We start from the raw sequence: 115,343 nt of genomic DNA, 5'->3' as shown, positions 1-115,343 counted from the left end.
GGCCAGAAGGGCGCCTTCGGCCAGACCAACTACTCGGCCGCCAAGGCCGGCGTGCACGGCTTCACCAAGGCGCTGGCGCTGGAAGTGGCGCGCAAGGGCGTCACCGTCAACACCATCTCGCCGGGCTACATCGGCACCAAGATGGTGATGGAGATTCCGCAGGACGTGCTGGATTCGAAGATCCTGCCGCAGATTCCGATGTCCCGCCTGGGCAAGCCGGAGGAAGTGGCGGGCCTGGTGGCCTACCTGTCGTCCGAAGAGGCAGCGTTCGTTACCGGCGCCAACATCGCCATCAACGGCGGCCAGCACATGTCCTAACCATCCGGCTGCACACCGCCGGCATGGCAGAACGGCCCCATCGTCCAGGCGATCGGGCCGTTTTTCCTTCTTTCAGTTGCACAGAAATGCCTTGATCAGGAGCGCGCGGCATTCCGGGGCCGCCAGCTGTACTCCCGCTCCCAGCGAGGGGCCGGAGCGGATGCTGCCATTCAGCTGGGCGGCGGCGTCCCAGTTGGTCTGCAGATAGAAGGTGAGGAAGCTGGTGAAGCCGACGTCGAGCCTCAGGCCTAGCGAGGGCCGCCACTCGCTCTTGCCGGCTCGCGGTTTGATATGCAGCATGCGGAACGGAATGCTGACCGATGTTTCGATTTCCGGCCAGGTGGCGACCAAACGGCTGATCAGCCCGGCACCCTTGAAGTTGCTGCTGATGTAGGGCTGTATGCCGGCGGTCACGGCCCAGTTCTGGCTGCTCTTGTCGGGTTTCGCATGGCCTGCCACGACTGCTTCCAGGGTAAGCAGATACCGGGTTTGCGCATCGCCGAATGCCATATTGTCGGCGCCGCCGCTGACACCGTAGATCGTGTCCATATCGCGGTAGTTGACATATTTTTTGGCCTCGCTGCCGGACATGTCGTCGCTGGTATGCGGCATGTCGTAACGTACCGGCCCTACGTGGGCATAGAGTTGCGACGGGGCCAGGTTGATCTTGCGGAGCCAGTTGTTGTTCGTGTCGGCGCGCTCGCGCCGCTCGGCCTCCACATAGGACCATGTCCACGAGTTTTGCCTGAACGAATCCACCACTTCCACGGTTTCCGAATCCGCATCCTTGTGCTTGCTGCTGCTCTGAAGGACGTCCAGGATGGACCTGACTTGCAGTATCAGCATGGCCATGCGCTGCCGGTCGTGTTCGCGTCCCCACAGATAGGCATCGCCACGCAGCTTCAGTTTAATGTTCGCGCCGCGCTTGCCTTCAAGCTGGGCAACCAGTTCCTGCATCGCGGCCCAACGCTCACTGACGGGCGGCAGGGCGCTGAGGCAGTTGCCTTTGCAGTCAGGATGGAGCATCACAAAGAAAGCCTCCGCCCGCCGGTCGTTTCTGAATTCCTTGCTCTGCAACTTGGTCAGCACATCCTGCGCCAGGCTGACCTTGGCATGCGGCACGTTCTTGGTCCTGATAATCGGGGCCCAGGCATCCGGGTCGATCTGCACGTCCCAGCTGTCGCGGTTGATCTTGTCGTGGTACGCATTGGCGGCCAGGTCGGTCAGGCGGTTGCGCCAGGTCGTGATGTGGCCGGGAGCGAAGCTGTCCTGCAAAAAATGGTCGGAGACGGCATTCATGACCAGCGCGCTGAACAGGTTGTCCTCCATGGTGCGCATCGATAGGGCCAGAAGATGGTTCTTACGCTGCGATACCAGGAGCTCGGCCTGAAAATGGGTGTGGTTGACGTGCATGGCGCGTATGCCTTCGAGATTGCCCAGCAGGCTATCCTTGCAGCGGCTCTTGTATTCGATGTCCAGTTCCTGTGCACTGGTGGGAAACAACAGGTTGGCCTCATTCACGTTGGTGTCAATTTCCTCGGCCAGCTTTTCCTGTTGCTTGCCTTTCCCCTTGTTGATCAGGCTGCGCTCACGGCCGGCAAGCAGCTTCTCAGGGCTCAGGAAGGAGTCGACGCACATGACGATGTCGCCGTAGGAGATTTCCTCCAGCTCCTTTTCTTTGCTGTTCGAGGAATCATTTTGTATGGGATCGTAGAGCCACCGGTTCTTGCCGTTGGAGACGGGCACGCTGTGCTGGCAGATAGGTGTGTCATTGAGCTGCTGCTCGCAGTGGATGGTTGCCGCCAAGTGGTACGCCAGATTGCCCAGTTGTTTGTGTTCCCAGCTTTCAAAGCTCCAGGCGGAATTGCTGCATGCCGCGAATGCGATCAGACCCAGGGTTCGCAACGTCATTTCGGACTCCTCATCAGGTTGGCCATGCGCGGCGTGCAGCTAGTGTGTTTTTGCAGCCAGCGCGCGCTCTACGAAGTGCATTGATGCCTCCAGCATTTCCGCACGGGGGTAGGGGTTGCGGTTGATGATGGTGCTGGAAAGGACGGGGGCATGGGAATCGAAGGGCAGAGCCACGCCGAAGTGGTCGGCGTTGGCATAGCCGAGCAGCGTGCTGCGGGGAAGAATGGCGTCGGAATGCAGCAGCTGGCCATCGTTGCGGGGATCTATCTGCCCCAGTTCGGCATGCATGCCCATGAAGATAGCCGAGACGTGCTCGCTGTCGGGTGCAGCGACGATGGAGAAATAGCGGGGCTGGCGCGGCAGGGTGTGCCTGCTCAGCCACTCCAGCCGGTACTCCCTGCTAATGCTGCGCATCTCGCTGCCGTCACCTGCCTCGCAATGCGGATAGGGGAGCTTAGCCAGTGTTGCCTCGTACAAGCCACCCAGATTGTCCGCCAGCGGCGATCCGTTGACGGCGCCCGCCACGCTGACGACGGCTGCAACCTGGTCTGCCAGCTCGGGGTGGTTTGCCAGGGCGGCCATGGTGTCTGCCGTTCCCTTGGAGTAGCTGATGATGGCAACGCGCCGGGCTGGACTCTGCAGCCGCTGCTGCGCTATATGCTGGCGGATGATTTCCCCGTTCTCATCCGAACCGGCGCGGCCGCGCACGGGAGCGTAGCTGACGGCGTAGCCGAGGCTACGCAGGCGTGCTGTGGCATCGCCAAATGCCGGTACTGAGGGCAGGCACTGGCCGAAGATGCCGGTAACGATGACAATGTCCACGCTGGGTTTCAGCGGCGCAGGCGCGCTGGCGGGCACGGCAGTTGATTCGTCGGCAAACTGGCGTAGCCAGGAATTGCAGGAAGGGTTGCCCGCAGCACGCATCAAGTGGCAAAAAACAGCCCGGAAGGCTACCCGTTCATCTTGGATGGCTGCGTCCTTTACGGTAGCGTACACCATAGCCGGATCGTTGCCGGCATAGCGGCTCATGGGCGAGGTGCAGGCTGCCATGAATGCCGTGCCGCAGAGCGCAACGCAGTATCGCAGCATCTGCCCCCGTCGCATTTTATTTGGCTTCCTCGGTTGCCAGCGCCGCGTTGACGGCTTTGATACGGTCGCCCAATCCCGTGATGTAGGACGCTTTCTGTTTCTGGATTTCTGCGGATTGCATCTGTGCAATGGCAAGTTCGTTGTTTAGCGATAGCAGCGTGGCTTTCAGGCGCAGGATTTTTTGCGTCGTTCCACCTGCCGTGCCTTCGTCCAATGCTTTCTGCAGGCCTTCCATGAACGAGCAGGAGTAATGAAGGTTAATCACGTCGCGCAGCGCTTCCGGGACGGTATACTGTTTGACGTCGAGCTTTAGCGAGGTATAGATCGTGGTGGAGCGCGTATCGCGCATTTCATTAATTTTTTTGTCGACGGCCGTCACCAGCATTTGTTTGTAGACGGTTTCATTGATCAGCGAGCGTTCTGAATTGGAGAACAAGGCGAGCGCTGCGAGGATAGATTTTGTTTTTTCGACCGTGACGACGGAGGCCGCGCCGGCGAACAGATTGGTCATTGTGCCAAAGGTGAGATTCCACGCTGCTTCGTTTCCGTAGATGCTACGGCGGTGCGCCATGCAGAGTTCCGATGAGGCGATGACTAGCGCGGACACGGCCTGATTGCGCTGCGTCGTGCATTTTTTGACATCAGCATCGGCGACGGTGGCTTCGAAGCAGTCTTTTTCAAGCAAGGGCAGGTTGCCCTCACTGGGTTTTTGCAAGCTGGTGGTGAGATCCGAGTATGTTTTTCCGGCATTTTTCGTCAGGCTGTCCGCCGAATAGCCTTGGTACATATAGTTCTGAAGACCTGCACAACCCGACAATGCCGTTGCCGCAATTACGGCGCACGTTATCTTTTTCACTCGCATGTTTTTCCTCGGTTGTAGGACAATTCCTATGTCTGATGTAATCTACATCAGCTTTTCTGAATGTCAATAAAACAATTGTCAATAATCAATTACTTTCATTTCAACAGTCTGCTAAAAGCTCATGGATAGACACTTGCCCGAAGGCGGCCTGGCGCTGGACAGCCTGGCCGAACAAATGCTGCAGCCCGGCGTCAAAGGCCTGCCGCTGACCGAACCGCTGCGCCAGGGCGCCATCCCCGTGCAGCGCTGGAATGTGCTGCGCGGCGACACCAGCTACCCCGTTGCGCTGCTGAAGGAATCCGCGCTGCTGCACAACCTGGACTGGATGCGCCGCTTCTGCGAGCGCTACGGCGCGGTGCTGGCGCCGCATGGCAAAACCACCATGAGCCCGCAGCTGTTCGGCGCCCAGCTGGCCAACGGCGCCTGGGGCATGACGCTGGCCACCGCCGCCCAAGTGCAGATCGCCTACCGTTTCGGCGTGCGGCGCGTGCTGCTGGCTAACCAGCTGGTGGCCCCGGCCGACATCCGCGCCATGCTGGCGCTGATGAAGGACGATCCCGCCTTCGAGTTCTACGCCCTGGTCGATTCCGAGGAGGGCGTGCAGCGCCTGGCGCGCGGCGTGGCCGAGGCCGGGCTGGCGCGCCCCCTGCCGCTGCTGGTGGAGCTGGGCCTGCCCGGCAAGCGCGCCGGCTGCCGCACGCCCGCCGAAGCGATGGCCGTGGCGCAGAAAGTCGCCCGCGCGCCCGGCCTGCAGCTGGCCGGCATCGAAGGCTATGAAGGCCTGCTGCAAGGGCATGACCGCGCCGCCAGCGTGGAAGCGGTGCGCGCCTTCGTGTCCCAGCTGGCCGCGCTGGTGCGCCAGGCGGACGGCAAAAAGCTGTTCGGCGGCGCGCAGATTCTGCTCTCGGCCGGCGGCTCCGCCTATTTCGACCTGGTGGCGCACGGCTTCGCCGGGCTGACCGGCCTGTCGCGCCCCGTGCTGCCGGTGCTGCGCAGCGGCTGCTACCTGACCAACGACCACGGCTCCTACCAGGACCTGACCCACGACATCAGCGCGCGCGAACACGCCGCCGACGGCCTGCGTCCCGCGCTGGAAGTGTGGAGCATGGTCACTTCGCGTCCCGAGCCCACGCTGGCCATCCTCAGCATGGGCAAGCGCGACGCCTCGTATGACCAGGAGCTGCCCATCCCGCTGTACCAGCACCGCCCCGCAGCGGACGGCGGCACGGATCTCGTCCCGGCCCCGGCCATCTTGCCGCCCGGCTGCCGCATCGAGAAAATGAACGACCAGCACGCCTACCTGCGCCTGCCGGAAGGCGACGCGCTGTGCCAGGCGCTGAAAGTGGGGGACCTGGTCGGCTGCGGCATTTCCCATCCCTGCACCACCTTCGACAAATGGCCGCTGCTGCTGGTGGCCGACGATGCGTATACTGTGCGCTACGCGGTCAACACCTTCTTCTGAAAGACAGCCATGCCTGATTCGAATCCCTCCCTGTTCCCCGCCATCGCGCCGCTGCGCCACGGCATGCTGGCCGTCGACGCGCTGCACACCATCTACTGGGAGGAGGTGGGCAACCCGAACGGCATACCGGTGCTGTTCCTGCACGGCGGCCCGGGCGCCGGCCTGTCGCCCGCGCACCGCCGCTTCTTCGACCCGCAGCAGTACCGCGTCATCCTGTTCGACCAGCGCGGCGCGGGCAAGTCCACCCCGGTGGGCGAGTGCCGCAACAACACCACCCAGCTGCTGATCGAGGACATCGAGCGCCTGCGCGCCATGTTCAGCATCGAACAGTGGCTGGTGTTCGGCGGCTCCTGGGGCTCCACGCTGGCGCTGGCTTACGGCCAGGCGCACCCCGAACGCTGCCTGGGCTTCGTGCTGCGCGGGATCTTCCTGTGCACCCAGCCCGAGATCGACTTCTTCCTGGAAGGCTCGCGCTGGTTCCACCCGGACGTGTACGACGAATTCGTGGCGCCCATCCCGGCCGAAGAGCGCGGCGACCTGCTGCAGGCCTACGTCAAGCGCATCATGAGCGACGATCCGGCCGTGTACTGGCCGGCGGCGCGCGCCTGGAGCCGCTTCGAAGGCCGCCGCGTGTTCCTGCTGCCGCAGCCCGAGGAAGCCGCGTCGGACGCGATGGACCTGGGCGTGGGCCGCCTGGAATCGCACTACATGGCCAACCTGGGCTTCTTCGAGGACGAGCAGCTGCTGCGCAATGTGGACAAGATCGCCCACCTGCCGGCCGTGATCGTGCAGGGCCGCTACGACGTGATCTGCCCGCCGGTGTCGGCCTGGAAGCTGCACAAAGCCTGGCCCGGCTCGGTGATGAAGATGATACCGGACGCCGGCCACGGCGCCATGGAGCGCGGCATTGCGGCCGCGCTGGTGGCCGCCACCGAGCAGTTCAAGCGCCTGCGCGGCTTCGAATAAGGCCGCCCGGCCTGTTACACTAGCGTCTGGACCCTGCAAGCGCACACACACGCAATGAATATACAAGTCGGCGATATAGGACACATCATCCAACTGGCGATTGCGCCGGTCTTCCTGCTCACGGGCGTCTGCACCAACCTGATGGTGCTGACCAACCGCCTGGCGCGCATCATAGACCGCTCGCGCGTGCTGGAAGACCGGCTCGACGTCGGCTACAACGACAGCTACCTCAACGAGCTGGACGTGCTGTACCGGCGCTCGCACCTGATCAACGTATCGATCGGCTCCTCCACCGGCTGCGGCCTGCTGATTTGCCTGGTGATCGCCATGCTCTTCGTCGGCGACACCACCAACGTCACGCTGGACAAATACATCGCCGGCCTGTTCGTGCTGGCCATGCTGGGCCTGATCACCAGCTTCGTCTACCTGCTGCGGGAGATCTTCATCGCCTCCGCCTCCATGCGCGCGCACCGCCACATGCGCCCGCCAACATAAGAAACAGAGCACCATGCACGACTATCAACGCCCCCCCACCCTGTACCGCTACGGCGAGCGCAGCGACCTGGAACTGGCCCTGACGCAAGGCCAGTTCATCCTGCACCCGGCTTCCAGCTGCCTGACGCTGAGCTTCTCCAAGGCCTGGGACCGCAAGCTGTTCGACCTGTTCACGGCGGACGCCTGCCTGGTGATACACAACACCGAAGAATTCGGCGAGCGCATCCACCGCGCGGTGCAGCGCGCGCTGCCCAGCTGGGCCGGCATCGACGGCGCCGTGGAATACGGCCACCGCGCCGCCCTGGGCGCGGCCTTCACCAAGACCGCGGCCGAGAAGCACGAGCGCGAATGGCAATTCGCCTGGCGCGCCATGCAGGCCAACCTGAGCCTCAATTCGGTGATGATCAAGATCGGCAGCATCGAGCAGTTCGCCGAACTGCGCGGCCCGGACTACGCGGCGCAGTAAGCGCCCGTCCGCGCGGCGGCCCGCCTAGTTGCGGCCCGCCGCCACTTCCGGCTTGTCGATGCGCGCCAGCACGGCGCCCATCATGCGCTCGATGTCGCCGCGGATGATGTTCGTGCCCAGCAGCCCGGGCACATAGAAGTTCGGCACCAGCTTGCCGCTGTAGACCACCTTGGTCCCGCCGTCCGGCAGCGGGAACAGCTCCCAGCGTGACTCGTAATGCTTCATATCGCCCGAAATCAGGGCGATGTCTATGCTCGTCATCGGCGTTTCCGTGGCGCGCACGATCAGGTGGATGGACTTGGACATGAACAGGAAGCGCGCCGTGCCAAATTGTTCAATGATGACCTCATTCCCATTGCGCGACAGCACCCGGCAGGACGCCATGTCCGGCACGAACTCATTCATCCGCTCATAGGTCGTCAGCGTCTTCCAGACGGTGGCGATGGGCGCCTGCACGGTGCCGCTGGCGTCCACCTCGTACAGGTGCAGCGCGTCCTGCGTCACCCGCGCCACGGAAACTTCCAGTTTCGGCAGCTCAAGCTTGGGCGCCTGCGCGAGTAGCGGCGCAGAAATGCTGAATAGCAAAATGGCAAACAATGACTTCATTGTTCCAGCGTAAGGGAAGTGATGGCAGAATACAAGCACGGCACAATACGCTTACAAAATAAGTATTTACGTGGCGCCGGAGGGCATTTTAGTAACATTGGTCTAAAGAAAACCGCTCTAATGCAAGACTATCTTGCATGCAACGGTCAACGCTACCAATAATCACAATGACAACTCCAAGCTACCCTCATCTGCTGGCCCCGCTGGACCTCGGTTTCACCACGCTGCGCAACCGCGTCATCATGGGCTCGATGCACACCGGCCTGGAAGACCGCTTCTACAACTACGGCAAGCTGGCCGCGTTCTACAGGGAGCGCGCCAGGGGCGGCGTGGGGCTGATCGTCACCGGCGGCATCTCGCCCAACCGCTCCGGCTGGCTGCTGCCCTTCGGCGGCACGCTCAACTTCCTGGGCGACGTGCCCAACCACCGCAAGGTCACCAGCGCGGTGCACGAAGAGGGCGGCAAGATCCTGATGCAGATCCTGCACGCGGGCCGCTACGGCTACCAGCCTTTCGTGGTGTCCGCCTCCGACCGCAAATCGCCGATCTCGCCGTTCAAGCCGCGCGCGCTGAGCGAGGCCGGCATCCAGGCCACCATCCGCGACTACGCGCGCTGCGCCAAACTGGCCAGGAAGGCCGGCTACGACGGCGTGGAAGTGATGGGCAGCGAAGGCTACCTGCTGAACCAGTTCCTGTGCGCGCGCACCAATCTGCGCACCGACCGCTGGGGCGGCAGCATCGAGAACCGCATGCGGCTGCCGGTGGAAATCGTCAAGCGCATCCGCGCCGCCGTGGGGCCGGACTTCATCATCATGTACCGCCATTCGCTGCTCGACCTGGTCGACGGCGGCAACACCTGGGACGACGTGCTGGCCGTGGCCAAGGAGCTGCAGCACGCCGGCGTGACCATTTTGAACACCGGCATAGGCTGGCACGAAGCGCGCGTGCCCACCATCGTCACCTCGGTGCCGCGCGCCGCGTTCGCCAGCGTGGCGGGCCGGCTGCGGCGCGAAGTGACGATACCCGTGGTGGCCTCGAACCGCATCAACATGCCGGGCGAAGCGGAAGACATCATCGCGCGCGGCGACGCCGACATGGTCTCGATGGCGCGCCCCTTCCTGGCCGACCCCGAGTTCGTCGTGAAGGCGGCGGCCGGGCGCACCGACGAAATCAACACCTGCATCGGCTGCAACCAGGCCTGCCTGGACCACACCTTCTCCAACAAGCGCGCCAGCTGCCTGGTCAACCCGCGCGCCTGCCACGAGACGGAGCTGGTCTACAAGCCCGCCGCCAAGCGCCGCAAGGTGGCGGTGGTGGGCGCCGGTCCGGCCGGCCTGTCGGCCGCCACGGTGGCCGCCGAATGCGGGCACGACGTCACCCTGTTCGACTCCAGCGACAGCATAGGCGGCCAGTTCAAGGTCGCCATGCAGATCCCGGGCAAGGAAGAATTCGCCGAGACCATCCGCTACTTCAGGCGCAAGCTGGAGCTGACCGGCGTGAACCTGCAGCTGGGCCAGCGCGTCACGCGCGAAGCGCTGCAGGCGGGCGGCTACGACGACGTGATCGTCGCCACCGGCATCAAGATGCGCAAGCCGCCTATCGAAGGCATAGACCATCCGAAAGTGCTGTCCTACCTGGACGTGCTGGCGCACAAGAAGCCGGTCGGCAAGCGGGTCGCCATCATCGGCGCCGGCGGCATCGGTTTCGACGTCGGCGAATACCTGCTGCACGACACGGGCAAGCCGCTGCCGCTGGCGGTGGAAAGCTGGACCAGGGAATGGGGCGTGGACCTGAAAGCCACCACCGGCGGCGGCCTGGTGGCGCCGTACGCGGAGGAGCCTGTGCGCCAGCTCTACCTGCTGCAGCGCAAGACCAGCAAGCTGGGCGCAGGCCTGGGCAAGACCTCGGGCTGGGTGCATCGCGCGGTCCTGGCGCGCAACGGCGTGGTGATGCTGGCGGGGGTGCAGTACAACAAGATCGACGACCACGGCCTGCACATCACGGTCGACGGAGGCGAGCGCCTGCTGGCGGTGGACAACGTCGTCATCTGCGCCGGCCAGGACAGCCTGGCCGAGCTGATGCCGCCGGAAGGCCAGGCCCCGGATGGCGGTAGTCCGCGCTTCCACAAGATCGGCGGCGCCGCCCTGGCCTCCGAGCTGGACGCCAAGCGCGCCATCAAGGAAGGCGCCGAGCTGGCAGTGAGCCTCTAATCCACCAGGCTCAATGCGTGTTGTGCGCGCGCGGCTGGGCGAAATCCTCCAGCACGAATTCGGCCATGCCGTTGGCCAGTTCGTGCTCGCCGATAAAGATCTTGCCGGCGCGTTCCTTGCTCAGCAGTTCCGCCTCTTCTTCGCTATGCGTGCGCACCACGGTCTTGATGCCGGGGTTGAGCGCGCGCGCCGTCTCCACCATGCTGCGCACGTGGAAGGTGTCCGGCGTGGCGATCACCAGCATGCGGGCGCGCGCGATGTGGGCCTGGATCAGCACCGCCGGCTCGCCCGCGTTGCCCGCCACGGCGGGGATGCCGTCCTTGCGCAGCTGGTCCACCACTTCGCGGTTCTGCTCCGCCACCACGTAGGGTATGCCCTTGGCGGCCAGCATGGCGGCGATGCGCCGGCCCACGCGGCCATAGCCGACCAGCACCACCTGGTCGTGCAGATGCTCCTGCGGCACCGACATCGGCAGCTCGGCCAGCGGGTCGGCGCTGCGGTCGAACTTGGCGGCCAGGCCGCCGTTGCGGCCGAACCAGCGCTCCAGCGGTTTCACCGCCGCGAACACCAGCGGGTTGAGCGCAATCGAAATGATGGCGCCGGCAAGTATCAGGCTCTGGCCCTCGTGCGGCATCAGCTTGAGCGAAATGCCCAGCGCCGCCAGGATGAAGGAGAACTCGCCGATCTGCGCCAGGCTGGCCGACACCGTCAGCGCCGTGCGCAGCGGATAGCGCAGCACGATCACCAGCAGATAGGCGGCGATCGATTTGCCGAACACGATGATGGCCACCACCGCCAGCAGCTTCAGCGGCTGCTCGGTGACGATGGACGGCTCGAACAGCATGCCCACCGAGACAAAGAACAGCACGGCGAACGCGTCGCGCAGCGGCAGCGACTCCTCGGCCGCGCGGTGGCTCAGTTCCGACTCGCGCAGCACCATGCCGGCGAAGAAGGCGCCCAGCGCAAAGGAGATGCCGAACAGCTTGGTGGCGCCGTAGGCGATGCCGACGGCGGCCGCGATCACGCACAGCGTAAACAGCTCGCGCGAATTGGTGCGCGCCACCTGCCACAGCAGCCAGGGGAAGAGCTTGCGGCCGATCAGCATCATGAAGGCGATGAAGCCGCCCACCTTGCCGAAGGTGATGGCCAGCGTCTGCCATAACGGCACTGCGGCATCGGCCACGCCGTGGCCGTCATCAGGCGCCACGCCGCCCAGCGAGGACGCCAGCGGCGGCAGCAGCACCAGCACCAGCACGGTGACCAGGTCCTCCACCACCAGCCAGCCGACCGCGATGCGGCCGTTGAAGGAATCGAGGATGCCGCGCTCCTCGAGCGCGCGCAGCAGCACCACGGTGCTGGCCACGGACAGCGCCAGGCCGAACACCAGTCCGCCGCCTATGCTCCAGCCCCACCAGTGCGACAGCGCCATGCCCATGCCGGTGGCCGCCGCGATCTGCAGCACCGCGCCCGGCAAGGCGATGCGCCGCACTTCCCACAGGTCGTCCAGCGAAAAATGCAGGCCGACGCCGAACATCATCAGCATCACGCCGATCTCCGCCAGCTGCCCGGCCAGCACCGTATCGGCCGCGAAGCCCGGCGTGGCGGGGCCGATCAGGATGCCGGCGGCCAGGTAGCCTACCAGCGCAGGCAGTTTCAGGCGCGTGGCGATGAAGCCGAATACCAGCCCGAATCCGAGGGCGGCGGCGATGGTGGTGATCAGGGGAATGTCGTGGGGCATGCGTGCGGGGCTCCTGTGAGGGTGAGTTATCAGCCCAAGGGTAGCACATGCCGGAGCAGCGGCGCGGAAGGCGCCGCTGCGGGGAGGGGAGGAGATTACAGCTTGCGCACCACCACCGCGCCGATGGAGTAGCCGGCGCCGAAGGAGCAGATCACGCCCAGCGCGCCTTGCGGCAGGTCGTCCTGGTGCTTGTGGAAGGCGATGATGGAGCCGGCCGACGAGGTGTTGGCGTAGCTGTCCAGGATCACCGGCGCTTCGCCCGGCTCGGCCTCGCGGCCCAGTATCAAGCGGCTGATCAGCAGATTCATGTTGAGGTTGGCCTGGTGCAGCCAGTAGCGGCTCACCTGCGGCACTTCCAGCCCGGCGCGCGCGATGCTGTCCTTGATCATCTCGGCCGCCATCGGGCATACGTCCTTGAACACCTTGCGGCCCTGCTGCTTGAACAGCTTGTCCGGCTGGCCCGCGCCCGCTTCGTCGAAGCGGTTCAGGAAACCGAAGTTGTTGCGGATGTTGTTGGAGAAGCTGGTCTTGAGCTTGGTGTCCAGGATCTCGAACTGGTGCTTCGACACCGCCGCGTCTTTGGCTTCGATCACGATGGCGGTGCAGGCGTCGCCGAAGATGAAGTGGCTGTCGCGGTCGCGCCAGTTCAGGTGGCCGCTGGTGATTTCGGGGTTGAGCACCAGCACCGCGCGCGCCTGGCCGCTTTGCACCGCCGCCACCGCCTGCTGGATGCCGAAGGTGGCCGAGGAGCAGGCCACGTTCATGTCGAAGCCGTAGCCGTCGATATTCAGCGCCTGCTGCACTTCCACCGCCATGGCCGGGTAGGCGCGCTGCATATTGGAGCAGGCCACCAGCACCATGTCGATGTCGGCGGCGCTGCGCCCGGCGCGGTCCAGCGCCTGCTGCGCGGCGGCCACGCAGATTTCGGCCTGCAGCGACAGCTCGTCATCCGCGCGCTCGGCAATGCGCGACACCATGCGCTTGGGATCGAGGATGCCTTCCTTTTCCATCACGTAGCGCGACTTGATGCCGGACGCTTTTTCTATGAAGGCCACGCTGGACGCTTCCAGCGCCGCCACCGTGCCCGCTTCGATGGCGCCCGCGTTGTCCGCGTTGAACTGCTCGACGTAGGCGTTGAAGCAGGCCACCAGTTCTTCATTGCTGATGGAGTTCGGTGGCGTGTACAGGCCGGTGCCGCTGATGACGACTTGTTTCATATTCTTCAATCTTTCTCTTGTGGATAGGGCTGTCGCCTTTTTATTGGAGAAATTCTACACGAACGCTCGTACTAAAAATGAAGAACGGCGCCCCAAGGGCGCCGCAGCTTGCCGGATTGCCGTGGAAACGGACTTTATTTTCGCATGGGGTCCTTGGCGGCCGGGTCCACCACCTGCACCAGCTTCGATTCCTGCTTGGCCAGCTGCACCGGCAGGCCTTTCAGATGGTTCAGCGCCTGCTGCAGCTGGAAGTCCTCGCCGCTGCCGTATTCCAGCGGCTTGCGCTTGCGCTCGGCCGCCAGTATGCGCAGCTGTTCCTCCGCTTCGTCGCGCTTGCTCTTGGCCGCTTCCTGCTCGCGGTCGTTGGACAGGTGCTTGACCAGGTCCGCTTCGCGCATGCGCAGCGCGTTCAGGCCGTCGCCGTCGGCGTTTTCGTCCACCAGCAGTTCCGGCGTGATGCCCTTGGCCTGGATGGAGCGGCCGTTCGGCGTGTAGTAGCGCGCCGTGGTCAGCTTGACGGCGGTGTCGGCGGTGAGCTGGCGTATGGTCTGCACCGAGCCCTTGCCGAAGGTCTGGCTGCCGATGATGGTGGCGCGCTTGTAGTCCTGCAGCGCGCCGGCCACGATTTCGGAGGCGGAGGCGGAACCGGTGTTCACCAGCACCGCCATCGGCACGTTCTTGATCGCCGCCGGCAGCTTGGACAGGGCGTCGCCTTCGCTGCGCAGCGCGTAGAACTCGGGACGGCCGTAGAAGGTCTGGCGCGAGTCAGGCAGCTGGCCGTTGGTCGAGACGATGGCCGCGTCCTTCGGCAGGAAGGCCGCCGCCACGCCGATGGCGCCTTGCAGCACGCCGCCCGGATCGTTGCGCAGGTCCAGCACCAGGCCCTTGATATTGGGATCCTGCTTGTACAGTTCGGTGATCTTGGCGGCCAGGTCGTCCACCGTGGGCTCCTGGAACTGCGCCACGCGCAGCCAGGCGTAGCCCGGTTCGACGATTTTCGCCTTCACGCTTTTCTGCACGATTTCTTCGCGCGTGATGTGGAACACCAGCGGTTCCGGCTCGTCCTTGCGCAATATGGTCAGCGACACCTTGGTGTGCGGCTCGCCGCGCATCTTCTTCACCGAGTCGTCCAGGCTCAGGCCTTTGACCGGGGTGGTGTCGAGCCGGGTGATCAGGTCGCCCGCCTTGATGCCGGCGCGGTAGGCCGGCGAATCCTCGATCGGGGCCACGATCTTGATGTAGCCGTCTTCGCTCTGCCCGATCTCGATGCCCAGGCCGACGAACTTGCCCTGCGAGCCTTCGCGCAGTTCGGCGTAGGCTTTCTTATCGAGGTAGGCCGAGTGCGGATCGAGCGAGGCGACCATGCCGGTAATGGCCTCGGTCAGCAGCTTTTTGTCCTCCACCGCTTCCACGTAGTCGGACTTGATGAGGCCGAACACGTCGGCCAGCTGGCGCAGTTCCTCCAGCGGCAGCGCCGGGTCGGCAGGCCGCTGGGCCATGGCGGAGAACTGCAGGGAGACGGCAATGCCGGCGACGACACCCAGGCCAACCAGCCCGGTATTTTTGAGTTTCTTGCCCATGTTTCACCTGTGTCTAGCTGCCGCAGTCATCCTACTGCGCGCAAAAACAGTATAAACCTGATTTCCGGCAAGCTGCGTAGCTCGTCCGTAATTTATCTCGTCTTTACGGCGTTTTACACCACAGCATGATAGGCCGCCAATATTGCCCTTTTATCCGCTCTGTTAAGGCCGCGTTCACGACCGTAAGGAATTGTAAGAGTCCGGGAAGAGCCCCAAGCTGCGGCCTACACTGGGTTGGTAGTTCTTCTCAACCCTGTAGTGGTTTTTTGGCCTGCGCACCCTGCGTAGGCTTTTTTTTGCCCGGAGACCCGATGACACGCAACCTCATTTCCAACTACGCGCGCGGCCTGCTGCTTACCAGCGCGCTGGCTTTTGCCCTGCCTTCTTTTGCGGTGCCGGTCATGGAGATGCGCGCCGAGGATTTGCTGGCCATGGCGTCCGACTTCCGCAAGGAGCTGAACCTGACCACCAACCAGGCCACGCTGTGGCAGCAGACCGAGAGCCGCACCAAGGCCTTGCTGCGCGAGCGCAAGTCGCGCCGCGAACGCATGCAGGCCGCGCTGCGCCCGGCGCTGGACGGCAAGGACGTGGAGCTGCGCGACCTGGCCGGCGGCGTGGAGGCGGAGGCGGCCGCGTCGGCGGCGGAGGAAAAGCAGCTGCGCGCATGGTGGCTGGATGTTAATGATGCCCTGGATGAAACCCAGCGCAAGCAGGTGGCGGTGTTCCTGGCCGAGCAGATGCAGCGGGTGGAAGGCGGCGGCGGCGAGCGCGGCGAACGGCCGAAAGAGGGCGGCGGCGAAGGGCGCGGCGGCCACAAGGGCAAGGGCGGCATGGGCGGCGGCATGGGCGGGCAGGGCGGCCCCGGCGGCCGCTAGGGAGGAGTCTGGCGGCCCTGCTGTTGTATGGCATGTATCGAAAAGTAAAAAGCGGCCGCCGGCGGGGACGGCGGCTGTTGCCGCCGCTTAAAATGCAGGCATGCGTAAATTGATTCCCCTCGCCTGCCTGGCTTTAATCGGCGCCCACTTCAGCGCCGAGGCCCAGGAAAAAACCCAGGACAGAGTCCAGCCCGCCAAGGAAGACAGCAAGGACATCCAGAAAGTCACCATCAGCGGCGGCCGCCAGGACGACATGGCCGAGCGCCGCAACTCCACCGCCGGCAAGCAGGTCTTCGGCCGCGAGGAGCTGGACCGCAACGGCGACACCACCCTGGGCGAGGTGCTCAAGCGCCTGCCCGGCGTGACCTTGGGCGGCGGACGTCCCGGCCGGGGCGGCGACGTGCGCATGCGCGGCCTGGGCAGCGGCTACACGCAGATCCTGCTCAACGGCGAGCGCGCGCCGGCCGGCTTTTCGCTCGAGTCGCTGTCGCCGGACCAGGTGGAGCGCGTGGAAGTGATGCGCGGCCCGGTGGCCGAGAACAGCACCCGCGCGATTGCCGGCACCATCAACGTGATCCTGCGCGACGGCTACCAGCAGCGCGACATCCAGCTCAAGCTGGCCGACAGCTACGAGCGCAATCTGCACACGCCCAACGTGTCCATCACCGTGCCGGGCAAGGTGGGCAGCCTGACCTATACCCTGTCCGCCAGCCTGAGCAAGAACCGCCAGAAGGACCTGGGCGAGTCCGTCATCAGCGACACCGAGGACGACGGCGACGTCGTCAAGCTGCAGCACGTGGAAGAGCACAGCAGCGGCAGCAGCGAGAACCTGCACCTGACGCCGCGCCTGTCCTACAAGTTCGGCAACGGCGATACGCTGAACTTCCAGCCCTTCATCATGGCCACCCGTGGCGACACCGATGCCCGCAGCGACCTGGCGCAGCTGGCCGGGGCCGTGCCGCCCGAGTACAACCTGGCGCTGTCGCAGAGCCACGCCAGCTCCACCATGCTGCGCGGCTTTGGCAACTGGCTGCACAAGCTGCAGGGCGCGGCCAAGCTGGACGTGAAATTCGGCCTGGGCCTGGCCAAGCGCGACAGCGATACCGTGCGCAATCAGTTCAACGGCGCCGGCGCTTTGCTGGACCGCTTCCACGACACCGACAGCACGCGCGACCGCGGCTTCAACACCGGCGGCAAATACAGCTCGCCGCTGGGCGAGGGCCATCTGCTGGCCGCCGGCTGGGACGTGGAAACCAGCCGCCGCGAGCAAACCAAGGTGGGCACCGACAAGAACGGCAACGCGCAGTTCGACGACTCGGGCGACAACCTGACCGCCGACACCCGCCGCGTGGCCGTGTTCGCGCAGGACGAATGGGACATCACGCCGCAATGGGGCGTGTACATGGGCGCGCGCTGGGAAGGCATCCGCACCACCAGCGATAGGAGCGCCGGCACGGTCAGCAACACCAGCTCCGTGTTCAGCCCGCTGCTGCACGGCGTCTACCGCATCCCCGGCGCCGGCAAGGACCAGCTGCGCATGAGCCTGACCAAGAGCTACAAATCGCCCAATGTGCAGGACCTGATCGCCTTGCCCGTGCTGTCGCGCCTGAACAGCGCCACGCGCCCGGACCGCACCGGCAACCCGGAACTGAAGCCCGAGCTGGCCACCGGCCTGGACATGGCTTTCGAACACTACCTGGGCCGCAGCGGCATCGTCAGCGCCAGCGGCTTCGTGCGCGACATCGACAACCTGATCCGCCGCGAGCTGAGCCTGAAGCCGGGCAGCGCCGGCCCGCGCTGGGTGTCCACGCCGGGCAACGTGGCGCACGCGCGCACCAAGGGCGTGGAGCTGGAGGCCAAGTTCCAGCTCGCCGAGCTGATGGACGACGCCCCCGCGATTGATTTCCGCAGCAACTACAGCCGCTTCTGGTCGCGCGTGGACGGCGTGCCCGGTCCGGACAACCGCCTGGACCAGCAGCCGAAACAGACCGCCAACCTGGGCCTGGACTACCGCATGAAGGACTTGCCGCTGTCCATGGGCGCCAGCTACAACTGGACCCCGGCGATCCGCGTGCAAAGCAGCCTGAGCCAGACGGTGGAGAGCAGCCGCAAGCGCGTGGTGGATGCGCATGTGCTGTGGAAAATGACGGCGCTGACGCAGCTGCGCCTGGCGGCGGCGAACCTGCTGGCCGACGACGCCACCGGCAGCAACCTGGTCTACACTAATGGCCTGTCGCAACGTTCCACGACGCTCAACCCCACTTACCGAGTGTGGACCGCGCGCCTGGAAACCAAATTCTAACGAGGAGAGAGAAGTTGATGAAACGTACTTTGCTGAGCACCCTGGTCATCGGTCTGATGGCAACCCAAGCTTACGCGCATGAGGGCGACCACCCTGCGCCGTCGACCGCTCCGATCTCGGGCATCGACACCCAGTACATCGACGCCGGCGTGCGCGCGCAGGACGACTTCTTTACCCACCTGAACGGCGGCTGGCTGAAAGCGACCAAGATCCCGGACGACAAGTCGAGCTGGGGCTCCTTCGCCAAGCTGCGCGACGACACGCTGCCGCAGCTGCGCGGCCTGATCGAAGACACGCAGAAGGCCAAGCAGAAGCAGGGCACCGAGGCGCAGAAGATCGCCGACCTGTACACCAGCTATATGAACGAAGCGGCGCTGGAAAAGCTGGGCACCAAGCCCCTGGCCGGCGAGCTGAGCGCCATCCGCGGCCTGAAGGACAAGAAGGCCCTGCCGGGCATGATCGCCCACCTGACCCGCATCGGCGTGGCGGTGCCTTACGGCGTCTACGTCAGCCAGGACGCGCGCAACTCCACCCAGCACGCCGCCAGCATCGCGCAAAGCGGCCTGGGCCTGCCGGACCGCGACTACTACCTGAAGAAGGACGACGCCCGCCTGGCCGCCGTGCGCGAGAAATACGTCGCCCACATTGAAAAACTGCTGACCCTGGCCGGCCACAAGAACGCCGCTGAGGATGCGAAAGCCGTGATGGCGCTGGAAACCGCGCTGGCCGAAGTGCAGTGGACCAAGGTCGACAACCGCGACCCGGTCAAGCGCTACAACAAGACCGAAATCGCCAAGCTGGCCGAACTGGCGCCGGGCTATGACTGGAAGGACGCGCTGGGCAAGGCCGGCATCGCCACCAAGACCGACACCATCATCGTCAACCAGCCGAGCTACCTGGCCGGCTTTGCCAAAGTGGCCGAAGCGACCGACCTGAACACCTGGAAGGCCTACTTCGAGTGGCAGCTGCTGCGCGACGCCTCGCCTTACCTGAGCAAGGCCTTCTCCGACGCCGACTTCGCCTTCTACAGCGGCGTCATCAACGGCGTGACGGTGCAGGAGCCGCGCTGGAAAAGCGGCGTGCGCGTGGTGGAAGGCGCCATCGGCGAAGGCCTGGGCAAGCTCTACGTAGCGCAGTACTTCCCGGCCGACCGCAAGGCGCGCATGGAAGCGCTGGTGAAAAACCTGATGGCCGCCTACAAGGACAGCATCGACAACCTGGACTGGATGAGCCCCGAGACCAAGCGCGAGGCGCAAGCCAAGCTGGCCAAGTTCACCACCAAGATCGGCTACCCGAACAAATGGCGCGACTACAGCGGCCTGAGCGTCGTCTCCGGCGACCTGGCCGGCAATATGCGCCGCGCCGCCGAGTTCAGCTACAAACGCAACCTGGCCAAGCTGGGCGCGCCGGTGGACCGCGAGGAATGGGGCATGACGCCGCAGACCGTGAACGCCTACTACCGTTCCACCACCAATGAGATCGTGTTCCCGGCCGCCATCCTGCAGCCGCCGTTCTTCGACGCCCGCGCCGACGACGCGGTGAACTACGGCGGCATCGGCGCCGTCATCGGCCACGAGATCAGCCACGGCTTCGACGACAAGGGCAGCCAGTCCGACGGCGACGGCAACCTGCGCGACTGGTGGAGCGCCAGCGACCGCGCCAACTTCCAGGCCAAGGCCGACGCGCTGACCAAGCAGTACGACAGCTACAGCCCGCTGCCCGGCTACTTCGTCAACGGCGCGCTGACGCTGGGCGAGAACATTGCCGACAACTCCGGCGTGGCGGTGGCCTACAAGGCCTATAAGCTGTCGCTGGGCGGCAAGCCTGCGCCGGTGATCGACAACCTGACCGGCGAGCAGCGCTTCTACATGGGCTTCGGCCAGGTATGGCGCAGCAAGATGCGCGAAGAAGCGCAGATCAAGCAGGTCAAGACCGACCCGCACTCGCCCGGCCAGTTCCGCGCCAACGGCACCATGAAGAACCAGCCCGGCTTCTACGAAGCGTTCGGCGTGAAGGAAGGCGACCCGATGTACCTGGCGCCGGCGCAGCGCGTGATCATCTGGTAAATCTTCAGTAATCGGAAACTACAAAATGGCCACTACTTGTGGTCATTTTGTTATCTGCCGCAAGGCTCTGTGCTAGAGTGAAAATCCCGGTCACGAGCCGGACATAAAACCAGACCTACATCGAGAGGAAGCATCGCTGTGAAACGACATTTGTTGAGTGCATTAACCCTGGCCTTGCTGGCCAGCGCAACCGGCCTGGCCGGCGCCGCCGACGCCGCCAAAAGCCCGACCGGCGGCAAGCTGACTTCCGGCATCGCCGTGGAATACATCGATCCCGCCGTGCGCGCGCAGGACGACTTCTTCACCCACCTGAGCGGCAAATGGCTGGCCACCACCGAGATCCCGGCCGACAAGTCCAACTGGGGCAGCTTCGCCAAGCTGCACGACGACATCCAGCCGCAGCTGCGCGCCATTATCGAGAACGCCGCCGCCAAGCAAAGCGCCGGCGCGGACGAACAGCGCATCGGCGCCTTCTACGCCTCGTATATGGATGAAGCCAGGCTGGAGCAGCTGGGCGCCGCGCCGCTGCAAGCCCAGCTGGCCCGCATCGCCGCGCTGAGCGACAAGAAGCAGCTGCCCGCGCTGATCGCCAGCAACAACCAGACCGGCGCCAGCGCCCCGGTCGACCTCGGCATCCACCAGGACAACAAGGACTCCACCAAATACGTGGTGGACTTCAGCCAGAGCGGCCTGGGCCTGCCGGACCGCGACTACTACCTGAAAAAAGACGACGCCAAGCTGGCCGACACGCTGGCCAAGTACGAGCAGCACATCGCCAAGATGCTGGCGCTGGCCGGCGACAAGGACGGCGCCGCCAAGGCCAAGGCCATCGTGGCGCTGGAGACCGAGCTGGCCAGGATCCAGTGGAGCAAGGTCGAACTGCGCGACCCGATCAAGGCCTACAACAAGATTGACACCGCCAAGCTGGGCGAGCTGACCCCCGGCTTCGACTGGACCGCCTACCTGGACGCGCTGAAGATCAGCGGCAAGGTGAACTACGTCATCGTCAGCCAGCCGAGCTATCTGAAGGGCTTTGGCGAGCTGCTGGCGGCCACGCCGCTGGACACCTGGAAAGCCTACTTCCAGTGGCACGCCGTGCGCGCCAACGCGGCCTACCTGTCGAAAGCTTTCGTGGACGAGAACTTCGCCTTCTACGGCACCGTGCTGAGCGGCGCCAAGGAAATGCGTCCGCGCTGGAAACGCGGCGTGAGCGCGGTGGAAGGCGCGCTGGGCGAAGCGGTCGGCAAGGTCTATGTCGAGCAGCACTTCCCGGCCGAGCGCAAGGCGCGCATGGAAGCGCTGGTGAAGAACCTGCTGGTGTCGTACAAGCAAAGCATCGACAAGCTGGACTGGATGAGCCCGGCCACCAAGAAGCAGGCGCAAGCCAAGCTGGCCAAGTTCACCACCAAGATCGGCTACCCGAACAAATGGCGCGACTACTCCGCGCTGGTGGTCACGCGCGACGACCTGGTGGGCAATGTGCAGCGTTCGCGCCAGGCCGACTACGACAAGGAAATCAGCAAGCTGGGCAAGCCGATCGACCGCGACGAATGGGGCATGACGCCGCAGACCGTGAACGCCTACTACAACCCGGAGATGAACGAGATCGTGTTCCCGGCCGCCATCCTGCAGCCGCCGTTCTTTGACGCCAATGCGGACGACGCGGTGAACTACGGCGGCATCGGCGCCGTGATCGGCCACGAGATCAGCCACGGCTTCGACGACCAGGGCGCCCAGTACGACGGCGACGGCAATCTGCGCGACTGGTGGAGCGCCGCCGACCACAAGAACTTCGAAGCCAAGACCAAGGCCCTGGTGGCGCAATACAACGCCTTCAGCCCGCTGCCCGGCTACAACGTGAACGGCGAGCTGACGCTGGGCGAGAACATCGCCGACAACTCCGGCGTGGCGATCGCCTACAAGGCCTACAAGCTGTCGCTGAAAGGCAAGCCGGCGCCAGTGATCGACGGCCTGACGGGCGACCAGCGCTTCTTCATGGGCTTTGCGCAAGTATGGCGCAGCAAGATGCGCGATCCGGAAATGATCACCCGCATCAAGACCGACCCGCACTCGCCGGGCCAGTTCCGCGCCAACGGCACCATGCGCAACCAGCCGGGCTTCTACGAAGCCTTCAAGGTCAAGCAAGGCGACAAGATGTACCTGTCTCCCAAAGAGCGCGTCATCATCTGGTAAGGCATAAAAAAAACCGCTCTGACGAGCGGTTTTTTTTTGCGCGGTACAAAACCGCAGGGCCTATAGGTACAACGTAGGGCGGGTTAGCGCAGCGTAACCCGCCGCGTGCTTAGCCCTTGGGCGCCGCAGCAGGAGCTGCCGCAGCCGGAGCCGCCGGCACTTCAGGCTCCTTCAGCTTGCCGCCCGATTTATTCGCCATAAACACCACGGCGCGCGCCACTTCCACGTCATCCAGATCCGGGTTGCCGCCTTTGGCAGGCATGGCGCGCAGGCCTTCCAGCGCATGCTTGACCACCGTGTCCTGGCCCTGGGCCAGGCGGGCGCCCCAGGCGCCGTTGTCGCCCACTTTAGGCGCACCGGCCACGCCGGCGCCATGGCAGGCCGCGCAGGTGGAGGTGTAGATGGCTTCGCCCGACTGCAGCACTTTCGGCGCATTCGCATCCTTCAGCGTAAAGCCCACGTCGGCCACAGGCTGCAAGCGCTTGCCGATGGCTTCGGCCGACTGGCTTTCCGTCCCGGCGCCGGTTAGTTTAGTTGCGGTAACGAATTGCACCAGCAAGGCGATGCCCAGCACAGTGATGAGGAAGAAGCCGATCACTGCTGCTGCGAGCTGTTTTGGCGTTCTGATGGCGGATTCGTGGTTGTGTGCGTCGCTCATGATTTCCTTAATAACAAACAAATGTCGAAACTTGCGTCGGCGTTACGTTATCGGTTTTGCATGCAGGTGTAGAAGCGCAATTGCTCGCCAAACGGGCGATTATAGTCTCAAAAGATTGCCTGTGGATGCAGAACGGTGCAAAAGCGACACTTTTCATGGACGCACAAGACGAAACCCGGTATCCTTCTGTCACCTCCGAAGTTCCCTCCTACGCGGCTGTAGCTCAATGGATAGAGTATTGGCCTCCGAAGCCAAGGGTTGTGGGTTCGATCCCCGCCAGCCGCACCAATAAAATCAATGACTTACGTGATATTCTGTAACTGGAACCATAACCTGGCCGTTTGGCAAGGATATGCTTCCAATTTGCAGTGGCAAAGTTATGCTTCCAAGTTGGCCTGTACCGCGCGCTTCCTTCCATGAGGTTGCTGCCTCGTGCGAGATTGCCCTCGCCACGCTCAGGCTGTTCTCCCGTGCTGCATCGGACATCGCTGCGATGCCCTTTCGTAGCCGGTCGGCTCCCAGGGGGGCCTCCGCCGCGAAGCGGGTTGCCCCAGGCTCGGCCATGCTCAGTTTCAACAGCCCTGCGATAATAGACTCGACTTGGCTCAAGTACCAGTCGGCAGTTCTATCGGCCTGTGACACAGTCGCACGGCAATTGGAGCGACGAGACTAGATCCTGCTGTTCCTTGCCCATACATCGGATTGGATATAGAGTGATTGATATGGATGGGAAAAAATTCAACTTCGACCTTGGGAACCGCCGTTTAACTGTGGACGAGGCCAAGGCAGTGGAGATCGCCAAACGCGTCTTTCACGTTAGCTTTGCACGTCATGGACGAACCGGCAGTGCGGCGGAACTTGCAGTCTTTAAAGCGGCTGCGGCACCCTCGGAGACTACGCCACAAGGCACGGAAGTTATCAAAGGGAACTCACCGGAGAAACCGCCCGCGGCTGACCTGGTTGGCACCGGCAGTGAATTCTGGACCACCAACAGGGTGCCGTCAGCGCATCGAAGGTACTGATGGAAGAGCAAAAACGGCCAGGATTTCAGGCACCCTTCGCGACGTGCAATCGCGGCATCGGAGGTCACGCACGTGAGGCCGCAATAGTGCATCAAGTGCATTGATGGAGACGGGCATGAAAGCTTTACACCTCATTACAAACCGTTTTTCAAGGCCGCCGGCTGTGTTCACTGCGGAGACGAAGATTTTAGGGGCAACGGCTACAGAGTGGGAGGCGGCGTGGACCGGTGGCTTCCAGCATACCTTCCGAGAATTGGAAGAGCGCAAGAAGCATATAGTCGAGTCTAACCAGGCGCCGCCTAAGGCAAATTGGTAGGCGACGCTAAGTGGGGCAGCTGAGCTCGAAACGGAGAAGCTGCCTCGAGCGGTAACCTTGAAATTGTTGCCACGCGACATCTATTGCACATTTCGGTCCGATCCCCATTAGAAATTCGGATATCTGCACGGGGTTATGATGTTTGTTCTTGATTTTTCAAAATCCGCCAAATTAGTCTCCAGCCATAATTTCCCATAATTTGCCATAATTTGCTGGGAGATCGTCATCTATTGATCTGATTAACTATCGCCATCAAGATGGCCTGATTGAGCGTCGAGGCCGGGCCGGCGGCGGTTACTGATGCGTAGTCTCATGTGGATGGAGTTGTGGAGTCGCTGCTGACTCCCTCAATCGAGGATGGACGTCACTGCCGCAAACCTATGCGATTCTCTTTTGCATCGCCTGGAACATTTCCGGGTCGACTAGTTCCTTCAGTTCTACTCCGAGCGCATTGGCTAGCTGCGCCATATTGTCTATCGACACGTTTCTAAGGCCGCGCTCCACTTCACTGACATAGACGCGACTCAAGTCGGCAGCGAGCGCCAAGTCTTCTTGTGACAGGTCCTTTAGACGGCGGAGCCGGCGCAAGTTTCCACCGAAGATTTCGCGTGGAGACAGGTGTGCGGCGGGCTTTTTCATAGCCTTTAAGCATCCGTCACACGGACTATACAGTCTACAAACTATAAGAGTCTAAAAGCAAACTATAAGTGACATATGCCGGCTTGGCTTGTATATTGGCAATATCCACTAGATTTGGGGCCGTCGGCGCCCGCGACATCATCAAATATGGCTACTACCGTCAAATGTGGAGGCTGCCACTCCAAAGTCACACCCAGGCTGTGGCACTACAGGTCCAGCATCCCCTTCAGATATATGAAAACGCAGCACCTGTGTCCGATTTGCGGGCGTTGCCTGTATGTTACCGGCGGGGAAATGCACTGGAGCGGGCACGTCTGGCTCACGGTCATGTTCCTCGTCACAGCGTCACTGGCCAATGCATTCAAATTCCACGAGAACTGGTTCCAATGGGCCTTCGTTGGCTACATTGCATATGTTTTATGGAGGATCGCGCGCGCAAGTTACAACCTGCTTGGCTGGCTCATTGCGAAGCTAAAGGGTTCCCGATAGGCGCCGCAGCAAATCCGCGCGTTTGCCACTTCTATTGGACATCCTAGGTGGATAACACGGACAGTCGCTGAGTCGTTCTAGCATCAACTGTCATCAATGTCGCACCGCCCTGTGCCATATGGGATACTTGAGGATTCTCCAGAGGAGCAGAGATGACTCTAGCGACCGACACCGTAGGACCGTTTGACGTCAGAACTGATGATTTGATCCAGATCGATGCTGGTCAAGCCGTCGAATTGTTCCGGCAACTTCTTGTCATCGAAGCGCTCAAGGTCGGTATCCCCATTACTGGCGTGGACGTTCCTGCCGCGATCAACGTCGCCGACGGCGGTATTGACGCTGAGGTATCTGGCTTGCCTGCGAACGTGCTGCCAGCCGGCCTAATATCCGATGGTTTGACCCGCTACCAGATCAAGACCGGGAGCTTCTCTGCCTCGACGCCATCTGACATTCGGTCGTTGCTTGTCAAACCTAAGTTCGTCGCTGGCGCCCAACAGCGCACCAAGGATGAGCTCCAGCCGCGAGTGCTCAGCTGCTTCGAGAAGGGCGGGACCTTTGTCGTTGTGCTTTTCGGCTCGGATCTCGTCGGCACCGCCGACGATCATGGTGCGACTCAGATCAGCCAGTTCATGGCGACCATTGATCCTAAGTTCGCCAAGGTTTCAGTTCGGATCATCCGAGCTAACCAGCTGTGCTCGGCGATCAAGGTGCTGGCCCCTGGCATCGCGATGCGCCTAAACCGCGCACAAGGCTATGACGACGCCGTCTTTCACGATCTGTCGTTCATGGCAGACTCTTGCGACCTAGAGGTCGACGGTTATCAGTTGACTAACGAACTCGAGAATGCCGCGGAGCAAATCATGCGCGCGGCCGACAGTATCAATGGGTTCCAGCACGTGCGTGTGCTTGGCGACGCGGGCGCCGGTAAGACACACCTTATGTATCGAGCGCTGAGTGCATCGAAGCTCAGTGGATGTGTCCTGTACTGCCGAGATCCGGAGCAAGCCTCGGCGAGCGGGCCTATGATGGCATTGAGGCAGATGGCGTCGAAGACCACTATTGTCCTGGTTGCAGATGAGTGCGACCTGGGCACTGCTGAAGAATTGACGGCGCTGTTCAAGAAGCTGGCCACCAAGATGCTGCTGGTGACCGCGCACAACATTACCGAGCCTGCAAGTGCGCATGCGAACACCCAGATCGTCGACGTACCGCGGCTCGAACAGCCAGTGGTTGCCGATATTTTCAAGGGCTATGGCATACCACTAGACAGCGCAAACTGGCTAGCAACCTTGTGCGAGGGCTCGCCTCGAGCGGCTCATCGGCTTGGTCAATACATTCAGAACAACCCTAGCCAACAGCCGGCCGAGCAACTGGCTCACTTGGATGGGCTCTGGGACCGCATCGTGTGCGCTCCCCACAGCATCGACTCCGCCGATGGACAAGACCGGCTTGCAGTAATCCGGACACTGGCATTGTTCCGGCAGGTTGCTTGGGAAACCTCGGATGGGCCGGTCGTGCAAGCTGAAGTGCTAGCGGTGCTCAAGCATCTAGACCAAGCCTTTTCTCAGCTTAGGCTATCCCGCTCTGTCGGCGAGCTGCGGAGGCGGCGGGTGTTGCAGGGGCCAAGGACGCTACTGATATCTCCGAAGTTACTCCACGTGGCCATGTGGAAGAGTTGGTTTGAGCAATATGCCCAAATGGTAGATGTCCTGCAGTTGCGTGAGGGGCTCGGAACTCGCATGCAGCAGCACTTCGATGCTATGCTCATGTTCGCTCAGGAATCCAAGGCAGCGACAGCGTGGGCGGATCAACTGATGGGTGAAGGCGGGAAGTTTGCATCCCTGGCGGGCTATACGACCGCCAGTGGTGCCAGCCTTTTTTTCGCGGTAGCGCAGGCTAAACCCAAGGCTGCCCTGCGCCGCTTTTCTCTTGCCTTGGGAAGTGAAACCGTTGAGGCTCGTCAGCGGTTCATGGGCGACGCGCGTCGAACGGCGGTTTACAGGCTTGAGCAGCTCGCCATCCCCTCCGAGACGTTCTTCGAAGCCGCACAATGCCTGCTGCTGCTGGCCGAGGCCGAGAACGAAAGTTGGTCTAATAACTCGACGGGAGTCTTCATCTCGTTGTTCGGCTTGGGCCACGGACCGATAGCCGCGTCTGAAATGTCACCCCTCGACAAGATCGACTACCTTCGCAAACTGCTGAGCAGCGAGGTACCGCTCCGAAGAGAGCTTGCCGTTCGGGCCTTGAGCAAGAGTCTTGACCCTTTCATGAGCCGCACTGCCATTGATGAGGTGATCGGCTTGAGGCGTCTGCCAAGCCGCTGGGAGCCTAAGACATATGAAGAGCTGTACGAGGCATATACCGCGCATGTGGGTTTGCTGGAAGATGCCTGTGAATATTTGCCTGCCCCGGAAGGCAGCGAGGCAGCCAAGGGAATCTTGAGCTATTTCCGAAGCCTAATCCTGATCCCGCCGTTGGCCAAGACAATCCTTGGGTTCCTGCGCCGCGCCGCCGAGATGCCTGACCTTCGCGAGCAGTGCGTAGAGACTGTCGTGGCCACCATTCATTACGAAGGTAAGACCCTGCCTGAAGCGATTTTGCTCGAGCTTCGCGCCATTCGTACTGCACTCACAGAGTCCTCCTTTGCGAACAAGCTTCGGCGTCACGGGGGTATGAAGCTGATCGAGGATAACTTCGACGCTGAAGGAGAGTATTCTGATGCAGTTGGGCCGGAGCTAATTCAGCTTGTCGCCGAGGCCGTGGCCAACCCTGAGCTACTGCAAACCGAGTTGGCATGGCTTGTGACGGACGAGGCTAAGAACGGATTTCAGTTCGGCCAGCTTCTCGGCCAGGCCGATGACCTGCGCTTGTGGCCCCCAATCGTTTCGGAGTGGATTAATGCCGGCGAGCGGCGCTCCGACTTCTTCATTGGCGGTTATCTTGCCGCGTGGCACGTCAAAAGAATCGATGTATGGGAGAAAATCGTCGAGGAGTTGCTTGCAAATGTTGAGATTCGTAGCTTCGTGATTGGCCTCGTCTGGCGTTCGGGGATGAGCGACCACGTCGCTAGGGTTTTGTTGGCTATGGGGACGGAAGGAAACATCGATCCAAAGGCTTTTCGACTTTTCATCTATGGCGGGGTCATCAACCAGTTTCCGCTGGATGTACTCGAAGATATCGTCGACCTTATTCTGGAGGAAAACGACCCGAGTGGACCCGATGCAGCGATGGAGATCCTTGATTCGCGATTGCGAGGTCATCCCGACGAATTAAGCATTCTTTCACCCCGCATCGAGCGGGTATTGAATTCAGCAGTGTTCGTTGAAGGGGCTGCGGGCAAACATTCCAACAACATGCTGCTGTTTCGTTGGAATGAGATTGCGAACCGTCTACTTGACTTCGATCCCGAGGCAGGGGCTAAGCTTGCAGTGCTGTGTATTGATAATTTCGCCAACGACAACAGCGTCACCGCAGGCTTTCACCCTGAGTCGTTGAAGTTCTTGTCAAACGCGGCTCGGATAATGCCCAATGTCGTTTGGCAAGCTATTGCGCGCCGCCTAGAGATCCATCGTAAGGAGGTCGGGACTTGGCATCTACTAAACTGGCTTCGCGGTGGTCGCTCAATACGTGAAGCCGATGATGCTGGTCTTGGTGTCATCCCTGCGGTGGTTGTCTTCGAGTGGGTGGATGTCGATGTGAACGACCGCGCATGGCTTCTTGCCGAGCACTGTCCACCGCTCATCGCTACCCCTTATGAGCCCACCACTTTCGCGCGGCAGATATTGGAACGTTACGGCGCTGTAGAGCAGGTTCGGCGCAGCTTGCATGCAAACAACTTCTCTGAGGGGTGGAGTGGGCCAGCTAGCGAGCATTACACTCGCAAGCTCGTAGCGTTGAACGCTCGTTTGGAAGTCGAAACCCATGGCAACGTTCGGTTGTGGCTAATGGAGCATCGCGAACGGCTTGAGCGGGCCATCGAGCAAGAATTGGAACGGGAGCTCCGCGAAAGCGAGCATTGAAGCTCTTGTGTCACGGTTTGCGCGCGACGTTGAGTGGGTGCGTACTTCAGCCGGTCATGGACATAGCGCTCGACATAATGGTCACGCAGGTCGACGCTTTCCTGGGCGTTCAGATCGGCCGTACGGACAGCCCAATAGCCTTCGGTAACGTAGCAAGGTGGTCACCATTGCGGCAAGATGAGCCCTTGCTCTCCGACACTTCAGGGTGTGAGCGTTCGCCTATTTTTCGGATGAGCAAAATGTTATCCATCACGGTGACCAGCCGATTTCGCCCTCAAGCAGCCAGCCAGTTTTGTCGGAATCACTTCGAATTCATGCATCGGACGATTGGGGCGAAGCGGTAAGATGTGCGATTAGTGTCGGTATTGCCCAAGCAGGCAAAAGCCTATGCTGGATGACACCGAAACTCGTCCTTTGTCCTTGTTCATTGAATTCTGGAAGAGCCCAAGTACGATCTTTTTTACTACGCTCTGCGATGACAAGCCCAGAAGGTGCGATAGCTAGGAAGAACTCAGGATGCGCGACGCCAAGTTGATTAAAGTCGAGCCGAATCGCATTGTTCGGCGCATCCAGCCACAAAGCAAGTTGTCGAACATTCCGTATCACATCGATACATGCCATGCTTGCGGCAGTTGAGGTCACGGCTGATGTAACACCGCCCCCAGGGCCGAAGTAATGTTCTCCCTTATGCTCGACAGGCGCCGTTACACCAGCGTTACGCAACAGCTTGATGTCACCAGACGAATTTGGCCCGGACATTACACGCATACTTGTGACTCGATACGGCTCTGCCTGCTCCGGCCATGAATCGATGAACGTTTTCAAAAGATCGTCTTGGGTCCACAAATCGCTCTCATTGTGGCTGCGCACATCAATAAAAGCCACTGCGTCATCATAGACCATTAAGAATAGCAGCCAGTCCGACCGCTGTGAAAACCGCTCACCCTGCTTGATGGGGGCTGTCGTCAAATGGATGTGATGGATACGCCAATCAGCCCATAGTCCGTCGGTTCGCCGCTGGCTCTTAGATGAACTAACATCGTTTCCGATCGTAGTCTTGCTGAGATATGGATTAACGTCTTCCCCTTTGGTAAAGAGGGTTTCAATCGACGATAGCGCCTCATTGATTTCCGCAGGTAAGTTTGGAATGGGAAAACGCGGCGATTTCTTAACGATGCGGGGTTGCGGAGCGATATGTCGTAACCGGTAGTCCATCCAACGGTAAAGCACTTGATGGTCCGCACCTGTACCCATGGCGGTATAGGTTAGGTCATAAGCCCGCACAAGATCCTGCGCAAGTTCTTCTATATCCTTTTGGAACTGTTTTGCAGTTGTCTTCATTGGTGCCCTTTAGATATTGCATTAGCTAACGTATTTCGCTGGAGGCTGTTCACTGACGCAAAATTACTTAGCATTATTCATATCTCGACTGTCCGTTACTGGCCGAACGCAGCCGACGTTGACTATTTAATCAGAAAATCTTCTTTATTTTTTCCTGCCAGCCACAGCGGGGCACGGCCACGACCACTCCAGGCCTCACCAGTTTCGCCGTTACGGTATTTCGCTGGCACAGGTTGACGGTCATTAGACGACTTGATCTTAGCACTACCGCCAAGGTCTCCCAGCGTCAATCCGTAGGTCTTCATGATTTCTGCAATCTGTGCTTTGGCTGACGCCAGCTCAGATAAACGAGCTTCTTTTGCCTTGTTTTCCAGTTCAGCGATTTGGGCTTTGATTTCTGCGTATGTGCTCATGCTTGTTTTCCTCTATTGGTCGGCGCAACCGGGAACACCTCGACTGGCCGTCGGCGCGCACCGAAGTGGCTCGAAGGCAAAGATAAGAATCAATACCTTGTTTGAGAGTTACTCCGCTGCGCGGTTGTGGTTAAAACTGTTTATGCATCTGTTTGTTCGGCCATTTCCAACGCATCGTCAACCTCGATTCCAAGGTATCGCACAGTGCTCTCCAGCCGTGTGTGACCGAGCAACAGCTGCACCGCCCTCAGGTTTTTTGTTCCGCGATAGATTAAGGTCGGTTTAGTTCTACGCATAGTATGCGTGCTGTACGCGGTTGGGTCTAGTCCAATTTCATCGAACCATTGATGAGCAATACGTGCATACTGCCTCGTCGAGATGTGATGCGAATTCCCCGACTGGGGAACAAGAAATCGTAGTGCCGGAGCTACGCGACAGTAATCCATTCAGCCAGCATTCCTCTGCGCGCCCATATCTCGCCAACACCAGACCGGCCGCATCAATCGATACCGGCCTTGGCACCGGCACTAGTCAAATCGCCATAGCCGGCGGCAAAGACTGACGGCAACAATACCTCCCGCAGTTTCCTCCTTCGCGGCTTGCCCAACGCCGGCCGGGAGCGTTTGCGCGCATCAGTTTGTGCCCGTGGCGGCGGCCGGCATCGTTCAACCCTTAGCGGCAGCGGCCCTTCGCCCGCCCGCTCATACTGAAAGTGCTCACGCCGCCGAACACAAACGTCCAGATCGTCGAACTAGATGCCCAGCAGAAGTGAGATACGCGGCGCGCGCAGTTAGGATGGCCGTAGATGTCATTCTGCCCCTCCGCATATAGCGCGCCTGTACTCTTGGAAGACTTCGGGTCTTGCGAGTGCGAGTCCATGCTTCCTGATTTCGGCATCTACTTTCCGACGTGCCGGGTGCTGGTCACCTTTAACTAGGGCGTTGACCGTGTCGGCAACAATTTTGGCGCGGTCGGCGGCAGCGATTTCAGCGTTGACTCTTCGCCCCTTGATTCGTTGCTCGCAAATTCGTTTGCTTAGATCGGGAAACCAGTATCGCAGTGCACTGCGTCCCAGCCCATAGGGGTGCCCAACTTCGCGGAGCGGTGGCGGCGCCAAGCAATTTGCAAACCGCTTTTCGATTGCCGCGCTGAATTCTCTGCGCTGTTGGGCCGTTAGCTGTGGACGAGGTGCGCGGGAGACGATACGGACTAAGGCGTGATTGAGTGTGGCTGATGACAAGCTTGCTGTATCCAAGTTTCCACTGCAGAGATCAACCACGTCAACGTCAAAGCATTGGCTCAACTGGAGGAGCTTTGGAAGGCTCACCTTTTGCCCTTTGTTGAGCCATCCGTTTAACGCCCAAGCGTTCCATCCCAAGGCCTGGCATAGACGTGCACGGTTTCCTAGATAAACGTCGTCGAGGATGCTTCTAAGAGACCGGCAAAGCCGCTCGTGGGTTACTACTGACGAGATACTGGCATGGCGATCCATCATTGCCGCAAGGAGACCTTCGCAGTTCAGAGATTCGCTATCCAGCTCGACCGGGTGCCTTTGCTCCACATTGGTCTCAACGCTGCGTCGAGCCAGCGAGGCACCGCAGTTGCTGCACATGGCCGCCTCGGCGATGCGTGGAATGAATGGCTGCGCTTTGTCACATTCAGGGCACCGCTCTTCTAGGCGACAACCGTGCACTACGCAGCGCTTGTACGGCGCTAACGACCATAGGAGCGGCGTGTGCGTCTCGCGGTCCTTCTGCAACTGATCGCCGTAGCAGAACGGGCACCAGCGCGGGCACCTAGCAAGGAAGCCCTCACTTTGCGCCGGAATGATTCCGTCCCATGGAAGCATCGTAAGAATTTGAAGATCGCCCCTGGAGGTGAGTGCATTGAGGATCCGCGCGAACAGTTCAGCGTAAGTGCCTAACCCGTTAATCGGGCCCGAGTACTCAGCATAGAAGCTGTTATAGACGAGGCCCTTGATCTGTCCGTCTTGGGCCGCCAGCACGTGTTTGACGAGGTCGCGTGGGCTCAGGGAGTGAGCGCGAGCAAGCCTGACCAGGTAGGAACGTAGAGATTCCTGATGCTGCGTGCCGACGTCTTTGGGCTCCAGATTGTAGAGCACACTGCGCTCACAGATTTTGAACTCAGCCTCTGCAATGGAGGGAGGATTAGGCGCTCGCATATGCCTCTCCCACTGGATCGCGTACAGGCAAGCGCTTCCCGACCACTGTCCCGCGCTTTTTAGGCTTTTTTTCGTCTCCGGGCGGAACCCCGAAGTGGAGCAAGTTCATCAGGTCAGCTATAGGCTTGTCCCGAACCTTTTCCTCGCCAAGCAGCGCTTCAGCGGTAATAGTTTCCAGAGCTTTGACGGGCTGTGCGAAGCCTTGGATGAAGTCCCAGTTGAAGCGCTTGTTGTTCAGTTCCAGGTGTCGCGCATATGCGCGTGACAGCCAGTCTTTCAGGATGCCAACACAGCCAACGCTTCGTATATAGAACTCGTCTGCGTTCGCTTGAAGATCAGGGAATTCGCTTAGCGGTAGCCGTCCTGCCAAGGTATTCAGCGCCTGGACAAAACCGACTTTTTCTTTTTGCTTCCGGTGATCGTAGCGAGGGAAATGGATGATTTCACTTCTGCGTACCAGCTGACCGCTTTGATCGCGGATATCGAGCAGTCGATATGTCCCGACCAGCACGATCGTCGCCTTGGTTTCAATGGCCAATGATTTCAGTGCTTCGAACTGAAACTCCAGGCGCTTGGGGTTATTGACCATGAGGATGTGATGCGCCTCGTCGATGATGAGGTACCGTGTTCGGCGTCGGAGCAGGCAAAGTTCAACCGCACGGCGCAGGGTGTCAGCGACGGCTCTATCGCTAACCACATTTTGCCTCTCCTCTGGAAAGAGGCTTAGCTGATGTGGGGCAGTCACTTTGCGGTCAATCAATGGCTCGCGTGCTCGCTCCAGAATCCGGACGTAGAAGTCCTTCCAGCTGAACGACGCTGCAGTAGGCGCGATCGCGTTCACTTGCAAGATGGGCACGAAATCCCTCTCGTTGTTCATTTGCTCAGCAAATTGTTCGCTGATGCGCCGGTACAGAGTTGAAGCCAACGTAGTCTTGCCTACGCCGGTCGGGCCGGCAAGCATTATGACCTTCGGCGAGGCATGACCATATAGAGCTTGTTCCGTCTGCTTCGATACATCTTCAAGCATCGCATGCTTGATGGTGCAATTCTCGAAATAGGCGATGCGGTCAGCGATAGGTGCTTCCAGTAGCTCACGTGGAAAATGCTGTGTGTGAGTCATTTGAATTCTCCTAGCTGAACAGTTTTGATCGATGCCCACGACATATCCGGGGCGTCGTCAGGCCACGAGGTCTGCACATCGTCGTTTTTCACTACGCCATCATCCGTATGGGTTTGTTGCCCTTGCTCCGCATCCTTACGTTGCTGGAACAGCTGGGCCTGGGTCTGATCCATACGTTGCAAAAGTCTTGCTATCTGCTGAGCGTTGGTCGCCCTGCGCTCGTCGGTGCGTCGATTCTTCCCGTTGATTTCGGACGCGAGAATCATGATTTCACGCTCGGTTTTTCCTTCGAAGAGGCCTGCATACTCCGACTCACAAAGCCTCCACTGACCCTCTATATACGCGTAACCAGTGGCGAGGTTAAAGGGGTCATACCGTACGGGCACTTTAGCGTGCGCGTTTGCAGGATTGCGCATCAAGGCATGGCGATAGTACAGATAGCCAATTTTCAGCCCCTTGCCAGGAATGATTGTCGCGTAGCCGGTCTTGGTTGATGGCAGGCATAGCATTTCAATCTCGTCAGTGATGGGGATCAGACGCATGGAGCGCAACCCAGTGCGTGCCATGCCCACGGAAAACGCTTGTTTAGGGCTGACTCCCAGGGCAGGATGTTCGAGCTCACCGTAGAGCCGGTAGGCATAGTCCTCGAATCTCGGCATGAACTCGCCCAGAGTCCACACTGCACGCTTGCGAGGGTCATGCGTGTCCGCCATCTGTCGAGGTTTTTGCAGGGCTTTGTTGTTGCCGCGAAGGTTATGCACGAGCTGGGTGTTGTTGATCCCGAAAAAGCGCTCCATGACCGATCCGAAACGAGCCTTCTGGGGCGGGCGACTTTTCTTGGTAATGCCGAAGCGGGCCAGGAAGACTTCGAAATAGATGCCGTTAAACTCGGACCCGCGGTCAACAACGATGGCCGATGGGACTCTGCTGTGTCGACGCAGGCATTCCCTCATTAGCATCATGCATGTGCGGTAGCTGGGCGGATCGAACATCAAGACAAAGGCGAGTACTGTCCTGGAATATGCGTCAAGCATGACGGACAACCAAGGCTTAGCCAGCAACTCGCCGAACTCAGATCCGACAAATTGGAGGTCAAGTTGTGTGTGGTCGATGTGAGCGATTTCGAAGGGACGTTCTCCATGTCGAGGGCTTGATCGATCCAAGTAAAACTGCACTGGCTCTTGGGAATAGGCGGCTCGCTGCCCCTCGCGAGCGAGGGTAAGGTCATACCCGGACATCGAAAGTTTGATCTCTCGGCGGAATGACTTTTCGCTCGGAGGTATCAGGTTCTCTTCCTCGCATCGATTGCGGGCATGCCCCCAGCATACAGTGACGCTCTTCGCGTCTGCGCCGGCATACTCTTCCGAGATTACGTCGCGCATTATTTCGATGACGCGGCCGCACAGTTTGCGTTGGCGATTCCCACGCGCGGATATCCTCGGCACCAAGCCAATGATTGGGTCGTTGTACTTTAGTTCCCCTTCCCGCTGCCGTTGTTTCCAGTTGCGAAGCGTTCGCCCACTAACCCCGCTTGCCGGCGGATGCGCAGCAACAGGTGCCAGCATGCTCGAGCGATTCGCCGCTGCGGTTAGGTCGCCTGGACTGGCCTTGCGATACAAGTCGGAAAGAACGCATTCAGTGTCTACCAGCACTTCGTTGGCGCGAATTTCTCCCGCTTTCGACAATCGCTCCAGCTGCTGACGCTTCATGCTCATGGCTTCTCCATCCGATGATTGAAGAATTACATGATCTGGACTCACACTTCTTATTGAAAATGCCGCGCCCGCCCACGTTAAAGTGGCGCCAGGGGCCAGATGCAACGCTTTTACACTCGGCAATACAGCGCCCGTCTGCGCCGGTGCGCTGCGGGCCTTAAAAACAGTCGACGTTTCATAAGAGGCATAGACGTACGTTCTGTCGGGCTCGGACATAAGTTCATTGAACAGGTCCACATAGAGCTCGTCGTTTGCCACGGCATAGTTCAAAAGATCAGCATCGACGCGGTGCTCGTTGAGCAGTTCTGCAATTCGCAGGCGCTTTTCTGTGGCAAGAAGTGACTTGAGCTCTGGCAATGCTTTCAAGGCGTCCTTCGGCGCGGTGGCGCCCCAATAGTCTGCCAAGTACGACAAGTTGCGAATGTAGAGCTGCGGATTTTGTGCTGATGAACGCAGCTGGAATCCGAGGCCAAGAAGAGCTGCGTACTCGTCCGCGGGCGGGCATTGCCATGTCATCGAGTCGTCGCGCACGAACAGTGGTGAATGATTAGCTTCTTTTTCAAGCAGCCATTCTTCTGTCTTGCATTCAACCCAGCCGATGAAGTCTTCCTGGATCACAAAGAAGTCTGGCGTGGTGATGTGGGCGCCGCGTTTGCCGTTGGCCTTCGCGTAGCTCATCTTTAGCTGGGGCGGCTGGTCGTAGTACTCATACGTCTGAGGGTCGTGCTCCCAAAGATAAATGGCCGCAAGTTCATTCCTGTGGCTCTCCGCCTGGATGGTGCATCCCATCTTCTTACTGGGGAAGCGGCACGCAACGTTCCCAGCTTTACCCTCAACATTGCGTGAAGGGGGGGCGCTGCGGATTTGCTGAATGATCGCACGGCCCTTGATAGGCACGTTCAGCTTGTCCATGAGTCCATTCAATTGCTCGTTGTTCAACATATTTATCCTCCCAACCGTTCGGCACCTTGCCACACACGGTTTCTCCTGCGTTAGTCACAGTTACAAGGTAACCCGCCAAAATACGGTTGCAAGTAGGGATATAATATCTTGCTTAAAGCATTGATTTTAAAAACAAATAGTGAAAATTTTGAAGAAAACTAGAGGAGCTGGACGGCCCGAAAAGTGGACACTTGCGCGCTGGCAGGTTTGTCTTTGGGCTGCGGCCGTAGGAGTTCGAGCTGGCGTTAAATCCTTGAGAGACCTGGAGGCAAGGTTGGGCGACGATGGCAAATGGGAGGGAATGTGGGATCGCTATGCTCGTGGCTTAGTTGTCCCGTCTGGCAAACGAATTGGGCGAATTGAAATGATGGTACCAGGCGCGGCGAAGTACTTTTACGCAGGGTTTTGGCAGTTGCTTGAGAACCGCGCCTATAGTTGGGAAGAATTAGACAGTACGATTGACACATTGCCGCCTTGGCTGTTTCCGAATTTGCGGCGCACAGCAAAGTTCGGTCGTATAGGCGGATCGGGGAAAAGTGCCCAGTTCCTGCAAGAAGCGGTGGAAATGATATTCGATCCGAACAATGGTATTTACGGTATGGCAGTCATATTGATACTGATACGGGAAGCCGAATTGGTTCAAGATGAACGGCAGTATGTCATGGCGCTTAAGTCATGGGCGCAGGCCAATGAAAATAGGATGTTTCATCCAATAATCTCATACCTTTCCGATCCGGCATTTACCAGAGTCGCGAGCCCCCTGCAGGACGTAACCTTTGGTAATAACAATAACAACGAATGCTGGGTTCGATTCCTAAAAACATATTTGCAGCGTTATTATGCGGGGAAAAACCCAAGCCCACTGGACTTTGACGGCTTGCATTGTGTTAGCCTGTTTTTTGATTTTGTTCCCTTGGAACAGGAAGTTCTTGATCGATTAGTTAAATATGATCCTCATGAAAGAGGGCGATATATTAGTTATCTGAAGCATTTGAGAGTTATTGAGAGGCATGTAGGGTTGGATCTATAGTATTCAGCGCTAAGTCGTTGGGGTATGGACTTGCGCTAGTAGAATTCCATGAGATAGTGAAAAATCCTCTATTATTGGAATGCATATGAAAAAGTCCTATCCTGTAGAAAACGGGGATTTGATCGCACTGGCTTTGGGAACACAATCTACTGTCACATTTATGAAACGCAGTGGAAAATTTCATCGAAGATTACGGATCAGCCGTATAAACAAAATTTTTTACGAGGTGGTCTTTCAGGATTTTGATGGAAGTCGCTTTGAATTCGTTATTAATGTTGAGTTGGATCTAGCCAGTCTTAGAGTGCCGTCTATGGATGGCTCTGCGGAGGAATGGATCTTCCTGGATAAGTTGTGGTCAACAACGCTTGATTTTTTGAACTGTTGAACTAGCAATTAATATTGCGCGACCTAACACAGCCCATTTTGACAGGGCTGTTTTATCCCGAGGGAATCGCACCCATGGGGATCTAACTTACGACTTGGCCCGCCTCGCCTCCCCAAAGCATGATCAGCCTGCAATGCGCCAAAGCCACGTTGGAATTTAGGATCAGTGGGTGGAGTGTTTTGTTCGTTGATGGCCCGGTGAGGCAAACGTATCTTGCGTTGGCGTGACTGTGGCGGACTAGCATCAATGTAAGTAGTTAAACATATCGCCCGGTTGACCATGTCTTCGTGTTCGTGATGGCAGCGCGCAAAGAGGAGCCCCAGTGACAGGTCACTTTTGGAAAATCTTGACTACGAAAAGCTAAGTTAATGAGGTGTTTGTCGAGATTTTTGTATGAAATGTCTTTAGCTTGCCTTCACAAGGAGTGCTAAAACACTTGAAGTGTGATATTTTCAGCAACAAGTTGCGGTAATACTTTGCCCAGTACGGAGTGACAGGTAAAATCGCTCTCTGCGGCCTAGCGATATTTTAGAAACGTAGGGCTGGCGCACGGCGCGTCGCTCGCTTGCGATGTCTATATGACATCACTGCAAAAAGAACAAGGAAAAATTTTGATTCGTACTATCCATCCATTTCCAGCGCGCATGGCGCCCGAACTAGCACTAGCGACGTTAAACAACTTAGACACTGACAGTGTAGTTTTAGATCCCATGTCAGGTTCTGGAACCGTAATCCGACAAGCAGCTGAGATGGGGCACAGGGCCATTGGGGTTGACATGGATCCGCTAGCCGTACTGATGAGCCGGGTTTGGACGAGGTCGGTCACTGATGATTTGATTGAAAGGGTATCGAATCAAGTTTTTCAAGAGATAGCTGAGATTGGGAGCAAGGAATTTACGCTCCCATGGATTGATAACGACCTTGAAACTAGTAATTTTATAGATTTTTGGTTTGGGAGCTCTCAAAAGTTTGAACTGCGAAAAATTGCTTTTGTACTACATAGTATGAGCCAGAAGAGGTTTTCTAAGGAAAAGAAAGCTGCCATTGATGTGATAAAAATAGCACTTAGCAGAATAATTATTACAAAAGAGCAAGCCGCGTCATTGGCTCGTGATACTTCGCATAGCCGGCCGCATAAAGTTACTTCGGAGTCAGATTTTGAAGTACTCCCGAATTTACGACGGTCGATAGCACAAATTCGAAAACGTTTACTTGAAACTCCTATGACAGGAGGGGCTGAGGTAAGCCTTGGCGATGCCCGCAATTTAAAAGGGATCGACGATAATACCGTCGATCTTGTCTTGACTTCCCCTCCATATTTAAACGCTATCGATTATCTACGAGGGCACCGTCTATCGTTAGTGTGGTTAGGGCATCGTATTGGTGAACTTAGAGGGATTCGGTCAAGTAGCATTGGCGCAGAACGCGCGCCAGACAAAGCATTGCTGGTAGAGAAATACCAACCAATTTGGTCTGCCATGTGCGACACCGATGCGTTGCAGCGCAAGTATGTCTCAATGATACATCGGTATTCTGATGATCTTTATAAAATGATGGCTGAAGTTTCTAGAGTGCTGAAAGACCAAGGAACCGCAACATTTGTTGTTGGAAATTCTTGCCTGCATGGGAATTTCATTCGAAATTCGGCAGGTGTGGAGGCTGCTGCGATAATGAATGGAATGCAAACCCTGCATACCTTCGAGCGAGATTTACCGTCGGGAAGTAGATATTTACCGACTCCGGCAGATGGTTCGCTTGGAAAAAGAATGAGAACAGAAACTATCTTGACTTTTGGACATGCGTGATAGTTATTCGCAGTATAAAATGAATAAGGGTTGGAGAAAATGATCGCTCCGTTGGAAGATGTGAGCCAGGCCTACAATTCACCTCGGAGACTGGAGTGGCTTGAGTCTAGCGGAGACTGGGACATCGACTCCATTCCTGAATCAAAAATTCATAAAATACATTCCTATCCAGCAAAATTCCCCGCGTTTCTGGCTACACGGGCATTGGCGTACGCGAGAGCGCAGGGCATTAATCCAAGGCGGATAGCTGATATTTTTTGTGGATGCGGTACGGTGGCATACGAAGCTAGGCGCGAGCAGATGGACTTCTGGGGCTGTGACATAAATCCAGTCGCGACATTAATTGCATCTGTAAAAAGTTCGTATTGCGATCCTGTCCTGTTTTTGGCGTTTCACGATTCAATTATTAAGAATTTTAATTCAACGGATTCGGAGACGGATTTTTCATTGCGCCGTACAAACAGATTGCTTTATTGGTTTAATCTAGAACAGTTCCATGCGTTGGCGAGATTGAAAAATAGTATTTTTCTCACTTTGTCTGACAATGATCTTTATCGAAATGCATTTCTTTGTGCTTTTTCTGCGATATTAAAAAGCACATCGCAGTGGCGGCAACGATCTACTAAGCCGCAAATTGATCGAACTAAATTGCCAAAAGACGTTTTGAAAGAGTTTTCCAAGCAATGTGCTTTTATGGCCAGCGCTTGGCGTACAGCAAAATCGAGCGAGAAAACTGCATCTAAAATTGTAAATGGTAACATCATAAGTGTTCCTGCTCCTCATGAACTTATGGATATGATTATTACGAGCCCTCCATATGTTACATCTTATGAGTATGCAGATTTACACCAACTTTCCTCTTTATGGTTAGGTTACGCAGAAGACTACAGAGAATTAAGAGATGGTTCGATTGGCAGCGGCGCGAATACAATTGATTTGCGCAAGGAGCTGAGGAATTTGAATGATGTGGCATATCAAATTGTTTTTAGTTTATATAGCAAGGACCCGTTGGCGGCCCGTTCCGCAGCTAGATATTATCTAGACATGCAAAAGGTTGCGGAGCGCTGTTTTTCTTTCTTACGGCCTGGCGGGTTGGCATTTTTTGTCATTGGTGACACTAAGCAAAGTGGGATTCAGCTCGACAATGCAGCGCATCTCACAGAATCGCTAATGAAAACTGGCTTCAAAAAAGTGTTGGCTACAAAGCGGACGATTTCCAATAAATTACATACGCCGTATCGTGATGATAGCGGTCGCTTCTCGCAGCAAAAGCTTTCTAAGATAGTTTATTCTGAAGAATATATTCTTATCGCACACCGATGACTCCTAAAAAACTAAAATTCCGCCCGTATGCTCGCCTCCTGACCATGTTAGGAGATCAGCTGATCAAAAATGAACGCATTGCGCTCGTCGAAATCATTAAAAACTCATATGATGCCGATGCCTCATGGGTAAAAGTTACATTTGAGAATTTCGATCCTGATTTTGGCGCTAATAGTATGTCAAAAATCGTCATTGAGGATGACGGAATCGGCATGACTGAGTCGGTTATTGAGAATCATTGGGTAAATCCTGCGACACCGATTAAATTTCTTGGGAAACAAGATAATCCGGTTACAAAAAAAGGCAGAGTAATTCAAGGTGAGAAGGGGATTGGCCGTTTCGCGTTATTGAAATTAGGTCGGAAAATTGAAATTAATACACGCGCTGTAAGGCAAAAGTCTGAGCTAGCGCTAGTCTTGGACGTTTCTACGTATGACGAAAATTTTTTAAGTAAGAGCGAGTCTGCCCTCTTTTTAGATGATATTGGAATTACTCTGTCCTCGACGGAAAGCCCACAATTTATCAGGCCTTATAAAATTTCGATTGGTGCACGTACAATTACTCGTCCTGGCCACGGCACACGAATCGAAATATCTTCTCTTTCTAGCGCATGGTCTAGGGCAAAAGTTGCAAAAGTATTTGAGGATTTGACGAGGCTTCAATCGATTTTTGTAGCAAATGATGTGTCGCAGGAAACGGAAACGGATACTTTTCAACCGGTTGATGATTTCGAGGTTTCGATATTTCGTGACGAGGAGTATCAACCATTCTCTGTCGAGCATAAAGAGAGACTAGAGACCATCATTGCCAATCAAACGGTACTTAAGGCAGAAGGTGGATTTGATCCAGATCAGCTGCAATTCCATTTCAGTCTTGATGGGGTACCCAAGATTCTTTCGCTAAAAGATTCTGAATTGTCAGGAATGACGGCTTTTAGAAATTACTTTGGTAAGGACGGAAGCCTACTTAAGCAACGTGCAATTCAAAGTGGACCATTTTCCTTTGCTTTCTATGTTTTTGATTTTAGCAATGACGCTAAAGGAAAATATGAACTAGATGGCGAGCAAAAGAAATTAATTAAGGAACATCGAATATACCTATACCGAGATGGAATTCGTGTTTATCCATACGGCGACCCAGAAGACGACTGGCTGCAAATTGATGTAACCCGCGGAACCATCCGTGCAAGTGAATTTCTGAGTAACGATCAGGTAGTCGGTTATGTCAATATTAGTCAAGATGGAAATCCAAACTTAAAAGATAAAACCAGCCGGGAAGGTCTAATTGATACCGGTTATGCGACTGCGGATTTTATAGCGCTTTTGCGGCTAATCTTAGCCTGGCTTCGGAAGGGGCCATTCGAGTTGTATCGCAAGAAAACGGCCGTAGTGCGAGAAGTCGAGGTCTTCAAAAAGGAGCAAGTTCAAGGTGCGTTGGATATTGCCGCGGAAAGTGCTCTATCTGCTCCGCCTAAAGTGCAGCAAAATATTGCAGCAGCAACTAAATTATATAAGGCAGAGCGAAAATATCTCGTACAGAGAGCTGAAACCACAGAGCATTTGGCGGGTGTTGGGCTTTCTGTGGAAACAGCCTCTCACGATCTCATGGTGGCCATGAACCGCACACTTGCGGTTGTAGACTCTCTAATATCGGAAAGCCAACGGCCTGGTGACTTGGATAAAGAACTTGTGACTCGGGATCTATCAATGGTCCGAGGTACGCTATCGTTTATTCAATCGCAGATGAAGGATTTGCAACTACTGTTTAAATCCACAAAACAACGCAGGAAAGATATTCGCGTCACTGAGATTCTCGCTAAAGTGATACGTCTATTTCAATCTGTCTTGGATGCTGCCAGTATTTCCCTCGAGGTGGAGGAAACGGCAACTCCGCTGGTTGCGAAAACTACGGATGCCGTCCTGCTACAACTGTTTTTGAATTTATTCGATAATGCCGCGTATTGGTTGGAAAGTAAGGCTGGCGAACGTAAGATACTTATTACGTTGGATGGTGAAGAGGGAACTCTTATTTTCTCGGACAATGGTCCTGGAATAAAGTCAGATGATATTCCTTATATTTTTGACCCATTCTTCTCCGGAAAAGGGCAGGATGGACGCGGGTTGGGCTTGTACATCGCTCGACAGCTCTTAGAGCGCCATGAATATACTATAGAATTGAGTGATCTCAAGTCTCAAAAACTACTACCAGGAGCTAATTTCTTGGTTTCTTTTGTTAAGGAAGAAAAATAATGTCTGCACAAGGCTTATTTCAAGGAATGGCAGTGGTAATTGATGATGAGCTTTCCAACGCTGAATCGGAAATTGTCAAGATAATAGAGTCCATTAAGGAGCACGGTGGCCATGTAATAGGGATGGATGCTCTGCCTGCAGTAGATGCCGATTATCAGAATTTCGGGGGTGCAGCCTTTTTTATTATGGATTGGCAACTGCATGGGAAATTGCTTGTTGATGCTGATAGTGGAATTTCAATAAAAATACCGCCTCTCTTGGAGAAAAAACATTTACAGGAAAAGGTGGATTTTCTTACTAACCTAAAAAAATCTAGGTTGGCCCCCGTATTCATTTTTACGAATGATGATACCGACGTAGTGAAAGATGCGCTTCATAAGTATGCCGATCTTTACCAAAAGGACCAGCCATCTCATATCTTTGTATGCAGCAAAGATGAAGTGCTTAAAAAAGGTGTTTTTGTCGTTCTTAATGACTGGCTCCAAGCCACCCCGTCAGTACTAGTACTTAAAACTTGGGAGCAGGAGTATGAACGTGCAAAAAATTCGATGTTTGCGGAATTTTATAGCCGGAGTATTTATTGGCCAGCACTGCTTTGGAAAACTTTTGACGATGATGGTATTCCCGCTTCCGATGAGTTAGGCCGGGTAATAACTCGAAATCTATTTTCGAGGATGACGCCATTTCATCTTGATTTGAGTGGGTTTTCTGAAATAATGGAACAGCATCAGAAAAGTAATCCGACTGAATATCAGCAAACTCTCCTTAAGGTACTCGAAGGTGAGCGTTTTGTAAGAAAAGACGGGCTGCACGATGACTCTATCGCGCCAGGAGATGTTTATAAGTACAGTGGAAATTATTGGATTAATATCCGTCCTGATTGCGACTGTGTAGTTCGGGGGGATATGGGTGATGTTGATCTTTACTTGCTAAAAGGTAGTAAAGTCAGCAACAAAGAAATCGAGAAATCTTTAAATGTGGAGCGAGGGAATTTTTCTGAGCGCGAAGATGAGGTGATCGTCTTTGCGATGTATGATGGAGTTTCAGTATCGTTTAAGCTCAAGGAGATTCATACTAATCAATGGAGTAAAATTAAGGGAAAACGGATCGGCAGGTTACTTGCCCCCTTCCTTACACGCGTGCAACAAAGGTATTCAGGATATCTTCAGCGGCCAGGCTTGCCAAAGATTCCTAAGGCCGCCATGCCTGCAGCAATTGTGCTAGCAGCCGAGGCTGCGCAAAGAAAAATTGATGAAAAAGAAGTTCTTGAAGAGATCAAGGAAACGGTCCCAGGGCAGCCATCCGCCACTCCGATCATTCTTTCTCCCCAAGCTCAGGAAGATGTTCTCGTTGCTGAAAGTGTGAATAGTTCGGGGGCCGCAGATGTCCTCAATGCTAGTGAAAGCATGGCTGGCGCTCCAGTGCATGAGGAGGCAAGCCGTAATGACCCAAAGCCAGGATGATTCAGGGTTTTTTGTCAAGCGTGTGGTTTTGGTTTAAGCGCCTGCTCAAGACCCCTGAATCAAAACCGTAGCGAACCAGACATTCCGAGCTCAGCCTGCTCAGTCTCAATGGCGATCATTGGCATGATCGCCGCTTCGCGCCGATGCTACCTATTCGTAGGTGGGTGCCGATAGTGCGGTTGAGCACCGCACGCGGGATTGTTTCGGGGCCATCATGGCAGCCGCTTCTTGAGTAGCAGGTGAATCATCGCAAACAGGCGATGGAACAAGTAGTCCACCTGATCGACGTCGATGACCGCAGCTTGTTTCATTTCGCTGTGCCGCAGCAGATGGGCATTGGCAATGTCCGTTAACTCTAAGGCCTCCTTTTCCAAGCGGTCGCGCATTGGTTGGTCCAGGGTGACCGCATCGAGCATGCGCCGCATGGATTCCGGCTTATTGGATCCGGGCAGGGTCTTGAGCCGTTCCCATGCATCACATAGGCGCTCTAGCGCCTCACGGCGTATTAGCGGATCACGGCTTGAGAACTTGGTACGGCACTCATCGAGGAAGAGGTCGAGTGTCCGTTCGCCCGTTTGGAATTGAGTGCGTTTGAGTTCCTCGCCGATTACTATCGGCAGTACGCGCGAGATGCGACCGTTGAGTTGCAGTTCGTACGCGACGCCGTTCCGGGCGAACAGAAGGTTAATGTCAGCGCGGAATGCTTCTTGGCCTGCCAACTGGTCGAACGTCAGGTGGTGGTGGCGTGCGAAGTCGTGATGAAACCCTAAGATCGGTTTCGCGATCGAGTCATGTACAAATTCGATAAGGTCGAGCGCCAGAGGCGTTGCTGGCGCGAAGGGAATGCGCTTGTAATTAAACCGCTCGGTGTCCTCTTGGTCGACCTGCAGCGGCCAATCCAAGCCAGGCATGTGAGCTTTGACCGCGCGGCCCAGTGACTGGGCGTCATGGCCGCAAATTGCTTGCCCATCGAGGCAAGATTGAGGATAGCGAACCCCGAAGGCGCCGCTTTGCTGCAGGCTGTCGATGGTGGCCACGATCCCCATCCAAACTGCCGGCGTGAGCTCCTGCTCGATTCGTGCGCGAGGCCCCAATTCCCTATCGCTAAAGTATTCGCTCATCATTTCGTGACCTCGTTTTTTTTGGTGAAGTTGTCTAACACTGATGCGGTGTGGCTTGCTGAACCGGGAATTATACGCATCTGTTGATTTGCACCGAAAATCGACCCATTTTCCCCAGTATTTGCAAACGAATCTGCCCCACGTTTGAAGCACAATCCGCCTGTCTCATTGGCAGGAAAACGGAGTTATCGACGTGGCATTGCTAGGCATAATTTGACGCTGCACTTGCGTGACCAGGTCCCCCTCAGGGAGATTGCCAGGCGACTGGGCATCTCGAAGAACACCGTCCGATACTATCTGCGCCCGGAAATCACAGAGCCCGCCTATGTGGAGCGGCGAGCGTCCAGCGCGCTGGAGACAAATATTCATTGCCGTTGTCCGGGTGGCTCAAGGCCGAGACGGCCAAGCCGCGCAAGCAGCGACGCAAGAAGCCGATCCACGAGGACTTGAAGGAACTAGCTTGCGAGGGGTCATACGACCGCGTGGCGGCGCTCGTCAGGCAGTGGAAGGAGGGGTAACAGGACAGCATCAACTCGGCGAGCAGCCGAACATACTTGTGGCCGCGTAGCTCGTCCTTGCTGAGCATTTTCTAGACCGAAATTGCGCTATTACGTTGTTCAAATGTCGCATGTGACAATGTGTGATTATTTCGATAACGAAATGCTATAGATTAATGGTTAGCATGGAATGGTGACTGGTAACTTGACGAAACGCAAGGAATCGCACGATGAAAAGCTCTTTCACTCTGCCCCTACTCTTTTTATGTGCGGGCTGCGTTACGACCGTCGGCCCATCTGCAGTCTTCAACGCGAAGGGCCCCATTGATAGCGGGGCAACCAAGGGGCTGGCTAAGAAATTTATCGATGCCCATGACGATGCCTTCAAGATCGAGCATTCGTACGACCCAGCATACGCGACGCGAATGGTGGAGTCGGGTTTTTCGCTAATCTATGTCAATTGCGACGACTTCTTCCAATCTGCTGGGGAGACGCAGAAATGGATTCTCTTTTCGCGGGATGCGGTAGGAATGTTGGGCACACTTGCATCGGGCATCATGGCGCTGCATTCCGATCGTAAAAATGCCTCCGGTAATGTAGCGTTGGCCACCGGTGCCGCATTTGCCGGATTGGATATTTATACTAAGAATTTTTTGTTCTCTGCAGAAAACGTATCTAGCGTTCAAGATTTAACAAAACGAGCGCTTTCAGTGCATCAGCAAGCAGTCCTCAACGCAGGCGTTGCAAGCTATGACGATGCCTCGGCTGCGTTAGTTGATAACCAAAAAATCTGTTCACCCATGCATATTGCTGCCTTAGCGCGTGATGCTATTAAGAGCGGCACCGTCGTTGCGGAGCAAAGCAGTGATGGATTGAGTCGTGTTACCGAGGCGCAGGATCAAAAGGTTCTAGAGCGTCTTGGCGCTCTCTTGAATCCACCAGGCGCGATATCACCGCGCCAAGCAGGCGCATTTTGGTGGCTCTACAAGGAGGCGTCTTCGCTGGGGACACGCACAACTCAGATTATTCCGGCGTTGTCAGGTCTGCCTGATGCCAGCATGCCACTCGATGCGGGCGGGCAACCCAAGCCAGGTTTCAATTCGTCCGTCATTATTGCCGAGCTCGATAAATTCAGTGATAAAACTAAGGCATCATTCAAATCAGTTGCAGCGGCGAAGAATAAAGAACTCGACGCTTTGGCAGCGGCGCCTATAGGGAATGGAATTGCGGCGGTAGCAGCGCCTGTTGGGGGAGCTGCCACTCCGCAGCCTGTCGAGTTCACTCTGCCGGTATCAGCAACTGGACGCCGCTTCACAACTAAAGTCAAGTGAGCTAATTGAACCAGGAGAAATGTATGCGTGCGTTTTTTTTCGTAATTGCGGCACTGGTATTTCCGACCGCAGTTTTCGCTACCGCGCCACCCATAGCAGGTGGTTCATTCCCTGATGCCTATTTTGAGCGCCTCGACAGTCACCCGCAAGCATTTACCTATAAACGCGCCCTTTATGATGTGGCCGCCCGAGCGACGGTGGCTCGCGTCCTCGGATTGTCCAGTAATCTGGCCATACTTAGCGAACAAAGCCAGTTCTCGAACAAGATGCAGGGCTTGCTTGGCCTGAATGCTGCACCCACACCCTTGGGCTTCTCACCAGAGTTCGTTTCCGGAACGCGCAACATTCCGGTAATCATGACGTATTTTCCGGAGACGGCCAAGGTTCCTTACCCGGTAGCGCAGTTGCAACAAGAATTGTTCGACGGGCCTTGGAAGACGGGTACGATGAGCGCCTACTATAGTGAAGTGTCGGGCGGTGCGCTGACAGTAAAAGGGACGGTACGAAATTGGACCAAACTCAAACAAAGCAGTGTTTATTACGTGGGCAAGGACTACCTGGACAAAAACGGTAAACTTACCCCATGCTACGGACTATGTAACCAGTCGAAAGTAGCCGATTATGTGCTTGATGCGCTTCAGGCTAGCAAAGATGTGGATTGGGGACAGTACGACAACGACGGACCAGATGGCATACCTAACTCAGGAGACGATGACGGTTTTGTCGACTTTGTCGCTTTAGTTCAGCCAAATTCTGGCAGTGAATGCCAAGACAATCCAGGAAGTATTTGGTCTCACCGCTCTAGCATCACGAGTTGGGGGCGTAAGGAATTCACCACGACAACGCCGCGTAAGGGGGGCGGTTTTATAGCTATCGACGACTACGTTGTAATGCCGGCGCTCGCCTGTGATCGGCAGACGATGATACAAATTGGCGTTTTCGCCCATGAATTTGGTCATGCCTTCGGTCTGCCCGATTTGTATGATACCGATCCCAGCGATGGCAGAACAGCGGGTCTGGGTCATTGGTGCCTAATGGCTGCAGGCTCGTGGGGTGCCGATGGTAAAAGTGCAGAGACCCCGACGCACATGTCACCTTGGGCAAAGGCCTACCTTGGTTGGATTGCCGTAAAGGAAATTGACCACGACAATGCAAAGCTGAATTTAACTTCGATTGAGGACAGTCGAATAGCGTACCGAATAAACATTTCGTCAAAACTGTACTATATATTGAACGCAACCAGACGCACTGGATTCAATCGGAATATCCCTGCTGAAGGATTACAAATCTGGCGGGTAAACGAGACGGCTGTCAAAGCGGGATTACCGAGTAATCGTGTCAATGCAGTGAACTCAAATAGAGGTGTTGCGTTAGTGGAAGCGGATGGCTTGGAGCGGATGATGTCTGACAATTTCAGAGGCGACAGCGGTGATATCTTCCCAGGGAGCGTAGCGAAGATATCCTTCGACGCGACTGGCAAGCCAGCGTCCGACGGGCGAATTTCGATCTGCAATATTGCTCGGGTTGCCGATGGCATCTCAGCTGCCGTGTTTGTTACACGCAACAGTTGCTCGGGGATGCCTCCTTTGCCAGCAGTAGCGGTGGCGGCAGCGGCTGACGCAGTGGACCCCGCGCAGATTGTACTTGTGGCGTCGAGTTCGCCTAACGTGTCGGTTGCTGAGGCCTCAGCCGCAGCGCTGGGTACAACTGTTCAGGTGTCTGGAACTTTGATTAATTCGGGTACTAATTTGTTTGACCGCAAGACGCGCCGGATCGTTCTGGTCGATAAAAATGGTGAAGAGATCGAGGTGACGCCACAAATGGCTCTGGAACGCCCTCTTGATGCCGCTGGAACTAGCGAACCTGCGACGCTGTCGAGCGTCTTAAATAAAGAGGTGACAATAAATGCCACTGTTGGGCGTGCTTTACGTGATCAGGCCCGCCCTGCCCTGAATGCAACATCAATACAGGTGAAATAGCGTTATGTGATTTCTCTGGGCCGTCCTCCTAAGCCTTGCCGAGACGAACAGAGACCCGAACAGAGAGCCGAACGGTCGCACTCTTAGGCCGCAGGAATGTTCCAAGGCCCCTAAGGATTTAATTATGCATCAGTATCGAGGATATATCGCGCTTGGACTGCTGGGTCTAGCTCTAAGTAATTCCTGTTGGGCTTGGGGAAGAACTGGACATGAAACGGTGGGCTATATAGCAGGCGAGTTGATCCGAGGCAGCAATGCGGAGCAGCGTGTCGCGCAAATCCTTGGACCTGGCACGACATTGGCGATGGCTACCCTTTGGGCCGATTGCGCTAAGGGTTATTGCAATGCACCTTTGACTCCTGACATGAAAGACTATGTCGACCGCAATCCACGTCACAAGCATTACCACTATACCGATGCGCCATTTCAACTTACGGCCTACCACGGCGATGCGGTAGGTGCCAGTGAGGAAGACATCGTTCAAACACTTAGAGATGCAATCTTGGTCCTAAAAGGTGCTCATCCAACTGATGCGCGGCACAACTTTCTGCCACGTGACGCACTAATGATCCTCACCCATATGATGGGTGATTTACACCAGCCCCTGCATGTTGGAACGGCCTATGTCGCCCACAAGACCTTCATCGTGCCAGCGACGCAAGACATAGCGCAGCTTACTTCCACTGTCGGCGGCAACACGCTCTGCGTGGGGACGTCGGCGTTGCATAGTCTCTGGGACGACATCTATGTCAACGCAGCGATGGGCGTAGCCAGCGTATCGGGTAGCGCCGCGTTTGGTTCCGCGCTCCATGAAGTCCCCAGTCCGTCGCCGATAGCGGCGGATGACCTAGAGCTGCTGCCGCGTGAATGGGCGACGTAAAGCCTGAGAGTCGCTAACCGAGCGTCGAGAAACGTGATTATTCAAGCGAAGCGGGTTTCCAGCCCGCAAGGAAGTTGCGCACCACCGAAACCCGGTACGTCGGTGCCGACAAACATGTGGAAGGTGCGGCTGCCGGTCGACTATCAGTCTGAGGCCAGTGGAATAGTCAAAGAACAATTACAGCGTGCCGGCACTCGGTTCGCCCAAGTGCTCAAAGCCCTGTGGCCTTGAAGTTGGCGCGACGAAAATTGAATCTAAGCGCCGAGTGTGCCTTACCCAGACTCTTTCCGCCCTAAGCCGAGCCGAGCCTGTGCTCTCGCGAATCCCGAAGGCCAACGGAAATTGGCGTCCGATTCAATTTGCCGTCGGCGCTGGCACGTGTCATCGCAATGCGCAAGTTCTTGGTGAGATGTTGTGATATTTCAATCGTTGGAATCGTCGCGAATAGATTCGTATTATTTTGCCAAGGAGCAGAAAATGTCCGGATTTCGCCATTTCTTCATCTTCGCTTGTGCTGCATTTACCCTTTCCCCTGCGCTCGCGCAGCGTTTGCAATTTTCCGACTGTAGCCCGCATGCAATTAGCGTGCTGAAGCATCGCATCTATGCGCCAAACAAGAAGTTGCGGCCGGTGATCCTGTCTCGCGATGTTCTGCATTTGAGCATCTGCAACGGCGTTGGGGCAGGGATGCGCGCTGGAGCGATCGAGGTCGTGCTAGACAGAGACTATGAACTTGAAATGAAGAAGATCGAGATAGATCCAAAGCACAAAGACTCTATGGCGCTGGCCGCACGCGACGCTTGTGCCGACGCAGAAGAAGGCCCATGCGTCGCCCAAATTTATCGACGGCGTGATTACAACGCCAAAGGTGTCATTCCTTTCGCGAAGAGTGGTGGTCTGCCGTTTGGGCAGTTCCTAGGACATATTGGTGCCCAAGGGCACTACGAAATTACTGGACAGGGTGCCGCGGCCCAATCGAAGAGCGATGGCACAGTATGGTCCTCAGCGGCACTGGCAGTTCTGCAAGACGCCTCAAGAGATCCAGATTTTTATGAATGGGGCAATCCTCTTGCCCACGCCCAAACCGGCAACGACCCGTTGACGGCACTGCCAGTCCCGCTCGATGTCGACTCGGCGCCCGGACATTATGAGGAATGGTCGGGTGCATACTTGACTCAGGCCGCCCAGCTATGTCTGGCGCAGCGTCCAAGTGCAGCATTATATCTTCTGGGATACGCCCTCCATGGGATACAGGACCTAGTGTTTCATGAAGGGATTACCAATGCCGAACATGCTTTTCGGGATTTTGTCGAAGATCAACAGATCGACGCGGGCGATCACTACGAGGAGAAGATGGCTATGGCGGTGGATGCAACTCGCGACCTGTTGCACGGGTTCAGCGTGCGCCTAGAACAGCGCCAGCCGGGATGCTGGCGAAAGATGACGACGCTCGCCGATACTCGTCCATTGCCTACGAGTGTCCGCGAAGACTTACTTCAAAAGCCAGGAAAAGATTTTGGTGTTTCTGCGTATTTTTCCTACCGTCGCTTGGCAGTTATCGTTCGAGAGGCGGTTGCAAGCAAAAGGTGGCAGAAACGAGACTTTAATATTCAGCACCGTTGGTTGGGCGGGCGCCAGCAGTCATTGCTAGACGGTTTTGTCGAGCGAATACTCGCTCAAGTACACCTTTGACTTGTAGGACTTACTGTCATGCGCCGACTCCATTATGCCGTGGTAATGGTCACCTTGATCGTCACCTGTTCAATATCGGATACGTTTGCTCAAGAAGACAGATTAAACGTGTCATTGAGGGGAGACCGGGGAACCCAGAAGCTGGATCTTCGCGCGGTGCCAGCGACGAATGCGAGCACCGCAAAGACAGACGCGGCGATGCTGGCCATGAGAAGGAAGTTGGGTGATTTCGGCATTGAGAAACCACCACTGCCACGCACGACATGGGAACAGCTGAACAGTCACGCGCGCCAGGATTTGCTGACGGCATATGCCCAAGCGTTATCATCAAAGAGTGCATCCAGCCAAGAGATTAATAAGGCATTAATTAAAGCCAGCCACGATGCGAATAGAAATGCATTTGATAATTTGACGAAGAAAAAACTGATTGATCCGCGTATCGTATGGGAGGCTCAGCCTCATGCCTCGCTCGAAGCATATCGACATGCACTAGTCCGATTTGGCGACCAGCCAGTCGATTCACCGAAACGGGAGGACGAGACGCCGCCGCCTCGTAAACGTGTGCCGCGGGTCGGATGCGGAAATAATTGCGCGGTGGTCAGCCCTGGGATACCCGAACCGCAAGCGCCAAATACCGCGTTGCCGCTCGTAGCGTCCAGGTCAACTGGAAAGCCTGGATCAGGTGTGGGCGTCGGCTTAGCCGGTCGACGTCAACGTCCGTTTAACCCCGCAGGTTTCCTTGAAGTCGCCATCATAGACTTGCCGGACGGGGGGACATGCACGGGAACGCTGCTGTCACCAAGCATCGTCTTGACCGCAGCGCATTGCGTAGTGGGTTACGCTACGACCAGCCTGAAGGTGAGACTTCCTACTTTTCGGCTGTCCGTCCTTGATCAATGCAAACACACACTCGACGCCGAGACTCGCTATGAACAATGCCTGGATTTCGATTTGCTCACAGTGCGCGCGGCGGTTCCCCATGCTCAATATAGCGCAGGAGACAAAAGAAACGATGTTGCGTATCTGATTTTGTCGATGCCTCGTCAAGGCGCAACGATCGCGCTGATCGAGTTTCGCGATGCCCCACCAGACCGAATTACGTTGGCAGGGTATGGAGACAACGGACTCAGTGGTAGCCGTAACCTTGAAATGCAAAATGCGATCGAGGTGGGTTGGCATGTTGGTGCAGCCCTCACCCAAGGCATTGGCAAGATTGGTTGGCTATATTCACCATCCGGTAACGATAGCGCCAGTTGCCATGGCGACTCGGGTGGTCCCATTTACGAAGGAGACTATGATGGGGGGCTCCACGACGGACCACACAAGATATTTGCAATCACGTCTACGGGGTCGGCATCCAGCTGCAAGAATTTTTATGTCCAGAACACAAATCTTGGTAGTCCCACTATTCGAAACTGGTTATGTAAGGAAGCGGAACTGCGTGCCGTAATTGGTGCGTGTCTTCCCGGTGCCACAGCTTCCCTGCCGCCAAGAACACCCGCGGCGTAAAACAGCATGGTGTATTCAGGTGGGCGGGAAGATCGGCCTCGACGTGATCGGAGCGGCAAAGATATGGTTCCGAAATCTCGCTGCGGCAAATTTATGGTTCCGACACCATCTCAGCCTGGCGAAAATTCTGCGACTTTCTTTCTAAGCAGGGAGTTCGGGTGTGGGGATCTGAGCGGCAAGGTTATGCTTCCGGCCGCGGCAAAGTTATGGTTCTAGGCACATATTCCCGCCACTAAAATTTTGGCGGGGTCACGCCAGGGTTACACTCTGCAGTAAGAACCGTTAATTTTGCGATGACTTGGCCCACCTCGACAGGTCCACCAAGCGCTTGGCGACCAAGTGCCGCACGTTATTGGCGGTCTGCCACTAGTCGTACACCCCCAGCAGCATTGCTCCCATCGCTTCGCGGCGTTGCTCTTCTCCGCATTCTTCATTTACTTGATTGGGTGCGCGCCGGATTCCGGCGTCCGTCCCAGCGCCCCTATGTCTGCCTGACATGCCGCCCACCTACCCCGACCGCCTGATTGTTCGGCGCCGTCTTTGAGAACATAACCGGGCGCCCTGCAGCAGTTTGCCGCTGCGTACTGGCGTTTCCACGATAGGCGGATCCGTTTCCAGCTTGTCGCCCACCGCGCGGAAAGTCCACTCCTGCAGTTTTCGGTAAATATCGATCGGCGACGATATGAGTGTACGGCTTATTAAAGACCGATGGATTCCAGTTTGACTTCAAGCTTATTTTTGTAACCAGGCCGCCATCCAGTTAATTTTTCCACAAGAATTCCGTCGCGGAAAAAATAGAAATTTGGAGTTTCCCAAGAGCTAATTTGTGGCCATTCTGATGCTTGATAGGCTATTGAGAATTTCGTATTAGGATGAATCTCATTCCATTGTCTTATTGAATCGAAGGATGCCCCTCGAGATTGTGGGGCAATCCATCGGACTCGACCGGCCAGCCTGCTGCTTAATAATATGTCAGAATCGATTGCTTCTGTAGCTTCCAGCGAAAAGTGACACAGAGGGGCTCCCACAATTATCACAAACCCTCCCGAAGGAAATTTAAATTCTTTTCGCTCAATTAAATTGCTATCATCTGAAATTTCAATCAGAGATTGCGTGGGTGTGTCGATTAAATTTTTCAGTATCGGCGTGGGTTGACTGTTTTCTGTGTAATTTTTTCTAAAATAATCTGCGTCTTCGAATAGTCTTGCCGATATCAAGGACTTCAGGGTATCATCGCTTTGGCTTTTATTTAAGAGCCCTCTGTGTCTCAGTTCAAAAGCAACTTGTGCAAACTTTCTAGTAATGAGTGTGTCGTTGGTGAAAAACGTTACCAAGTTCAATATTTCGAAAATGCTTTGAATGTCGCGATTCGAAATATTGCTGAAACTATCAATGGCTTTCCAACTTAAACCATTGTAGTTGTTCAGCAGCGTAGTCCTGATCTGTGAATCTTCTAGATCATGTTTTTTTAATTCTCGGTATTCTTCAATAAATATCTTGCTCTCATCATAGATGGAATAGTTTTCTGATGAAAACGATGATTGGCTAATTCCCATGGCTACCAGCATGAGCTTAATACTGAGGATAAACTTTTTTGTGGTAATACTCATACTGGTGGCCACCCCTGATTAGCAATTACTCGTGCAAACGTCGCCAGGCGAAGAGGAGCATGTAGCACGAGCAGAGCAGCGATAACCCTCATAATCCTTTTCTGGACCACCTTCCCCCAGCGTGGTTGCTCCGCCGTCTTCCTTTTGGGAAAGTATGACTTTGTCCGTTAAGCTTCGTACAGCTGGGCGCACAAGAGGTGTAACATGTTGGATTCCGAACAAAGCGAGAATTTGAAAAGCTTCAGTGGCCGAAGAGTTTTGGAAAGATACTGCGGAGAAACCTGTCACCCCACGTTCATTCCAAGTAATACTTTGTAAAAAGCGATCACGGTCGTCCTTAGGAAGCTTGTTTAACGGGCTATACCGACCCTGAGTCATCTCAAGGTAGCTTTGCAAGTCAGCTGCATTTTTTATTGGTGCCGCCAGGAAAGCTAGTTCGCGGGCTTGACTGCTTTCTTTAACAGGCTCGACAGCGTTCACAGCAGAGGCAAGATTGGCCAAAACAAGTGAAAAAATCAGTCCGATTGCTTTAATTTTCATAAATATCCCGGTGATGGATGTCTAAAAATGCCAGTAGTGACGGTTGGTGAGTGACTTCTACATTGATACTATTATTAATTAACGTACAACATTACTAAATTACTTTTTTAGATCAAGGCTGTCAAGCATTTTCTAATATTGCCCATTAAGAGAGTTTAAAAGGCCGCCGGAGTGGGCGTGGCCCTTCGTGATCTCCGCCTGATCTGGATTGGGAATTTGGAGGGATGGCCGACCTTATAAATAAGATTGGCGTATCCACTGGTGAGTAGACCCGCGCGTCTCCTAGGTTGGTACTGCTGTGGAGATGACGTGACGCAGCAGAATGCGGCACTGGTGAGGTTTATCCGGTGACAAAATGGTCTTAATTTTATCGACGGACACTAGCTTTTCGCTAAACGGCCCGTGCGTGCGCGCAGTCCGGCCACGATTTCACTGGAGCGCAGCCGGTCGGCGGCGTGGTAGAAATTCGAGCTGAGCATCAGTTCGTCGGCTTGCGTCGCCGCGAGAACGCGCTCGAGGCCCTCCGCCACCGTTTGCGGCCCGCCGACGACGGCGGCGTCCAGCATGCCGCGCACCGCGCGCTCCTCGGCCGCGCTCCATTGCAGCTTGGTTTCGGGAACGGGCGGCAGCATGGTCAGGCCTTCGCCGCGCACCAGGGCAAGCGAGCGCTGGTACATGGTTGTGGCCAGGAAGCGCGCGTCGTTGTCCGTATCGGCGGCCATCACGGGCAGGCAGACCATCAGGTAAGGCTGGGCGTGCGCGGCGGATGGTTTGAAACGGCTGCGGTACTGGGCTGCTGCTTCCAGCATGGCCTGGGGCGCGATGTGCGCCGCGAAGGCGAACGGCAGGCCGCGCTCCGCAGCCAGCGCGGCGCCGTGGCTGCCCGATCCCAGTATCCAGATCGGTACTTCGGTGCCGGCGCCGGGAACGGCGCGCACGCGCTGGCCCGGTGTTTCGCGGCCAAGCAGCATTTGTACTTCGGCCACCTGGTCCGGGAAGCTGGCGCCGTCGCCTGCGCTGCGCCGGAGCGCCCGCATGGTCTCCGGGTCGGTGCCGGGCGCGCGGCCCAGGCCGAGGTCTATCCGTCCCGGAAACAGGGTTTCCAGCGTGCCGAAGTTTTCCGCCACCACCAGCGGCGCGTGGTTGGGCAGCATGATGCCCCCGGCCCCGACCCGCAGCCTGCACGTGGCGGCGGCAATCTGCCCGATCAGCACGGCGGTGGCGGCGCTGGCCACGCCGGACAGATTGTGGTGTTCGGCCAGCCACAGGCGCTGAAAGCCGAGGCGGTCCAGCTCGCGGCCGTAGGCCAGCGCTTCTTGCAGCGCGTCGGCGGTGGTGCCGCCGGCGCGCTGCGGCACCACGTCCAGCGCAGACAGCGGGATGCCGGCCAGACGGCTCATGCTACCTCCACCACCACTTTGCCGCGCGCGGCGCCGGACTGCATGGCGGCATGGGCGTCGCTTGCGTCGGCCAGGGAGTAGCGGTGCTGGTCGAGCAGCACCTTGATCTGGCCGGCGTCCACCAGCTTGGCTGCTTCGGCCATGATGGCGCCGTGGTTCTCGCGGCCCTTGCCGCTCAGCAGCGGCAGCAGAGTGAACACGCCGGAGTAGGTCGCGGCGCGGAACGACAGCGGCGCCAGCGCATGCGTGCCCCAGCCCAGGCAGCTGACCACGTGGCCGTGGTAGCGGCGCGCAGCCTGGAAGGAGGCGTCCAGCGTGGCGCCGCCGACGGTGTCGTAGACGATGTCGAAGCCTTCGCCGCCGGTGTGCTGCTGCACGTACTCTTCGACGGTGCTGGCCTGGTAGTCGATGAAGACGGCGCCGTAGCCCTCGATGGTGGCGCGCTGTGAAGCGCTGCCGGTGGCGTAGACCTGTGCGCCAAAGGAGCGCGCGATCTGCACCGCGATATGGCCCACGCCGCCGGCGCCGCCATGCAGCAGGACTTTCATGCCGGCCGTGACGCGGGCGCGGTCCACCAGGCCTTCCCAGGCGGTGATGAAGACCAGCGGCAGTGCCGCCGCTTCGCGCATGCCGATGCTTGCAGGCTTGCGCGCCAGCAGGCGGGCATCCACGGCGGCGTATTCAGCCAGCGAACCCTGCACGCCGCCGACGCCGCCCGTCATGCCCCATACCTCGTCGCCGGGCGCATAGCCTTGCACGCCGGCGCCGACCGATTCCACCACGCCGGCCATGTCGATGCCGAGTATGGCGGGCAGCGTGACGTTGGCGTGGTCGGCCTTGCCGGCGGCAATCTTGAGGTCCAGCGGATTGACGCCGCTGGCGTGGATGCGCACCAGCACCTGGCCGGGGCCTGCAACGGGCCGCGCCACTTCCGTAACGGCCATTGGGATTTCGAAGGTGCTCAGCACAACTGCTTTCATCGTCTGGTTCATCATTTGCTCCGGTGAGGTGGATGGATGAGTCCAGTGTAGTGAGCGGGCGGCGGCGCAACAACGGGGCCGGAGTGGATGCAGTTTCCACCGATTCGAAACAATCGCTGCGTGACGCTGTTGGCGCATGGTGTTGAAGGCCCGGCGCAGCTGGGCGGCCAGCGCCTATGTGCACTGGGCGCAAGACGCTGGCGCTGAACTGAGCTGCGCCGCGCGCCGCTTTATACGCTGCGCAGCGCCGCCAGGAAGGGGTCTTGCTCCCTGTCGTAAGCGTGGCTGGCGGTGATGCCGGCCATGCCGCCGTAATCGGCTTCCGCCTTGCCGAGCAGCGTGGCGTGCCAGTCTTCCAAGGTGGGCACCTTGAGTTCCAGGCACAGGCCGGGCTCGCTGTCGAAGCGGCCGCCGTCCAGGCACTGGCGGGCGCCGTTGAGTACCGCCAGTGCCCGGCCATAGCCTTCGAAGTCGGCTTTGATGAGGCCCGGGGTTTCGGTGTCCAGCGTCACCGGCCCCAGGCCACCCGCCAGCCTTGCCTGTCCTATCCCCGTTCCCACCCGCTTGCACTGCGCAAGAAAGCCGTCCTTGATGGCCTCCTTGCGCACGCGGGTACGCTCGTCCTTTGCCAGGCTGAGCGCGGACCGGGGCGGCGGAGTGGACGGCTGGTCTGGTTCCGTCAATGCATCGTAGAGTTTCTTGGCGCCGTAGGCCGCCGCCAAGGGTGCTAGCAGGAACCAGACCATGTCACGCTGCCAGGCTGGTCTCGGCGGCGCGCATGGAAGCGAGCGCCGCCGTGACGGTGTGCATAGCCTGGTCGAGCTGGGCCGGGTCATAGGCCATGGCGGCATCGCGCTTGAGGCCGTCGATATGCTCGTCGGTCTGCTGGATCAGCTCTTTCAGGCCGGCGCCCATGGCTTGCTCCGTGCTGGCCCAGAACGCATCGACAGGCTGTTCAAGGCGGCCCAGCAGCTTGTTCTCGCGCAGCCCGTCGGCCACTTTGCCGGCCAGGCTTTTCTGCCACGAGCCGCCGAGCAGGCGGTAGAACATATAGCCGATGGCGGCGGCGATCGCGATGCCTATCGTGATCGGGCCGCCAATCGCGGCAACGAAGGAGGTGACCGAGGTGACGCTGCCCACCATGCCGAGCGAGGCCATCACGCCGGCCGCCTTGCCGACCATCAGATAGGCGCCCAGGTTGCTGGCGATGGTCCCCACGTAGAGCGACATGGCGCCCAGGCTGCCCAGTCCCGCCATGCCGCCGACGAAGGCTGCGCGCGAGTTGAACGCGGAGAGGTCCATGTCCAGCTTGGCGCCCGGCGCCGACGCGCTTGCCGCCGCCATCGCCGGCGCTGCGCTTTGCCAGCGCTGCAGCAGGGTGTCGACCTCGGCGGAAATCGAGCGGCCGCTGGTCTTGAGCACGCTTTCCAGCTTGGCGGTGAAGAGCTGGGACAGGTAGTTCACCACTTCGCCCTGGGCTTCCTTCTTGTCCGTGTAGGTGTCGTGGATCAGCTGTTCGATGCTCTCGGCGGACGCCTGCACGCGGTAGTAGTTGCCTATGGTTTCCAGGTCGTGCTTCTTGCGCTGCGGGCACGAGGCGATCAGCGCTTTGAACTTGGCTACAAGTTCGCCAGCCTCGCCGCGAAATCGGGCCTCCTGCTGCTCCACCTCCCGCACGCGCTGGATCGTGTCTTCCTTGCGGAACGAGAGCTGGTCGACGGCCATTTGCAGCGCCGCCACCATGTGCTCCATGGTCTGGGCTATGCGCTGGTCGACAATCGCGTCGTAGCTGGCGGTCAGCGTGGCCGCCATGTCGCGCACGCGGCGCAAGGTCGCGCTGCGGTACAGGTCGTTCTCGCGCCAGAACGGCTGGACGCGCGCGGCAAGCTGCTCCGCGCTCGGCAGCGTGTCGATGTGCTGTTCCTCCATCCACGCGCCGAAGATCATATTGTCCAGCTGGCGCTTGACGCGGCGGAAGGCGCTCAGGCCCACGTCGTCGACGTCCGCTGCCGGAATCTCGCCATGGCAGTGCGACTGCACGAACAGCAGGTGCTCCAGGCTGTCGTTTCCTTTGGCCGGCGGACGCGCGCGGATGACGTTGGCGGCAAAGCCCAGGTCGCTGTCCTTGAGGAAGCCGGTGTGGTTGGACATGAACACGATGCCGTCGGTCAGCTCCACGCCGGCCAGCGCCTTGTCGGTGTCGGAGTCGTCGCCGTCGCCCAGCTGGCCCGGCGTGTCGAGCAGCCACACCTGGTTCAGGATGTCCGCCGCCGAGAACACCACCGCCACGTAGGCCTGCTGCGCCAGTTCATTGTCGTGCTGGTGCATGCCGTAGCGGCGCAGCAGCTCGCCGTCGCCCTGCTCGATCAGGTGCTGCGCGACCAGGACCGGGTCGTGGATCATGTGCGGCATGAAGCCCTTGCTGAACACGGCCACGTTGCCGACCAGCGCGGCGGGGCGGTCCGACGTATGCATCAGCAGGTTGATCACCGAGGTGGCGGGCTGGTACTTGGTAGGCAGCACCGTATCGTTGATGAGCGTGTTCAGCAGGGTGGACTTGCCGGCGTCGAAGTGGCCAAAGCAGCCGATCACGGGCTTGCGCTGCAGGCCGTTGAGCAGCGCGTGGCTGCGCTCGAAGGTCTCGCCCAGCTGCAGGGAGCCGATGTAAGCGTCGTCCGCAGCGGCGATGACGGCTTGCGCCTGCTCCAGCCTGGCATGCGCCTGGGCCAGCTTGTCGTAGATGCCGCTGTGTGGGGTGGTGGCCATGTTCGGGTCCGTTTCTGCTTGTATGGTTAATCGGGACAATTCATTGAAGTAGTCGGTGGGCGTGCACCCCACTGCGGTCATATAGGCGGCGATCTTGAGCGCGTCCGAGGACAAGGGCGCCTGCTCGATGCGCGACACGGCGCGCTGGTCCAGCAGGCGCCCCATGCCGAACACTTCCGACCGGGCGGCGACGTCGCTTTGCGACAAGCCTGCTTCGTCGCGTTTTGCAATGAGGAAGGCCTTGAGTTGCTCTTCCAGCGTTTCGGTGTTCATTTCAGTCCCTTACGTGGCATTGATGACTGAATCTTAGACCGATTTGTCTGAGTGTGCAACACTTTAGTCAAAAATGTCTGAAATTACTGCGTGGCGTGCCGGGCGCCCCCGCCGGTGGTAATCTAGCCATGCCGGGCTGCCGACCAGCCGCCCAAGAGACAAGGACAACAACAAGGAGATGCAATCTTGAGCGAGCTCGCACTGTATGGCCATCCGTTTTCCTCCTACACGCAGAAGGTGCTGATTGCGCTGTATGAAAACGGCCTGTCGTTTGACTTCCGCACCCTGGGGCCGGACACGCCGCAGCACGCGGCGGAGTGGCTGAGGCGCTGGCCCTTGCAGAAGTTCCCGTTGCTGCTGGACGGCGGGCGCCAGGTGGCGGAGAGCAGCATCATCATCGAGTATCTGCAGTTGGCGCATGCCGGACCGGTGCTGCTGCTGCCCGCCGAGCCCATGGCCGCGCTGGACGTGCGCTTCCTCGACCGCTTCTTCGACCTGCACGTCATGAGCCCCATGCAGCATGCGGTGGGCGGCGCGCTGACCGGCGTGGCGGCCAAGCGGGAAGAAGCGCTGGCCTTTGCCAGCGGCAAGCTGGAGCTGGCCTATGCCTGGCTGGAAGGCCATCTGGCGGGACACACCTGGGCCGCCGGCGAGGCGTTCACGCTGGCGGACTGCGCCGCCGCCCCGTCGCTGTTCTACGCGGACTGGACCCACAGCATAGGCGAGCAGTACCCGCTGCTGCGCGCCTACCGCGCACGCCTGCTGGCACGCCCCTCCGTGGCGCGCGCGGTGGACGAGGCGCGCGTGTTCCGGCCGCTGTTCCCGCTGGGGGCGCCGGACCGCGACTAATATCAAAATCGATATAGATCCGAGCAATTTAGTTATTGGTATTGAATAGCAGAACCCTCTAGCATGGACGGCTCCAAAATAAGATTTCAGGGGACGTTCCGTGGCTGCGCCGATTGCTTCCGTCAGTACCAATTCCACCGGGCAAGTGCCCGCCACCGCCAGCTACAAGTCGGCCATGTCGCTGCTTGCCAGCCTGTTCTTTACCTGGGGATTTATCACCGTCATCAACAACACGCTGCTGCCGCACCTGCGCAGCGTGTTCGAGCTGAACTACACGCAGACCACGCTGATCGAGTCGGTCTGGTTCATCGCCTACTTTGTCGCCTCCATTCCGGCCGCGCGCCTGATCGAGCGCGTCGGCTACAAGAAATCGCTGGTGGTGGGCCTGTCCATCATGGCGCTGGGCGCGCTGATGATGATACCGGCCGCGCGCCTGCCGTCCTACATCGTCACCCTGGTGGCGCTGTTCGTGATCGCCTGCGGCATTACGCTGCTGCAAGTGGCGGCCAATCCCTACGTGGCCGTGGTCGGCACGCCGCAGACCGCCTCCTCGCGCCTGAACCTGGTGCAGGCCTTCAACTCGCTGGGCACCATGTTCGCGCCGCTGTTCGGCGGCTACCTGATCCTCGGCCGCTCCAACGCCGGCACGGCGGGCGCCGACCAGGTGCTGACGCAGGCCGAGCGCCTGGCGGACGCGCAGGCGGTGCAGCTGCCCTACCTGATCGTGGCGGGCGTGCTGGTCGTGCTGGCCGTCATCATCGCGCGCTTCCCGCTGCCGGAGATGGGCGCGGCCACCAGCCGCGTGTCCAAGGCCGAGCGCGCCTCGCATTCGCTGTGGCGGCACCGCAACCTGGTGTTCGGTGTGCCGGCCATCTTCATCTATCTGATCGCCGAAATCGGCGTGGCCAATCTGTTCATCAACTTCGTATCGCAGCCCAACATCGGCAATGTCAACCATGAGCAGGCGTCGCACTACCTGTTCCTGCTGTGGGGCGGCATGATGGTGGGCCGCTTCATCGGCAGCGTGCTGATGCGTTCCATTTCCGCCGAGCACGTGCTGGCCGCCGCCAGCGTGGGCGCCTGCGTCGTCATGCTGGTGGCCACCTTCAGCACCGGCCCGACCGCCATGTGGGCGCTGATTTCCGTGGGCCTGTTCCATTCCATCATGTTCCCCACCATCTTCACGCTGGGCATCAAAGGCCTGGGCCCGCTGACCGAAGAAGGCGCCGGCTTGCTGATCATGGCCATCGCCGGCGGCGCGCTGGTGGTGGTGCAGGGCTGGCTGGCCGACATCTACGGCCTGCAGACTTCCTTCCTGCTGACTGCGGCGTGCGAACTGTACGTGCTGTTCTATGCGCTGTGGGGCGCGCGCGCCACCAACGCCTTCCCGGAAGCGCAACAGTAGGCAGCGGAGACCGTCCGGATTCGCATCCGTTGTAAGATGGGCATGTCTGAATCAAATGGAATGCCATGAATCTGGATAAATTGTATTACGGTACGGCGGCCACGCTGGCTTTGGCGCTGGCGTCGGCCGGCGCCGCGGCCCAGGAATGGCCGCGGCTGGAAAATGGAAAAAACGTGGCCGAGTGCCAGGCTGCCCTGCAGCTGGCCAAGCTGGCGCATCAATCCGGCAGCGTGCTGCCGTGGACGCATCCGGACGCGATCCCGGACGACTTCAGCAGCGACCTGGTGCTCGCCCCCAAGAGCACCAGCGTGACCGCCGGCGATGTACTCGAATTCGACCCCGAAGTCTTCACCCAGGTGCCCCTGCCCGAATACAAGCCGCGCAGCATCTACTGGCAAACCGCGCCGGCCAACGGCAAGCGCCTGGTGGTGGAGGAAGTGCCTTTCGGCTGGCGCGGCGATATGCACCGGGTGCGCATGGTGGACCAGGCCATGAGCGTGAAGGACTACTTCGGCGTCTCGCCGGATGAGCGCAACGCCAGGCTGGCGCCGCCGTTCAGCGACGGCTGGCGCGCGCCCTTTATCTTTAGCAACGAAAGCGGTGCCTTGTGGATGATGTATATCGCCGAGCCGGGCGGCTTTTCGGGTAACTGGAAGGTGTATCAGACCGTCTCGGGCGAACCCAGGCTGGCTTGCGAAGTCCAGTTCCGTCCACAGGTGAAGCGCGCGGAACAGCTGCTGCCGCCGGCGCTGCAAAAGCTGGCGGCGCTGCTCGACCGCACCCTCGGCAGCGGCAAGGACGACGGCCCTTGGCAGCCCACCGCGCGGGTGCGCGCCAGCGTGCAGCAGGCCTGGACCAACGCGGTGCTGCGGCCCTGGGTGAGGGAAACGCCGTACAACACGCGCATCGAGGTGGACGACAACCTGCTGGAATGGTCGCAGCAGGACAAGGCCAACAAGAAACTGTACGCCGCCATCCTGGCGCAATATGACGCGGCCGAGCGCGCGCTGGCGCAGCACTACGCGCGCCAGCTGCGCATGCCTGCGGAGGAAGCGGCGCAAACCGCGAAGACCATCCTGGACATTAATTTCCGCATGCACTTCATGATCAACAAGGAAAGCTACTAGGCGCAACTAGATCAACTAAGCGCTAGTAGCTCACGTGGTAATCCTTGGGGAACTTCTTGCCGGCAAAGGCTTTCTTCTGCGTCCAGTCCTGCGCCGGCGCGGTCCAGTAGGAATCGCTTTCCGGCAGGCCTAGCGGCAGCAGGGTGGCGGAGGCGATGTACATGCTGCCGTTGTTGGAGTACCAGTCGCCCAGCTCGGGCTGGTGGCCGACGAAGCCTATGGTCAGGTAGCCGTCCTTGGTGAAGTTGCTGGGCTCGGTCCAGATGGCTTTGTGCGCCGCGTGCAGGGCGGCGCGCACCTGGCCTTCGGGCAGCGACGGCGGCAGCTGCTTGCGCCAGGCCAGCAGGGCCAGCGGCTGGAAGGCGGCGGTGCGGTAGGTCAGCGAGCGGCCGATGGGCGGGTAGCTGCCGTCGGTGCCGATAAAGCGCTCCAGGTGCTCGCTGTAGCGCTGCATGCGCTTCACGGCCTGGGCTTGCAGCTCCTCCGGTTTGCCGTTCCAGAACGGTCCCTTGAACTTGGCCAGCACGTCGATGATTTCCACCAGCATGGGGTACATCACGTAGGAATTGTAGTAGTCGAAATGGAAGGCTTCGCCGTCCTTGATCCAGCCGTCGCCCACATACCATTCGTTGATTTTGCGGATCGCCACGTTCATGCGCATGGGGTCGTATTCCTCGCCGATGGACATCAGCCAGGCTTCGTTCATGGCGGCGAACAGCATCCAGTTGATGTAGGGCGGTTCGATGCGCCGCAGCCCCTTGATGGCGGCGATGATGCGCTGCTTGGTGGTGCTGTCGAGCGGCTCCCACAAGGTCTTGGGCGCGCGCATCAGGGCGTTGGTGTAGTAGGCCGAGTCCACCAGGATCTGGCCGGGGCCTTTCCACAGCAGGCAGTCCGGGCTGGCGGGGTCGACCGAGTGGACATAGCTTTGCAGCGCCATCTGCTGCATGCGCTGGCGGTAGCGGCCTTCCTGCGTGCCGTCGGCGGGCAGGGCCAGCCAGGGCGCAATGCCGGCGATCAGGCGGCCATAGCATTCCAGATAGGCCACGGCGGGATCGCGCCCGTCCCAGGTGGGGCTGAGTTCCAGCGCGAATTTCTTGTGCAGCTGGCCCTGGGACATGGCGTTCAGCACCGGGTCCGACATTTTTTGCAGCAGGCCCAGCAGGTAGGCGCGGTCGCTGCCGGCGGCGCCGGGGCTGGCTGCGGCGGCGCCGGCCGCGAGCGCGTTGCCGCTGGCGCCCATCAAGCCGGCCGAACCCGCCGCCAACGTGCGCATGAAGTTGCGTCGTTCCATTTCAATCTCCTAGTTGCCCGTGACGAGCTGGTCGCCGATATAGATGCGGTATTGCTTGATGCGCCCGGTGACCTCGGCCGTGCCCTGGCGCGGCACATAGCGCAGGCCCGCCACTTCCACCGTCTTGCCCAGGTCGATCACGATGCGGTGCGGATGCGGCGTGCTGGCCGCCGCGCCGGTGTAGGCCGTGTGCCAGTAGTCGGTGTTCTGGCCGTTGATGGCGTTGAGCGCCGAACCGTCCTCCTTGCGCGCCTCCTCGCTGCTGGCGTAGGCGATGGTCCAGCTGGACTGGTTGAGCGGCTTGCCGGCCTTGTCCAGCAGGGCGATCTCGGCCACGGCGGCGTAGCTCTTGCCGTCGAAGGCGCTCAGCGATTCCAGGCAGAACTGGCGGCCGCTGGCGGGCGCGGCGAACATCACCTGCTGCGTGGCCGAGCCGGGCGCGAATTCGGCCGCGTGCACCGGCGCCGCGCCGTCCAGCTGCAGCCTGGCGGTGCTGGGCGGGCGGGCCAGGTCCAGTTCGGGACGCAGCTGGTCCAGCACCGGCACGGCCAGCCCGGCGATGCGCGCGCTGCGCGGGCCGGTCAGGTCCAGCACCACCACTTCGTTGCGGCCGCGCTTGATCCACGGGCCGGGCAGATACATGGTCTGCGTCGGCCCTATGCTCCAGTAGCGGCCCAGGCAGCGGCCGTTGATCCACACCACGCCCTGGCCCCAGCCGGCCATGTCCAGGAAGGTGTCGCCGGTCTTGTCCACGCTGAAGCCGCCGCGCCAGAAGGCCGGGCCTTGCGCGCGGCCGCGCTGCCACGCCAGCGGCGGCAGCACGCCGTCCGCGTCGAAGTCGATGGCGCGGATGGTCCAGTTTTCCACCGCCTGCGCCTCGCCTTCCTGCGGCGTGAATGTGACCGGGCCGTGCAGGCCCTTGCGGTCGTGGATCTCCACGCCGAAGTTCACGCGCGCTATCGTGTACAGCAGGATGTCGACCGTGGCCGGCTTGCTGCGCGCGGGCAGCGCCACCTTGAAGCGGCGGTGGCGCGTGTCCAGCGTGCCCACCTGCTTGCCGTCCACGAACACCCAGGCCAGGTCGCGCACCTTGGCCGCCGCCAGCACGCCGGCCGGACCGGCGGGCAGCGTGGCGCGGTAGGCCACCAGGCCGCGGCTGATGTCGTACTGCTCGATGGGCTTGGGCGAGACGTCGCTGATGGCGCGCGCGGGCAGGTTGGCCATCACGGCGGCGCTTTCCTGCAGGGCGAAGGCGGGAATGGTAATCACCGGCATGCGCGCCGGCGCGTCCGGCAGCGTTTCGCCGGCCGGCAGCAGCGGCGCGATGCCGTCGCGGTAGGCCTTGAACTTGTCGCCGGTCCAGCCGGCTTCGCCTATCGGTGCGTCGTAGTCGTAGCTGCTGGTGTCGGGACGGAAGGGGCGGTCGCAGCCGCCCCACAGGCCGAAGGTGGTGCCGCCGTGCGCCATGTAGAGGCTGAAGGAGCCGTTGGCCTTGAGCATGGCCTGGATGTCGGCCACGGCCTTGTCGGCCGAGCCGCGCCGGTGCGGCGCGCCCCAGGTGTCGAACCAGCCGGAATAGTATTCGCCGCACATGAGCGGGCCGCGCTGCACCTGGGCCAGCGTCTTGAAGCCGGTGGCCGGATCGCTGCCGAAGTTGGCCACCGAGAACAGCTCGGGAATGTGCGACTTCGCCACCGCGTTGGTGGGATTGCACTGGAACAGCGGCACGTCGAAGCGCGCGTCCAGCAGCGCCTGGCGCATCACGCGCAGGTAGTCCAGGTCTTCGCCGAAGAAGCCGTATTCGTTCTCCACCTGCACCATGAGGATGGGCCCGCCCTGCGTGATCTGCATGGGCGCCAGCGCGCGGCCCACTTCGTGCAGCCAGCGCCGCGCCGGCTGCACGAAGGCGTCGCTGCGGGTGCGCAGGAAGGCGTCGCCGGGCTGTTTCAGCAGCCACCACGGCAGGCCGCCCATTTCCCATTCGGCGCAGGCGTAGGGGCCGGGGCGCAATATCACCCACAGGCCTTCCTGCTGCGCCAGGCGGCAGAATTCGGCCGCGTCGCGCTGGCCGCTCCAGTCGTACTTGCCCTCGCGCCATTCATGGTAGTTCCAGAACAGGTAGGCGCACACGGTGTTCAGGCCCATGGCCTTGATGGCTTGCAGGCGGTGGCGCCAGTACTCGCGCGGCACGCGGGCAAAGTGCATTTCGCCGCAGCGTATCTGCAGCGGTTTGCCGTCGAGCAGGAAGTCGTCCTGGCCGATGGCGAAGCGGGCGGCGGCCTGGGCGCTGGAAGAAAAAGGCAGCAGTGTGGTGGCTGCTGCAACCGCCGCACTTTGTAAGTGGCGGCGGCGAGAGAACTGTAGTGTCATGGATTAGCTCAATGTTTGCTTGTCGAGGAAGCGCGCCAGTTCGGCGGCGGCCAGCAGGAAGGCGCCCACGCCGAAGGAGGCGGTGGCGTTCTGGTCCACCACCTGGCCCGGAATGGCGCGCTCGCCTATGGGCTGCACATAGCCCAGCTTGCCGTCCGGCTGCAGCGCGGTCCGGCTCAGATAGGTCCAGGCGCGCCTGACCACCGGCGCGTATTCCGCCTGGCTGAGCAGGCCCTGGTTCATGCCCCACAGGTAGGCGTAGGTGAAGAAGGCGGTGCCGCTGGTTTCCGGGCCGGGCGCGTGCGCCGGGTCGAGCAGGCTGCGGGTCCAATAGCCTTGCTCCTGCTGCGCCGGTTTCAGGGCCTGGGCCATGCGCTGGAAGCGCGCCACATACAGCGCGCGCGAGGGATGGTCCTGCGGAATATAGGGCAGGGTCTTGGCCAGCGCGGCGAACACCCAGCCGTCGCCGCGCGCCCAGAAGTCCTTGCCGCCGTTGCTGCTCTTGTGCTTGGGATAGATGTATTTGGCGTCGCGGTAGTACAGGCCGGCTTGCTGGTCATACATCAGCTGGTCGGCGAACAGGAAGTAGTCGTGCATCTTGTCCAGGTAGCGCCGCTCGCCGGTCACTTTGTAGAGCTTGGCCATGGCCGGCATCACCATGTACAGGCCGTCCGCCCACCACCAGTAATCGTTGTTCGGCGTGCCGGTCTGGTATTCCAGCACTTCGCGCGCGCGGGCGATCTTGCGCGGGTCCTTGGCCGGGTCCAGGTTGTACAGGTCGATATAGGTCTGGAAGCAGACCTGCCAGTCGCCGAACAGCACGTGCTCGCTGGTTTCGCCGTAGGTGTATTTCCACGCGGCCTTCACGTCCGAGCGGGCCGAACTCCATTGGTTGTGCTCGGCCCAGGCGGTGGAGTATTGCCGGTAGCGCTCTTCGCCGGTGAGGAAGTAGGCTTCCATATTGCCGGTGTGGTAGGCGGCCACGTCCCAGAATGACCACAGCGCGGGACTGTTGTTGCGCTGCCAGTAGTCGTTGGCCAGGCGCAGCGCGGCCAGCACGTCGGCCTTGGACACGCCGGCGGGGGCGGGCTGTGCCACGCCGCCCAGCGTGCAGCCGGCGGACAGGGCCGCCACGCTGGCCAGCGCCGCTTTCAAACAAAGTCGTCTTCTCATCATGTCGTGATCCTTGCGTGGATGGGGAGTCAGAAGTTCGGTGTCCATTGCAGCACGCGCACGGTGGAGGGGGCGGCCTGGGCCACGCCTTCGCCGTCGACCTGCTGCACGGTTTGCAAAAACAGATTCAGTTCGCCGCTGCGCCGCCACAGCTCGGTGTCGAAGCTCGGTTCCCAGGCGCCCACCGGGGCGCTGTCGAGGTCGAGCACGCTCCAGCGCGCCTGGCCGAAGTCGCTGATGCGCACGGCCGACACTTTGCTGCCGCGCTCGGCATCGCGGAAGATCAGCAGGCCGGACGGCTTGCCGTGCTGGATGTTGACCATGATCTGCGGCCGCGCAATCGGGATGGCCTTGGTGCCCATGCCGCTCAGCGAGAAGGGCTGCTTGCGGAAGTCCAGCGCAAGCTGCCGCCATGCGCCGCCGTCCAGGTAGAGCACGCGGTATTGCGGCGCCGGCGAGGCCGCGTCGCGCCAGTAGCTGGCGATGTAGGGGTTGCCGTCCTGGTCGGCCGACATCGAGGTTTGGTTGATCAGCTCGCTGTTTTGCGGGATGCGTGCCGCATACTCGGCGGTGGCTGCCGTAATCGGCAGCGTGTAGCGCTCGCCGGTCGACTTTTCCCAGGTCGCGCCGCCGTCGCGCGAGCGGGCGTAGGCCATGTCGTGGTTGCTGGCCACGTCCGGCGATTCGCGCCAGACCCAGGACAGGTGCAGCGTGCCCCGGTGGTCCAGGAAGGCCTGGGTATAGGCGCTGCGCCGGCCTTCGCCGCTGATGAGTTTGCTGTGCAGCCGGGTCCAGCCGGAACCGGAGGCTGCGGCCGGGTCGTAGCGGTTCATCACCAGGTCGCCGCGCCCGGAGCCGCCGTCGCGGTACAGGAACAGCAGCTTGCCGTCCGGCTGGCGGTAGAACTCGGGATAGGAGACGGAGTTTTCCTGCTGCCCCGTCATGGCCATGGTCTCGCCCAAGGTCAACGCGCCGGGGGCGGTGGAGCGCGCGTAGCGCAGCGGCTGGTTGTGCAGGTCCCAGGCCAGGTGCAGGAAGCCTGCGCCGTCCACCATGAGGCTGATGCTGTTGTGGGCGTCGCGCACCCGGCCCTGGTACTGGGTGCGCTGCAGCTGCCACTGCGCGCTGCCCAGCTGGCGCTTGCCCAGCACCAGCCAGGCTTCCTGGTCGTAGTAGGCGATGTACTGCGTGCCGCCGTGCGTGACCAGGGAGTTTTTACGGAACACCACCGCATTGACCGAGTTGCCCGCCCAGCCCGGCGCGACGTCGACGATGCGCACCGGGCTGTCCCCGGCGCGCGCGGGGGCGGACGCCGGAAGAACGGCAATGGCGGCAAAGATGGCGGCGGCCAGGCGGGTGGTCAGGGTCATTGCTTGCTTTCCTTTTACAGTTTGCCGCGTATGCCGATCTTGATGGTGCGGCCGTCATACTTGGCGTAGTCCATGCGGGTCTTCTTGCCGCTGCCGAACTGGCCGGAGGCGTCCTCGAAGTAGTCGTAGCTCAGCGTGTTGGACAGGTTCATCGCGTCAATGCGCAGTTCCAGCATGTCATTGATCTTGTAGCTGATGTTGCCATCCAGGTAGCCGCGCGCTGCGCGCCAGCGTATCAGGTCGTCGCCCAGGTTGCGAGGGTTGTCGCCGTGCAGCGAGCGGCCCTTGTAGTTGTAGGACAGGCGCACCGCCAGCGGGCCGTTCTCGTAGTAAGCCGTGGTGCTGTAGGCGTACTTCGGCACCGAGTTCACTTCCACTTCCTTGCCCGCGTTGGTGATCCACTTGGCGCTGTTGAAGGGATTGATGTGGGTGTAGCTGGCCAGCGCGCCGAAGCCCTTGAACGGTTCCGGCAGGAAGGTGAAGGCCTGCTGGTAGGCCAGCTCGTAGCCTTTCAGCGTCTGCTGGCCAGCGTTGCTGAAGCTGCGCAAGGTCATCGGCAGGTTGGGATCGACCTTGCCTTGCGCGTTCTGGAAGATGGCGCCCAGCGCCGTGTCCGGCAGGCCCAGCGCGCCGAAGGTGGTGTTGGTGGTGTTGGCCACGGTGGCGTCGGTCAGGTCCTTCTTGAAGTAGGCGGCCGACAGCAGGCTGCCCGGCTGGAAGTACCACTCCAGGCTGGTGTCCAGGTTCTTCGACTGCTGCGGACGCAGGCCGGGATTGCCGGCCGTGGCCGAGTTGTCGAAGGGATTCGGGATCACGGTCTGCGCGGCGATGATGGACAGCGAGGCGCGGCTGATGGTCTTGCCCCAGGAGGCGCGCCACATCAGGTTGTCGGTCACATCGAAGGCGGCGCTGAAGGCGGGCAGCAGGTTGTGGTAGGCGCCGGACTCGCTGTTGGGCGCATACACCAGGCTGGCGCCCTGCTGCTTGTAGTTGTCGATATCGGTCTCGGTGCGCGAGTAGCGCAGGCCGGCGTTGAAGCGCAGCTCGTGCTCGAACACCTTGCCGCTGAAGTCGGACTGCACGAAGCCGGTGGTGACCTTTTCGCCCGCCGTGAAGCTTTGCGCCGGGGTGAAGGTGGACTCGGCGTTGTTGACCAGCGGATTGAAGGTGGAATAGGCGTAGTCGCGCGTGAAGGTGCCCCAGGCGTGCGGCCAGCCGGCGCCCATGTCCAGGTTGCCGATCGGCAGCTGCGTGGTCATGCCGCCGCGGATGCCGGCCGTGCCCAGCTGGTTCATGGTGGCCTTGGCCAGCGCGGTGCCGTTGCGCTTGTTGATGCCCTTGGTGGTGTCCACATAGCTCACGCCGGCCTTCAGGTGGCCCTTCCATTCGCCGGGCAGCTGGTAGTCCCAGTCGGCGATCAGGCGGCCCTGCTTGGCCTTGTCGGTTTCGCGGGTCCAGCCGGTGCCGATGTCGAAGCCCTGGTAGTTGTTCAGGTCGGTGTAGCTGGCGGTCGACGACATCGACGGGTAGACGTGGTCCGAGCCGTAGTCGATGGTGGAGGTGACGCCGAAGATCTGGCCGGACAGGGTGTCCTGGTAGCTCAGCGCCTTGCTGTCGTTGCTGCTCAGCTGGCCGCTCAGTACCAGGGTGTCGCTGGCGGCCCAGCGCCCGTTCAGCGATACATAGCCGAACTTGGTTTCGTCCTGGCTGTAGGTCACGCCGCTGCTGTAGGAGGTGTTGCCGAAGGTGCCGGTCAGCAGGTTGGACTCGGGATCGATCTTGACGTTCATCGGCACGAAGCCGTTGTGGCCGGCCTGGCCGGCGGGCGCGGCCGGGTTGGTGGTCTTGCTGTTGCGCACCAGCAGGCCGAAGTACATCTCGTCGCGCGTGTTTTTCAGTTTCGAGTACAGCGTGTCCAGGCTCAGGTTCAGGCCGCCGCTCTTGTATTGCAGCGAGGACACCAGGCCGTCGCGCGTGCGGTCGTTGGCCGAGCCGTAGAAGCGGTAGATGCGCGGCAGCAGCGCGTTGTCGACCTGGGCGCGGGTGTAGCCGCCCAGGTTGGCGCGCGGATCGTCATAGTCCAGCGTGACGGCGAAGTTGCCCTTGACCGGGCTCTGGCTGCCGCGCGCCGAGCTGTTGTAGCCGCCGGTCGCCTCGAAGCCGGAGCGGTTGTTCACGCTGGAGCCGTGCGAGCCGCCGATCAGGAAGCCGAACTCGTTCCAGGTGTTGGAGTACAGCGCGAAGCCGCTCGGGTCGGCGTGCTTGGAGGTGGTGTTGTAGGACTCGGACAGCGCGTAGCGCACGGTGCGCTTGGGATTGTCGAAGGGGCGCGGCGTCTGCAGGTCGACGATGCCGCCCAGGCCGCCTTCGGTCAGCTCGGCCAGCGGCGATTTGTAGAAGTCCACGCGGCCGAACAGCTCGGAGGCGAACACGTCGTAGTTGAAGCCGCGCGCGGCCGAACCGATGGTGCTGGTGGAGGTGGTGTTGACCGGCGCGCCGTTCAGGGTGGTGACCGAATACTCGGTGGGCAGGCCGCGGATGGAAATGCGCTGGCCTTCGGCCGAGCTTTCGTCGCGGTTCAGTATCACGCCCGGCACCCGCTGCAGCGATTCGGCCACATTGGCCTCGGGGAATTTGCCGATGTCCTCCGCCACGATGGAATCGCGCACGCCGATGGCCTGCATCTTTAGGTTCAGCGCTTTTTGCAGGCTGGAACGGAAACCGGTGATCACCACGGTGTTTTCCGGCGCGGCCGGGGCCGATGCGCTTGCTGCGCCTTCCTGCGCCAGGGCGGACCCGCTGTAGGCGGCGGCCAGGGCGGCCGGCAGCAGGGTGGCCAATAGTGTTTTTTTCATGTGCTCCTCCAAGTGAACGACATTCAATCCATCTCCCCAGTACTTTTGATATTGTTGTCAGTACCGTATGGTCACGTTACCACCCTACGCACCGCGGCATTGCATGCGCATTGCTCATCTTTTTGAGCAATCTTTTAAGCCTTTGATTTTTATGATTAATCCAATGTTGGAAGGACGGCGGCGAATGTGGTATCGTGACCACATTGCATATCAGCGGTGGAAACAAGCATGGGCAAAGCCAGCAAACTGAGTGAAGTGGCCAAGATCGCCGGCGTGTCGCCGATCACGGCTTCGCGCGCGATCCGGGGCAATGGCTATGTGTCCGAGGCGGCGCGCGAACGCGTGCTGGCGGCGGCGGCCCAGCTCAACTACACGCCCGACATGCTGGCGCGCCGCATGCGCGGCGACAAGAGCAAGCTGATCGGCGTGTTCGTCAACAACTACGGCTCGCTGGTGGTGCACGAGATCGCCAAGGCCATCAGCCAGGAAGCGCGCAACATCGGCTACGACATCCTGATCTTCAACGCCGAGCGCTTCGACGGCCCCGGCCGCGCGCCCACCTGCGACATGCTGAGCAAGCTGTGCGACGGCCTGGTGCTGCTGCTGCCCAACGGCGAGGACGGCTACCTGGAGGTGATCGAGCGGCAGCGCATCCCGGCCGTGTTCTTCAGCTTCGACGCGCGCGACGTGAGCGTGCCCGTGGTGGCGGTGGAGAACCGCGAGGCGGCGCGCGCCGCCGTCGGCCACCTGATCGGCCTGGGCCACCAGCGCATCGCCTTTATCGGCGGCTCGCGCGCCACCGGCCAGAGCGCGCAGCGCCAGAAGGGCTATGCCGACGCGCTGGCCGCCGCCGGGCTGCCGGTGCTGCCGGAGCTGATGGTGGAGGGCCGCTTCGTGCAGGCCGGCGGCTACGCGGCCACCGAGCAGCTGCTGGCGCTGGACCCGCTGCCCACCGCCATCTTCGCCGCCAACGACGAAATGGCCTTCGGCGCCATCGACGCCATCCACAGCCGGGGGCTGGAAGTGCCGGCCCATATCTCGGTGATCGGCTTCGACGACATCCCCACCGCCAGCGGCGTGTTTCCCACCTTGAGCACCATGCGCCAGCCGCTGGCCCAGATGGCGGCCTGCGCGGTGGGCGAGCTGGTGGCGATGATAGACGGCGCGCCCGTGGCCTCCAAGAAGCTGGCCTTCCCGATGGAGCTGGTGGTGCGCAATTCCACCGGCCCGGCCCCGGCGGCCTGATGTCCGGCGACGGCGCCGCGCTGGCCGAAGGGCGGTCCGGGCCGGTCCGTGGCCCGGCTGCGGCTGCGGCTTCGGCAACGGCCGCGGCCTTGCCGCTGACCGCCGCCGGCCTGTTCGCCATCGGCTGCTGGCTGATGCTGGGCGACCTGGGCATCGCCATGCGCGAGCGCGTGGCCTTGCCCAGCGGCCTGGAGCTGCTGCGCCGCAACGCCGCCTCGGACACCACCACCTCGCTGCTGCTGGCCACCATTCCGGCCGTGCTGAGCGTGCTGCTGGTGCCCTTTATCGGCTACCACTCGGACCGCTTCCGCAGCGCCTGGGGCCGGCGCCGTCCCTTCCTGCTGGTGATCGCGCCGATAGGCTGCGCCGCCATGCTGGGCCTGGCGCTCTCGCCGGTGCTGGGCGCCTGGACCGACGCCGCGCTGGGCGCCGCCTCGCCCGGCGCGCGCGTCTGCAACCTGGGCTGGTTCTGCCTGTTCTGGACCGTGTTCGAATGCGCCGCCATCAGCGCCGCCTCGCTGTTCACCGGCCTGGTCAACGACGTGGTGCCGCAGGGGCTGCTGGGGCGCTTCTTCGCCGGCTTCCGCATCGTCGGCCTTGGCCTGGGCATCGCTTTCCACACCTGGGTGTTCGCGCTGACCGACCACTACTTGGCCGAGATCCTGGCCGCCATCGGCGTGGTGTTCGCGCTGGCCATCCTCGTCATGTGCGCCACCGTCAAGGAAGTGTGCCCGCCGGGCGGGGCGGCGGCGGGGGCAGGCGTGGCGCGCGGGCGCTGCACGCTGCTGGTGCCGCGCGCCCATATCCTGGAATGCTTTGGCTACCGGCCTTATCTGTGGATCGTGGCCGCCTTCGTATTCGCCTGCGTCACCTTCAGCCCCTTCAACACCTTCTGCCAGTACTACGCGCAGATGATGGGCATCTCCAAGGCCGCGCTGGGCGGCATGACGGCCTACGGCTACGCCTTCTCCATCGCCTCCGCCTTCGGCGTGGGCTGGCTGGCGGACCGCTACGGCGCGGTGCGCGTGTCGGCCGTGTTCATGGGCCTGTACTGCGCCGCCGCTGCCGTGGGCTATCTGGCGGTGCGCGGCGCGGACAGCTTCCGCGTGTTCTACATGGCGCACATCATTATTTCCGGCGCCTACTTCACGGCGGCCTCGTCCATGCCGATGGCGCTGTTCCCGCGCGGCCGCTTCGTGCAGTACAACTCCACCAAGGATTTGATGGTCGTGTTCGGCAATATCCTGGTGAGCAGCGCGCAAGGCCCCATCCTGGACCTGTCCGGCCACGACTACCGCCTCACCTTGCTGAGCGGCGCCGTGTTCGCGCTGCTGGCCATCGCCTGTCTGCTGCGGCTGAGGCGCTGGCCAGCAGAGGCTTGCACGGTGTAAGCTGTCGGGCACGATAATCCGATTAAGGAACCAGGCATGCCCGCACCGAGCAAGATGGCGCCGCCCCGTTTGGCCACCCTGGTTACCGTGGGCACGGTGGTCACCGTGGCGGCCACCGTGCTGCTGCTGCTGGGACTGATCAACCACTACGCCATCCGCTATGCCGGCAAGGAGGCCGGGCTGCGGCTGCAGCAGCTGTCCTGGCAGATGCGCGACTCGCTCGACCGCGTGGTGGCGCAGGCCGCCGGCGATGTGCAGCAGCTGTCCGAACTGCAGCAGGTGCGCGAAGCGCGCGCGCCGGCCGAGGTGCGCGCCGCGCTCGACAGCCTGCAGAAAACCTTCCCCGACTACGCCTGGATCGGCATGGCCGACAAGGGCGGCGTGGTGTACGCCGCCACCGGCGGCATGCTGGAGGGCGCCAACGTCAGCGCGCGGCCCTGGTTCCAGAAGGGCAAGGACGGCCTGCGCGCCGCCGACTACCATCCAGCCGTGCTGCTGGGCAAACTGCTGCCGCAGTCCGCCGATCCCTGGCGCTTCGTCGACGTGGCCGCGCCCGTCGCGCAGGCCAACGGCGAAGCGCGCGGCGTGCTGGGCGTGCACCTGAGCTGGGACTGGGCGCGCCGCCAGGCCCGCACCCTGCTCACACCGGCGCTGCGCGAGTATGGCGCCGAAATCATCGTGCTGCGCGACGACGGCACCGTGCTGCTCGGCCCGCACGGCATGGAGGAACAGAAGCTGTCCACCGCCAGCCTGGCGCTGGCGCTGAAAGGCGAGACCGGCTTCCTGCAGGAAGTGTGGCCGGACGGGCGCCGCTACGTAACCGGCTACAGCCGCACCGGCCGCGCGCAGGATCTGGCATCGCTGCAATGGGTGGTGCTGGTGCGCCAGGCCGAGGATGCGGCGATGGCGGACTGGCACAAGCTGGAGCGCCGCATTTTGTGGCTCAGCCTGGCGCTCGGCGTGGTGCTGGCCGGCACGGCGGCCTGGCTGGCGCGCCGCCTGGCGCGGCCGATGAATGCCCTGAGCGAACTGATGGAGGCGCGCGCTGCCGGCGCCGGCGCCGGCGGCGCCGCCGCTGCCGACGTGCCGGTGCTGGACGGCTTCCGCGAAGCCGGCGTGCTGTCGCGCGCCATGCGCCACCTGCTGCAGGCCGAGGAGCAGCATGTGGCCGCGCTGCAGACCATGAACGAGGAGCTGGAGGCCAAGGTGGCGGCGCGCACCGCCGAACTGGAGGCGATCGCCATGCGCGACATGCTGACCGGCCTGCCGAACCGGCGCGCGCTGATGGCCGCGCTGCCGGCCGCCATCAACCGCTCGCGCCGCACCGGCAAGGCCTGCGCGGTGCTGTTCCTGGACCTGGACGGCTTCAAGGGCGTCAACGACAGCCATGGCCACGACGAGGGCGACGAGCTGTTGCGCCAGTTCGCCGCGCGCATCGTGGCCGGCGTGCGCAAGACCGACATGGTGGCGCGCCTGGCCGGCGATGAATTCGTGGTGCTGCTCGAACTGCTGGCCCATCCGCCGGACGCCGAGGAAACGGCGGCCAAGATCATGCCGCTGCTGCGCGCGCCGTTTACGCTCAAGACCACCGAGGTCACGCTCAGCGCCAGCATCGGCCTGGCCTTGCACCAGCCGCACGACACGGAAACCCTGGAGGGCCTGCTGTCGCGCGCCGACCACGCCATGTACGACGCCAAGCGGCAGGGCAAGAACTGCATCGCGCTGGCCCCGCCGGCCCTGCCTTAACCTACCCGCTCTGCCCGTGCGTGGCGGCGCCGGCGCACCAGGGCCAGCAAGCCGGCAGCCAGCAGCGCCAGCGTGGCCGGTTCCGGAATGGCCGCCAGCGCCAGGGTGGCGGTGCCGGCCAGCTGGGATAGGCGGAACTGGTCGCCGGGCGCGGCATTGACGAAATACAGTACCAGTTCGGTGGAGGGGCTGCCGTCGTAGAGGTTCTTGACCGCGTCGAGCACGCTTGGCGGGAGGGAGGGCACTTGCGGTTCGGCACCTTGCAGCGTCTGCATGGCGCCGTCGAGCATGCCGCGCAGCGTGCCATTCAGCAGCCGGTTGTACTGTTCCTGGGTCAAGTCCTGAAACATGCCGGGCGCCGCGAGGCCGGGCCCGCCGGATTGCAGGGCGCTGACGTTGATCGCGAGAATGTTGATGTTGATGGCATACACGGGGCCAAAAGTGGGCAAATCAGCAAAGCCTATGTCGACCGAGATCAGCCCGTTGTCCATTGCGCTGAGGAAGAAGTTGCCTGCTTGCGTCACGTTGACCGGGCCGATGCCCAGCGCGCTAAACAGCGGCGCATTGACGCTGCTCGGGAAGTAGATGCTACCCGTGCCGCTGGCCTGGTCTATGGTGCCGATCGGGCCGGCGCGGTGGCTGATGGACAGGTCGCCGGTGGAGGGGCAGGGCGTGGTGGCGGCGCTGCACGGGAAGCCGGGCGTGGACGGCAGCACCACGGGACTTGCCACCGCGTTCAGCTGGGCAACTTGCAGGCCCAGCGTGGCGCTGCGGGCAGGCGTTGCCGCGCCGCACAGCATGAGCGCCAGGACGGCGCACAATGTGATTTGCTTCATGATGTTCTCCTTTGTTTTGTGGTGCAAGGAGAGGCAGCATTTAGCGTGCCACTGAGCGCCCGTCCGGGCGCGCGCAGCGCAAGCACGCCCGCTGCGGAGGGGACTGTAAGCGAGGGCGACGCTAGGCCGGCCGGCCTTCGGTACGGGACACCATGCGCAGTACGTCCAGATAGCCGGAAGGCGCGTCCACCGCGCCGCGCGCGCGCAGCATGGCGTGCATGGCCGGCAGGCGGTGGTAGGGCACGGCCGGCATCAGGTGGTGCTCGATATGGAAATTCACGCGCAGCGGCGCCACCGTGGCGCGCGCCAGCAGGCCGGCGCGGGTGGTGCGGGTGTTGCGCAGCATGTCCGTGCCCGGCTCGGTGCAGGCGTGCTCGGCCATCGAGCGGATGCGCATGAACAGGCTGTAGGTGCTGAGGTAGGCGCCCAGCCAGGCCAGGTAGAGCCAGGCGTGGCCTGCGGCGGCCAGCGCGCCCAGCAGCAGGGCTTGGAAGGCCAGGTATTTCCAGCTGTTGCGGATGCCGTCGCGTACATAGTCGCGCCAGCGGCGGCCTTGCTGCGGCAGCCAATGCACGTCGCTGGCCACGGTCCAGCGCAGCAGGCCCAGGTTCATCAGCAGCAGGCCGTATTCGCGCTTCAGGCCGGACACGCCGCTCAGGTCGCGCAGGAATTTGCGCGCCAGCGAGGCGCGCGTGGCGGGGAAGGGCGCGGACAGGCTGCGGTCCGGATCTTCGCCGGTACCGGTCTTGCCGTGGTGGACCTGGTGATGGCGCTTGTAGCGCTGGATGTCCAGGCCCAGCGGGCTGCCGCACAGCCAGTCGGCCAGCACTTCGTTGAGCCAGCGGCGCTTGAACAGCGTGCCGTGCGCGGCGTCGTGCATCATGATGGCCAGGCTGAGCTGCCGCCCGCCCAGCACCACCAGCACCGCCAGCCACATCAGCGGATGCGGCTGCCAGGCCAGCAGCGCGAAGCACAGCGCGACCACGCCCCAGGTGAACAGCACGGCGCGCGCGCCGGCCCAGTCGGAACGCTCCGTCAGCGCGGCGATTTCGTCGCGGCTGAACAGTTCGCTGAGTTTGCGGCGCGGGGCAGTGCTCATATGGACTCCTTGTTTTAGTTGAAGGCGATGCGCATGATGGCGGCCGTGGCTTCCCTTTGCAGCTCGGCCAGTTCCTCATGCTTGGGACGGGTGTCGGACAGGAAGATCATCAGCCCGATGATTTGCGACACGATCAGGGCGCCGCGGATCTCGGCCTGGGCCGGCGTGAGCTGCGGCGCAATGTCGCGTATCAGGTTGCGCGTGGTGCGGCGCGCGCGCGTGAGCATGCCGTCGAACATCTGCGAGGCGTAGGGGTGGCGGTTGGCCAGCGCGGCGATTTCGAAGAACAGGCCGCTGGAAATCTGGTCGCGCAAGTCGTCCAGGAAGTAGTCGATAATCGATTGGAACACGGCCATGCCGGATTTGTCGCCTTGCTGCAACAGGCGCTCATCGACGGCGGCCTGGTAGCCGTTGAAGGTCTGGTTCAGCAGCGCTTCCAGCAGCACTTCGCGGCTGGGATAGTAGTGCTGCACATTGGACAGGCTGACGCCCACCCGCAGCGCCACGCTGCGCATGGACAGCGCGGCATAGCCCTCGGTGCCGAGGATGTCGCGCGCGGCCGACAGGATGGCGCTGGCCCGTTCCTGGCCCTTGGTGGTGGTGTTCGATGCCTTGCGTTGCATGGTCATGGCGGATTGCGCATTTTCTCAAAATAGGTCAACATACCTGGAAAATATAGGTCATATGACCTAAAAATACAAGGAGACGACGATGATCCCCCGCACTTTGTTCACGGAAGAACACAGCATGCTGCGCGAATCGGCGCGCCGCTTCATGGAAACCGAAGTGCTGCCCCACCACGAGCGCTGGGAGGAGCAGGGCTATGTGGACCGCGAGGTGTGGCGCAAGGCGGGCGCCGCCGGCTTCCTGTGCGCCAGCATGCCGGAGCAGTATGGCGGCGCCGGCGCGGACCAGCTCTACAGCGTGGTGCTGATCGAGGAGCAGGCGCGCGTCAACGCCACCGGCCTGGGCTTCGGCCTGCATTCGGAAATCGTGGCGCCCTACATCCTGCACTACGGCAGCGAGCACCTGAAGTCGCACTACCTGCCCAGGCTGGCCAGCGGCGAGATGGTGGGCGCCATCGCCATGACGGAGCCGGGCACCGGTTCCGACCTGCAGGGCGTGCAGAGCACGGCCATCCGCGACGGCGACCATTACATCCTGAACGGCTCCAAGACCTTCATCACCAACGGCTGGCATGCGGACGTGGTGATCGTGGTGGCCAAGACCGACCCGGCGGCCGGCGCGAAAGGCATCAGCCTGTTCGTGGTCGACACCGGCATGGCGGGCTTCTCGAAAGGCAAGCGCCTGAAGAAGGCCGGCATGAAGGCGCAGGACACCTCCGAGCTGTTCTTCGACAATGTGCGCGTGCCCGCCGCCAACCTGCTGGGCGAGGAGGGGCGCGGCTTTGCCTACCTGATGCAGGAGCTGCCGTGGGAGCGCCTGCAGATCGCCATCATGGCGGTGACGTCGGCCGAGGCGGGCCTGGACTGGACCTTGCAGTACACGCGCGAACGCAAGGCCTTCAAGCGCGCGCTCACCGAATTCCAGACCGTGGCGCACACGCTGGCCGAGATCAAGACCGAGATCAGCTGCATGCGCGTGTTCGTGGACCGCTGCATCGAGCTGCTGCTGGAGAAGCAGCTGGACGCAGCCACCGCGTCCATGGCCAAGCTGGCCGCCACCGAGATGCAGTTCAAGGTGCTGGACCGCTGCGTGCAGCTGCACGGCGGCTACGGCTATATGTGGGAATACCCGATCACGCGCGCCTGGGCCGACGCCCGCGTGCAGCGCGTCTACGGCGGCACCAGCGAGATCATGAAAGAGCTGATCAGCCGCAGCCTGTAAGTAAAAGAAGTCAGCAATCGAGCCCAGCACTGGAGACCAGCATGGAAGCATACATCTACGACGCCGTCCGCACGCCGCGCGGCAAAGGCAAGAAGGACGGCTCGCTGCACGGCGTGACGCCGATCCGGCTGGCCGAAACGGCGCTGCGCGCCATCGCCGCGCGCAACGCGCTCGACACCGCGCTGGTGGACGACGTGGTGCTGGGCTGCGTGGAGCCGGTGGGCGAGCAGGGCGCCTGCATAGGCCGCATCGCGGTGCTGGCGGCGGACTACGCGGAGAGCGTGGCGGGCGTGCAGATCAACCGCTTCTGCGCCTCCGGGCTGGAGGCGGTCAACATGGCCGCCGCGCAGGTGATGGCGGGCCAATCCGACCTGGCCATCGGCGGCGGCGTGGAATCCATGTCGCGCGTGCCCATGGGCGCGAGCGGCTGGGCCTGGCCGGTGGACCCGCAGGTGGCGTTCAAGACCCACTTCGTGCCGCAGGGGATCTCGGCGGACGCCATCGCCACCATCCACGGCTACAGCCGCGCCGACGCGGACGCCTACGCCGCCGAAAGCCAGCGCCGCGCGCACCACGCGCAGCAGCAGGGCTGGTTCGACGGCAGCGTGGTGCCGGTGCTGGACCGCAACGGCCTGGTCATCCTGGCGCGCGACGAATTTATCAAGCCGGACACCACGGCCGCCACGCTGGCCGCGCTCAAGCCCGCCTTTGCCGACATGGGCGAGCAGTTCGGCTTCGACGCGGTGATACGCAAGCGCTATCCGGAAATCGAGCAGATGCGGCACATCCACCATGCGGGCAACAGCTCCGGCATCGTGGACGGCGCGGCGGCGGTCCTGGTCGGCAACCGCGCGGCGGGCGAACGGGCAGGGCTGAAGCCGCGCGCGCGCATCCGTTCGTTCGCGTCCATCGGCTCCGAGCCGTCCATCATGCTCACCGGTCCGAGCTACGCGGCCGAAAAGGCGCTCAAGCGCGCCGGCATGCAAGCGGCCGACATCGATTTGTGGGAACTGAACGAAGCTTTCGCCTCGGTGGTGCTGCGCTTTATGGACGTGCTGTCGGTGCCGCACGACAGGATCAATGTGAACGGCGGCGCCATCGCCATGGGCCACCCGCTGGGCGCCACCGGGGCCATGATACTGGGCACGCTGCTGGACGAAATGGAGCGCCGCGGCGTGTCCACCGGCCTGGCCACGCTGTGCGTGGGCGCCGGCATGGGCACGGCCACCATTATTGAACGCATTTGAGGAGCAGCGCATGATAAGCGTAACTGTAGAGGCCAGCGGCATCGCGGTGCTGAGCTGGGACATGGCGGGCCGCAGCCAGAATGTGCTGAACGCGGAAAGCTGCCAGATGCTGTGCGACCTGGTCGACGAGGCGGCGGCGGACGGCGCCGTGAAAGGCATACTGATGACGTCGGCCAAGCCGGACTTCATCGCCGGCGGCGACCTGGAATGGCTGCGCAGCACGGACGACGCGGCGGTGCTGTTCGAGCGCGTGATGCGCTTGCACCGCGCGCTGCGCAAGCTGGAGAGCTGCGGCAAGCCGGTGGCCATGGCCTTGCCCGGCTCGGCGCTGGGCGGCGGACTGGAAGTTGCGCTGGCCGGCCACTACCGGGTGGCGGCGGACCATCCGAAGGCGCGCTTCGGCCTGCCGGAAGTGACGCTGGGCCTGCTGCCGGGCGGCGGCGGCACGCAGCGCCTGCCGCGCCTGATCGGCATCCAGAAGGCCTTGCCGCTGCTGCTGGAGGGCAAGCGCCTGAAGGCGGCAGACGCGCTCAAGGCCGGCATCCTGCACGCGGTGGTGCCGCCGGGCAGCGAGCAGGAGGCCGCGCGCGCCTGGCTGCACGACGCGATGCTGGCCGCGCCGTCCGAGCGCGTGCAGCAGCCGTGGGACGTGAAGGGCTACAAGGTGCCGGGCGGCGCGGTGGCGTCGCCGGCGGTACAGCAGGCCATCATGGCGGCCAACGCCCTGGTGCATGCCAGGACCTGGGGCAATTACCCGGCGCCGCGCAACATCCTGTCCTGCGTCTACGAGGGCCTGATCACCGATATCGACACCGGCCTGATGACCGAGGCGCGCTACTTTGTGCAGACGGTGCTGTCGCCGGAAGCGAAAGCCATGATACGCACCCTGTTCTTCAGCATGGGCGAGGCGAATAAATTGGCCGCGCGCCCGGCCGGCGTGCCGCGGCAGAAGTACGGCAAGGTGGGCGTGCTGGGCGCGGGCATGATGGGGGCGGGCATCGCCTACAAGGCGGCGCAGGCGGGCTTGCAGGTGGTGCTGATCGACCGCGCGCAGGCCGACGCGGACAAGGGCAAGGCCTATTCGCAGGCGCTGCTGGAGAAGCAGGCGGCGCGCGGGCAGGCCACGCCGGAGCAGGCGGCGGCTTTGCTGGCGCGCATCACCGCCACCACGGACTACGCGCAGCTGGCCGGCTGCGGCATCGTCGTCGAGGCCGTGTTCGAGGACCGCGCGCTGAAAGCGGCCGTCACCGCGCAGGCGGAGGCGGTGCTGGAGCCGGACGCCATCTTCGCATCCAACACGTCCACCTTGCCGATCAGCGGACTGGCGCAGGCGAGCGCGCGTCCGGAGCAGTTCATCGGCCTGCACTTCTTCTCGCCGGTGGACAAGATGCCGCTGGTGGAAGTCATTGTCGGCCGGCAGACCAGCGCGGCCACGCTGGCCCGCTCGCTGGACCTGGTGCAGGCGCTGGGCATGACGCCCATCGTCGTCAACGACGCGCGCGGCTTCTACACCAGCCGCGTGTTCTCCACCTATGTGCTGGAAGGGCTGGCCATGCTGGCCGAGGGCGTGGCGCCGGCGCTGATCGACAACACGGGCCTGCAGGCGGGCATGCCGGTGGGGCCGCTGGCGCTGACGGACGAGGTGTCGAGCGAGCTGATCCACAAGATCGACCGCCAGACGCGGCTCGATCTGGGCGCGGCCTACCAGGGCCGTCCCGGCCACGCGGTGGCGGCGCGCATGGTGGAGCTGGGGCGTATAGGCAAGAAGGCGGGGCAGGGCTATTACGATTATCCGGAGGGCGGCAAGAAGCGTTTGTGGCCCGGACTGGCCGAGCACTTCCCGCGCGCGGCCGTCCAGCCGGACGCGGCGCAGCTGGTGGAGCGCCTGATCGCGGTGCAGGTGGTGGAAACCGTGCGCTGCATGGAGGAGGGCGTGCTCACCTCCGCGCGCGACGCGGACGTGGGGGCGGTTCTGGGCTGGGGCTTCCCGGCTTTCCGTGGCGGTCCGCTGAGCGAAGTGGACAGGGAGGGCGCGGCGGCATTCCTGGCGCGCTGCGAGCGCCTGGCGGCCACCCATGGCGAGCGCTATGCGCCGCCCGCGCTGCTGCGCCGTATGGCGGAAGGCCACGCCGGTGCCAGATGTTTTTTTGACTAGACCTGCCGCCAGGCGTGCTACACTTTTCGCAGCCGACGCCCCGCTTGCATGCACGACTGGAGATAATGATGTCATCAGTGGTTAATTCCTCCCCTTATCCGGATTCACCACGGCCCGAGATGCTGGCTTTCGTCCCGGCGGACGCCCAGCGCGTGCTCGACGTGGGCTGCCACACCGGAGCGTTTGGCCTGGCGGTCAAAAGAAAATGCGGCGGGGAAGTGTGGGGCATAGAACCGGTTGCGGAGACCGCCGAAGTCGCCGCGAAAGTGCTGGACCGGGTGTTCAACGATTTTTTTTCCGCAGCACTGCCGCTGCCGGACCATTACTTTGACGCGATTGTCTTCAACGATGTGCTGGAGCACATGCCCGATCCCTGGGCAGCCCTGAAACTGGCCGCAGGCAAGCTCAAACCCAGCGGCTCTGTCATTGTTTCGATACCGAATTTGCGCCACATCGACAACCTGGTGCATATTATGCGCGAGCGCGATTTCAACTATGAACCGGCCGGCATCCGCGATAAAACGCATTTGCGCTTTTTCACGCGCAAAAGCGCGCCGCGCCTGTTCGACAACAGCGGCCTGTCCATCGTTACGCTCACCGGCGTGAACGAGGATTGCTATCCTTCCCTGCCGCGGCGCCTCGCCTACTTTTTTTTCAAGCGTTACCTGGACGACACCCGGCATATCCAATACGCGATTGTGGCCAAGCCGGAGTAGCGCCCCGGAGGGCGCGGCTACGCTAGGCCAGGCTGGCGCTCTGGTAGCGCCAGGCGTCGCGGCACATCTGGTCGATGGCGCGTTCGGCCTTCCAGCCCAGCTCGCGCTCGGCGCGCGCGGGGTCGGCGTAGCACTGCGCCACGTCGCCCGGGCGGCGCGGGCCGATCTGGTAGGGCACGGGACGGCCGCTGGCGGCGGCGAAGGCCCGCACCATCTCCAGCACGCTGTAGCCGCGCCCGGTGCCCAGGTTGTAGGTCAGCAGGCCCGGGCCTTGCGCCAGCCGCGCCAGCGTGCGAACATGGCCCAGCGCCAGGTCGGTGACGTGGATGTAGTCGCGCACGCCGGTGCCGTCCGGGGTCGGATAGTCGTTGCCGTGCACCGCCAGCTGCGCGCGCTGCCCGGCCGCCACCTGCGCCACATAGGGCAGCAGATTGTTCGGGACGCCGTTCGGCGTTTCGCCTATCAGCCCGCTTTCGTGCGCGCCCACCGGATTGAAATAGCGCAGCAGCGCCACCCGCCATTGCGGCTCGGCATGGCACAGGTCGCGCAGCATGTCTTCAATGATGAGCTTGCTGCGCCCGTAGGGATTGGTGGCCGACAGCGGGAAGTCCTCGGTGATGGGCACGCTGGCCGGGTCGCCGTAGACCGTGGCGGACGAGCTGAACACCAAGGTGCGCACACCGGCTTCGGCCATGGTCTCGAACAGCACCAGGCTGCCGGCCACGTTGTTGTCGTAATACGCCAGCGGCTGGCTGACCGATTCGCCCACCGCCTTCAGGCCGGCGAAATGGATCACCGCCCCGATGGCGTGCTCGCGGAACACGGCGCGCAGCGCGGCGCGGTCGCGGATGTCGGCCTGCACCACGGGAAAGCTGCGCCCGGCGATGCGCTCCACGCGCTGCTGCACCGCCGGCTGCGCGTTGCTCAGGTTGTCGTAAACGACGATGTCGTGCCCTTCGGCCAGCAGCTCGACGCAAGTGTGCGAGCCGATGTAGCCGAGTCCGCCAGTAACCAGAATTTTCATAACATGCCCGGGGTGAGTGCTTTCCAGCGGCGATAATAAATTGATACGCTTTTTTTAGCAAACCGAACCACGGAAGCCGCGCAGCAATTCCTGGTCGGACAGGGGCTCGTCCTGCAGCCGGCCGAAGAAATAAAAGCCGGAGGCGGCGTCGTAGTTGCCGCGCTTGGCGTGCACCGCGTAGTCCAGCCAGCGTAGCGGCCAGGCCGCCAGCAGGCCGGCCAGCTTGAGCCAGCGGCGCGGGCCGGGACGGTCCGACAGCGCGGCCAGCGCGTAGCGCAGCATCTGGCCGGCGCTCACGCCGGTGCCGGCCGTGGCGCCGCTGCGCAGTTCGGCGAAATGGCGGAACAGGCGGCGGTGGCCCAGGTGGGTGAAGCGGGTGAAGTCGTATTCGCGCATGTGCACCGGCTGCATGAAGGGCGTTTCGGCGTAGACGTAGCCGCCCGGGCGCAGCACGCGGCGGATTTCCTCCACGCAGCGGTAGGGGTCGAGCACGTGCTCGAGCACGGCGCAGGCCACGCAGGCGTCGAAGCTGGCGGCCTCGAAGGGCAGGTCGTGCGCGTCGGCGATGCAGCTGACATGCTTGCCGAAGGCCACGTCGGTGTAGACCGCGCCGCCGGCCACCGTGCGCTCGCCGGCGCCGATCACCAGGATGCGCGCCTGCGGCCGCTCGCGCAGGACGGCGGCCAGCGCGTCGGCCAGGCCGAAGTCGCGCCGCGGCGCTTCGGCGTCCATCAGGCGCATCACGGCGCGGCGGTACAGCCGGTGCAGTCCGCTGCTGCGGTCCAGGCTGCCGGCATAGCCGCTGGCGCCGTCGTAGCCGCCCTGGCCGCCTGGCTGCGGCAGGTAGTCGGCTTCGCGGAACACGCTGTTGCCGGGGTGCAGCAAGACCGGGATGCCCTGCACTGTCGGGTAGCGGCGCCCGCACTGCGCGCAGTGCCAGTCCGCCAGCGCGGTCTTGTGCACCGGGCAGGCATAGGCCGCCGGGCTTGCTGCTTGCGCCATCGCCGTTCTCCCTTGTATGGATGCCAAGGTTGACCATAGCAAGCCGGTTGCGGGGCCGTTCTGGCCTACATCAAGCTTGCTGCGTTTGGCGCGCGCGAAATGGCGGCCCGGAAATTCGCGGCGCGGTGCAATCTTTTAATATAATGGCAAAATTATCTTGTCTGGAACTGCGCATGGAATCCGCGAACATCCCGCTGGTGGTCGACCTGGACGGCACCTTGACGCCGACCGATACGCTGGTTGAATCCGGCCTCAAGCTGATCCGGCGTTCGCCGGCTGCGCTGCTGAGCATGCCGTTCTGGCTGCTGTCCGGGCGCGCCGGTTTCAAGCGCGCCATCGCCGCGCGCTGTGGCCTGGCCGTGCACAGTCTGCCCTATCACCAGCCGTTGCTGGACTACCTGCGTACGGAAAAGGCGCGCGGCCGCCGCATCGTGCTGGCCACCGCCGCCCACAGCAGCATCGCCGACGCGGTGGCAGGCCACCTCGGCTTGTTCGACCAAGTGCTGTCCACCGGCGCGGAAGACAACCTGAAGGGGGCCGCCAAGCTGGGCGCCATCCAGCGCGAGGTGGGCGCGGACTTCGTCTACGCCGGCGACAGCCAGGCCGACCTGCCAGTGTGGCAGGGGGCGCGCGGCGCCATCCTGGTCGGCGTCAGCGCGCGCACCAGCGGCATCGTGCGCGGCGGCACGGTGCCGGTCGAGCGCGAATTTCATCGCGACAGCCGTTCATTGAAGGTCTGGCTGCGCGCGCTGCGGGTACACCAATGGCTGAAAAACCTGCTGATCTTCGTGCCCTTGTTTGTCGCGTTTTCCTGGCTGGACATGAGCAGGCTGGGCCATTTGATGCTGGCCTTCCTGGCGTTCTCGCTGGCGGCCTCGGCCACTTACGTGGTCAACGATTTATGGGACCTGGAAGCGGACCGGGCCCATCCGCGCAAAAAACTGCGGCCCTTCGCCAGTGGCCAGCTTTCCATCTTGCATGGGCTGGCGGTGGCCGGCGTGGCGCTGGCTACCGCGCTGGTGCTCGCGGCACTGGTCTCCCAGGGCTTTTTGCTGGTGCTGTTGCTGTACCTGCTGCTTACCAGCAGTTATAGCTGGGTACTCAAGGAGTACATCCTGGTCGACGTGCTGATGCTGTCGCTGTTGTACACCTTGCGCATCCAGGCCGGCGCGGTGGCGGCCGGCATTGTCGCCAGCTCCTGGTTGCTGGCGTTCTCGGTGTTCGTGTTCCTCAGCCTGGCGTTGATCAAGCGCTGCTCCGAGCTGGTGTCGCTGCGCCAGGATGGCCGCGCCGCGCCGCGCGGACGCGACTACCGCGTCGACGACCTGGTGGTGCTGTGGCCGCTGGGCGTGGGGGCCGCATTGTGCGCCGTGGTGGTGCTGGGCCTGTTCATCAGCGCGCCCGAGACGCAGGCGCGCTATCGCACGCCGGATCTGCTGTGGCTGGCGGCGTTCGGCATGATTTACTGGCTGGGGCGGCTCTGGATTAAAACCTCGCGCGGTGAAATGCACGACGACCCGGTGGTGTATGCGGTGCGCGACGGCGGCAGCCGCCTCGCCATCGCGGTCATCGTGGCGCTGGCGCTGGCGGCGCGCTTCCTGGCGGTGTAAGGCCGCCCGGCTTAGGAACGCACCAGCGCCAGGCGGATGCCGCGCTGCGCCAGACGCGTTTGCAGCTGCATCATGACCGTGCGTTCGGCGCCGGCAGGCTGGCCGGCAGCGCGCCACAGCACATAGAGTACCAGGCAATAAATCAGCGCCCCGCCGGCCACGCAGGCGGCCAGCATGGCGCCATAGGCCGCCAAATTGGCCGGCGGCGCCACGGCGCGCTTGGCGCCCCAGAGCACTGCCGCCATGATCAGCGAGGCCAGCAGCGGGCGCAGTATCTGCCGCATAAAGGTCGTGCCGCTGAGTTGCAGCGCGCGCGCGACCAGGGTCTGGTTGACCGGAATCATCAGCACGGTGGCTGCCAGCGAGGCCCAGGCTGCGCCCAGCGTGCCGTAGCCGCGCAGCGCAGGCAGCATGCATGCCACCAGCAACGCCAGCTGCAGCGTCAGCGTTGCTGAAATCACCTTCAGGCGTCCGGTGGCCAGGTAGATGTAGGCGATATTGGTCTGCAGGGACTGGATCACACCGTGGATGGCCAGAATCTGCATCAGGGCGACCACCGTCAGCCATTTCCAGCCCAGCACCACCGGCACCAGCAGGTCGGCCACCATGACAATTCCGGCGCCGGCGGGCAGCGTGAAGAGCGCGATCATGGCAATGGTGTTCAGGAAGCTGCTGCGCAGCTGTACCAGGTCATGCGCCACGCGCGAATAGCCGGGGAAGGCGGCCCGGTTGACCGGCGCCGCCAGTTCGGTGGTAGGCAGGGTGGAGATTTCGTAGGCGATATTGTAGTAACCCAGCGATTGCGGCCCAGCCATGCGGCCGACGAAGAACTGCACCACGTTGGCGTTCAGAAATTGCAGCACGTTGTTGATGACCAGCCATTTTGAACTGTGAAAGAGTTCAGTCTTGGCCTTCAGGCAGAAACGCGGCCGGTATTCGCTGACGATGAAAGACAGCGACACGGCCACCAGCGTGCCAACCAACTGGCTCAGGGCCAGGGCCCAGTAATTGCGCAGCCAGAATGCCAGCGGGATGGTGACGCCCAGCATGATCAGCCGTTTGCCCATCAGGAATTTGAATTCGCGGTCAAAGCGCATGTCGCGCCGGAAGATGACCGGCCCGATGTTGGAGAAGCCCTGGATCGCAAAGCCGAGCGCCAGCACATAGATGACCGCCTCCAGCCGCGGATCGTCGTAGAACAGCGCGGTGGGCAAGGCGAGCACCGCCATGATGGCTGCCGCCAGCAGGGAAAACATGACATTGAAAGTCCACGCGGTATCGAAGTGTTCGCGCCCCGCGTTCGGATTCTGGATGAGCGGCACGTCGAAGCTGAATGCGATCAGCAGCTGCAGGGCGGAGATCAGCACCATGGCGATGGCCACCAGGCCGAAGTCGGCCGGCATCAGCAGGCGCGCCAGCACTACGGTGCTGATCAGGCCGAGACCGCGGTCGATCAGTTTGAAAGCCACCATCCAGATGGCACCTTTGGCAATTTTTTTGTCGATGTCGTTCAAGGGGGCTTATGCGGAAAAGGATAGGGTGCTTCTGATGGACGCAGAGCGCGGGGTCATGCCGGCTCCGTGCAGACGGCAGCGACAGGTACAGCGGGCGCTGCCTGCGGTGGCGGGTAAGGAAATTGGGCTGGCATGGTGTTCGCAGGACGGATGTTGGACAAGCGACCCGGCACCTGCGTCCGCTCGTTGCAATGATCGTAACATAGATCAGCGTGCGTATCGGAAAAAGTTAAGCATGTTGCAATATTTTCTGCAAATTGTTACTTCGAATTAAAAAATTGGGCGCCGCAGCACCCGGCATTGACATATAATTACATTAACATTTGTTGTGTGTTAGAGCACATTTTCGAATTGCATTTCAGCTTGATTTGTTATAAGGCTTGCATTTTTTTACCCGGTCGCCGAGTATGTCACAGGGCGGCCTTGCGGCGCATTCTTCGCATGAAAATGCCAAGTGGAAACTGTGTGGCGCTTGCCCAACATTTCAGAGTTGGCGGCGGAAGAGACCGCCTATGCGGTAAGCACAAGCGCTAAAATGAACGCCCTGTCTCGCGGCTGGCGCAATGACACGAAGTTGTTAGAGCTCTACAATTTTATCCAGTATGGGATCTGAAATGGAAAACGCCAAGGTAGTCGCGGTAGTCGGTTTAGGGTATGTCGGTCTGCCATTGGCCGTGGAGTTTGGCAAAAAGCGCCAGACCATAGGCTTTGACTTGTCCGAGCGCAAGATCGACAGCTACCGGCGCCATTGCGATCCGACCGGCGAAGTGTCGCCCGAGCAACTGGCCGCCGCCACCCAGCTGCGCGTCACCAGCGACCCGGCCGACCTGGCCGGCGCCGACTACCTGGTGGTGGCCGTGCCGACCCCGGTCGACCAGGCCCACAATCCCGATTTCACGCCGCTGATCGGCGCCAGCATCACGGTCGGCCGCAACCTGAAAAAGGGCGCCATCGTGGTGTTCGAGTCCACCGTCTACCCGGGCGCCACCGAGGAAGTGTGCGTGCCCATCCTGGAGCGCGAGTCGGGCCTGAAATGGAAGCAGGACTTCCACGTCGGCTATTCTCCCGAGCGCATCAACCCGGGCGACAAGCTGCACACCCTGACCACCATCCTGAAAGTGGTGTCCGGCGACGACGCCGCCACGCTGGACGAGGTGGCCGCGCTGTACGAATCCATCGTCACCGCCGGCGTGTACCGCGCCTCCAGCGTCAAGGTGGCCGAGGCCGCCAAGGTGATCGAGAACACCCAGCGCGACCTGAACATCGCCCTGATGAACGAGCTGGCCCTGATCTTCGACAAGATCGGCATCGACACGCTGGAAGTGCTGCAGGCGGCCGGCACCAAGTGGAACTTCCTGCCCTTCCGTCCCGGCCTGGTGGGCGGCCACTGCATCGGCGTCGACCCCTACTACCTGACCCACAAGGCCGACATGGTCGGCTACCACCCGCAGGTGATCCTGGCCGGGCGCCGCATCAACGACGGCATGGCCAAGTTCGTGGCCGAGAAAACCGTCAAGACCATGATCGCGGCCGGCTGCCATGTGAAGGGCTCGCGCGTCAACGTGATCGGCCTGACCTTCAAGGAAAACTGCCCCGACCTGCGCAATTCCAAGGTGGCCGACATTATTGCCGAGCTGAAATCCTACGGCGTCGAAGTGCATGTGCACGACCCGGTGGCCGAGGCCGACGAGGCGCTGCATGAATACGGCGTGGAACTGGAGCGCTGGGAAGACCTGCCGCGCGCCGATGCCATCGTGGCGGCGGTGCCGCACCAGGAACTGCTGGCGATCCCGTTCGGCGAGCTGTGCGCCAAGCTGACCCCGCTGGGCTGCTTTATCGACGTCAAGTCGGCCTTCGACCTGGCGCCCATCAGCGCCGCCGGCCACGCGGTGTGGAGGCTGTGATGACGCCGGGGCCGGCGGCCTACCTGGAGCGGCAGCAGCAGCTGCGCGCCCAGCCGCGCCACTGGCTGGTGACCGGCGCGGCCGGCTTCATCGGTTCCAACCTGGTCGAGGCGCTGCTCAAGCTGGGCCAGCGGGTCACCGGCCTGGACAACTTCGCCACCGGCCACCAGCATAATCTGGACCAGGTGCGCGCCGCCGTAGGCGCGGCGCAGTGGGCGCAATTCCGCTTCCTGCGCGGCGACATCCGCCAGCCGGCCGACTGCGCCCAGGCCTGCGAAGGCGTGGACTATGTGCTGCACCAGGCCGCGCTCGGTTCGGTGTCGCGCTCGATCGAAGACCCGCACACCACCAACGACGTCAACATCACCGGCTTCCTGAACATGCTGACGGCCGCGCGCGACGCCAAGGTGCGCCGCTTCGTCTACGCCGCCTCCAGCTCCACCTATGGCGACCATCCGGACCTGCCCAAGGTGGAAGGCCAGATCGGCAATCCGCTGTCGCCCTACGCGGTCACCAAATACGTCAACGAGCTGTATGCCGGCGTGTACGCGCGCTGCTACGGCGCCGAGTCGGTCGGGCTGCGCTATTTCAATGTGTTCGGCCCGCGCCAGGACCCGAACGGCGCCTACGCCGCCGTGATCCCGCAGTGGGTGGCCGCGCTGATCGCCAACCGGCCGCTGTTCATCAACGGCGACGGCGAAACCAGCCGCGATTTCTGCTTTATCGACAATGTGGTGCAAGCCAATGTGCTGGCCGCCACCGCCACCGCGCCGGACGCGGTCAACCAGGTCTACAACGTGGCGCTGAACCAGCGCACCAGTTTGAACCAGCTGTACGGCTTGATGGTGGCCCTGCTGCGGGAGCGTTTCCCGCACCTGGACCAGCACCGGCCGCAGTATGCCGGCTTCCGGGCCGGCGATGTGCGCCACTCGCAGGCGGACATCGGCAAGGCGGCGCAGCTGCTCGGGTATGCGCCGACGCACCGCATAGAAGAAGGCTTGGCCGTGGCGATGGACTGGTATGTCGATAGCCTGACAGCCAGGTAGCACCAATAGAACGGGCCCGGCCTGCGCGCGGCCGGCGCCGTCATCCATCGCCGCGAGGTGCGCGCACTGGGGAAGGAACAATAACATGTTAAAAATTGCCAATCACTACGTGTCCAAGGTCGCGTTCAGCCTGCTGTTCGTGGAAATCCTCATCCTGATCGGCGCCTTCTACGCCGGCTCGGCCATCCGCTTTTTCGACGGCGACGACTTCCTGCTGCCCCGGCTCGACCATTTCCTGATGTCGGCCTGCGTGTTTACCGCCGCCATCGTGTTCTCCATGAGCGCGCTGGGCATGTACCAGCTCAACTTCAGCGAAGGCCTGCGCAATCCCTTCTTCCTGCAGCTGGTGCCCTCGTTCGCCATGGCCTTCGGCATCCTGACGCTGGTGTTCTACGTGGCGCCGGAGCTGTATTTCGGGCGCGGCATCCTGCTGCTGGTGTTCGCCATCTCGGCGGCCGGCATCCTGATGGCGCGCGCCATCTTCTTCACCAGCTCCAAGTTCCGCTTCCTCGAATCGCGCATCATCTTCCTGGGCAACGGCGCGCTGGCCAAGGAGTGCGGCGACCTGGCCCTGCACTCGAACAGCTACCACAAGTACGACGTGGCCGGCTATGTCGCCATGCCGGAGGAGGAGTCGCGCGTGGCCGCCAATTCGGTGCTGGCCATGGAGCCCGGCATGTCGCTGGTGGCGCTGGCGCAGAAATACAATGTGCGCGAAATCGTGGTGTCGGTGCAGAACCGGCGCGGCGGCACCTTCCCGATCCGGGAATTGCTCGAGTGCAAATTGTTCGGCATCAAGGTCACCGACGCCGCCACCTTCTTTGAGCGCGAAACCTGCCAGATCCGGGTCGAGTCCCTGCAGCCGAGCTGGCTGGTCTTCGGCGGCGGCTTCGACCAGAGCTTTATGCGTACCTTCATGAAGCGAGGCTTCGACCTGATCGTGTCCATCATCATCCTGCTGCTGGCGCTGCCGGTCATGCTGTTTACCGCGGTGTGCATCAAGCTCGAGGACGGCGGCGCGCTGATCTACAGCCAGGAACGGGTGGGCAAGGGCGGGCGCAGCTTCAAGGTGCTGAAGTTCCGCAGCATGGGCACGGACGCGGAAAAAGGCGGCAAGCCGCAGTGGGCCGCGCAGAACGACCCGCGCGTGACGCGCGTGGGCGGCATCATCCGCAAGCTGCGCGTGGACGAGCTGCCGCAGCTGTGGAATGTGTTCAAGGGCGAGATGAGCTTTGTCGGCCCGCGCCCGGAACGGCCGTATTTCGTCGAGCAGCTGAGCGCCGACATCCCCTACTACAACGTGCGCCACAGCATCAAGCCGGGCATCACCGGCTGGGCCCAGGTGCGCTACGGCTACGGCGCCTCGGTGGAGGACGCGGTGCAGAAGCTGCAGTACGACCTGTATTACGTGAAGAACAACAGCCTGTTCCTCGACCTGCTGGTGCTGATCGATACCCTCAAGGTGGTGTTGTTCGGCAGCGGCCGCTGATGGCGCTGTCCTTGGCCCGGGCGCCGGAGCTGCCATGCTGAGCAGCGTCGCCTCGTACAGCTACGGCGCCGCCGCGCTGGCCTTCGCGCTGCTGTTCGGCTTGCTGTTGAGCATATGGCGCGCCCGCGCACATGCGGCCGTGCTGGCGGCGGCCGCGCTGGCGACGGCGTTGTGGGCCGGCCTGAACGCCTGGGAGGCGGTCCACGCGCCGGCCCCGTCCACCCTGAACGACGCGCTCGACATCGCCCGCAACGCGGCCTGGTCTATCTTCCTGCTATTCCTGATGGGCCTGTTCCAGCCGGGCGCCGGCTGGCGCCTGCTGCGCCACAACCGCCTGCTGCGCCTGGTGGCCGGCTTCTACGCCCTGCTGCTGGCGGCCGAGCTGCTGGCCAACTGGGCGCCGGGCGTGCTGGCCAGCGTGGGCGGCCTGCTGCCGCTGGCCATGCTGCGCGCCGGCGCGGCGGTGCTGGGCATGATCCTGGTCGAGCAGCTCTACCGCAACAAGCCGCTGCAGGAGCGCTGGGCGCTGAAATACGCCTGCCTGGGCATAGGTGGCATGTATGCCTACGATTTCTACCTGTACAGCGACACCATGCTGTTCCGCCAGGTCAACGGCGACATCTGGGCCGCGCGCGGCTTCGTGCAGGCGCTGACCATGCCGCTGATCGCGCTGGCCGTGTCGCGCAGCGCGGCCTGGTCCACCCAGCTGTCGGTGTCGCGCCGGGTGCTGTTCCATTCGGCCGCGCTGGCCGGCTCGGCCGGCTATCTGCTGGTGATGAGCTCGGCCGGCTACTATCTGCGCTTCTTCGGCGGCAGCTGGGGCTCGGTGATGCAGGTGGCCTTCCTGTTCGGCGCCTCCGTGCTGCTGGCCGGGGTGCTGTTCTCCGGCACCTTCCGCGCCTGGCTCAAGGTCTTCATCAGCAAGCATTTCTACAGCTACAACTACGACTACCGCGAAGAATGGATGGGCTTTACCCGCATGCTGTCGGCCGACGGCCCCAAGCTGGCCGAGCGCGCGGTGCAGGCCGTGGCCGGGCTGGTGGAAAGCCCGGGCGGCGCGCTGTGGCTGCTGCGCGAGTCCGGCCGCCACGAGCCGGTGGCGCAGTGGCATGTGCCGCTGGCCAGCGAGTCCGAAGCGGCCGACTCGGCGCTGTGCCAGTTTCTCGAGAACAAGCAGTGGGTCATCGACATGCAGGAGTACCAGCGCAACCCCGGCCTGTACGGCGACATCGCCATGCCGGACTGGATCTGCCGCTACCCGCGCGTGTGGCTGGTGCTGCCGCTGATTATGCAGGGCCGCCTGTCCGGTTTCATGCTGCTGCAGCAGCCGCGCAGCAGCATCCAGCTGAACTGGGAGGTGATCGACCTGCTGAAGATCGCCTGCAGCCAGGCCGCCAGCTACCTGGCCCAGCAGGACGCCGCCATGGCCCTGATGGTGGCGCGCCAGTTCGAATCGTTCAACCGCATGTCCACCTTCGTGGTGCACGACCTGAAAAACCTGGTGGCCCAGCTGTCGCTGCTGATCCCCAACGCGCACAAGCACCGCAACAATCCGGAATTCCAGCAGGACATGCTCGACACCGTCACCCACTCGGTGCAGAAAATGAAGCTGATGCTGCAAAAACTGAGCCGCAACGATGCCCCCGCGCGTCCGCTGCCATTGTTTATTGACCAACTGTTGCAACAGGCCGTATCCTTGAAGGCAGCGTTCGAGCCGCGTCCGCAATTGCGGGTGGAAACGCCCGGCCTGCGGGTGCTGGCCGACTGGGAGCGCCTGGAGCGGGTGCTGGGGCATCTGATCCAGAACGCGATCGAGGCCACGCCGCTGGACGGCCAGGTGCGCATCGCGCTGCGCGGCGAGCATGGCGCGGTGCTGGTCGAGATCAGCGACAGCGGCGCCGGCATGACCGAGGAATTCATCCGCGACCGGCTGTACAAGCCGTTCGAATCGACCAAGCCGGCCGGCATGGGCATAGGCGCGTTCGAGAGCAGGGAATACATCCATGAACTGGGCGGGGAGCTGGAGGTCAGCAGCCGTCCGCAGCAGGGCACGACCTTCCGTGTCACCCTGCCGCTGTACCAGCAGGACGCCGGTGCCGTGGAGCGCGCGGCCTGACCGGGCCGCCAGACTGAGACATAGAGGAATACCGTGAGCAAAGCGAAGCTGCTGATTATCGAAGACGACCCCGGCCTGCAAAAGCAGCTGCGCTGGAGCTTTGACCAATACGAAGTGCTGGTGGCGGGCGACCGCGAGGCGGCGCTGGCGCAGGTGCGCCGCCATGAACCGGAAGTGGTGATCACCGACCTGGGCCTGCCGCCCGATCCGGACGGCGCCACCGAGGGCCTGGCCACCTTGCAGCAAATCCTGGCGCTGGCGCCGGAAACCAAGGTGGTGGTGCTGACCGGCAACCAGGACCATGCGCACGCGGTCTCGGCCATCGGCCTGGGCGCCTACGACTTCCACCAGAAGCCGGCCGACCCCGACCTGCTGGGCCTGGTGGTCCAGCGCGCCTTCTACCTGCACGCGCTGCAGCGCGAGAACCGCCGCATGCAGCTGGCCCAGGCCGATTCGCCGCTGGCCGGCGTGATCAGCCGCGACGCCGGCCTGCAGAAGATCTGCCGCAGCATAGAAAAAGTGGCGCCCACCTCGGCCTCGGTGATGCTGCTGGGCGAGAGCGGTACCGGCAAGGAAGTGCTGGCGCGCGCGCTGCACCAGCTCAGCCCGCGCTCCAAGGAGCGCTTCATGGCCATCAACTGCGCCGCCATCCCGGAAAACCTGCTCGAGTCCGAGCTGTTCGGCTACGAGAAGGGCGCGTTCACCGGCGCGGCCAAGCAGACCAAGGGCAAGGTCGAGCTGGCGCACGGCGGCACCTTCTTCCTCGACGAGGTGGGCGACCTGCCCATGCCGCTGCAGGCCAAGCTGCTGCGCTTCCTGCAGGAGCGCGTGATCGAGCGCATCGGCGGCCACGAGGAAATCCCGGTCGACGTGCGCATCGTCTGCGCCACCCACCAGAACCTGAAGGAGCTGGCGGTGGCGGGCCGCTTCCGCGAGGACTTGTACTACCGCCTGTCCGAAATCGTGGTCACCATACCGCCGCTGCGCAACCGCGTGGGCGACGCGGCGCTGCTGGCGCACCACTTCAAGAACAAATTCTGCGCCGCCGAGTCGCGCCCCGCGCTGCACTTCAGCCAGGAAGCGATGAATGTGATCGAGGCCTATCCCTGGCCGGGCAATGTGCGCGAGATGGAGAACTGCATCAAGCGCGCCGTCATCATGGCCGACGGGCCGCACATCGTGGCCGAGGACCTGGGCCTGTCCGGCGCGCTGCTGCCGGAGGAGCCGCTGAACCTGCGCCAGGTGCGCGACGAGGCCGAGTACAAGGCCATCGTCAAGGTGCTGGCCCGGGTCGATGGCAACATCGTCAAGGCCTCCGAGCTGCTGGGCGTGAGCCGCCCCACGCTGTACGACCTGATGAGCCGCCACGCCATCAAATCCGGTTCCTGACCGGGGCGCGCCGTGCGCCAGGCCGTCGCCGTCTACGTCTTGCTGCTGTTCTACGGCAGCCTCTATCCCTTCCAGTGGGCGGCGCGCACCGAGCCGCTGTTCGGCTTCCTGCTGCATCCGGGCGCGGCCTACCTGGAGCGCGGCGACCTGCTGCAGAACGTGCTGGTCTACATGCCCTTCGGCCTGCTGCTGGCGGCCTGGTGGGCGCAGCGCCACCGCTACTGGCTGGCGCTGCTGCTCGCGGTGCTGGCCGGCGCCGCTTTCAGCGTGGGCGCCGAGGTGGCGCAGGAATGGCTGCCGGCCCGGGTCTCGTCGGCGGCGGACGTGGCCATGAATGTGCTCGGCACGCTGTGCGGCGCGCTGCTGGCCGGCCTGCTGCGGCGCGACACCTTCAGCGGTGCCCGCCTGCAAGCCTGGCGCGACGGCTGGTTCGCGCGCGGCGCCATCGCCAATACCGGCCTGGTGGTGGTGGCGCTGTGGTTTTTATCCCAGACCAGTCCGCTCATGCCGGTGCTCGGCCTGTGGCGCTGGCGGCGCGCGCTGGCGCCGCTGTATTTCCAGCTGCACGGGGCCATGGGCGTGGGCCTGTCGGCCATCTTCTGCCTGGCCTGCCAGTTCGCGGCGCTGGGCCTGCTGCTGCGCGCGCTGATACGGCCCGGCCACCCGTGGTGGCGGCTGTACGGCGCGCTGCTGCTGGCGGTGCTGGCCTGCCAGGTGCTGATCGACGGCCACACGCTGCGGCTGGAGGAGGTGGCGGGCGCGGCGCTGGCGCTGCCGCTGCTGGCGCTGCTGTGCCGCTCCCCGGCCACCGGCGCGGCCGGGCCGTCCGCCTGCGCCGCCATCGCGCTGCTGGCGCTGGCGATGGCGCTGGGCGAACTGACGCCGGTGCACGGCGGCTGGCTGGGCGGCGGCTTCAACTGGATACCGTTCCGCGGCCATATGCGCAGCCTGCAAGGCTATACCAACATCCTGGAGTTCCTGTGGCCCTTCATGGCCATGGCCTGGCTGGCGCGGCAGGTGTCGCCGCCGGCGCGCCACCACCGCATCGCCGTGGCCGGCGGGGCGGCGGTGGGCGCGGCCATGTTCGCGCTGGAGTGGGCCCAGCTCTATCTGCCGGGCCGCTCGGCCGACATCACCCAGGTGATGCTGGCCTGCGCCGGCTGGTGCGCGCCGTGGCTGGTGGAGGAGTGGGTGCTGGCGCACCCGCAGCCGGCCGCGGTTTAGCGCCCGGCTGCGGGCGGCGGCGCAGGGGGGGCCGCTGCCGGAGCCTGGGGCGCCGCCGGCTCTGCGGCTTCCGCCTGTTCGCCGGGGACGGCTGGCTTTTTCAGCGCTTCGGGCGGCGGCGCGGCCGAGACGTCCCACTTGCCGGCCTGGATCAGCATATTCTTCAGGCCCGGCAGCGGGAAGCCCAGCGCGTAGGCCTTCTGCGCGTATTTGTTGGCGTTGGCCATGTCCTTGTTCTTGAAATAAACCAGGCCCATGTTGTAGTTGGTGCTGGGATTGTCCGGGTCCAGTTCCACCGCCTTCACGTAATGCGGCCGGGCGTCGGCCACGCGGCCGACCGACAGCAGATAGCTGCCGTACAGGGTGTAGGCGGCCGGGTCGTCCGGCGCGAAGCGCACCGCGCGGTCGAAAAAGCACTCCACCGGCCGCGTGCCGCCGGGCAAATACAAGGATTTGGGGTTGCGCGCCGCCACCCGGATGACGGTGTTGAGTGCGCCCGGATGGTTGGGGAAGGCGCGCAGCGTGTAGTCGATGTCGCCGCCCAGCGTGCCGGCGTTGCCCTTAATGCCGTTTTCGACTTCCTCCGTGAAGTGGGCGCTTTCCACCAGATGCAGGTTGTAGGCGAACTCGGTGGTGCCCTTGCGGTAGTCGTAGGGGCCGTAGGGGTTGGCCAGATTGCCGCAAAACGGCGCCGCCTTGCGTTCGGCGGCGCGGGCAGGCAGCGCTGCGGTGGCCAGGGCCATCAGGCAGGCCGCCAGGATGCGTTGTTTGTGTTCCATTGTTGTGTCTCCCAACTCAGTTAAGCCTGGCCGGCCGCGACCTGGTCCAGCAGCAGCGCCAGTTGTTCGGTGCGCGCGCGGCGCGAATGGGCGGCGATCACGGCGGCCGAGGCCAGCGGCGCGGTGCCGCTGCGCACCTGCTCCAGGAAGCGCGGCAGCATGGCGATGATCGCATCTTTTTGGTCCAGCGGGGCGATGCTGTCGATGCCGGCCTGGCGCAAGGTGGCGGCGGTGTCGCCGTCGCTGTCGGTCAAGGCCAGGATGGGGCGGCGCGCGCGCAGGTATTCATACAGCTTGGCCGGCACCTGGTGGTTGCAGTTGCTGGCCTGCAGTATCAGCAGGCCGTCGGCGTTCAGCATCTCGGCCAGCGCGTCGCGGTAGGCCACGTGCGGCGCCAGCTGCACCAGGTCGGCGATGCCGTGCTCGGCGATCAGGCCGCCCAGGTAGTCGTCGTGGGCGGTGGCGCGCAGCACCACGCGCACGCTGGCGGCGCTGACGGCGCCCTGCTGCTTGAGCGCGGCCAGCGCCTGGAACAGCGGCACCGGGTCGCGCTCGGAGGGGTAGATGATGCCGCTGTGCACCAGCGTCAGCGGGCCGCCGTGCGCGCCCGGCGCGGCGGCCGCGCCGCCGCGTTCGGCGTCGGCGAAGTTTTCCTCGTCGTAGGCGTTCTCGATCAGGCGGTAGCGCTCGCGCGGGATGGCCGGGAAGCGCGCCTCGTAGGTCTTGATGGCGCCCGGCGTGGTGCACACCGCCACCGTGCAGTGCTCGATGGTTTTGCGCTCTATCCACTGGAACACGCGGCGCGTGCGCGGGTCTTCCGGATAGCTGACGTCGGTCATCGGGTCGCGCAGGTCGGCCACCCAGGGCAGGCCGGTCAGGCGCCGCAGCACCAGGCCGATCAGGTGCGCGCTGGCGATCGGGTAGGTGGACCAGATCACGGCCGGGCGGTGGCGGCGTATCAGCCGCCAGCCGGCCGGGATGGCGCCCAGGCACCAGCTGGCCCAGCGGTCCGGCAGCGCCATGAAGCCGGCATAGCGCCCGCCCACCGACAGGTGGCGCGCGGTGTCGAGCGCGAAGGCGCGCGTGACCGGCACGCTGGCCGGGATGTCGGCCATCTGGTCGTCGCCCGGATTGCTGTAGGCGCGCGGGTGGGCCGACAGCATCACCGGCCCCCAGCCCGACTGCGGCAGGTATTGCGAAAACTTCAGGGTGCGCTGGATGCCGCTGCTGCCGCGCATGGGCGGGTAGTGGTAGGCGATCATCAGCACGCGTTTGTTTACCATGAACGCATCCATTCTCCGGTCCAGTCTGCTACTTGGTCGCGCCAGGCGCGGCGCGAGAAAGTGTGGTCGGCTTGCGCCAGTTCGCGCTGCGTCACGCGCGGCGCGGCCAGCAGTTTTTGCCACGGGCGCGATGCGTTGACCGCGTCGCGGAATTCCTGCGCCGTCAGGTCGGCGCCGCTCAGGATCAGCAGCACCTTGCCCTGGAAGGCGGCCAGGCTGTCGTGCATGCGCCCGGGCAGCGGGGGCAGGTCCGGGTCCGAGATGCGCGGCTTCGGTTCGGCGTGCGGCGCGGGCGGCGCGCTGGGCTGTGCGGCCGCCTCGGCGGCGGCGGCGGCGTCCGGCTGCGCCGGCTTGCCGGAGGCCGCGCCCAGCAGGCCGGTGAAGGAGCGCAGCGCGGCGCCGTAGTTGAACTGTCCGGTGAAGATCTTCTTCCACAGCGCCGGCTGCAGCAGGCGGTCGCGGTAGTAGTGCTTCAGCGTGGCCTTGGCCAGTCCGCCTTCGGTGCGCACCCAGGGGTTGAGCAGCACCACGCCCTGCACGCGCGCGTCCTGCGCGGCGTAGAACAGGGCCGCCGAGGCGCCGTCGCACAAGCCCCACAGCACCACTTCGCGCACCGCCGGCACCGTGGCCTGGAACTGGCCGATGGCGCTGCGCAGGTCCTCGGCCACCATTTCAAAGTCGCGCTGCTCGCCCTCGGCGTCGCCCATGCCGCGGTAGTCGAAGCGCAGCACGGCGATGCCCTGCGCGGCCAGGTGGCGCGCCAGCAGGGTGAACTGGCGGTGGCTGCCGCCGCGGTACTGCGGCCCGCCCACCACCACCACCACGCCGCGTTCGGCCGGCTGGGCCGGCACGCTGGCGACGCCGAACAGGCAGTCGCCGCCGCAGTCGAAACTGAGGGCGCGTTCTTCAAACTGCATGGACGGCCTCCTGGAACAGGGCGCTGCTCGCTTCCAGCAGCGCCGGGCAGGTGGCAATTTCCTGGGTGCCCCAGAATTGCGGGCCGGCCACCACTTGCGCGTCCAGCTCGGCGCCTTGCTGGCGCCAGGCCGCCACCAGCTTGGCCGAGGCCGGCGTCAGCGGCCGGCCTTCGGCCGCCGCCACGTCGATCCAGTGCAGCGGGCAGGCCGGGGGCGCCATCTTGGCCAGGTCCAGCGCGTCGAGCGCGTCGGCCAGTTCGGGCGCCAGCTCGTAGCCGGCCACTTCCAGCGTGGTACCGCCGCGCAGCTGCTCGCGCAGCGCGGCGGTGCCGGTTTTCTGGCCGCCGCCGGCGCCCAGCATGTCGTTGGCCATGCGCAGGCGCAGGAACTGGGTCAGGTGGGCGCCGCCGCTGTGCACCGGCTGCCACAGCAGCATGCGGGTGGGCGCGGCCGCGCCCTGGGCGTAGGGCGAGCGCGCGTAGTCGAGCGCGAGCAGCGCGCCCAGGCGCAAGCCCCACAGGCCGACCGGCCGCCCCAGGCGGGCGGCCAGCCACTGGCAGCCCAGCGCCACGTCGGCCAGCCACTGCTCCCAGCGCGCGTCGGCGAAGTCGCCGCTGCTGTCGCCGGTGCCGTGCAGGTCGATCTGCAGCACGGCGATGCCTTGCGCGGCCAGCGCGCGCGCCTGCAGCGCGGCCATGCGGCGGGCTTTATTCATTTCCTCGCCAAACGGCGGGACATAGACCAGGCCGCCGCGGCAGGCGCCGGCGGCCGGATGGAACAGGCAATAGCGCTCCCCTGCAGCGGCCTTCAGGAAGAAGGGCTGGGCGTGCGCGGCAAGGGAGAACAAGCTCATGCTCGGAGGGCGGCTCAGGCGGTCAGCTTGCGCGCCACGAAGGCGGTCAGGCTGCCGACGCTGGCGAAGGTGGCGGCGTCGATCTCGTCGTCGTCCACGCTGAAGCCGAACTGCTCCTCCATGGCGGCGATCAGCTGCACCACGGCCATGGAATCGAGTTCGGGGATGGCGCCCAGCAGCGGCGATTGTTCGGTCAGCGCGGCGGCGCCGGCGCCCAGGCCGAGGACGTCGGCCAGGATGGTTTTTACTTCTTGCAGATACATTGCTTACTCCGTGGATGGTTCGGTATGGCGGGCGGCGGCGGGCGGGACCGGTTCGGCGGCGGGCGCCGGCTGGCCCGCGCCTCCGCGCCTGAGCTTATTGACCAGGGCGTGCAGGCTTTTCAGGGCCGGCCACCGGTAATGGGTGATATGGTACATGCTGCGCACCTCGTCAGTCCATCGCAGGTGCCACTCCATCACCCTGCCGTAGAATTCCAGCCGTGCGGCGCCGCGCTCGTGGAACAAGGCCTGGCAGGTCTCCTCGCACAGCAGGAAAGCCGGCGAATACTGGCTGCTCAGGCTTTCGTCGTAGGTGGTTTTCAGCATGATCTTGGCGCCGCCGCCTTCGATGCACAGGTTCAGCGCCACCAGCCGGTCGCCGAACCAGTAGCGGTGCACGCTGGCCGCGCCGCGCCGGGCGAAGTTCTCCAGCATGCTGCGGTAGAAGCGGCCCTGGTCGTTGTCCGGGTGGATGGCGGTGCCGCCGCCGGCCTTCCAGCCGGCGCTCTCCATTACGCCGTAGTCGGCCACCGCCTGCGCCATGTCGGCCGGCGCGCGCAGCACCTCCATGCGGCTGGCTATGCCCTCCTTGGCCAGCTTGGCGCGCTGCTTTTTCATGTTGGTACGCAGGTTCTTGCCGCGCGCGGCCCAGTATTCCTCGAAGGTGCCGGCAATGGTGATGCGGGCCGTGCTGATGTAGTCGGCCGTGCGCACCTGGGCGCCGTCGGCGGGGCGCGCATGCAGCCCGCTGTCGAACTGGGTCAGGCCCAGCACCAGCGGCAGGCCGGGCAGGCTGCGCAGCAGGCTGTCCATCAGCGCGGACAGGTCCTGGTCCGGCAGCTGCAGCCACATGCCCATGGGCTGCTGCGAAGGCTGGAAGGTTTGCCAGGCGCCCTGGCGGCTTTTCTGCAGCAGCGCCATGGCCACGGTGCGCCCGCTATCGTCGCATACGGCCAGCCATTCGCGGCCCTCGCCGAATTCGGTCAGCAGCGGCTGCACAAAATCGGCGTCCAGCAGCGGCGAGTCGACGCTGGCGCGGTTCAGTTCTTGCCAGCGCGCGGCATGGGCAGGGTAGTCGCTGGCCGGCAGCAGTGTCCATTTCATGGCGCGCGCGCCGCCAGCAGGGCAGCCTTGATCTTGTCTATCATCCAGTCCAGCTCCGGTTCTTGTAGCTCTTGATGGCAGGGAAACTGCAGCACATGGCGCGACAGCTCCGCGCTGGCGCTGCAGACGGTGGCGTCCACGCCCTCCCACAGATATTCGGCGAAGCGGATGATGGGCACGCCGTCCCGCTTGAGCGAATCGAACACCGCTTCGGGCAGTTCCACGTACAGCGGGAACACCCAGGGGTAGACCCGCTCCGGCAGCACCGCGTGCAGCGGGCGGCAGCCGGGCAGGCCGTCCAGCGCGGCCTGCAGGCGCAGGTAGTGGCGGCGGCGCAGCGCGCCCATGCGGCCGCGCGAGACCAGGCGCAAGGTCAGGCGCGAGAACAGCGAGCCGCGCTTGCCCAGCCAGGCCGGATCGAAGCCGAAACCGCCTTCGGACGAGCGCGGCGCCATGGGCTGCGGCGCGCTGCCGCGCCGCTTGAGCTGGCGCAGCAGGAAATCTTTCAGGCCCAGCGGCAGGGCCAGCAGGCGCTGCAGCGTGTGCAGGCGCTGGTATTCAAAGCCGTCCTCGAGCGCGTTGACGGCCATCTTGGCTTCGAAGCGGAAGCCGCCCGCCTCCAGTTGCACCGGCGCCAACGAGTGGCGCGCCGACACCAGGCAGCCGCCTTCGTAGATGGGGAAGAATTTCATCGTGCTGGCGATGGCGTAGTCGCCGAAGGAGCCCACCGGCTGGCCCTCGTGCTCGCCCAGGAAGCAGTGCGCGCAGTCCTCCAGCAGCATCAGGCCGTGCTGGTCGCAAAACGCGCGCAGGCGCGACAGGTTCTGCGGAAAGCCGAAATAGTTGGTGGCCAGCAATACCTTGGCGCCGGCCAGCTTGGCCGCCACGTCGTCCAGGTCGACCTGGGTGTCGCGGTGGATGCGGTAGAACACCGGCGTGGCGCCCAGCCACACCACCGGCTCTATCATCGAGGCGCAATGGTAGGACGGCACCAGCACGCGGTCGCCGGGACCCACGCCCATCTGGCGCAGCGCCAGCGCAATGGCGACCCGGCCGCTGGTGACCAGGCGCGCTTCGCGCACGTCCAGGATGGACGGCGCGTGGCCGCCGCCGGCGCGGAAGGTCGCGCGCGACAGCACCGGCTTGGTCGGGATGCGCGCGCGCGGGTAGTCCGGCAGGGCCGGCGGATGGCCGGTCTGCGGCGCACCGGGCACGGCCTGCTGGCCGGCCGGGGCCGGGGTGTAGTGCTGCACGCGGTCTGCGCTGTGGGCCATCGGGGTGAATCTCCGCTTGTTTCAATTAATACATCAAGTAGTATAACTGTTGCAACAATTTCACACAATCGCGAAGGCGCCGATTGCGGCGGAAATTGATGCGGGTTTTACACGGTCTGGCCCGGCCGGTACAAATTGTGCAACAGGCGCAGCGTGAAGCCGAGCGGCTTGCGGTCCCAGGGCGTGAAGCGCGGCAGCTGGAAGGGGTCGGTTTCCGGGCCGGCCGCGCCCCAGGCGGTGCACACGGCCGCCTCGAAGCCCAGCTCGCGCGCCAGCGCCACGTGGGCGGCGTGGTAGTCGCGCCCCGGCTTGCCGTTCGGGTAGGCGAACAGGCGCACCGGCGCCCCGGTCATTTCCTCCAGCACTGCCTTGCCGCGCGCGATCTCCTGCCGCGCGCCGTGCTCGTCCATGCTGGCCAGGATGGGGTGGTGCACCGTATGCGCGCCGATTTCCATGCCGGCCGCGTGCAGCTGGCGCACCTGCCTGGTGTTCATCATCAGGTCGTCCGGCAGCGCCAGGCCGAGCTGGCTGCACAGCTTGTCGACTTCGGCCAGGCGCAGCTGGGGCTCCAGGTATTTGAGCTGGCCCAGCAGCGCGTGGATGGCGGCGCTGCGCTCGGCGTCGCTGCCGATGGCGTGGCTGCCATAGCCCAGCGCGGCCAGCTCCAGGCGCGGGCCGGGCGCGCGCCGCACCAGTTCGATGACGGTGTCGTTCCACATCCGCCCGCCGTTCAAAAAGCCGGTGGCGACAAAGAAGGTGGCCGCCAGGCCGTGGCGCTGCAGGATGGGCAGCGCGATCTCGGCGTTGTCGGCATAGCCGTCGTCGAAGGTCACGCAGGCCGCGCGCGGCGGCAAGGTGCCGGCGCGCAGGCGGCGCGCCGCCTCGGCCAGCGGCATCACGTGGAAGCCCTGCTTGAGCCAGGCCATTTGCTGCTCGAAGCGCGCCGCGTCCACCTCGTCCGGGAACAGCGGATCGGCTTGCGGCAGCACGCGGTGGTAAATCAGGATGCTCAGGCTGCGGCGCGCGCGGCCCTGCACGCCCAGGCGCAGCAGGGCGCGCCGCGCCAGCGCGGCCAAGGGGGAAGGCGGGCGGTGGAGTGCGGTCATGAATTATCCTTGCCTGGCGGCACGCGCGCCGCGCTGCGGCTGCGTGTCTGCGGTCTGGGACGGCGAATCGGGCGCGCCGGCCCCGGATTCGCCGGTGGTGGGCTGCTGCAGGCTATCCTGCACGATCTGGCCGGTGATCAGCAGCGCGCCCATCAGGTAGTACGGCATGTCGAAATACAGCAGACTCAGGAAGGCGCCCCCCAGGCCGAAGCCGATCATGCAGACCTGTATCATGCCGGCCAGCTGGCCGGCCCATTTGAGATCGGCGCGCTTTTTGGTCTGTCTGATGATCCAGCTGGCGCGCCGCCAGCACAGGATGGCGAAGGCCAAGTAGAGTCCCAGGCCGACGAAGCCGTGCTCGCCCAGGCACTGGAAATAAATGCTGTGCGCGGCGTGGATGTCGTTGGGCACGGGAGCGTAGCGCGCGAACACATAGGCGTCGTAGATTTCAAAGCCGCCGCCCGTCAGCGGGCGGTCGACCGCCAGATTGGTGGCCATCTGCCAGGCATTGATGCGGCCCATGGCCGAGCCGTCTTCCTTGTAGTTGTCGATGGTGTCCATGCGTTCGGTCCATTTGGCCGGCATAAACAGGATGATCATGGGCAGCAGCAATGCCATGCCGACGCCCAGCGCAGCCTTTTTGGGGCTTTTCAGCCACAGGAAGCCGAACATGCCCAGCAGGGCCAGCAGGGCGCCGCGCGAATACGAACCGAGCGAGGCCAGCGCACACAGGCCGATGGCGCCCAGCAGGGCGTATTTCATCCATCGTTTGTCGGAAATCAGATACAGATAATAGAAGATGGGGATAATCACCACGAAGGCCAGCGCCACTTCGTTGTTGCCGAAAATAAAGCTACCCTCCGGCCCCCATACCCGGAAACTGCCGCCGGTGATAATCGTGAACACGCCGCCCTTGATGCCGTAATAGCCCAGCGAGCCGACCAGCGCTAACAGCATCCAGTGCAATTGCTCCTTGGTGCGCACCACCATCATGACTACCACGTTCATCAGCATAATCTTGACGACGCGCTGCAGCATGACGCTGGACTCGGCGGGGTGGATGGCGAACACGGTGGAGAGGATCATCCATAGTGTAAACAGGATCAGCACCACCACGGCGGGCGAGGCGGGCGGCCGTTTCGGGCCGGGCGCGACCAGCAGGGCCAGCATGGTGGTGGCGGCGATGATGGCGGCGAAGGGAAAGTCGTAGGCGAAGCCCCAGCTCAGGCGGTGGGGGTTCATTACGCTGATCCAGATCCACATCAGGGCGCCGATATACGGTTTCTTGAAAGTGTACGGCAGCGAAGCGAACACGATCAGCGTAATGACGATATCTCTCATGCAGCGTCCTGTAGGGGTGGCATTATCAAGCAAATACTGTTGTAATACTGCAATTGCTTGTTTCCATTTATATATCGCCGTAGTATAACCCGGCCTGTAGCATTGTAGTCCGCCCGGGGCAGCTTTTTGACGGCCAATTGTTGCGGCCCCGGCGATAGACAGGGCGGGGGGGCCGCGCGTACCATGTTGCATTGTGTCACATTGTTAATTCAAACATATTGTTGAGAATCATGAGCGACCTCCTCCACGAATTCATTTTCGCCAGCGCGGCGCGCACGCCGGGCGCCGAGGCCCTGGTGTACGGCCAGCGCCGGCTCGACTACGCAGCGCTGGCGCTGGCCGTGCGCAGCGCCGCCGGCGCGCTGCTGGCCGCCGGCCTGGGGCGGGGCGAGCGCGTCGCCGTGTATATGGAAAAGAACGTGGAGAACGTGGCCGCCATGTACGGCGCGGCGGCCGCCGGCGGCGTGTTCGTGCCGGTCAATCCCCTGCTCAAGCCCGAGCAGGTGGCCTATATCATGGCCGACTGCAATGTGCGCGTGCTGGTCACCTCGGCCGACCGCCTGCGCCTGCTGGCCGCCAGCCTGGCGCTGTGCCCGGACCTGCGCGTGGTGTTCGCGGTCAACCCCGGCGAACAGGCGCTGCCCGAGGTGCCGGGCGTGGCCGTGCTGGCCTGGGACGGCGCCGCGCCGCCGCATCCGGCCCCTTCCGGCGCCATCGACACCGATATGGCCGCCATCCTGTACACCTCGGGCAGCACCGGCAAGCCCAAAGGTGTTGTTTTATCGCACCGCAACATGGTGGCCGGCGCCGTCAGCGTCTCCACCTACCTGGAAAACACGGCGGCCGACCGCCTGCTGGCCGTGCTGCCGCTGTCCTTCGACTACGGCCTGAGCCAGCTGTCGACCGCGTTCCGCGTGGGCGCCACCGCCGTGCTGATCAACCATCTGCTGCCGCGCGACATCCTGAAGGCCGTGGTGGCCGAGCGCATCACCGGCCTGGCCGCCGTGCCGCCGCTGTGGCTGCAGATCGCCGGCCTGGACTGGCCGGCCGACTGCACGCTGCGCTATCTGACCAATTCCGGCGGCGCCATGCAGCGCCCAACGCTGGACGCGCTGCGCCGCGCGCTGCCGAACGCCAGGCCCTTCCTGATGTACGGCCTGACCGAGGCCTTCCGCTCCACCTATCTGCCGCCCGAGCAGCTCGACCGCCGCCCCGACTCCATGGGCAAGGCCATCCCCAACGCCGAAGTGATGGTGCTGCGCCCGGACGGCACCGAATGCGACGCGCACGAGCCGGGCGAGCTGGTGCACCGCGGCGCGCTGGTCTCGCTGGGCTACTGGAACGACCCGGCCAAGACGGCGGAACGCTTCAAGCCCTACCGCGCCGAGCCCGGCATCGTGCTGGCCGAGATGGCCGTGTGGTCGGGCGACACGGTGCGCCGCGACGAGGAGGGCTATCTCTACTTCATCAGCCGCAACGACGAGATGATCAAGACCTCGGGCTACCGCGTCAGCCCGAGCGAGGTGGAGGAGGTGCTGTATGCGCGCGAGCAGGTGGCCGAGGCGGCCGCGCTGGGCGTGGCGCATCCAGCGCTGGGCCAGGCCATCGTGGTGGTGGCGCTGTGCAAGCCCGGCCGGGAACTGACGGCGGCCGAACTGCTGGCCGCCTGCAAGCCTCATCTGCCGGCCTATATGCTGCCGCAGAAAATCATCATGGCCGAGGCCGGCCTGCCGCGCAACCCGAACGGCAAGATAGACCGCAAGCTGCTCAGCCAGCAATACGAACACTGTTTTACGGAGAACACGCAATGAGCACAACGAGCGCAGCGCGCCCGCAGCATGCGCCCCTGGTGCAATTTCCCGTCGTCGACGACTGCCTGCAGATAGGCGGCGTGGCGCTGCCGCTGCTGGCCGCGCGCGTCGGCCAGACCCCGTTCTACGCCTACGACCGCGCCGCCATGACGGCCCGCGTGGCCGAGCTGCGGCGCCATCTGCCGCCGGAAATCGAGCTGCACTACGCCATGAAGGCCAACCCCATGCCGGCTGTGGTGCAGCATATGGCCGGCCTGGTGGACGGCATCGACGTGGCCTCCGGCGGCGAGCTGCGGGTGGCGCTGGACACCACCATGGCGCCGCGCAACATCAGTTTCGCCGGCCCCGGCAAGAGCGACGCCGAGCTGGCCTGCGCGGTGGCGGCCGGCATCGTGCTGAACATGGAGTCGGCCGGCGAGATGGAGCGCATCGCCGCCATCGGCGCACGGCTGGGCGTGCGGCCGCAGGTGGCGGTGCGCGTCAACCCGGACTTCGAGCTGAAATCGTCCGGCATGAAGATGGGCGGCGGCCCCAAGCAGTTCGGCGTGGACGCCGAACAGGTGCCGGAACTGCTGGCGCGCCTGGGCACGCTGGCGCTGGACTTCCACGGCTTCCACATCTTCAGCGGCTCGCAGAACCTGAAGGCGGAAGCGATCCAGGAAGCGCACGAGAAGACCTTCGCGCTGGCGCTGCGCCTGGCCGCGCACGCGCCGCGTCCGCTGCGCATGCTCAATATCGGCGGCGGCTTCGGCATACCGTATTTCCCCGGCGAGGGCAGGCTGGACCTGGCGGCGGTGGGCGAGAACCTGAAGCGCTTGCTGCCGGACGTCAAGCGCGCGCTGCCGGAAGCCCATATCGTGATCGAGCTGGGGCGCTACCTGGTGGGCGAGGCCGGCGTCTACGTCAGCCGGGTGATCGAGCGCAAGGTCTCGCGCGGCCAGGTCTACCTGGTGACGGACGGCGGCCTGCACCACCACCTGTCGGCCTCGGGCAACTTCGGCCAGGTGATACGCAAGAATTATCCGGTCGTGATCGGCAACCGCGTGTGCGGCGGCGAGCGCGAGACGGCCTCGGTGGTGGGGCCGCTGTGCACGCCGCTCGACCTGCTGGCCGACCAGATGGAGCTGGCGCAAGCCGGCCCGGGCGACCTGGCGGTGGTGTTCCAGTCGGGCGCCTACGGCCTCACGGCCAGCCCGGGCGCCTTCCTCAGCCATCCCGGCGCGGTGGAAGTCTTGGTCGGCAGTGATGAATCAGCAGGAGACAGTGTATGAGCGGCATTTGCGGTTGGATAGGGCATGGCCACGGCGCGGCGGAAAACCGCGTCCTGATCGAGGCCATGGCGGCGCCGCTGGCGCGCTTCGACGGCAGCGCCGTGCAGGCGCTGGCGGGCAACGCCAGCGCGCTGGCGCTGGCGGCCGGCGTCGATTGCGCCCACAGCCTGCAGCGCGACGGCGTGGCCATCGCGCTGTGGGGCGATGTGCGCCTGCGCGACGCGGCGCGGCGCGAGCAGGCGGCGGCCGAGGGCATGGGCGCGGCCCTGCTGTCCTTGTGGAAGCAGGGCGCCGAGGCGCTGTGCAACGGCCTGGTGGGCGCCTTCGCGCTGGCCGTGGTGGACGAGCGCGAAGGCGAGGCGCTGCTGGCCATCGACCGCATGGGCACGCATCCGCTGGCCTGGCAGCTGGCCGGCGAAACGCTGGTGTTCGGCTCCTCGGCCGACAGCCTGGTGCGCCACCCGCTCACGCCCGCCAAGCTGGATCCGCAGGGCCTGTACAACTATGTGTACTTCCACATGGTGCCGGCGCCGGGCACGGTCTACCAGGGCCAGCAGCGGCTGCTGCCGGGCACCTATCTGCGCTACCGGCAGGGCCGCATCGAGCAGCAGACCTACTGGCGCATGCAGTTCCAGGAGAACGGCAAGCGCCCGTTCGCCGAGCTGAAAGACGAATTCCGCGAGGTGCTGCGCAGCAGCGTGCGCGACGCCTGCGGCAGCCAGCCGGTGGGCGCCTTCCTGTCCGGCGGCACCGACAGCTCGACCCTGGCCGGCATCCTGTGCGAAGTGGGCGGCAAGCCGGCCAAGACCTATTCGATCGGCTTCGAGGCCCAGGGCTACGACGAGATGGAATACGCGCGCATCGCCTCGCGCCATTTCGGCACCGAGCACCATGAATACTATGTGACGCCGGCCGACGTGGCCGACGCCATTCCGCACATGGCGCAGGCCTTCGACCAGCCCTTCGGCAACGCCTCGGCGGTGCCGGCCTACTACTGCGCCAGGATGGCGCGCGCCGACGGCGTGGCGCGCATGTTCGGCGGCGACGGCGGCGACGAGCTGTTCGGCGGCAACGAGCGCTATTCCAAGCAGCAGGTGTTCGCGCTGTACGAGCGCGTGCCCGAACTGCTGCGCAAGGCGCTGCTGGAGCCGGCCGTGTTCAACTTCCCCGGCGGCGGGCACGTCAAGCTGCTGCGCAAGGCGCGCAGCTATATCGAGCAGGCCTCGGTGCCCATGCCGGCGCGGCTGGAGACCTACAATCTGCTGGGCCGCTACGGCCCCGCCCAGGTCTTCACCGACGACTTCCTGGCCGGTGCCGACGTGGGCCAGCCGCTGGCCGGGCTGAGCGCCACCTACGGCCTGAGCGACGCGCCCAGCCTGATCAACCGCATGCTGGCGCTGGACCTGAAAGTCACGCTGGCCGACAACGATCTGCCCAAGGTGATGCGGGCCTGCGAACTGGCCGGCATGGAAGTGGCGTTCCCCTTCCTGAGCGAGCAGATGGTGGCCTTCTCGGCCGGCCTGACGCCGCAGCAGAAACTGAACGGCACCCAGCTGCGCTACTTCTTCAAGGAGGCGCTGCGCGACTTCCTGCCCAACGAGATCATCACCAAGCAGAAGCACGGCTTCGGCCTGCCCTTCGGCGTGTGGCTGCAGCAGACGCCGCAGCTGCAGGCGCTGGCGGCCGACAGCTTGAGCGACCTGAAGCGGCGCGGCATCGTGCGCGCCGAATTCATCGACCTGCTGCTGGGCCAGCACCTGGCCGAGCACGCCAGCTACCACGGCACCATGGTATGGGTGCTGATGATGCTGGAGCAGTGGTTCCGCCAGCGCACGCTGGCCCATGTGTGAGGCCAGCATGAATCAGACCATAGCGGTAGTCATTCCTTATTTCCAGCGCGAGCCCGGCATCCTGCTCAAGGCGCTGCGTTCAGTGCTGGCACAGCAGGGCTTGGAGCAGGCCGGCGCCCGGCTCGATGTGATCGTGGTGGACGACGCATCGCCGGTGCCGGCGCGCGACGAGTTGGGGGGGCTGATGGCGCAGCATCCGGGACTGATACGCATCATCGAGCAGAGTAACGCCGGGCCGGCCGCGGCGCGCAACAAGGCGCTGGACCATGTGGCGCCCGGCACCGAATATGTGGCTTTTCTCGACTCGGACGATGAATGGACGCCGCCCCACCTGCAGCACGCGCTACAGGCCCTGAACCAGGGCCATGACTTTTATTTCGCGGACTTCTACCAGCTGAACCAGCA

General features: G+C 62.2%; 85 protein-coding genes, 1 tRNA gene and 1 pseudogene (2 of these 87 running past the window's edge). 45 read left to right on the top strand and 42 right to left on the bottom strand.

Annotated elements, in window-relative coordinates; all coding sequences use genetic code 11:
• Positions 1–318 carry the final stretch of an acetoacetyl-CoA reductase gene (phbB, locus tag AC07S4_RS17820; protein ID WP_494987934.1) on the top strand. 423 nt of this gene lie to the left of the window's left edge, so the window shows 318 of its 741 coding nt (coding positions 424–741); its start codon lies off the left edge, out of view; it ends in the stop codon at positions 316–318.
• 72 nt (positions 319–390) lie between these two features.
• Here phbB and AC07S4_RS17815 read toward each other — a convergent pair whose 3' ends face one another.
• From AC07S4_RS17815 to AC07S4_RS17805, 3 genes are all read right to left on the bottom strand, one after another.
• Positions 391–2,229: a hypothetical protein gene (locus AC07S4_RS17815; protein ID WP_494987933.1), complete on the bottom strand. Its 1,839-nt coding sequence runs from the start codon at positions 2,227–2,229 to the stop codon at positions 391–393.
• A gap of 39 nt (positions 2,230–2,268) precedes the next feature.
• Complete coding sequence (locus AC07S4_RS17810; protein WP_494987932.1) at positions 2,269–3,258, bottom strand: esterase/lipase family protein; 990 nt, start codon at positions 3,256–3,258, stop codon at positions 2,269–2,271.
• A 76-nt stretch (positions 3,259–3,334) separates the two neighbouring features.
• Entirely contained in the window at positions 3,335–4,180 is an 846-nt protein-coding gene (locus AC07S4_RS17805; protein ID WP_494987931.1) for a hypothetical protein, read from the bottom strand.
• Between the two features lie 121 nt (positions 4,181–4,301).
• Here AC07S4_RS17805 and AC07S4_RS17800 point away from each other — a divergent pair, with 121 nt between their 5' ends.
• Genes AC07S4_RS17800 through AC07S4_RS17785 form a run of 4 tightly spaced genes read left to right on the top strand, consistent with a single transcriptional unit; the run spans position 4,302 to position 7,569 of the window.
• Positions 4,302–5,642 (top strand): amino acid deaminase, encoded by a 1,341-nt coding sequence (locus AC07S4_RS17800; RefSeq protein WP_494987930.1) that lies wholly within the window; start codon positions 4,302–4,304, stop codon positions 5,640–5,642.
• A gap of 9 nt (positions 5,643–5,651) precedes the next feature.
• A complete protein-coding gene (pip, locus tag AC07S4_RS17795; protein WP_494987929.1) occupies positions 5,652–6,608 on the top strand; it encodes a prolyl aminopeptidase in 957 nt (318 codons plus the stop codon).
• A gap of 54 nt (positions 6,609–6,662) precedes the next feature.
• Positions 6,663–7,103, top strand: a complete 441-nt coding sequence (locus AC07S4_RS17790) for a DUF2721 domain-containing protein (protein ID WP_494987928.1) — start codon at positions 6,663–6,665, stop codon at positions 7,101–7,103.
• A gap of 13 nt (positions 7,104–7,116) precedes the next feature.
• The gene (locus AC07S4_RS17785) at positions 7,117–7,569 is read left to right on the top strand and encodes a hypothetical protein (protein WP_494987927.1); all 453 of its coding nucleotides are present in this window, start codon (positions 7,117–7,119) and stop codon (positions 7,567–7,569) included.
• A 24-nt stretch (positions 7,570–7,593) separates the two neighbouring features.
• On the opposite strand, the gene AC07S4_RS17780 is transcribed toward AC07S4_RS17785, so the two are convergent.
• On the bottom strand, positions 7,594–8,175 hold the full coding sequence (locus tag AC07S4_RS17780; RefSeq protein WP_494987926.1) for an SRPBCC family protein: 582 nt from the start codon (positions 8,173–8,175) through the stop codon (positions 7,594–7,596).
• 167 nt (positions 8,176–8,342) lie between these two features.
• Between AC07S4_RS17780 and AC07S4_RS17775 the strand changes: the two genes are divergently transcribed.
• Positions 8,343–10,385, top strand: coding sequence for a 2,4-dienoyl-CoA reductase FMN-binding domain-containing protein (locus tag AC07S4_RS17775; protein WP_494987925.1), 2,043 nt, complete (start codon positions 8,343–8,345; stop codon positions 10,383–10,385).
• A gap of 10 nt (positions 10,386–10,395) precedes the next feature.
• Here AC07S4_RS17775 and AC07S4_RS17770 read toward each other — a convergent pair whose 3' ends face one another.
• From AC07S4_RS17770 to AC07S4_RS17760, 3 genes are all read right to left on the bottom strand, one after another.
• Entirely contained in the window at positions 10,396–12,123 is a 1,728-nt protein-coding gene (locus AC07S4_RS17770) for a cation:proton antiporter domain-containing protein (protein WP_494987924.1), read from the bottom strand.
• 95 nt (positions 12,124–12,218) lie between these two features.
• Entirely contained in the window at positions 12,219–13,340 is a 1,122-nt protein-coding gene (locus tag AC07S4_RS17765) for a beta-ketoacyl-ACP synthase III (RefSeq protein ID WP_494987923.1), read from the bottom strand.
• Between the two features lie 134 nt (positions 13,341–13,474).
• On the bottom strand, positions 13,475–14,920 hold the full coding sequence (locus AC07S4_RS17760; RefSeq protein ID WP_494987922.1) for a S41 family peptidase: 1,446 nt from the start codon (positions 14,918–14,920) through the stop codon (positions 13,475–13,477).
• A gap of 311 nt (positions 14,921–15,231) precedes the next feature.
• Between AC07S4_RS17760 and AC07S4_RS17755 the strand changes: the two genes are divergently transcribed.
• The 4 genes from AC07S4_RS17755 (at position 15,232) to AC07S4_RS17740 (ending at position 22,356) form a co-directional block, all read left to right on the top strand.
• Complete coding sequence (locus AC07S4_RS17755; RefSeq protein WP_494987921.1) at positions 15,232–15,795, top strand: hypothetical protein; 564 nt, start codon at positions 15,232–15,234, stop codon at positions 15,793–15,795.
• A 100-nt stretch (positions 15,796–15,895) separates the two neighbouring features.
• Positions 15,896–18,097, top strand: coding sequence for a TonB-dependent receptor plug domain-containing protein (locus AC07S4_RS17750; RefSeq protein WP_494987920.1), 2,202 nt, complete (start codon positions 15,896–15,898; stop codon positions 18,095–18,097).
• 17 nt (positions 18,098–18,114) lie between these two features.
• Complete coding sequence (locus tag AC07S4_RS17745; protein WP_494987919.1) at positions 18,115–20,163, top strand: M13 family metallopeptidase; 2,049 nt, start codon at positions 18,115–18,117, stop codon at positions 20,161–20,163.
• A 150-nt stretch (positions 20,164–20,313) separates the two neighbouring features.
• Entirely contained in the window at positions 20,314–22,356 is a 2,043-nt protein-coding gene (locus AC07S4_RS17740; RefSeq protein ID WP_494987918.1) for a M13 family metallopeptidase, read from the top strand.
• 109 nt (positions 22,357–22,465) lie between these two features.
• On the opposite strand, the gene AC07S4_RS17735 is transcribed toward AC07S4_RS17740, so the two are convergent.
• Positions 22,466–23,014: a c-type cytochrome gene (locus AC07S4_RS17735; RefSeq protein WP_494987917.1), complete on the bottom strand. Its 549-nt coding sequence runs from the start codon at positions 23,012–23,014 to the stop codon at positions 22,466–22,468.
• 212 nt (positions 23,015–23,226) lie between these two features.
• On the opposite strand from AC07S4_RS17735, the gene AC07S4_RS17730 reads away from it, so the two are divergent.
• Together AC07S4_RS17730 and AC07S4_RS17725 are read left to right on the top strand one after the other, a co-directional pair.
• Positions 23,227–23,302, top strand: a tRNA-Arg gene (locus AC07S4_RS17730).
• A gap of 425 nt (positions 23,303–23,727) precedes the next feature.
• Positions 23,728–24,036, top strand: coding sequence for a hypothetical protein (locus AC07S4_RS17725; RefSeq protein ID WP_494987916.1), 309 nt, complete (start codon positions 23,728–23,730; stop codon positions 24,034–24,036).
• 694 nt (positions 24,037–24,730) lie between these two features.
• On the opposite strand, the gene AC07S4_RS17720 is transcribed toward AC07S4_RS17725, so the two are convergent.
• A complete protein-coding gene (locus tag AC07S4_RS17720; protein ID WP_494987915.1) occupies positions 24,731–24,991 on the bottom strand; it encodes a helix-turn-helix domain-containing protein in 261 nt (86 codons plus the stop codon).
• 641 nt (positions 24,992–25,632) lie between these two features.
• Here AC07S4_RS17720 and AC07S4_RS17715 point away from each other — a divergent pair.
• On the top strand, positions 25,633–29,499 hold the full coding sequence (locus tag AC07S4_RS17715; protein WP_494987914.1) for a hypothetical protein: 3,867 nt from the start codon (positions 25,633–25,635) through the stop codon (positions 29,497–29,499).
• A gap of 312 nt (positions 29,500–29,811) precedes the next feature.
• On the opposite strand, the gene AC07S4_RS17710 is transcribed toward AC07S4_RS17715, so the two are convergent.
• The 6 genes and pseudogenes from AC07S4_RS17710 to AC07S4_RS17685 all read right to left on the bottom strand — a co-directional run bounded on the left by AC07S4_RS17710 (position 29,812) and on the right by AC07S4_RS17685 (position 37,212).
• Positions 29,812–30,840 carry a hypothetical protein gene (locus tag AC07S4_RS17710; RefSeq protein ID WP_494987913.1) on the bottom strand — a complete coding sequence of 343 codons (1,029 nt, stop codon included), beginning with the start codon at positions 30,838–30,840 and terminating at the stop codon, positions 29,812–29,814.
• A 122-nt stretch (positions 30,841–30,962) separates the two neighbouring features.
• Complete coding sequence (locus tag AC07S4_RS17705; RefSeq protein ID WP_494987912.1) at positions 30,963–31,253, bottom strand: H-NS histone family protein; 291 nt, start codon at positions 31,251–31,253, stop codon at positions 30,963–30,965.
• A 140-nt stretch (positions 31,254–31,393) separates the two neighbouring features.
• Positions 31,394–31,680 (bottom strand): annotated as a pseudogene (locus tag AC07S4_RS17700) (tyrosine-type recombinase/integrase); the annotation flags it as partial.
• A 381-nt stretch (positions 31,681–32,061) separates the two neighbouring features.
• Positions 32,062–33,435: a TniQ family protein gene (locus AC07S4_RS17695; protein ID WP_494987911.1), complete on the bottom strand. Its 1,374-nt coding sequence runs from the start codon at positions 33,433–33,435 to the stop codon at positions 32,062–32,064.
• Complete coding sequence (locus AC07S4_RS17690) at positions 33,422–34,555, bottom strand: TniB family NTP-binding protein (RefSeq protein WP_494987910.1); 1,134 nt, start codon at positions 34,553–34,555, stop codon at positions 33,422–33,424. The genes AC07S4_RS17695 and AC07S4_RS17690 overlap by 14 nt, the downstream gene beginning before the upstream one ends.
• Entirely contained in the window at positions 34,552–37,212 is a 2,661-nt protein-coding gene (locus AC07S4_RS17685; RefSeq protein WP_494987909.1) for a TnsB C-terminal domain-containing protein, read from the bottom strand. The genes AC07S4_RS17690 and AC07S4_RS17685 overlap by 4 nt, the downstream gene beginning before the upstream one ends.
• A 274-nt stretch (positions 37,213–37,486) precedes the next feature.
• Between AC07S4_RS17685 and AC07S4_RS17680 the strand changes: the two genes are divergently transcribed.
• From AC07S4_RS17680 to AC07S4_RS17655, 6 genes are all read left to right on the top strand, one after another.
• On the top strand, positions 37,487–38,242 hold the full coding sequence (locus AC07S4_RS17680) for a hypothetical protein (RefSeq protein ID WP_494987908.1): 756 nt from the start codon (positions 37,487–37,489) through the stop codon (positions 38,240–38,242).
• 85 nt (positions 38,243–38,327) lie between these two features.
• On the top strand, positions 38,328–38,627 hold the full coding sequence (locus tag AC07S4_RS17675; protein WP_494987907.1) for a hypothetical protein: 300 nt from the start codon (positions 38,328–38,330) through the stop codon (positions 38,625–38,627).
• Between the two features lie 578 nt (positions 38,628–39,205).
• Positions 39,206–40,432 (top strand): DNA methyltransferase, encoded by a 1,227-nt coding sequence (locus tag AC07S4_RS17670; protein ID WP_494987906.1) that lies wholly within the window; start codon positions 39,206–39,208, stop codon positions 40,430–40,432.
• A 39-nt stretch (positions 40,433–40,471) separates the two neighbouring features.
• Positions 40,472–41,755, top strand: a complete 1,284-nt coding sequence (locus tag AC07S4_RS17665; protein WP_494987905.1) for a hypothetical protein — start codon at positions 40,472–40,474, stop codon at positions 41,753–41,755.
• Positions 41,752–44,004: a sensor histidine kinase gene (locus AC07S4_RS17660; RefSeq protein ID WP_494987904.1), complete on the top strand. Its 2,253-nt coding sequence runs from the start codon at positions 41,752–41,754 to the stop codon at positions 44,002–44,004. The genes AC07S4_RS17665 and AC07S4_RS17660 overlap by 4 nt, the downstream gene beginning before the upstream one ends.
• A complete protein-coding gene (locus AC07S4_RS17655) occupies positions 44,004–45,467 on the top strand; it encodes a hypothetical protein (RefSeq protein ID WP_494987903.1) in 1,464 nt (487 codons plus the stop codon). Before AC07S4_RS17660 ends, AC07S4_RS17655 begins: the two co-directional genes overlap by 1 nt.
• A gap of 212 nt (positions 45,468–45,679) precedes the next feature.
• Here the strand turns inward: AC07S4_RS17655 and AC07S4_RS17650 are convergent, their stop codons facing one another.
• The gene (locus AC07S4_RS17650; protein WP_494988253.1) at positions 45,680–46,588 is read right to left on the bottom strand and encodes an AbiJ-NTD4 domain-containing protein; all 909 of its coding nucleotides are present in this window, start codon (positions 46,586–46,588) and stop codon (positions 45,680–45,682) included.
• Between the two features lie 727 nt (positions 46,589–47,315).
• Between AC07S4_RS17650 and AC07S4_RS17645 the strand changes: the two genes are divergently transcribed.
• The 5 genes from AC07S4_RS17645 (at position 47,316) to AC07S4_RS17625 (ending at position 54,476) form a co-directional block, all read left to right on the top strand.
• Positions 47,316–48,416 (top strand): hypothetical protein, encoded by a 1,101-nt coding sequence (locus tag AC07S4_RS17645; RefSeq protein WP_494987902.1) that lies wholly within the window; start codon positions 47,316–47,318, stop codon positions 48,414–48,416.
• Between the two features lie 23 nt (positions 48,417–48,439).
• Positions 48,440–50,395, top strand: a complete 1,956-nt coding sequence (locus AC07S4_RS17640; RefSeq protein WP_494987901.1) for a M6 family metalloprotease domain-containing protein — start codon at positions 48,440–48,442, stop codon at positions 50,393–50,395.
• Positions 50,396–50,519: 124 nt separating this feature from the next.
• On the top strand, positions 50,520–51,275 hold the full coding sequence (locus AC07S4_RS17635) for a S1/P1 nuclease (RefSeq protein ID WP_494987900.1): 756 nt from the start codon (positions 50,520–50,522) through the stop codon (positions 51,273–51,275).
• A gap of 477 nt (positions 51,276–51,752) precedes the next feature.
• On the top strand, positions 51,753–52,967 hold the full coding sequence (locus tag AC07S4_RS17630) for a hypothetical protein (RefSeq protein ID WP_494987899.1): 1,215 nt from the start codon (positions 51,753–51,755) through the stop codon (positions 52,965–52,967).
• A 45-nt stretch (positions 52,968–53,012) separates the two neighbouring features.
• Positions 53,013–54,476: a trypsin-like serine protease gene (locus tag AC07S4_RS17625; protein ID WP_494987898.1), complete on the top strand. Its 1,464-nt coding sequence runs from the start codon at positions 53,013–53,015 to the stop codon at positions 54,474–54,476.
• Between the two features lie 698 nt (positions 54,477–55,174).
• Here the strand turns inward: AC07S4_RS17625 and AC07S4_RS17620 are convergent.
• The 6 genes from AC07S4_RS17620 to AC07S4_RS17595 all read right to left on the bottom strand — a co-directional run bounded on the left by AC07S4_RS17620 (position 55,175) and on the right by AC07S4_RS17595 (position 62,045).
• A complete protein-coding gene (locus AC07S4_RS17620; protein ID WP_494987897.1) occupies positions 55,175–56,086 on the bottom strand; it encodes a hypothetical protein in 912 nt (303 codons plus the stop codon).
• Between the two features lie 18 nt (positions 56,087–56,104).
• Positions 56,105–56,626, bottom strand: a complete 522-nt coding sequence (locus AC07S4_RS17615) for a hypothetical protein (RefSeq protein ID WP_494987896.1) — start codon at positions 56,624–56,626, stop codon at positions 56,105–56,107.
• 380 nt (positions 56,627–57,006) lie between these two features.
• Positions 57,007–58,026 carry an LLM class flavin-dependent oxidoreductase gene (locus AC07S4_RS17610; protein WP_494987895.1) on the bottom strand — a complete coding sequence of 340 codons (1,020 nt, stop codon included), beginning with the start codon at positions 58,024–58,026 and terminating at the stop codon, positions 57,007–57,009.
• Positions 58,023–59,018 (bottom strand): zinc-dependent alcohol dehydrogenase family protein, encoded by a 996-nt coding sequence (locus AC07S4_RS17605; RefSeq protein WP_494988252.1) that lies wholly within the window; start codon positions 59,016–59,018, stop codon positions 58,023–58,025. Before AC07S4_RS17605 ends, AC07S4_RS17610 begins: the two co-directional genes overlap by 4 nt.
• Before the next feature lie 218 nt (positions 59,019–59,236).
• Entirely contained in the window at positions 59,237–59,752 is a 516-nt protein-coding gene (locus tag AC07S4_RS17600; protein WP_494987894.1) for a hypothetical protein, read from the bottom strand.
• A gap of 1 nt (position 59,753) precedes the next feature.
• Positions 59,754–62,045, bottom strand: a complete 2,292-nt coding sequence (locus tag AC07S4_RS17595) for a dynamin family protein (protein ID WP_494987893.1) — start codon at positions 62,043–62,045, stop codon at positions 59,754–59,756.
• 186 nt (positions 62,046–62,231) lie between these two features.
• Between AC07S4_RS17595 and AC07S4_RS17590 the strand changes: the two genes are divergently transcribed.
• The 3 genes from AC07S4_RS17590 (at position 62,232) to AC07S4_RS17580 (ending at position 65,426) form a co-directional block, all read left to right on the top strand.
• Positions 62,232–62,894, top strand: a complete 663-nt coding sequence (locus AC07S4_RS17590) for a glutathione S-transferase family protein (protein ID WP_494987892.1) — start codon at positions 62,232–62,234, stop codon at positions 62,892–62,894.
• Positions 62,895–62,994: 100 nt separating this feature from the next.
• Positions 62,995–64,299, top strand: coding sequence for a sugar MFS transporter (locus AC07S4_RS17585; RefSeq protein WP_494987891.1), 1,305 nt, complete (start codon positions 62,995–62,997; stop codon positions 64,297–64,299).
• A gap of 65 nt (positions 64,300–64,364) precedes the next feature.
• Positions 64,365–65,426 (top strand): hypothetical protein, encoded by a 1,062-nt coding sequence (locus tag AC07S4_RS17580; RefSeq protein ID WP_494987890.1) that lies wholly within the window; start codon positions 64,365–64,367, stop codon positions 65,424–65,426.
• A 22-nt stretch (positions 65,427–65,448) separates the two neighbouring features.
• Here the strand turns inward: AC07S4_RS17580 and AC07S4_RS17575 are convergent, their stop codons facing one another.
• Genes AC07S4_RS17575 through AC07S4_RS17555 form a run of 5 tightly spaced genes read right to left on the bottom strand, consistent with a single transcriptional unit; the run spans position 65,449 to position 74,488 of the window.
• Positions 65,449–66,720 (bottom strand): DUF2264 domain-containing protein, encoded by a 1,272-nt coding sequence (locus tag AC07S4_RS17575; protein ID WP_494987889.1) that lies wholly within the window; start codon positions 66,718–66,720, stop codon positions 65,449–65,451.
• 9 nt (positions 66,721–66,729) lie between these two features.
• Positions 66,730–69,090, bottom strand: a complete 2,361-nt coding sequence (locus AC07S4_RS17570; RefSeq protein WP_494987888.1) for a beta-galactosidase — start codon at positions 69,088–69,090, stop codon at positions 66,730–66,732.
• 3 nt (positions 69,091–69,093) lie between these two features.
• Positions 69,094–70,266: a glycoside hydrolase family 88/105 protein gene (locus tag AC07S4_RS17565; RefSeq protein ID WP_494987887.1), complete on the bottom strand. Its 1,173-nt coding sequence runs from the start codon at positions 70,264–70,266 to the stop codon at positions 69,094–69,096.
• Between the two features lie 26 nt (positions 70,267–70,292).
• A complete protein-coding gene (locus AC07S4_RS17560; RefSeq protein ID WP_494987886.1) occupies positions 70,293–71,633 on the bottom strand; it encodes a BNR repeat-containing protein in 1,341 nt (446 codons plus the stop codon).
• Between the two features lie 14 nt (positions 71,634–71,647).
• Entirely contained in the window at positions 71,648–74,488 is a 2,841-nt protein-coding gene (locus AC07S4_RS17555; RefSeq protein ID WP_494987885.1) for a TonB-dependent receptor, read from the bottom strand.
• Positions 74,489–74,716: 228 nt separating this feature from the next.
• On the opposite strand from AC07S4_RS17555, the gene AC07S4_RS17550 reads away from it, so the two are divergent.
• From AC07S4_RS17550 to AC07S4_RS17540, 3 genes are read left to right on the top strand one after another with little or no spacing between them, the layout of a single operon-like run.
• Positions 74,717–75,733 carry a LacI family DNA-binding transcriptional regulator gene (locus AC07S4_RS17550; RefSeq protein ID WP_494987884.1) on the top strand — a complete coding sequence of 339 codons (1,017 nt, stop codon included), beginning with the start codon at positions 74,717–74,719 and terminating at the stop codon, positions 75,731–75,733.
• Positions 75,733–77,124: an MFS transporter gene (locus AC07S4_RS17545; protein WP_494987883.1), complete on the top strand. Its 1,392-nt coding sequence runs from the start codon at positions 75,733–75,735 to the stop codon at positions 77,122–77,124. Before AC07S4_RS17550 ends, AC07S4_RS17545 begins: the two co-directional genes overlap by 1 nt.
• Positions 77,125–77,160: 36 nt before the next feature.
• Entirely contained in the window at positions 77,161–78,870 is a 1,710-nt protein-coding gene (locus tag AC07S4_RS17540; RefSeq protein ID WP_494987882.1) for a sensor domain-containing diguanylate cyclase, read from the top strand.
• On the opposite strand, the gene AC07S4_RS17535 is transcribed toward AC07S4_RS17540, so the two are convergent.
• The 3 genes from AC07S4_RS17535 to AC07S4_RS17525 all read right to left on the bottom strand — a co-directional run bounded on the left by AC07S4_RS17535 (position 78,867) and on the right by AC07S4_RS17525 (position 81,434).
• Positions 78,867–79,706 carry a PEP-CTERM sorting domain-containing protein gene (locus AC07S4_RS17535; protein ID WP_494987881.1) on the bottom strand — a complete coding sequence of 280 codons (840 nt, stop codon included), beginning with the start codon at positions 79,704–79,706 and terminating at the stop codon, positions 78,867–78,869. The two genes, AC07S4_RS17540 and AC07S4_RS17535, sit on opposite strands and share 4 nt — an antisense overlap.
• Before the next feature lie 121 nt (positions 79,707–79,827).
• A complete protein-coding gene (locus AC07S4_RS17530; RefSeq protein ID WP_494987880.1) occupies positions 79,828–80,805 on the bottom strand; it encodes a fatty acid desaturase family protein in 978 nt (325 codons plus the stop codon).
• 14 nt (positions 80,806–80,819) lie between these two features.
• The gene (locus AC07S4_RS17525; RefSeq protein ID WP_494987879.1) at positions 80,820–81,434 is read right to left on the bottom strand and encodes a TetR/AcrR family transcriptional regulator; all 615 of its coding nucleotides are present in this window, start codon (positions 81,432–81,434) and stop codon (positions 80,820–80,822) included.
• 82 nt (positions 81,435–81,516) lie between these two features.
• Between AC07S4_RS17525 and AC07S4_RS17520 the strand changes: the two genes are divergently transcribed.
• From AC07S4_RS17520 to AC07S4_RS17505, 4 genes are read left to right on the top strand one after another with little or no spacing between them, the layout of a single operon-like run.
• Positions 81,517–82,653, top strand: coding sequence for an acyl-CoA dehydrogenase family protein (locus tag AC07S4_RS17520; RefSeq protein ID WP_494987878.1), 1,137 nt, complete (start codon positions 81,517–81,519; stop codon positions 82,651–82,653).
• Between the two features lie 41 nt (positions 82,654–82,694).
• On the top strand, positions 82,695–83,900 hold the full coding sequence (locus AC07S4_RS17515) for an acetyl-CoA C-acetyltransferase (protein WP_494987877.1): 1,206 nt from the start codon (positions 82,695–82,697) through the stop codon (positions 83,898–83,900).
• A 10-nt stretch (positions 83,901–83,910) separates the two neighbouring features.
• Positions 83,911–86,055: a 3-hydroxyacyl-CoA dehydrogenase NAD-binding domain-containing protein gene (locus tag AC07S4_RS17510; protein WP_494987876.1), complete on the top strand. Its 2,145-nt coding sequence runs from the start codon at positions 83,911–83,913 to the stop codon at positions 86,053–86,055.
• 44 nt (positions 86,056–86,099) lie between these two features.
• Positions 86,100–86,771, top strand: coding sequence for a class I SAM-dependent methyltransferase (locus AC07S4_RS17505; protein WP_494987875.1), 672 nt, complete (start codon positions 86,100–86,102; stop codon positions 86,769–86,771).
• A gap of 22 nt (positions 86,772–86,793) precedes the next feature.
• On the opposite strand, the gene galE is transcribed toward AC07S4_RS17505, so the two are convergent.
• Together galE and AC07S4_RS17495 are read right to left on the bottom strand one after the other, a co-directional pair.
• Positions 86,794–87,795 (bottom strand): UDP-glucose 4-epimerase GalE, encoded by a 1,002-nt coding sequence (gene galE / locus AC07S4_RS17500; RefSeq protein WP_494987874.1) that lies wholly within the window; start codon positions 87,793–87,795, stop codon positions 86,794–86,796.
• 54 nt (positions 87,796–87,849) lie between these two features.
• Entirely contained in the window at positions 87,850–88,797 is a 948-nt protein-coding gene (locus AC07S4_RS17495) for a methyltransferase domain-containing protein (RefSeq protein ID WP_494987873.1), read from the bottom strand.
• 173 nt (positions 88,798–88,970) lie between these two features.
• Here AC07S4_RS17495 and AC07S4_RS17490 point away from each other — a divergent pair, with 173 nt between their 5' ends.
• Positions 88,971–90,407, top strand: coding sequence for a UbiA family prenyltransferase (locus AC07S4_RS17490; RefSeq protein ID WP_494987872.1), 1,437 nt, complete (start codon positions 88,971–88,973; stop codon positions 90,405–90,407).
• An 11-nt stretch (positions 90,408–90,418) separates the two neighbouring features.
• Here AC07S4_RS17490 and AC07S4_RS17485 read toward each other — a convergent pair whose 3' ends face one another.
• Entirely contained in the window at positions 90,419–91,921 is a 1,503-nt protein-coding gene (locus AC07S4_RS17485) for a lipopolysaccharide biosynthesis protein (RefSeq protein WP_494987871.1), read from the bottom strand.
• 614 nt (positions 91,922–92,535) lie between these two features.
• Between AC07S4_RS17485 and AC07S4_RS17480 the strand changes: the two genes are divergently transcribed.
• From AC07S4_RS17480 to AC07S4_RS17455, 6 genes are all read left to right on the top strand, one after another.
• Positions 92,536–93,825: a nucleotide sugar dehydrogenase gene (locus AC07S4_RS17480; protein WP_494987870.1), complete on the top strand. Its 1,290-nt coding sequence runs from the start codon at positions 92,536–92,538 to the stop codon at positions 93,823–93,825.
• Complete coding sequence (locus AC07S4_RS17475) at positions 93,825–94,871, top strand: SDR family oxidoreductase (protein ID WP_494987869.1); 1,047 nt, start codon at positions 93,825–93,827, stop codon at positions 94,869–94,871. Before AC07S4_RS17480 ends, AC07S4_RS17475 begins: the two co-directional genes overlap by 1 nt.
• Before the next feature lie 85 nt (positions 94,872–94,956).
• Positions 94,957–96,360, top strand: a complete 1,404-nt coding sequence (locus AC07S4_RS17470; protein ID WP_161074383.1) for a TIGR03013 family XrtA/PEP-CTERM system glycosyltransferase — start codon at positions 94,957–94,959, stop codon at positions 96,358–96,360.
• 34 nt (positions 96,361–96,394) lie between these two features.
• A complete protein-coding gene (gene prsK / locus AC07S4_RS17465; RefSeq protein ID WP_494987868.1) occupies positions 96,395–98,476 on the top strand; it encodes an XrtA/PEP-CTERM system histidine kinase PrsK in 2,082 nt (693 codons plus the stop codon).
• A 33-nt stretch (positions 98,477–98,509) separates the two neighbouring features.
• Positions 98,510–99,865: a PEP-CTERM-box response regulator transcription factor gene (gene prsR, locus AC07S4_RS17460; RefSeq protein ID WP_494987867.1), complete on the top strand. Its 1,356-nt coding sequence runs from the start codon at positions 98,510–98,512 to the stop codon at positions 99,863–99,865.
• Between the two features lie 12 nt (positions 99,866–99,877).
• Positions 99,878–101,089: a VanZ family protein gene (locus AC07S4_RS17455; protein WP_494987866.1), complete on the top strand. Its 1,212-nt coding sequence runs from the start codon at positions 99,878–99,880 to the stop codon at positions 101,087–101,089.
• On the opposite strand, the gene AC07S4_RS17450 is transcribed toward AC07S4_RS17455, so the two are convergent.
• The 9 genes from AC07S4_RS17450 to AC07S4_RS17410 form a co-directional block, all read right to left on the bottom strand.
• Positions 101,086–101,868: a tetratricopeptide repeat protein gene (locus AC07S4_RS17450; RefSeq protein WP_494987865.1), complete on the bottom strand. Its 783-nt coding sequence runs from the start codon at positions 101,866–101,868 to the stop codon at positions 101,086–101,088. The two genes, AC07S4_RS17455 and AC07S4_RS17450, sit on opposite strands and share 4 nt — an antisense overlap.
• A gap of 20 nt (positions 101,869–101,888) precedes the next feature.
• On the bottom strand, positions 101,889–103,151 hold the full coding sequence (locus AC07S4_RS17445) for a glycosyltransferase (RefSeq protein ID WP_494987864.1): 1,263 nt from the start codon (positions 103,149–103,151) through the stop codon (positions 101,889–101,891).
• Complete coding sequence (locus AC07S4_RS17440; protein ID WP_494987863.1) at positions 103,145–104,068, bottom strand: hydrolase 1, exosortase A system-associated; 924 nt, start codon at positions 104,066–104,068, stop codon at positions 103,145–103,147. The genes AC07S4_RS17445 and AC07S4_RS17440 overlap by 7 nt, the downstream gene beginning before the upstream one ends.
• Positions 104,058–104,921, bottom strand: a complete 864-nt coding sequence (locus AC07S4_RS17435) for a hydrolase 2, exosortase A system-associated (RefSeq protein WP_494987862.1) — start codon at positions 104,919–104,921, stop codon at positions 104,058–104,060. Before AC07S4_RS17435 ends, AC07S4_RS17440 begins: the two co-directional genes overlap by 11 nt.
• A 14-nt stretch (positions 104,922–104,935) precedes the next feature.
• Positions 104,936–105,184 (bottom strand): acyl carrier protein, encoded by a 249-nt coding sequence (locus tag AC07S4_RS17430; protein WP_494987861.1) that lies wholly within the window; start codon positions 105,182–105,184, stop codon positions 104,936–104,938.
• A 3-nt stretch (positions 105,185–105,187) separates the two neighbouring features.
• Complete coding sequence (locus tag AC07S4_RS17425) at positions 105,188–106,285, bottom strand: GNAT family N-acetyltransferase (RefSeq protein ID WP_494987860.1); 1,098 nt, start codon at positions 106,283–106,285, stop codon at positions 105,188–105,190.
• Positions 106,282–107,559, bottom strand: coding sequence for an aminotransferase class I/II-fold pyridoxal phosphate-dependent enzyme (locus AC07S4_RS17420; protein WP_494987859.1), 1,278 nt, complete (start codon positions 107,557–107,559; stop codon positions 106,282–106,284). Before AC07S4_RS17420 ends, AC07S4_RS17425 begins: the two co-directional genes overlap by 4 nt.
• Before the next feature lie 107 nt (positions 107,560–107,666).
• A complete protein-coding gene (locus tag AC07S4_RS17415; RefSeq protein WP_494987858.1) occupies positions 107,667–108,665 on the bottom strand; it encodes a polysaccharide deacetylase family protein in 999 nt (332 codons plus the stop codon).
• A 3-nt stretch (positions 108,666–108,668) separates the two neighbouring features.
• Entirely contained in the window at positions 108,669–110,006 is a 1,338-nt protein-coding gene (locus AC07S4_RS17410; protein ID WP_494987857.1) for a putative O-glycosylation ligase, exosortase A system-associated, read from the bottom strand.
• A 230-nt stretch (positions 110,007–110,236) separates the two neighbouring features.
• Between AC07S4_RS17410 and AC07S4_RS17405 the strand changes: the two genes are divergently transcribed.
• The 4 genes in view from AC07S4_RS17405 to AC07S4_RS17390 are tightly spaced (at most 7 nt apart) and all read left to right on the top strand, a layout consistent with a single transcriptional unit that may run on beyond the window.
• A complete protein-coding gene (locus AC07S4_RS17405; RefSeq protein ID WP_494987856.1) occupies positions 110,237–111,817 on the top strand; it encodes an acyl-CoA ligase (AMP-forming), exosortase A system-associated in 1,581 nt (526 codons plus the stop codon).
• Positions 111,814–113,088 (top strand): pyridoxal-dependent decarboxylase, exosortase A system-associated, encoded by a 1,275-nt coding sequence (locus tag AC07S4_RS17400; RefSeq protein ID WP_494987855.1) that lies wholly within the window; start codon positions 111,814–111,816, stop codon positions 113,086–113,088. The genes AC07S4_RS17405 and AC07S4_RS17400 overlap by 4 nt, the downstream gene beginning before the upstream one ends.
• Positions 113,085–114,938: an asparagine synthetase B family protein gene (locus AC07S4_RS17395; RefSeq protein ID WP_494987854.1), complete on the top strand. Its 1,854-nt coding sequence runs from the start codon at positions 113,085–113,087 to the stop codon at positions 114,936–114,938. The genes AC07S4_RS17400 and AC07S4_RS17395 overlap by 4 nt, the downstream gene beginning before the upstream one ends.
• 7 nt (positions 114,939–114,945) lie before the next feature.
• Positions 114,946–115,343, top strand: the 5' portion of a protein-coding gene (locus AC07S4_RS17390) for a glycosyltransferase family 2 protein (RefSeq protein ID WP_494987853.1). 577 nt of this gene lie beyond the right edge of the window; only the first 398 of its 975 coding nucleotides appear in the window; its start codon is at positions 114,946–114,948; the stop codon falls past the right edge of the window.

It is taken from the genome of Pseudoduganella sp. GW821-FHT05F09, assembly GCF_059419605.1.
This window is presented reverse-complemented; position numbering and strand designations above follow the sequence as displayed.

What these genes read in the sequence shown, in the direction of transcription:
- AC07S4_RS17815 (WP_494987933.1), bottom strand. Translation starts at nt 2,229, where the DNA reads ATGACGTTGCGAACCCTGGGTCTGATCGCATTCGCGGCATGCAGCAAT.
- AC07S4_RS17810 (WP_494987932.1), bottom strand. Translation starts at nt 3,258, where the DNA reads ATGAGCCGCTATGCCGGCAACGATCCGGCTATGGTGTACGCTACCGTA.
- AC07S4_RS17805 (WP_494987931.1), bottom strand. Translation starts at nt 4,180, where the DNA reads ATGCGAGTGAAAAAGATAACGTGCGCCGTAATTGCGGCAACGGCATTG.
- AC07S4_RS17800 (WP_494987930.1), top strand. Translation starts at nt 4,302, where the DNA reads ATGGATAGACACTTGCCCGAAGGCGGCCTGGCGCTGGACAGCCTGGCC.
- pip (WP_494987929.1), top strand. Translation starts at nt 5,652, where the DNA reads ATGCCTGATTCGAATCCCTCCCTGTTCCCCGCCATCGCGCCGCTGCGC.
- AC07S4_RS17790 (WP_494987928.1), top strand. Translation starts at nt 6,663, where the DNA reads ATGAATATACAAGTCGGCGATATAGGACACATCATCCAACTGGCGATT.
- AC07S4_RS17785 (WP_494987927.1), top strand. Translation starts at nt 7,117, where the DNA reads ATGCACGACTATCAACGCCCCCCCACCCTGTACCGCTACGGCGAGCGC.
- AC07S4_RS17780 (WP_494987926.1), bottom strand. Translation starts at nt 8,175, where the DNA reads ATGAAGTCATTGTTTGCCATTTTGCTATTCAGCATTTCTGCGCCGCTA.
- AC07S4_RS17775 (WP_494987925.1), top strand. Translation starts at nt 8,343, where the DNA reads ATGACAACTCCAAGCTACCCTCATCTGCTGGCCCCGCTGGACCTCGGT.
- AC07S4_RS17770 (WP_494987924.1), bottom strand. Translation starts at nt 12,123, where the DNA reads ATGCCCCACGACATTCCCCTGATCACCACCATCGCCGCCGCCCTCGGA.
- AC07S4_RS17765 (WP_494987923.1), bottom strand. Translation starts at nt 13,340, where the DNA reads ATGAAACAAGTCGTCATCAGCGGCACCGGCCTGTACACGCCACCGAAC.
- AC07S4_RS17760 (WP_494987922.1), bottom strand. Translation starts at nt 14,920, where the DNA reads ATGGGCAAGAAACTCAAAAATACCGGGCTGGTTGGCCTGGGTGTCGTC.
- AC07S4_RS17755 (WP_494987921.1), top strand. Translation starts at nt 15,232, where the DNA reads ATGACACGCAACCTCATTTCCAACTACGCGCGCGGCCTGCTGCTTACC.
- AC07S4_RS17750 (WP_494987920.1), top strand. Translation starts at nt 15,896, where the DNA reads ATGCGTAAATTGATTCCCCTCGCCTGCCTGGCTTTAATCGGCGCCCAC.
- AC07S4_RS17745 (WP_494987919.1), top strand. Translation starts at nt 18,115, where the DNA reads ATGAAACGTACTTTGCTGAGCACCCTGGTCATCGGTCTGATGGCAACC.
- AC07S4_RS17735 (WP_494987917.1), bottom strand. Translation starts at nt 23,014, where the DNA reads ATGAGCGACGCACACAACCACGAATCCGCCATCAGAACGCCAAAACAG.
- AC07S4_RS17720 (WP_494987915.1), bottom strand. Translation starts at nt 24,991, where the DNA reads ATGAAAAAGCCCGCCGCACACCTGTCTCCACGCGAAATCTTCGGTGGA.
- AC07S4_RS17715 (WP_494987914.1), top strand. Translation starts at nt 25,633, where the DNA reads ATGACTCTAGCGACCGACACCGTAGGACCGTTTGACGTCAGAACTGAT.
- AC07S4_RS17710 (WP_494987913.1), bottom strand. Translation starts at nt 30,840, where the DNA reads ATGAAGACAACTGCAAAACAGTTCCAAAAGGATATAGAAGAACTTGCG.
- AC07S4_RS17705 (WP_494987912.1), bottom strand. Translation starts at nt 31,253, where the DNA reads ATGAGCACATACGCAGAAATCAAAGCCCAAATCGCTGAACTGGAAAAC.
- AC07S4_RS17695 (WP_494987911.1), bottom strand. Translation starts at nt 33,435, where the DNA reads ATGCGAGCGCCTAATCCTCCCTCCATTGCAGAGGCTGAGTTCAAAATC.
- AC07S4_RS17690 (WP_494987910.1), bottom strand. Translation starts at nt 34,555, where the DNA reads ATGACTCACACACAGCATTTTCCACGTGAGCTACTGGAAGCACCTATC.
- AC07S4_RS17685 (WP_494987909.1), bottom strand. Translation starts at nt 37,212, where the DNA reads ATGTTGAACAACGAGCAATTGAATGGACTCATGGACAAGCTGAACGTG.
- AC07S4_RS17675 (WP_494987907.1), top strand. Translation starts at nt 38,328, where the DNA reads ATGAAAAAGTCCTATCCTGTAGAAAACGGGGATTTGATCGCACTGGCT.
- AC07S4_RS17670 (WP_494987906.1), top strand. Translation starts at nt 39,206, where the DNA reads ATGACATCACTGCAAAAAGAACAAGGAAAAATTTTGATTCGTACTATC.
- AC07S4_RS17665 (WP_494987905.1), top strand. Translation starts at nt 40,472, where the DNA reads ATGATCGCTCCGTTGGAAGATGTGAGCCAGGCCTACAATTCACCTCGG.
- AC07S4_RS17660 (WP_494987904.1), top strand. Translation starts at nt 41,752, where the DNA reads ATGACTCCTAAAAAACTAAAATTCCGCCCGTATGCTCGCCTCCTGACC.
- AC07S4_RS17655 (WP_494987903.1), top strand. Translation starts at nt 44,004, where the DNA reads ATGTCTGCACAAGGCTTATTTCAAGGAATGGCAGTGGTAATTGATGAT.
- AC07S4_RS17650 (WP_494988253.1), bottom strand. Translation starts at nt 46,588, where the DNA reads ATGAGCGAATACTTTAGCGATAGGGAATTGGGGCCTCGCGCACGAATC.
- AC07S4_RS17645 (WP_494987902.1), top strand. Translation starts at nt 47,316, where the DNA reads ATGAAAAGCTCTTTCACTCTGCCCCTACTCTTTTTATGTGCGGGCTGC.
- AC07S4_RS17640 (WP_494987901.1), top strand. Translation starts at nt 48,440, where the DNA reads ATGCGTGCGTTTTTTTTCGTAATTGCGGCACTGGTATTTCCGACCGCA.
- AC07S4_RS17635 (WP_494987900.1), top strand. Translation starts at nt 50,520, where the DNA reads ATGCATCAGTATCGAGGATATATCGCGCTTGGACTGCTGGGTCTAGCT.
- AC07S4_RS17630 (WP_494987899.1), top strand. Translation starts at nt 51,753, where the DNA reads ATGTCCGGATTTCGCCATTTCTTCATCTTCGCTTGTGCTGCATTTACC.
- AC07S4_RS17625 (WP_494987898.1), top strand. Translation starts at nt 53,013, where the DNA reads ATGGTCACCTTGATCGTCACCTGTTCAATATCGGATACGTTTGCTCAA.
- AC07S4_RS17620 (WP_494987897.1), bottom strand. Translation starts at nt 56,086, where the DNA reads ATGAGTATTACCACAAAAAAGTTTATCCTCAGTATTAAGCTCATGCTG.
- AC07S4_RS17615 (WP_494987896.1), bottom strand. Translation starts at nt 56,626, where the DNA reads ATGAAAATTAAAGCAATCGGACTGATTTTTTCACTTGTTTTGGCCAAT.
- AC07S4_RS17610 (WP_494987895.1), bottom strand. Translation starts at nt 58,026, where the DNA reads ATGAGCCGTCTGGCCGGCATCCCGCTGTCTGCGCTGGACGTGGTGCCG.
- AC07S4_RS17605 (WP_494988252.1), bottom strand. Translation starts at nt 59,018, where the DNA reads ATGAACCAGACGATGAAAGCAGTTGTGCTGAGCACCTTCGAAATCCCA.
- AC07S4_RS17600 (WP_494987894.1), bottom strand. Translation starts at nt 59,752, where the DNA reads ATGGTCTGGTTCCTGCTAGCACCCTTGGCGGCGGCCTACGGCGCCAAG.
- AC07S4_RS17595 (WP_494987893.1), bottom strand. Translation starts at nt 62,045, where the DNA reads ATGAACACCGAAACGCTGGAAGAGCAACTCAAGGCCTTCCTCATTGCA.
- AC07S4_RS17580 (WP_494987890.1), top strand. Translation starts at nt 64,365, where the DNA reads ATGAATCTGGATAAATTGTATTACGGTACGGCGGCCACGCTGGCTTTG.
- AC07S4_RS17575 (WP_494987889.1), bottom strand. Translation starts at nt 66,720, where the DNA reads ATGGAACGACGCAACTTCATGCGCACGTTGGCGGCGGGTTCGGCCGGC.
- AC07S4_RS17570 (WP_494987888.1), bottom strand. Translation starts at nt 69,090, where the DNA reads ATGACACTACAGTTCTCTCGCCGCCGCCACTTACAAAGTGCGGCGGTT.
- AC07S4_RS17565 (WP_494987887.1), bottom strand. Translation starts at nt 70,266, where the DNA reads ATGATGAGAAGACGACTTTGTTTGAAAGCGGCGCTGGCCAGCGTGGCG.
- AC07S4_RS17560 (WP_494987886.1), bottom strand. Translation starts at nt 71,633, where the DNA reads ATGACCCTGACCACCCGCCTGGCCGCCGCCATCTTTGCCGCCATTGCC.
- AC07S4_RS17555 (WP_494987885.1), bottom strand. Translation starts at nt 74,488, where the DNA reads ATGAAAAAAACACTATTGGCCACCCTGCTGCCGGCCGCCCTGGCCGCC.
- AC07S4_RS17550 (WP_494987884.1), top strand. Translation starts at nt 74,717, where the DNA reads ATGGGCAAAGCCAGCAAACTGAGTGAAGTGGCCAAGATCGCCGGCGTG.
- AC07S4_RS17545 (WP_494987883.1), top strand. Translation starts at nt 75,733, where the DNA reads ATGTCCGGCGACGGCGCCGCGCTGGCCGAAGGGCGGTCCGGGCCGGTC.
- AC07S4_RS17540 (WP_494987882.1), top strand. Translation starts at nt 77,161, where the DNA reads ATGCCCGCACCGAGCAAGATGGCGCCGCCCCGTTTGGCCACCCTGGTT.
- AC07S4_RS17535 (WP_494987881.1), bottom strand. Translation starts at nt 79,706, where the DNA reads ATGAAGCAAATCACATTGTGCGCCGTCCTGGCGCTCATGCTGTGCGGC.
- AC07S4_RS17530 (WP_494987880.1), bottom strand. Translation starts at nt 80,805, where the DNA reads ATGAGCACTGCCCCGCGCCGCAAACTCAGCGAACTGTTCAGCCGCGAC.
- AC07S4_RS17525 (WP_494987879.1), bottom strand. Translation starts at nt 81,434, where the DNA reads ATGACCATGCAACGCAAGGCATCGAACACCACCACCAAGGGCCAGGAA.
- AC07S4_RS17520 (WP_494987878.1), top strand. Translation starts at nt 81,517, where the DNA reads ATGATCCCCCGCACTTTGTTCACGGAAGAACACAGCATGCTGCGCGAA.
- AC07S4_RS17515 (WP_494987877.1), top strand. Translation starts at nt 82,695, where the DNA reads ATGGAAGCATACATCTACGACGCCGTCCGCACGCCGCGCGGCAAAGGC.
- AC07S4_RS17510 (WP_494987876.1), top strand. Translation starts at nt 83,911, where the DNA reads ATGATAAGCGTAACTGTAGAGGCCAGCGGCATCGCGGTGCTGAGCTGG.
- galE (WP_494987874.1), bottom strand. Translation starts at nt 87,795, where the DNA reads ATGAAAATTCTGGTTACTGGCGGACTCGGCTACATCGGCTCGCACACT.
- AC07S4_RS17495 (WP_494987873.1), bottom strand. Translation starts at nt 88,797, where the DNA reads ATGGCGCAAGCAGCAAGCCCGGCGGCCTATGCCTGCCCGGTGCACAAG.
- AC07S4_RS17490 (WP_494987872.1), top strand. Translation starts at nt 88,971, where the DNA reads ATGGAATCCGCGAACATCCCGCTGGTGGTCGACCTGGACGGCACCTTG.
- AC07S4_RS17480 (WP_494987870.1), top strand. Translation starts at nt 92,536, where the DNA reads ATGGAAAACGCCAAGGTAGTCGCGGTAGTCGGTTTAGGGTATGTCGGT.
- AC07S4_RS17475 (WP_494987869.1), top strand. Translation starts at nt 93,825, where the DNA reads ATGACGCCGGGGCCGGCGGCCTACCTGGAGCGGCAGCAGCAGCTGCGC.
- AC07S4_RS17470 (WP_161074383.1), top strand. Translation starts at nt 94,957, where the DNA reads ATGTTAAAAATTGCCAATCACTACGTGTCCAAGGTCGCGTTCAGCCTG.
- prsK (WP_494987868.1), top strand. Translation starts at nt 96,395, where the DNA reads ATGCTGAGCAGCGTCGCCTCGTACAGCTACGGCGCCGCCGCGCTGGCC.
- AC07S4_RS17450 (WP_494987865.1), bottom strand. Translation starts at nt 101,868, where the DNA reads ATGGAACACAAACAACGCATCCTGGCGGCCTGCCTGATGGCCCTGGCC.
- AC07S4_RS17445 (WP_494987864.1), bottom strand. Translation starts at nt 103,151, where the DNA reads ATGGTAAACAAACGCGTGCTGATGATCGCCTACCACTACCCGCCCATG.
- AC07S4_RS17440 (WP_494987863.1), bottom strand. Translation starts at nt 104,068, where the DNA reads ATGCAGTTTGAAGAACGCGCCCTCAGTTTCGACTGCGGCGGCGACTGC.
- AC07S4_RS17435 (WP_494987862.1), bottom strand. Translation starts at nt 104,921, where the DNA reads ATGAGCTTGTTCTCCCTTGCCGCGCACGCCCAGCCCTTCTTCCTGAAG.
- AC07S4_RS17430 (WP_494987861.1), bottom strand. Translation starts at nt 105,184, where the DNA reads ATGTATCTGCAAGAAGTAAAAACCATCCTGGCCGACGTCCTCGGCCTG.
- AC07S4_RS17425 (WP_494987860.1), bottom strand. Translation starts at nt 106,285, where the DNA reads ATGAAATGGACACTGCTGCCGGCCAGCGACTACCCTGCCCATGCCGCG.
- AC07S4_RS17420 (WP_494987859.1), bottom strand. Translation starts at nt 107,559, where the DNA reads ATGGCCCACAGCGCAGACCGCGTGCAGCACTACACCCCGGCCCCGGCC.
- AC07S4_RS17415 (WP_494987858.1), bottom strand. Translation starts at nt 108,665, where the DNA reads ATGACCGCACTCCACCGCCCGCCTTCCCCCTTGGCCGCGCTGGCGCGG.
- AC07S4_RS17410 (WP_494987857.1), bottom strand. Translation starts at nt 110,006, where the DNA reads ATGAGAGATATCGTCATTACGCTGATCGTGTTCGCTTCGCTGCCGTAC.
- AC07S4_RS17405 (WP_494987856.1), top strand. Translation starts at nt 110,237, where the DNA reads ATGAGCGACCTCCTCCACGAATTCATTTTCGCCAGCGCGGCGCGCACG.
- AC07S4_RS17400 (WP_494987855.1), top strand. Translation starts at nt 111,814, where the DNA reads ATGAGCACAACGAGCGCAGCGCGCCCGCAGCATGCGCCCCTGGTGCAA.
- AC07S4_RS17395 (WP_494987854.1), top strand. Translation starts at nt 113,085, where the DNA reads ATGAGCGGCATTTGCGGTTGGATAGGGCATGGCCACGGCGCGGCGGAA.